Origin of the sequence: Sphingobium indicum B90A (assembly GCF_000264945.2) — a bacterium.
Classification (GTDB): domain Bacteria; phylum Pseudomonadota; class Alphaproteobacteria; order Sphingomonadales; family Sphingomonadaceae; genus Sphingobium; species Sphingobium indicum.
Genome location: NZ_CP013070.1, coordinates 1,244,133 through 1,354,987, shown reverse-complemented (window position 1 = coordinate 1,354,987; position 110,855 = coordinate 1,244,133). Strand labels below are relative to the sequence as shown.

Below are 110,855 nucleotides of genomic sequence, written 5' to 3'. Positions count from 1 at the left end.
GCGTCTTTTCCTCGGACGGCCGCCTGCACCTGTGGAACAGCCGTTTCCGTACGATCTGGGACGTTTCGGAGGATCTGCTGGCCCAGCATCCGCGCATCGACGAACTGATGCGGACGGTCCAATCGCGGCTGGCCAAGCCGCAGCAGGGCAACCTCGTCCGCGAACTGGTGCGCGCCGCCACGGTGGAGCGCAAGCAGCGCGTCGGCCATGTCGGCTTCGCGGACGGGCGCATCTTCGAATTCGCGGCGATCCCGCTGCCGGACGGCAATGCGCTGTTCACCATGCTGGACGTGACCGACAGCCGCCGCGTGGAGCAGGTGCTGCGCGACCGCAACGACGCGCTGGAGCAGGCGGACAAGGTGAAGACCGCCTTCGTCACCAATATGAGCTATGAACTGCGCACGCCGCTGACCACCATCGCCGGTTTCGCCGAGATGATGAGCGCGGGATATGCGGGGGAACTCAGCGCATCCGCGAAAGAATATGTCGACGGCATCCTGCAGAGCACCAACCGGCTTTCCATGCTGATCGACAATGTGCTGGACCTGACCCAGGGCGAGGCGGGGATGCTGCCGGTCGAAAAGGCTCCGGTTGACCTGGCGGTGGAGGCCCGCGACGCCGTGGCGCGGATAAAGGGCGACGCCACCGCCAAGGGGATCGACCTTGCCCTGTCGCTCCAGGCCAGCCTGGGCATGATACAGGGGGACAAGCGGCGGATCGGGCAGGCGTTGGACCATCTGCTGGAAAATGCGGTGCGCTATTGCAGCCGGGGCGGGCGAGTGCTGCTGCATGGCGACGGGACGGCGGACAATGCCCGGCTCGTCGTGTCGGACAATGGGCCGGGCATCAACGCCAAGCGGCAGGCGACGATCTTCGACGCATCCTCCCGGACGGAGCAGGCGCGCAATGGCGGCAAGGCGGGGATCGGCCTGCCGCTGGCCCGGCAATTGGCGCAGGCGCATGGCGGGACGCTGCAACTGGTTTCGGAGCCGGGGCAGGGCACCATGGTCGTGATCGAGCTGCCCCGTGGCTGAGAGCGGGATCGTCCTGACCGGCGAGGGGGAGATGCTGGCGTTCGGGCGCCGGCTGGCCGCTTTCGTCCGCATCGGCGACGTGATCGCGCTGGAAGGCGGGCTGGGCGCGGGCAAGACGACCTTGGCGCGGGGCCTGTTGGAAGGATTGGGGCTGGAGGGGGAAGCGCCAAGCCCCAGCTTCGCCATCGTCCAGCCCTATGACGTTCCGGAAGTCAGCCTGCCGGTCGCTCATGTCGACCTCTACCGGCTCGACGGGCCGGAGGAGGCCGAGGAACTGGCGCTGGACGAATATCTGACGGACAGCCTGCTGATCGTCGAATGGCCGGACCGGCTGGGCGAGAAGGCGTGGCCCGATGCCCTGCGCTTCCACATCGCCATCGAACCCGGCGGCGCACGGCGCTTGACAGCGGACGTGCCGGGCGCTTGGACGGAGCGATGGTCACAGATATGATCCCGCCCGCCGCCGCTCCCGCCTTTCTCGCGCAAGCGGGGTGGGAACATGCCGCCATCGTGCCGCTGGCCGGGGATGCGTCCTTCCGCCGTTATTTCCGGGTGATCGACGGCGCCCGCCGGGCGGTGCTGATGGATGCGCCGCCGCCGCATGAAGACCCGCGCCCCTTCATCGCCATTGCCCGGCATCTGACGGAGAAGGGCTTTGCCGCGCCCCGGATATTGGCGCAGGATCTGGACGAAGGGCTGGTCCTGATCGAGGATTTCGGCGACCTGCGCGTCAAGGAACATGTCGAGGATGCGCCGGAGGCTGAAAGCGACGTATATCGCCGCGCCGTCGACCTGCTGGCCGCCCTGCATCGCCTGCCTGCCGCCGATGTGCCGCCCTATGACCGTGAGGTCTATCAGCGGGAAGTGGGATTGCTGACGGAATGGTATTGCCCCGCCATCGGCCTGCCGGTGGATGAGGTGGGCTATGCCGCGGCATGGGACGCGGTGCTGCCCATCGTGGAGCGATCGGCCAGCCCCGTCGTCACGGTGCTGCGCGATTATCATGCGGAAAATATCATGCTGATCGACCGGGCGGAGTCGCATGGGCTGGGTCTGCTCGACTTTCAGGACGCGCTGGCGGGGCATCCGGCCTATGATCTCGTCTCGCTGCTCCAGGATGCCCGGCGCGACGTGTCGCCCGCGCTGGAGGCGGCGATGCTCGCTCATTATCGCGCCGTCGCCGACCCGCCCGCCGATTTCGACGCGGCCTATGCCGTGCTGGGTGCGCAGCGCAACGCGAAGATCATCGGCATCTTCACCCGCCTCTGGAAGCGCGACGGCAAGCCGCGTTACCTGAGCTTCCTGCCGCGCATGTGGGACCTGCTGGAGCGTGACCTCGCCCATCCGGCGCTGGCGCCCGTGGCGGCGTGGTTCGCGGCCAATATCCCGGCCGACAAGCGCCACCATGCTCTAGAGGACTATGCCCCCGCATGATCGACACGGCGATGCTGATGGCGGCCGGACTGGGCAAGCGCATGCGGCCGCTGACCGCGACCCGCCCCAAGCCGCTGGTCAAGGTGGCGGGCAAGCCGCTGATGGACCATGCACTGGACCGGCTGGCGGCGGGCGGCATCCGGAAGGTGGTGGTCAATGTCCATTATCTGGCCGACACGGTCGAGGCGCATCTGGCCGCGCACCATAATGGCATGCGGATCGCGATTTCCGACGAGCGCGGGAAATTGCTGGAGACCGGCGGCGGGCTGATCCACGCGAAGGAGCAGTTGGGCGACGCGCCCTTCTTCTGCGCCAATAGCGACAATCTGTGGATCGACGGGCCGCAGGAGACGCTGGGCATGATGCGGAAGCTCTGGAATCCGGAGCGGATGGATGCGCTGCTGCTGCTGGTGCCGCTTGCCCGCGCCCATTGCCACCGCGGGCCGGGCGATTTCCACATGGACGCGAACGGCCGCCTGACGCGGCGCAGGACGGCCCATGTCGCGCCCTTCGTCTTCACCGGCGTGCAGATCATGTCGCCCAGCTTGCTGGTCGATCCGCCGTCGGACGTCTTTTCCACCAACGTGTTCTGGAACCGGGCGATAGAGGCTGGGCGTCTCTATGGCGTATCGCATCAGGGGCTGTGGTTCGACGTCGGCACGCCGCAGGCCATTCCAGTGGTGGAGACGATGCTGGCCCATGGGTGATCGCACCCGCCCGGCTTTGTTCAACATCCCCGCGCATCGCGCCTTTTCCGATGCGCTGGTGACAGGCGTCCTGGCACAACATGGCGACGATCCGATGCGGCTGGCGCAGGGCATGATCCTGCTGCCCAACAATCGCGCCATCCGCTCGGTCAGCGACGCTTTCGTGCGGAAATCCGGGGGTGGGCTGCTGCTGCCGCGCCTTGTCGCGCTGGGCGATCCCGATCTGGGCGAACAGGTGGGCGGCGCGCTCGATCCCCTGGGGGAGGACGATCCCATCCCCCCCGCCATAGCGCCGATGCGCCGCCAGATGATCCTGGCGCGGATGGTGCAGCAGGCGTCCGCGCATCCGGTGGACGCGGGGCAGGCGTTGAAGCTCGCCCAGGCGCTTGGCGCGGTGCTGGACCAGATCCAGGTCGAGCGGCTTTCCGTCGCCGCGCTGGCCGATCTCACTTTGTCGGACGAATTGTCGCGGCATTGGCAGACGTCGCTCAAGCTGTTCGGCATATTGCTGGCGCAATGGCCGCAGGAACTGGCGCGGCTCGGCTGCATCGATCTGGCGGATCGGCGCAACCGGCTACTGGATCGGATCGCGGCGCGCTGGGCGAAGGCGCCGCCGGAGGGATTCGTGATCGCGGCGGGCATGTCGACCACTGCCCCGGCGATTGCCGGATTGTTGCGCCGGATCGCGCTGATGCCCAGAGGGGCTGTCGTCTTTGCCGGTCTGGATCAGGAGATGGACAGGGATGCGTGGGACGCCATCGGTCCCTTCGACGCCGATCCGCTGACCGGCCGGGCGCCCGCCGGGCATGAAACCCATCCGCAATATGCGTTGAAACGCCTGCTCGACCGGATGAGCGCGACCCGCGACGATGTGGCGCTCTGGCGCTGGGGCAGCGAGCATGACGCCCGCGCCGTCCGGGGACGCAACATCTCCAACGCCATGCTGCCGCCGCGCCTGACCAGCCGCTGGCGCGACCTGAAGACGGCGGACCGCTCGCTGGCCGGGGTGGAGGCGCTGGAGGTCGCGACGCCCGGAGAGGAGGCGCAGGCCATCGCCATCGCCCTGCGCGAAGCGGTCGAGACGCCGGGCCGCACCGCCGCGCTGGTGACGCCGGACCGGCAGTTGGCGACCCGGGTGTCCGCGCATCTGCGGCGCTGGGGCATAGAGGCCGACGATTCCGCAGGCCTGCCGCTGTCGCGCCTGCCGCCCGGAACCCTGCTGATCGCCATGGCGGAGGCTCTGGCGGAACGGTTCGCGCCGGTCGCGCTGCTGACCCTGCTCAAGCATCCGCTGGTCATGCGGGGGGAGGAACGGCTTGGTTGGCTGGAGGGGGTGCGCGGACTCGACCTGCTGCTGCGCGGGCCACGGCCGCAGGCGGGGATCGTCGGCCTGGACCTGTTGCTGGCGGAGCGGGACGGCGAAGACCGGCAGCGCGTCCTGCGCGCCCGCGCGCGGCTCTGGTGGGCGGAGGCCCGCGCCCTGTTGGAACCGCTGGAGCAGGCCTTTCTGGCCGCGCCCGGCCTTGCGGCGCAATTGGCGGCCATTCGCGAACATGCCGGTCGCCTGTCGCATGATGCGGTCTGGGCCGGGCATCAGGGCCATGCCGCCGCCGACCTCTTCGCCGAGATGGAGGAGGCCGCCAGCGAAGGGCCGCGTCAGGCCGACATTCGCGCCCTGCCTGCCCTGTTCGACCATCTTCTGGGCGGCGTGTCCGTCCGTCCGCCGCAGGGCGGGCATCCGCGCATCGCCATTCTGGGCCTGATCGAGGCGCGGCTGGTGCAGACGGACCTCATGATCCTGGGCGGGCTCAATGAGGGCACATGGCCGGGGCTGCCCGCGCCCGACCCCTGGCTGGCGCCGCGCATCCGGCGGGAGATCGGCCTGCCGGGGCTGGAAAGCCGCATCGGCCTTGCCGCCCATGATTTCGCCAGTGCGTTGGGAGCGCCGCAAATCCTGATCACGCGGGCGCGGCGGGGATCGGGCGGTCCGGCGGTCGCATCGCGCTTCTGGCTGCGGTTGAAGGCGATGGCCGGGCCGCAATGGAAGAGCGCCGACCGCTATGCCGCGCTGGCGCAGGCGATCGACCATGCGGCGGAGCACAGGCCCGCCAGCCGGCCCGCGCCGGTGCCGCCGCTGTCGGTGCGGCCGAAGGTCATTCCCGTCACCGATGTCGACCGGTTGAAGGCCGACCCCTATGCCTTCTACGCCAAGCGCATTCTGCGTCTGGCGCGGCTCGATCCGGTGGATGCCGATGCGGGACCGGCGTGGCGCGGCACGGCGGTGCATGAAATCCTGCAACAATGGGCGGAGGCGGGCAGCGGCGACCTCGCCGATCTGGAGGCGCGGGCGCGGGCGATGTTCGACCGGCCCGACGTGCATCCGCTGCTGAAGGCGCTCTGGCAGCCGCGCCTGATCGAGGCCATCCGCTGGATCGCCGCCGAGGTGGCGAGCGACCTTGCGGCGGGGCGCAAGATCCTCGCCGTGGAGATCGAAGGCCGGGCGGAGATCGCCGGGGTGACGCTGACCGGCAAGGCGGACCGCATCGACCTGCTGCCGGACGGGAAGCTGGGCATCGTCGACTACAAGACCGGCAAGCCGCCCAGCGCGCGCCAGGTCAAGGCGGGCTATGCGCTGCAACTCGGCCTGCTGGGGCTGATCGCGGAGCATGACGGCTTTCCGGGCACCCATCCGGCCCCGGTCGCGGGCGGCTTCGAATATTGGTCGCTCGCCAAGAAGGGCGATTCCTTCGGCTATCGCGAAAGCCCGGTCGATCCCCTGGGCAAGCGGGACAAGATCGTCACCGCCGACTTCACGTCCCAGGTCTATTCGCAGTTCGAGGATGTCGCCGCCGCCTGGCTTACCGGACAGGCGCCCTTCGACGCGCAGGTGAACCCGGAAGTCGCCAATTACGGCGATTATGACCAGCTCATGCGGCTGGAGGAATGGTATGGCCGGGACGATGGCTAAAAAGGCGAAGGCCCTGCAACCGCTGGCGGGCGCTCAGGCGCAGGCGGCCGCGCCCGACGCCCATGTGTGGCTGTCGGCTTCCGCGGGCACGGGCAAGACCCATGTGCTGACCGCTCGCGTGTTCCGCCTGCTGCTTCAGGGCGTGCGGCCGGAAAATATCCTGTGCCTCACCTTCACCAAGGCAGGCGCGGCGGAAATGGCGGATCGCGTTCATGACCGGCTCGCCGCCTGGGTGCAGATGAGCGGTCCCGCCCTTGCCGCCGACCTGATGGCGTTGGGGGAGGATCATGGGCAGGAAATGCAGGATGTCGCCCGGCGCCTTTTTGCCGAAGTGCTGGAATCGACTGGCGGCGGGCTGCGTATCCAGACGATCCATGGCTTTTGCCAGCAATTGCTGACCGCCTTTCCGCTGGAAGCCGATCTGCCGCCCGGCTTCCGCCCGCTCGACCAGCGGGAGCAGGCGGCGTTGGCGCGCCAGACGCTGGCCGACATGGCGGTGGTCGCGCAGCAGCAGGGCGACGATGCGCTGATCGAGGCTTTGCAGGCGCTCAGCCTACGGATGGGCGAGAGCGGGGCGGAGAATTTTCTGATGCGCTGCGCGGCGCGGCTGGATGCGCTGGAGGCTTTGCCTGAGGATATCGCCCCCTGGCTGCTGCGGGAATTGGGGCTGCCGGAGGGCGATATCGATGCCTATATCGCGGAGCAATGCGCGGACGACCTGTTTGATATGCGCACGCTGTCGTGGATCGCGCAGGCCAATGCGGATTGGGGGACGGGCCGGGCGCTGGAACGGTGCGACCGGATTGCGCGCTGGCGGAATCTGGGTCCGGCGGAGCGGGCGGCTGCGCTGACCGATCTTCATGGCGTCTGGGCCAAGGCGGATGGCGAACTCATCTCCACCGGCAAGGGATGGGCGCCGCAGGTGGACGGCTATGGCGACGCCATTGCGCTTATGCATGAATGTTGTGGTGAATTGCTGGGGCTTCGGATTCGGGCTGCCTATGCAATCCTATTGGCGAAGGGGTTGCATGCCGGGCGGGTCTATGCGCGGTCCTATGCGGAGGCGAAGCAGTTGGCGGGGGCGGTCGATTTCAATGACCTGATCGCCAATACCGCGCAATTGCTGTCTCAGCCGGGCATTGCCGACTGGATTCGGTATAAGCTCGACCAGCGGATCGACCATATTCTGGTGGACGAGGCGCAGGACACCAATGCCGATCAATGGCGGATCGTCCGGAGCATCGCCGAGGAATTTTTCACCAGCGAGTGGGAGCCGGGACAGAAGGTCCGCACCATCTTCACCGTCGGCGATTTCAAGCAGGCGATCTTCGGGTTCCAGGGCACCAGTCCCCAGAATTTCGCCGCTGCCCAGTTGCTGTTCGAACGGGATGCGCGGCAGGCCGGGCATCTCTTCCACGATCTGTCGCTGGAGCGCAGTTTTCGCTCGACGCCCGCCGTGCTGGATGTGGTCGACCGGACCATCGCGACGTTGAGCGCCGAGCGTTTCGGGCTGGAGGCGGGCGAAGTCCGGCATGTCAGCGCGAACCGCTTTCCCGGCGAAGTGCTGCTGTGGAAGCCGGTGATCGCGGGCCTGTCCGACGAGGCCGAGGGGGAGGAGGATTGGGCCGCCGATCAGGAGCGGGTGCTGGCGCAGACGATCGCGCGCCAGATCAGGCAGTGGATCGATGACGGGCTGATGCTGGAAAGCCGGGGCCGCCCGGTGACGGCGGGCGACATCATGATCCTGGTGCGCCGCCGCAGCGAACTGGCGCGGCTGATCGTGGCGCGGCTTTATGAGGAGAAGGTGGCGGTGGCGGGGATCGACCGGCTGCGCCTGAACGCGCCGCTGGCGGTGCGCGATCTGCTGGCGGCGCTGCGTTTTGCCGTGCAGCCGGAGGACGATCTGAACCTGGCCGCTTTGCTGGTGTCGCCGCTGATCGGGTGGACGCAGGATGAACTGATGGATCGCCTGATTAACCGCCGCGTCGGGCTGTGGCAGCATCTGACGCAGACGCTGGACGGCGCGCTGCTGGAGCCGTTGCGGGGGTTGCTGGGGCAGGCGGATTTTACCACGCCCTATCGCTATCTGGAGGCGATCCTGTCCGGGCCGATGGATGGCCGCCGCCGCCTGGTCGAGCGGCTGGGGGCCGAGGCCGCCGATCCGATCGAGGAGTTGCTGAACGCGGCGCTCGCCTTCGAGAATGACGATTATCCCTCGCTCCAGCGCTTCATCGACTGGTTCGACCGGGGAGAGGTGGAGATCGTGCGCGACGCCGCCGCGCAGGGCGACTCGCTCCGCCTGCTGACCGTGCATGGCGCGAAGGGATTGCAGGCGCCCATCGTCATCCTTGCCGACGCCTGTCTCGATCCGGACGCGGGCAACCGCGCCGGCTCGCTGGAGTGGAACGGCCTGCCGATCATCGCGCCGCGCAAGGGGGAACGGCATGGGGAGATCGGACGGGTGGCGGAGGAAGCGAGCGCCGTCGAACGGGCCGAACATTGGCGCCTGCTCTATGTCGCGCTGACGCGGGCGGAGGAAAAACTGGTCGTGACCGGATCGCTCGGTCCCAGGGCCAAGGGGGAGGTCAAGCCGGAGAGCTGGTATGCCGCCGTCGAAGGAGCATTGATCTCCCTCGATGCGGAGTGGGAGGCCGATCCGCTCTGGGGGGCGCGGCGCAAGTGGCGGGGCCATGAGACGCTTCCCCCGAAGGCCGCGGAGGCGGACGTTGCCGAAAACGGCGCTGATCACGACGAGCCAGGCTGGCTTCGCAAGCCCGCTCCCGCAGAAGCGCGGCCGCCGCGCCCGCTGGCTCCCTCCGCCGCCGTGGAGGACGATGTGCCCTATCCGCCGCCCACCCCTGCGATGCGCGATGCGGCCGAGCGGGGGCGTTGGCTGCACCGGCTGTTCGAGCGGCTGGCCGAGGTGCCGCCCGGCGACCGCCGCGCCCGCGCCGACAAATGGCTGGCGCAGCAGGGGCTGGGCGATGCGGCGCGGCGGCATGACGTCATCGAACAGGCTTTGCGCGTGATCGAAGACCCGCAATATGCCGGGCTTTTCGGGCCGGACGCGCTGGCCGAGGCGCCCATCGCCGCCGTCGTGGGGGAGGCGGTGATCGCCGGAACCGTCGACCGGCTGCGCATCGGCGAGGATCTGGTGCAACTGGTCGATTTCAAGACCGGCCGCATATCGCCGCTCGCGGTGGAGGAGGTGCCGCTGGCCCATGTCCGGCAGATGGCGGCCTATGCCGCCGCGCTTCAGGTGATCTTCCCTGGACGCCGGATCGAGGCCGGGTTGCTCTACACGTCGGCGCCGCGGCTGATCGCCTTGCCGACGGAATTGCTGGCCCGGCACAAGCCCGGCTTTCCGCCCGCGCAGGAGAATTTGCCGCTCCCGCCCGTTGAGACGGATGCGTCACCATCCTAAATATCCGCCAACCGAAGGAGATTCCCAAAATGGCTACCAAGGCAGTCACCGACCTCAGCTTCCAGCAGGACGTCATCAGCGCGGACAAGCCCGTCCTCGTCGATTTCTGGGCGGAATGGTGCGGCCCGTGCAAGATGATCGGCCCGGCGCTGGAAGAGATTTCGGACGAACTGGCGGACAAGGTCGTCATCGCGAAGATCAATATCGACGAAAATCCCGATGCGCCCGGCCGTTACGGCGTGCGCGGCATTCCGACGATGATCCTCTTCAAGAATGGCGAAGCCGCCGCCACCAAGGTCGGCGCTGCGCCCAAGAGCGCCCTCAAGGGCTGGATCGAAAGCGTCCTCTAAGGCCTTCCACGTCCATGCCGTGCTCACGCCTTCGCGGGAGCAGCTTTTCTCATGCCGGAGCGGCGATCCGATTCAATCGGGTCGCCGCTCCGTCATTGCACCATGTCTACGTCAGCGGGATCATGACCGTCTCGGCATAGGCCGGCCTTTGGCGCAGCCTGTCATACCAGGCGCGCACATGCGGCACGTCGGGCCGGTTCATCGCCAGCGTGAAGAAACTGTGGGCATAGACGCCCATCGGCACGTCCGCGACACCGAAGCTGTCCCCGGAAAGCCAGGGCTGCGCGGCCAGCGCGCGGTCCAGGATCAGCATGGCCTCTCCCGATTCCCGCGCCGAATCCGCGATGGCGGCGGCATTGCGGTGTTCCGCCTTCCTGCGGACCAGGTTGAAAAAGGCGCCCCGCTGCGCGTCGGCAAAGCTGAACTGCCAGTCCATCCACTTGTCGCCCTGCGCCCGCGCCGCCGGATCGGCGGGCCACATGCTTTCCGGCGCGTAACGCGCGGCCAGATAGCGCAGGATCGCGTTGGATTCCCATAGCACGACGTCGCCATCCTCGATGGTAGGGATCAGCCGGTTGGGGTTCATCGCCACATAGGCGGCGCTCATCCCGAACCGGCCGCCGACATCGTGGCGGACATAGGGCAGGCCGATCTCCCCCGCGAACCAGGCGACCTTCTTCACATTATGCGAGTTGAGACGCCCCCAGATCGTCAGCATGTCCGTCCCTTTCCTTCTTCAGCGGAACAGCCGATCCGCCGCCAAGTCCCACAGCCGGGGGGATGAAGCCCCAAGCAGCCCGCGCCGCAGGTCGCCCACCATATAGGGCGAACCGTCCAGCCGCTGGCACCGCCCGCCCGCTTCGTTCACGAACAGCGTTCCCGCCGCATGATCCCAGGGCAAAGTGCGCGCGAAGACCGAAACGTCATTCTGCCCCAGCACCAGGCGCGGATATTGCTCGGCCGCGCAGCGGGGAATATCCACCAGTCGGAAAATGGCGTCCGACCGGCGCCTGACGTCGGCGCGCTCCTCCTCCGTCATGAAATAGACGGCAAGAGCGGCGACAGGCAGCGGCTCTCCGCTCTCCTTTGCATGAACCTGCTCGCCGTCGATATGGCTGCCAGCGCCCAGAATCGCATGGCACAGGCGGCCCGTCAGCGGGTCCAATATCCATCCGGCCAGGATCGTCCCCGCATCGGCCAGCGCGACGATGATGCCGAAGGGCGGCTTGCCTGCCGCGAAATTGCCGGTGCCATCGATGGGATCGACGATCCAGTTCAGCCCTTCGCCCGCCCGGTCCAATATGGCGGGGTCGGCGGCGCAGGCTTCCTCCCCGATGATGCCCGCTTCCGGCAGGATGGCGGACAGCCCTTCGGCCAGCCGGATCTCGCTTTCCTTGTCGGCGATGGTGACGAAATCGTCGGCGGCCTTCTCGCTGACCTCATGGCTGGCGAGATTCCGGTAGCGCGGCATGACGATGTCCCGCCCCACTTCGCGCATCAGCGCGACGACAGGTTCGTGCAATTCCGTCGGCATCCGCTTCGCCCCGTTCAGCTACGATAATCCGCGTTGATCGAGATATAGCCGTGGGTCAGGTCGCAGGTCCAAACCGTCGCCCGGCCGTCGCCCAGCCCCAGGTCGACGCCGATCGCTATGTCCTGCCCCTTCAGATGCGCGGCCACCGGCGCTTCGTCATAGCCCTCGACCGCCAGGCCGCCCGACGCCACCTGGGTCGCGCCGAAGCGGATGGAGAGCCTGTCCCGGTCGGCAGGCTCGCCCGCCTTGCCGATGGCGGCGACCACGCGGCCCCAATTGGCGTCCTCGCCCGCGATGGCGGTCTTCACCAGCGGCGAATTGGCGATGGAAAGGGCGATGCGGTGGGCGCTGGCGTCGCTTTCCGCGCCCTCGACCGAGATCTCCACGAATTTCGTCGCGCCTTCGCCGTCGCGCACCACCAGATGCGCAAGCTGGCGGCAGAGATCGCCCAGGGCCGCCGCGAAGGCGTCCGCCCCGGCATCCTCCATGGAGGTCAGCGGCGCATTGCCCGCCTTGCCGGTTGCGAAGGCCAGCACCGTGTCGCTGGTCGACGTGTCGCTGTCGACCGTGATGCAGGAGAAGGTCCGCTTGTTGGCGGCGGACAGCATCTGCTGCAACAATTTGGGATCGATGGCCGCGTCGGTGAAGATATAGCCCAGCATCGTCGCCATGTCGGGCGCGATCATGCCGGATCCCTTGATGATGCCGACCAGTTCGACCCGCGTGCCGCCGATCATGGCGGAGGCATGGGCGCCCTTGGCATAGGTGTCGGTCGTGCCGATGGTGGTCGCCGCATCCTCCCAGCCGCAGGGGGCGGCGGTGAAGGCGGCTTCCAGCCCGGCCTCGGCCTTGTCCACCGGCAGCGGTACGCCGATCACCCCGGTCGAGGAGATGAAGATGTCCGAAGGCTGGCAGTCGAGATGATTGGCGACCTTGGCGGCGATGGCCTCCACGGCGGCGCGGCCGCGATGGCCGGTGAAGGCGTTGGCGTTGCCGGCATTCACCACCAAGGCCCGCGCCGATCCCAGCGGAATCGCGTCCCGGCACCATTCGACTTCGGGGGAGGGGCATTTGCTCTGCGTCGTGACGCCCGCGACCGCCGTGCCTTCGACCAGTTCGACATAGGTGAGGTCGCAGCGGTCCCAATTCTTGTAGCGCGCCCGCGCCACGCGCGCCGTGACGCCCGCGATGGGCGGAAGGTCGGGGAAAAAGGCGGGGGCAAGGGGCGAACGTTCGGTCATGCCCGTCGCTTAGCGCAATATGCCCGCCCGTCAACGGCGAAGGGCAGGGGGACGGGCGTCCGGAAAGTCGCGCCACGCAACTTTGCGCCGATTGGGGCGGGCCATGCGCCTTTTCGCCCCTCGCCGACATGGCTGCTCTGATTGACTATCGCCTGTCCGCCCCCTAAATCGCCGCGCATGTCTGTGTGCGTCTTCTTGAAGGCGCATGCGTCCCCTTTTGTCAGGAACTTGCATGTTCGGCGCACTCGCCAAGTCCATTTTCGGCTCCTCCAACGACCGCTATGTGAAGTCGCTGGGCAAGACCGTCGAACAGATCGCGTCTTTCGAACCCACCATCTCCGCCATGACCGACGAGGAACTGGCGGCGCAGACCGTGCGATTCCGGGAGCGGCTGGCGCAGGGCGAGACGCTGGACGACCTGTTGCCCGAAGCCTTCGCCACGGTGCGGGAGGCGGCCAAGCGCACTCTCGGCCAGCGTCACTATGACGTGCAGATGGTGGGCGGCATCGTCCTGCATCGCGGCGAGATCGCGGAAATGCGCACGGGCGAGGGCAAGACGCTGGTTGCGACGCTCGCCACCTACCTCAACGCGCTGGAAGGGAAGGGCGTCCACGTCGTCACCGTGAACGACTATCTGGCCAGCCGCGACTGCGAATGGATGGGGCAGGTCTATCGCTTCCTGGGCCTCACCACCGGCGTCATCGTGCCGAACCTGTCGGAGGATCAGCGGCGCGAGGCCTATAACGCCGACATCACTTACGCCACGAACAACGAGCTTGGCTTCGATTATCTGCGCGACAACATGAAGTATGACCGCGCATCGATGGTGCAGCGGCCCTTCAACTTCGCCATCGTCGACGAGGTGGACTCGATCCTGATCGACGAGGCGCGCACGCCGCTGATCATCTCCGGCCCGACCGACGACAAGTCGGAGCTGTATGTCGCCGTCGACGCCATCGTGAAGCGGCTGGACGAGGCCGATTATGAGAAGGACGAGAAGCAGCGCACCGTCACCCTGACCGAGGACGGGACCGAGAAGATCGAGCGGATGCTGGAGGAGGCGGGGCTGCTGCAAGGCGCCAACCTCTATGATTTCGAGAACACCGCCGTCGTCCACCACGTCAATCAGGCGCTGCGCGCGAACGTCATGTTCCGCCGCGACATCGACTATATCGTCAAGGACGGCAAGGTCATCATCATCGACGAGTTCACCGGCCGCATGATGGACGGCCGCCGCTGGTCGGACGGGCTGCACCAGGCGGTGGAAGCCAAGGAAGGCGTGAATATCGAGCCGGAGAACCAGACGCTGGCCTCCATCACCTTCCAGAATTATTTCCGCATGTATCCCAAGCTGGGCGGCATGACCGGCACGGCCGCGACCGAAGCGACCGAATTCTTCGAAATCTACAAGATGAACGTCGTCACCATCCCGACCAACCGGCCGGTGCAACGCATTGACGAGGAAGACAGTTTCTACAAGAATCTGGAAGACAAGTTCCGCGGCATCGCCCGCACCATCCGCGAGCATCAGGAAAAGGGCCAGCCGGTCCTGGTCGGCACGGTGTCGATCGAAAAATCGGAAATGCTGTCCGAATTCCTCAACCAGGAGGGCGTGAAGCACGCGGTCCTCAACGCCCGCTTCCATGAGAGCGAAGCCCATATCGTGGCGCAGGCGGGGCGCAAGGGCGCCGTCACCATCGCCACCAACATGGCGGGACGCGGCACCGACATCAAATTGGGCGGCAACCTTGAGATGCGCGTCGAGGACGAATTGCGCGACATGCCGGAGGGGCCGGAACGGGAAGCGGCCATCGCCCGGATCGAGGCGGAGATCGAGGCGGAAAAGCAGGAAGTGCTGGCCGCCGGCGGCCTGTTCGTGCTGGCGACCGAGCGCCATGAAAGCCGCCGCATCGACAACCAGCTACGCGGCCGTTCGGGCCGTCAGGGCGACCCGGGCCTGTCGCGCTTTTACCTCAGTCTCGACGACGATCTGATGCGCATCTTCGGGCCGGACACGATGTTCGCGAAGATGATCCGCTCCAATCTGGAGGATGGCGAGGCGTTGCCGCCTTCGAAGTGGCTCAGCAAGGCCATCGAGACCGCGCAGAAGAAGGTCGAGGCGCGCAACTACGACATCCGCAAGCAGGTCGTCGAATATGACGACGTGATGAACGACCAGCGCAAGGTCATCTACGAACAGCGCAGCGACATCATGGATGCGGAGACGGTGGACGACGTCGTCACCGACATGCGGCATGAGACGGTCAACGATCTGGTCGGCGCGTCCTGCCCGCCGGGCACCTATCCCGAACAGTGGGATATGGATCGGCTGAAGGCCCGCACGGCCGAGGTGCTGAACCTGGCGCCCGATTTCGACGCCTGGCTGGCGGAGGATCATGTCGATCCGGAGATGATCGAGGAACGGCTGAGGGCGCTGGCGGACGAGGCCGTGGCGGACAAGGTCAAGGAACTCGACCCCGAAAACTGGCATATGATCGAAAAGTCGATCCTGCTCCAGAGCCTGGATCATCATTGGAAGGAGCATCTGTCGACCCTCGACGCGCTCCGCCAGGTCGTCCATCTGCGCGCCTATGCGCAGAAGACGCCGATCAACGAATATAAGCAGGAAGCCTTCGCTTTGTTCGAGCGCATGCTGGGCAATATCCGCGAGGATGTGACCGGCTCCATCGCCCGCGTCCAGTTCCGCATGGAAGAACCGCTACCGGAATTCGACCTGCCGGTGCTGCCCGACTTCATCACCACCCATATCGACCCCTTTTCGGGCGAGGATAATAGCGGCGACATCGACGGCGGGCAGATCAGCGGCATCACCACCACCCTGCCGCGTCCTCCCGCAGGCGGGCAGGCCGGAGAGTTCGCCAATCTGGACATCAGCCGCAACGCGCCATGCCCCTGCGGTTCGGGCCAGAAATACAAGCATTGCCACGGCGCGCTCAGCTAGAGCGATTTCCAGGCGATCGGTACCGATCGCTGGTCAAGAAATCGCGGAAAACGAAGAATCCGGAGCGAGTTTCGATCTGATCCAATCAGATCGAAACTCGCTCTAGGCGCGCCGGGACTCTTCCATCCGGAACCTGAAATCAGCCAGACCGCGCCTATTCGCCGGGCCGGCCATCGTGCAGTTTCGCCCATAATGCGGCAGTCCCGGCTTCCTGCGCCTTGTTCACATATTGCGCGGCAATCAGCCAGCCCTTGATCGGACGCAAGGGAAGCACGGTCGTCAGGATCAGCACCGGAACACCCACGGCCAGATGCACCCAAATTCCCGGACGCGCCAAAATCTCCAGCATGATGATGAAGATCACGCCGGGGACGCAGGCGAATAGCTGCACGAACACGGCTGGCCCATCCGCCGGATCGGCAAAGTCGTAGTTCAGCCCGCAAATCTCGCAATGATCGCGCACTGTGAGGAAGCCGCGGAAAATATGCCCAGCGCCGCAGCGGGGGCACCGGCCAAAGGGGCCGGTCTCCATCGGTGACAGCCGCTTCCAGCGGCCTCCCTCCTGGGTTGCCGGTTGCATCGCTGATATTCTGTCTGTGTCGCTCATCGTCATGCCATTCTGCCTATCGCAGAAATGTCGCCATATCCTGCGGATTTTCAATTGGGCTTTTTGCCCCAGGGGCCGTGGGCGCCGGATCACGGGATTGACGTTACGGAAAGCGCGTGTCTAGCTTTGGATAGATTGCCAGGGACATCCGCGCCTGATAATCCGGCCAGGATTTGGATGCCCGACAGCAAACAAATCGCGCTCCCGGCTTTCCCTTGCTCGGGAGCGCTTTTTTATTCGTAATTCAAGATGCCGGTGAAAGTTCCGGAAAGCCGGGTCGGTCGACAAGGCGCATGAAGCCGATCAGGGCTCCCGCTCCATCGCATCGTGAAGCACCTGATCGGGGCAGGACATGGCAAGGGCCCTGACCTTGTAGCGCAGCGCGAGTTCGCGATGGGCGGCAATCTCCTGCGACGAAGCGCTGCGCCTTTGCGCGGCGTCGGCTTTCGCGGCTTCTTCTCTTGCACGCCGAAACAGGTAGCGGGCGTCGGTATCGGCAGACATCGTCACCTCCGATGATAGTCGACCGCTTCCTAGCACGAAGAAAACCGTCCCGCTTTAACGGGGATCAAATTGGATGGCGGACAGGGTGGGATTCGAACCCACGGTGAGCGTGAACCCACGGCGGTTTTCAAGACCGCTGCCTTAAACCACTCGGCCACCTGTCCGTCGCCACGCTTCCTAGAGTGATTTCCAAGCGATCGGAACCGATCGCTGTTTAAGAGATCGCGGAAAACAAAGAATCTAGAGCGGCGATCTGATTCAACCAGATCGAAACCCGCTCTAGCGAAGCCGACGGCCTTGCCAAGCGTAAAATGGCGGGTGCGCGGTTTCATCGCCGGAATGGCGCGGCGCGCCAATAAGGGGATTCACGCCGCGCTATCCCTGTGCAACAAAAGGGGTTGAGGAGATTCTTCAATGCGTTCGTCGATCATGTCGCTGTTGCTGGGGCTCGCCGCCGTGATGGCAGGCGGCCTGACGGCGGACAGCGTCAGCGCGCAGGAGGATGTCGCCTTTCGCGCCTATCTAGAATCCCTCCGCCCGAAGGCGCGGGCGATGGGCATCCGGGACATGACGCTGGACAGTGTGTTTCCGGGCCTGACGCCCAATCCCCGCGTCATCCAGCTCGACCAGAACCAGCCCGGCGGCGGCGCCTACGCCCCCATTCCCAATTTCGAGCCGTATCGCCGCCAGCATGTCGACGCGGCGCGCATCGGCCGCGGCCGCACGGCCTATCTCGCAAACCGCGCCAGGCTCGCGCGGATCGAGGCGGAAACCGGCGTGCCGGAGGAGATCATGGTCGCCATTTACGGCCATGAGACCAATTATGGCGCCTATACCGGCGATTTCGACCTGATCCGCTCGCTCGCCACCCTTTCCTATGAGGGGCGCCGCCGCGCCTTGTTCGAACCGGAATTGCTGGCGACGCTCAAGATGCTGGACAATGGCGTGCCGCGCAGCCGCCTGGTGGGCAGTTGGGCGGGCGCGACGGGCTATCCCCAGTTCCTGCCCAGCGTCTATCTGCGGCTGGGCAGGGACGGCGACGGCGACGGCCGCGTCGACATCTGGAACAGCGAGGCCGACGCGCTGGCCTCCATCGCCAATTATTTCGTCCATGCCGGATGGCGGCGCGGCCAGCCGTGGGGCATCGCGGTGTCCGTGCCCGCCGGTCTTGATCGATCCGCCCTTGCCGCCCGCACCAGTCCCGCCCGCTGCCCCCGCGTGTTCAACCGGCACAGCCGCTGGCTCAGCATGGCGGAATGGCGGCGCATGGGGATAGTGCCGAGCGGGGGCGGATGGCCCGCCGACCGGGTGATGGCGACGCTGCTGGAGCCCGATGGTCCGGGCAAGACCGCCTATCTGCTCACCAGCAATTACCGGGCGATCCTCGACTATAACTGCTCGAATTTCTACGCCTTGTCGGTCGGCCTGCTCGCCGACGCGGTGAAGCAATAGAGCGCTTTGCTATTGGTCCTGCCATGGCTAATGAAAGCGCTAGGCACTCGAAGAATCCACCAGTCCGAAGGCAATCCTGCATGAAGAAGTCCATCGCCGCCCTCCTGTTCGTCGGGTTGCTCTCCGCGCCGCTGACCGCCGCTGCGCCGCCCTATAGCAGCGAAGCGCCGATCGCCTATATGAAGGACCTCTCGTCAGGCGCGGTGCTCTACAACAAGGGTGGCGACACGCGGATACCGCCGGCCTCCATGGCGAAGATGATGACGGCCCATGTCGCCTTCCGCCTGATCCAGAAGGGCGACCTGAAACTGGACCAGAAATTCACCGTCCGGCCGGAAACCTGGCAGCAATGGCACGGCCCCCAGGCCGGTTCGACCATGTTCCTGTCGCCCGGCGAGCAGGTGTCGGTGGAAAACCTGCTGCACGGCATCGTCACGCTTTCGGGCAACGACGCCTGCGTCGTGCTGGCGGAGGGGATCGCCGGGACCGAGCAGGCCTTCGTCGCGCTGATGAACCAGGAGGCGAAGCGCCTGGGCCTCAAGAACAGCAATTTCGGCACCAGCAATGGCTGGCCGGACGAAGGCGTGACCTATGTCACCGCCGCCGACCTGGCGGCGCTGGCCGAAGCGACGATCGAGGAAACGCCGAACCTCTACAAGAAATTCTACGCCACGCGCAGCTTCACCTGGGGCAAGACGATGGGCGGCGCGGACATCGAACAGGGCAACCGCAATCCCATATTGGGCAAGGTGGCCGGGGCCGACGGGCTCAAGACCGGACATACGCAGGAGGCGGGATTCGGCTTCACCGGATCTGCCGAGCAGGAGGGGCGCCGCTTGGTCATGGTCGTCGCCGGCCTCACCAGCTTCAATCAGCGGATCGCCGAATCCGTGCGCTTCATGGACTGGGGCTTCCGCGCATGGAAGGCGCAGCCGCTGTTCAAGAAGGGCCAGACGGTCGAGACCGCCGAAGTGCAGCTTGGCAGCGCGACCAGCGTGCCCCTGGTGGCGCCGCAGGACATGGCCGTGACCCTGCCCCGCGCCGCGTCGTCCAACATCTCGGTCAAGGTCGCCTATACCGGCCCGATCAAGGCCCCCATCGCCAAGGGGCAGCGGATCGCGCAACTGATCGTCTCCACCCCTGATACCCCACCGCAAATCCTGCCGCTCGTCGCCGGGGAGGATGTCTCCGAAGCCGGGATCTTCGGCCGATTGTGGAACGGGCTGAAGTCGTTTTTCGGGTGACGGCCCCGGGAAAGACGCGGGGCCGCTTCATCTCCCTGGAAGGGGGGGAGGGGGTGGGCAAGTCGACCCAGTTGCGGGCGCTTGCCGCTGCCCTGCGCGCGCGCGGCCTGGACGTGGTTGAAACCCGCGAGCCGGGCGGCAGCGAAGGGGCGGAGGCCATTCGCGCCCTGCTGCTGACCGGGGGCGCCGACCGCTGGAGTCCGCGGGCCGAAGCGCTGCTGTTCGCCGCAGCCCGCGCCGATCATGTTGAAAAGACGATCCGCCCGGCGCTGGAGCGGGGGGCATGGGTGCTCTCCGACCGTTTCCTGGACAGCAGCCGCGCCTATCAGGGCATGGGGGCGCTGACCGACGCGGACATATTGGCGCTTCATCGGATCGGCAGCGACGGTTTCCTGCCCGACCGGACCCTCTTCCTCACCCTGCCGGAGGAGGAGGCGAGCGCTCGCGCACGGTCCCGCGATGGGGATGCGGCGGACAGGATCGGCGGGCGCGACCGGGATTTTCACCTGGCCGTCTCCACCGCCTTCCATCGGTTCGCGGCGCAGGAACCGACGCGCTTCCTTGCCGTCGACGCCTCGGGCGAAGCCGGGGCGGTGACGGCTCGGCTGATTGAAGCGGTGCGGGACTTGCTGCCATGACGTCACTTCTCGGCCATGACGAGCAGGCCCATACTTTGCTGGGCGCGGCGCGGAGCGGCCGTCTGCACCATGGCTGGATCCTCGTGGGTCCACGCGGCATCGGCAAGGCGAGCTTCGCCCGCGCCATCGCGCTGCGCCTGCTGGCGGAGGCGGCGGGGCCGCCCATGGCGGCGGACGGGCTGGAGGTGCCGCAGGACCACCCGATCCGCCGCCTGTTCGAGGCCGACGCCCATCCCGACTATGCCGATCTTTTCTGCCTGGAAAAGGAAAGCGGCACGGCGCGCAACATCACGGTCGATCAGGTCCGGGGCCTCCAGCGCCTGATCCAGTCGGCTCCTTCCCTGTCCACGCGGCGGATCGTGGTGATCGACAGCGCCGACGATCTGGAGCGTGGCGCGGCCAATGCGCTGCTCAAGAATCTGGAGGAGCCGCCGGCCGACATGCTGTTCCTGCTGGTCAGCCATGCGCCCGGCCGGCTGCTGCCGACCATCCGCTCCCGCTGCCGCACGCTGCGTTTCGACAGTTTGGGCGAGGATGCCATGCGCAGCATTCTGCGCCAGGCGGACGCGGGCCTGTCTCCGGACGAACTGGCGGCGCTGGTCCGCGCAGGCGAGGGCTCTCCCGGCAAGGCATTGCGCTATGCCGGCCTCAACATGGCGGACATGGAAAATTCGCTGGCCGCCATCGCGGCTGACGGCGACCCCGGCAATCGCCAGCGGCTGATGCTGGCCAGGATGCTGGCGTCCAAGGCGGCGCGGCCCCGTTATGAGGCCTTTCTGGAGCGTGCACCGGCCTTCATCGCGGCGGCGGCGCGCCAGCGGCAGGGGAGCGATCTCGGCAAGGCGCTGGACCATTGGGAAGCCGCCCGCCAGCTTGCGGGCGGAGCCATCATCCTGTCGCTCGAACCGGGGGCGGTGGTTTTCGAACTGGCCGGGCATGTCGCGGCCCTCGCCCGCTGAAAAGCGGCTTTGCGCAAGGGCTAACACCCGCTAGGGAAGGCCCATGTCCAAGCCCTATACCATCACGACCGCCATCAGCTACCCCAATGGCCGCCCGCATATCGGCCACGCCTATGAAGTGATCGCCACCGACGCGATCGCCCGTTTCCAGCGAATGATGGGCCGCGACGTCTTCTTCCAGACCGGCACGGACGAACATGGGCTGAAAATGGCCCAGACCGCGCGCAGCCGGGACATGGAACCGCGCGCGCTCGCCGATGAAATGTCTGGATTTTTCAAGGCCATGAACGATGGTTTGAATATCAGCTATGATCGTTTTATCCGCACCAGCGAGCCGGATCACCATCGCGCCAGCCAGGCGATCTGGCAGGCGATGGAGGCCAATGGCGACCTCTATCTCGGCCGTTATGAAGGCTGGTATTCCGTCCGGGACGAGGCCTTTTACGACGAAAAGGAACTGACGGAGGGAGAGGGCGGCCAGAAGCTCTCGCCCCAGGGCACGCCGGTGGAATGGACGGTGGAGGAAAGCTGGTTCTTCCGCCTGTCCGCCTATCAGCAGAAGCTGCTGGACCTCTACGCTAACCAGCCGGACTTCATCCAGCCCGACAGCCGCCGCAATGAGATCATGCGCTTCGTCGAGGGAGGACTGTCCGACCTCAGCGTGTCACGCACCAGCTTCGACTGGGGCGTGAAGGTGCCGGGCAGCGACGGCCATGTCATGTATGTGTGGGTGGACGCGCTCACCAACTACATCACTGGCTGCGGCTATCCCGACGATGCCGAACGCATGGCCCGATACTGGTCGGAAGGGGGCGACATCACGCACATCATCGGCAAGGACATCGTGCGTTTTCATACCGTTTACTGGCCGGCCTTCCTGATGAGCGCGAAGCTGTCCCTGCCCAAACAGGTCTTCGGCCACGGCTTCCTCCTCAACCGGGGGGAAAAGATGTCGAAGTCGCTCGGCAATGTGGCCGATCCGATGGAACTGGCGGAGCGTTTCGGCGTGGACCAGCTTCGCTATTTCCTGCTGTCGGAAGTCACCTTCGGCAATGACGGCAGCTACAGCGCGGAGGCGATCGTCGCCCGTTCGAACAGCGACCTCGCCAACAGCTTCGGCAATCTGGCCCAACGGACGCTGAGTTTCATCGCCAAGAATCTGGAAGGCCGCCTCCCTGAGACCGCGGCGCAGGACGTCGACCGCGATCTTCTTGCGACCGTCGGCGAAGCGGCCCGGACTTTCCAGGCGGCCATGGCCGACCTGGCGCCATCGACAGCCATCGAAGCATGGATGCGGGCCGTCTTCGCCTGCAACGCCTATATCGACGCGCAGGCGCCCTGGACGCTCCGCAAGACCGATCCCGCCCGGATGGAGGCCGTGCTCGCTACCCTCTATGAGGCCATCGCCGATCTTGCCATCGTCATCCAGCCGATCATCCCGGCAAGCGCCGCTGCCCTGCTGGAACAGATGGGGATAGCCGAGGATGGCCGGAGCTATGCCGCCATCGGTAGCGACTGGTATGCGCGGCTTCGCGCTTCCGGCTTCACCCTTAACGCGCCCAAGCCGCTTTTCCCGCGCCTCGAACTGCCCGTCGAAGAGGCGTAATATGTTCATCGACAGCCATTGCCACTTGAATTACAAGGGGTTGGTCGAGGATCAGCAGAATGTGCTCGAACGGGCGCGTGGCGCCGGCGTCGGACTGATGCTCAACATCGCCACACGCGAAAGCGAGTGGGACGATGTGCTGGACACCGCGTTGCGCGAACCAGACGTCTGGGCGACCGTCGGCATCCATCCGCATGAGGCGGACGAGCATCCGCATGTCGATACCGCGAAGCTGGTCGAGCGCGCAGCCCATCCGCGCATCGTCGGCATAGGAGAGACCGGCCTGGATTATTATTACGACCATAGCGACCGGGAACGGCAGCAACGCAGCTTCCGCGCCCATATCGCCGCGTCCCGCAAAACCGGCCTGCCGCTGATCGTCCACACCCGCGATGCGGAGGAGGACACGCTCGCCATCATGCGCGATGAGATGGGGAAGGGGGCCTATGGCGGCGTCATCCATTGCTTCACCGCCAGCGGCGCCTTTGCCGATGCCGCCATGGAACTGGGTTTCCATATCAGCATTTCCGGCATCGTGACCTTCAAGAGCGCCAGGGATTTGCAGGAAACGGCGGCTCGCCTGCCGCTGGACAGGCTGCTCATCGAAACAGACTCTCCCTTCCTCGCTCCGGTTCCCCATCGCGGCAGGCCTTGCGAACCGGCTTTCGTGGCCGACACGGCCCGTTTCCTGGCGAATTTGCGGGGCGAGAGCGTCGAGCAACTGGCCGAGGCGACCTCCGCCAATTTCCGCACATTGTTCAGCAAGGCGGCATGAGCCTGAAGCTCACCATTCTGGGCAGCGGCACTTCCTCCGGCGTTCCGCGGATCGGCAATGACTGGGGCGCCTGCGATCCCCAGGAATCGAAGAACCGCCGCACCCGCGCATCGATCCTGGTCGAAAGCCCCACGACCCGGCTGCTCATCGACACGTCGCCGGACATGCGCGCCCAGTTGCTGGCGGCCGACGTGGTGCGGATCGACGCCATATTGTGGACGCATGACCATGCCGACCATAGCCATGGCCTGGACGACGTCCGTCAGCTTTACCACCATCGCGGCACGCCCGTGCCCGGCTATGCGCGCCCGCAGACCCTGCGCCTGCTCCGGGAACGCTTCGGCTATGCCTTCGAAGGACGCCATGGCTATCACCCGACGATCGAACCCCATGCGCTGCCCGACGGACTGCGCATCGGGGACATCAGCATCGCCTGCACCGATCAGCCCCATGGCGAGATATTCTCCACCGGATTCCGCTTCACGCATGATGGCCATTCCATTGGATATGCCACTGATTTCCACGATATAACGGCCGATATGCTGGCGCTGTACGACGGGTTGGACATCTGGGTGGTCGACGCCCTGCGGGAAAGGCCGCATCCAACGCATGCACATCTGGCGCTTACCCTGGACGCCGTGCAGGCGGTACGGCCCCGCCGCGCCATATTGATCCATATGGACCAGAGCATGGATTATGCGACGCTGTGCCGGACACTCCCGGAAGGCGTCGAACCGGGTTATGACGGGCTGGTGGCCGAATTGGGCGCGGCATAGGGGGCGGGGGCAGGCGATGGATGGCGATCAGGCGATGTCCAGTCTCTGGTACGTGCTGGCGCTTGTCCTGGTCGGATCGGCCCTGCTCGCTCGACGGGCGCCGACAGGCGGCCTCCTGCGCATGGCCGTGCTCTGGATCGTCATCTTCGCCATATTGTTGGGGCTGTTCAAGGCCGGCGAAAAATTCGGCCTGTTTTCCAGCCGCATATATGGGGAAGGGGGCGAGGCCCCGTCATCGTCGACCCATGACGCGCAGAAGGCCTTGCCGTCCGCGCGAGTGGAGGGGCAGGCGCTGCGCATACCCGTCGCGCCGGACGGCCATTATTGGGTCGAGGGAATGGTCAACGGCAACCCGACGCGCTTTCTGATCGACAGCGGCGCCAGCGTCACCGCCCTGTCGGTGAACGCGGCCCGGACATCGGGCCTTAATTTCGACCTGAACGCGCCCGGCCTCAGCATGATGACCGCGAACGGCAAGATCGACGTCAAGCGCTCGACCATCGCCACGCTCGTCGTCGGCCCGATCCGGGCGAGCGACCTCGACATCGTCGTTTCGCCGGCTTTCGGGGAGGTCAATGTGATCGGAATGAACATGCTGTCCCGGCTGAAAAGCTGGTCCGTGCAGAATGGAGAGATGGTGCTGACCCCATGACATCATCGATTGCGCCACCCGATCAGCGCCAGCGCCTGAAGGCGATCATCGGCGGTTCCACCGGCAATCTGGTGGAATGGTATGACTGGTATGCCTATTCGGCCTTCACCCTCTATTTCGCCCAGCATTTCTTCCCCAGCGAAGACCGCACCGCTCAATTGCTGAGCGCCGCGGGCATTTTCGCGGTCGGTTTCCTGATGCGACCCATCGGCGCCTGGCTGATGGGCGTCTATGCCGATCGCCACGGCCGGAAAAGCGGCCTGACGCTCTCCGTGGCGCTGATGTGCGCCGGCTCTTTGCTGATCGCCGTCACGCCATCCTATGACCGCGTCGGGGTCGCCGCGCCCTTGCTGCTGGTGCTTGCGCGCCTGATGCAGGGCCTGTCGATCGGCGGCGAATATGGCGCCAGCGCCACCTACCTGTCCGAAATGGCGGGACGCAACCATCGCGGCTTTTTCTCCAGCTTCCAATATGTGACGCTGATCGCCGGACAGCTTGTCGCCATCTGCGTCCTGCTCGCGCTCCAGGCCATGCTCACAGAGGCTGAACTGGACGCCTGGGGTTGGCGCATTCCTTTCCTGATCGGCGGCGCGCTGGCGATCGTAGTCTTCTGGTTGCGGCGCGGACTGGCCGAAACCCAGAGCTTTGCCGTGGCCAAGGCGGAAGGCGCGCCCAAATCCGGCTTCGTGGAACTCGTAACCCGGCACCCGCGCGAGACGCTGACGGTGATGTTGCTGACGGCGGGCGGCACGATCGCTTTCTATGCCTATTCCATCTACATGCAAAAATTCCTGGTCAATACCAGCGGTCTCAGCCGGGAAAAAGCGTCTCAGATCAATGGGATAACGCTCTTTCTTTTCATGCTGCTTCAGCCTATCGCCGGCGCGCTTTCCGACCGGATCGGGCGCAAGCCGCTGATGATCGGCTTCGGCCTGATGGGCGTCGTCTGCACCTATCCCATCTTCGCGACGCTGGCCGTCACCAGGGATCCGTGGGTGGCGGGGCTGCTCGTGATGGCCGGCCTGGTGATCGTGACGGGCTACACCTCGATCAACGCGGTGGTGAAGGCGGAGCTGTTTCCGGCCCATATCCGCGCCTTGGGCGTGGCCTTGCCCTATGCGCTGGCCAACACGCTGTTCGGCGGCACGGCGGAATTCGTCGCGCTCTGGTTCAAGCAGGCTGGCGTCGAACAGGCGTTCTACATCTATGTGTCGGGAATGATCGGCATTTCGCTGATCGTCTATATCCGCATGCGCGATACGCAGCGGCATAGCCGGATATTGGAAGATTGAGGGCCGCAAGGATCATCTGTGATTTAACATAATCCTTATTATCGGACTTTCATATTCATGGTCGAAAGCTGGCCTTCACCCTTCCGACGCCCTATCCATCATCAGCCCACCCACTGATCCAGAGTTTCCCATGTCATTCAACAACAAGGCGAGCCCCGCCGACATCATGCCGCTTGCCAATGTCATGGCGCGCCTGCGCGATCCTGAAACGGGCTGTCCCTGGGACATCGAACAGGATTTCGCGAGCATCGCGCCCTATACGATTGAGGAAGCCTATGAGGTTGCCGATGCCATAGAGCGCGACGATATGGCGGCGCTGCGCGACGAATTGGGCGACCTGCTGCTGCAAGTGGCCTTCCATAGCCGCATGGCGGAACAGGCTGGCCATTTCACCTTGCAGGACGTCATCGACGGCATCACCGAAAAAATGATCCGCCGCCACCCCCATGTCTTTGGCGAAGGGACCGACCGCAAGGACGGCCACGCCCAATGGGAAGCCATCAAGGCGGCCGAGCGAGCCGAAAAGGAGCCGGATCAAAGCGCGCTGGCGGGCGTCGCCATTGCGTTGCCCGCCCTGCTCCGTGCCGAAAAGCTCCAGAAACGCGCCGCCCGCACGGGGTTCGATTGGCCCGACCTGGGCGGCGTCATCGACAAGATCGAGGAGGAGCTGGGCGAAGTGCGGGCGGCCGCTTCCCAGGCGGAACGGGAGGAGGAGGTGGGCGACCTTCTCTTCGCCGTGGTCAACCTTGCCCGTCATCTGAAAGTCGATCCTGAGGTCGCCCTACGCACCGCCAACGGCAAGTTCGACAAGCGCTTCCGCATCATGGAGACCCTGGCGGGCGACAATTTCGCTGCCCTTTCCCTGGATGAGAAGGAAGGTTTGTGGCAGCAGGCAAAAAGGCAGTTGCAGCCGCCGCGATAGCGCGACATGGCCCTCCCGCCAGCGCAGGGCGATCAGGAAAAGCTAATTCCCCCGGCGCTTGAGGAACCGCGCCAGCGCGGAGTCGGACAGCCGGACATCCACCAGCATATCCTCCCCCTCCGCGCTGCTGCCGATCACTTCGCCATGTTCGTGCAGCCATGCCATCGCCGCGCCATCGGCCAGCGGCACATGCAGCCGATGGACCTGCGCCCCGGCGGTCAGCCGGGCGCTGACGGCGCGCTGAAGGTCATCGACGCCCTCGCCGGTCAAGGCCGACAGGACCACCACATCGCTCCGCCGCGCCGCCGTCTCCCGCGCCAGCGTGGCCGCATCTTCGTCCAGCAGGTCCAGCTTGTTCCATGCCTCGATGATCGGCGGCGGTTCTTCGCCCTCTCCCGCTTCGAACGCCCCTTCCCCGGCTATGCCCAGTTCGCCAAGCACGTCCATGACGTCATCGCGCTGCGCATCGCTGTCGGGATGCGCGATGTCGCGGACGTGGACGATCAGATCGGCCGACAGCACCTCTTCCAACGTGGCCCGAAAGGCGGCGATCAACTGCGTCGGCAGGTCGGAAACGAACCCCACCGTGTCGGAAAGAATGGCCTTGTCCAGCCCCGGCAAGGCGATCTGCCGCATGGTGGGGTCGAGCGTCGCGAACAGCAGGTCTTCGGCCATGACGTCGGCGCCGGTCATCCGGTTGAACAGCGTCGACTTGCCCGCATTGGTATAGCCGACCAGCGCGATCACCGGCCAGGGCGCCCGCTGCCGCCGCGCCCTGTGCAGGCCACGGGTTTTCGTCACCTGGTCCAGTTCGCGGCGGATTTTCGCCATCCGATCGCGGATCATCCGCCGGTCAGCCTCGATCTGCGTCTCGCCCGGACCGCCCAGAAAGCCGAAGCCGCCGCGCTGCCGCTCCAGGTGGGTCCAGCTTCGCACCAGCCGCCCCGCCTGATAGTCGAGATGCGCCAGTTCGACCTGCAACCGCCCCTCATTGGTCGCGGCCCGTTCCCCGAAAATCTCCAGGATCAATCCGGTCCGGTCGATGACCTTGGTCTCGGTGGCCTTTTCCAGATTGCTCTGCTGCACGGGGCTCAGCGCGTTGTCGACGATGACCAGTTCGGCCTCTTCCATCCGCGCCAGCGTCGCGATCTGGTCCACCTGCCCGCTGCCGAACAGGGTCGCGGGCTTGCGGTCGCGCACGCGGAAGGCCTGTGCGGCGCGCACGTCGATGCCGATGGCGAGCGCAAGGCCCCTCGCCTCCTCCAGCCGCGCATCGCTGTCCCGACGCTCCGGCCCATGGACATCGGCGCGCACGACGATGGCGCGCGCGCCGCGCGACACCTCGTCAGCGGAATCTCTGTTGAAGACAGCCATGGGGGCTTAACGCTTCGCGCCTCCGCCGGCTTCACCGGAAACCGGCCGGAGACGAGAAAAAGCGCTCAATCCTCCCCCTCGCCCTCGCCGGTCAGGTCCAGGGCATGCAGCGGCTGCACGGTGGAAATGGCATGCTTGTAGACGAGCTGGATCATGCCGTCCCGCTCCAGCAGCATGCAGAAAAGGTCGAAGGCGGCGATTTCGCCCTGCAACATGACGCCGTTCACCAGGAACATCGTCACCGGGCTGCCCGACTTGCGCACCGCGCTCAGGAAGATTTCCTGGAGCAGCTTCGACTTGCCGTTGCCGTCGCTGGCCTTGCGCAGGTCGGTAAGGTCCATAGACTGGGCGGGCATGACGGTCGAAATCGCATGCTTGTACACCAGTTGCGACTGCCCGTCGCGCCGCAGCAGGACGGAGAAATTGTCGAACCAGGTGATGATGCCCTGCAATTTCACGCCCTTGACCAGGAACATGGTCACCGGCGTCTTGCTCTTGCGCAGGCTGTTCAGGAATATGTCCTGAAGGTTGTTCACTTTCTCGGCCATGGTCTTCACCATTCCTTTATTGGCGGGACGTTACCCGCTCTCGCACCCTTAAGCAGAGTGTCTTGCCTGCCCCCGCCTGTCGGAAGCAAGGCAAGCCTACCGCAATTGCGAAGAGGCGTCCATGCCCTGTTTGGGTGAAGATCGTTCGGTTCGCCTCAACCGTCCTTCCCATCGGTGATGCCCAGCAGCTTCAACTTGCGGTGCAGCGCCGAACGTTCCATGCCGATGAAGGTCGCCGTGCGGGAGATATTGCCTGAAAAGCGGCGGATCTGGATGCGCAGATATTCGCGCTCGAAGCTCTCCCGCGCCTCGCGCAGCGGTGCGCCCATGATCGCGGACTGGCCGATCCCTTCCGAACCGCCATTGCTCGTCAGTTCGGCGGGCAGCATGTCGAGTTCGATCCGCCCGATCCGCTCGCCCGGCGCCAGTATCATCGTGCGTTCGATGACGTTGCGGAGCTGGCGGACATTGCCCGGCCATTCATTGGCCTGCAACGCGGCCATGGCGTCGCTCGCGATCTCCGGCGGCGGCACCCGGCGTTCCGCCGCGAAACGGGCGAGATAATGCTCGACCAGCGGGGGAATATCGTCCCGCCGCTCGGCCAGCGGGGGAATCACCAGGGGCACGACGTTCAGCCGGTAGAAGAGATCCTCGCGGAAACGCCGTTCCTCTATCTCGGTCGCCAGGTTGAGCGCGGTCGAGGAAATGACGCGCACGTCCACCTTCACCTGCCTCTGTCCGCTGACGCGGGTGAAGCTCTGGTCGGTCAGCACGCGCAGGATCTTCGCCTGCGTCGTGAGCGGCATGTCGGCGATCTCGTCGAGATAGAGCGTGCCGCCATGCGCCTGCTCCAGATAGCCCGGACGCACCAGCCCGCTCGGATCCTCCACGCCGAACAATTCCTCCTCGACGCGGTCCGGGTCCATCCGCGCGGCGGCGACGATGATGAAGGGCGCGTCGGCCCGCCCGCTCCAGCTATGCAGCATGCGCGCCGCGACTTCCTTGCCGACGCCCGCGGGGCCGGAAATCAGCACCCGGCTGCCCGTGCCCGCCACCTTCTTGATCGTCGCGCGAACGGCGTTGATCGCGGCGGACGTGCCCGTCAGCTCGTCATCCTGCCCGAAACGCGCCCGCAGCACCTGGTTCTCGCGTCGCAGCCGTTCCGTCTCGGTCGCTCGCGACACCAGATGCAGCAGCCGGTCGGCCTCGAACGGCTTTTCGATGAAGTCTGCCGCCCCCTTCCGGATGGCGGCGACGGCCGTGTCGATATTGCCGTGGCCGGAGATCATCAGCACCGGAATGGTCGCGTCCCGCCGCTTGATCTCATCGAGCAGTTCCAGCCCGTCCAGCTTCGATCCCTGCAACCACACGTCCAGCAGCACCAGCGAAGGCCGCCGCGCGTCCAGCGCCTCTATCGCGCTGTCGCTGTTGGCGGCGGTGCGGGTGGTGAAGCCCTCATCCTCCAGCACGCCCGCCACCAGGTCGCGAATGTCCTCCTCATCATCGACTATCAGAATATCAAGAGCCATTGGCCGTCACTTTTCCAGCGGTTTTTCCATGGGGCATGGCGATCACCTGCCCCTCTTCCAGTTTCTCGAGCGCCGCCACCGGGAAGCGCAGCGTCACGCGAGCGCCCCCGCCGTCGGCATCGTCGAAGCGGATTTCGCCCATATGTTCCTCGACGATCTTCTTCACGATGGCGAGGCCCAGGCCCGTGCCCTTGGTCCGGGTCGTCATATAAGGTTCCAATATGCGTTCGCGTTCCGGCGGCAGGCCGATGCCATTGTCCTGCACCGCGATCAGCAGATTGCCGTCGTCATGCTCCACCGTCATGGACACCTGACCGCGCCAATCGCCGTCATCCGCGGCGGGCTTGGGCTCGATGGCTTCCACGGCATTCTTGACGATGTTGGTGAGCGCCTGCCCCAATTGCCGGCGGTCGCAGACCAGTTCCGCCTCGCCGTCCGTCGAATGATATTCGAAACGGATGTCGGGATGCGCGACTTCGTGCAGGAACAGCGCATGGCGGGCGATGTCGTCGATCCGCTCGCGCCGGAACACGGGCTTTGGCATGCGCGCGAAGGAGGAGAATTCGTCCACGATCCGCCGCAGGTCGCCAACCTGGCGCACGATGGTGCCGGTCAGGCGCGTGAAGGTGGCCTTGTCGCTCGTCACCTCCTCGGCATAGCGGCGTTGCAGCCGTTCGGCGGCAAGCTGGATCGGGGTCAGCGGGTTCTTGATCTCATGCGCGATACGCCGCGCCACGTCGGACCAGGCGGCGCGGCGCTGGTCGGAAAGCTGCTGCGTGATGTCGTCGAAGGTCAGGATGTGGCGCGACGCGTCCTCCGAAACCTTGACCGCCAGCGTCCGCACATCGCCATGGGCGCGAATCTGGACGATGCCCGCATCCTCCTCCGAAGCGATCAGGGCCGCCAGTTCGGGCGACACTTCGGTCAGCGGCCGACCCACCGGATCGTCGCCCTCCCGCACCAATATGGCGGCGGCCGAACTGTTGAGCAGCAGGACGATGCCGTCGCGGTCCACCGACAGCACGCCGGCCGACACGCCCGACAGGATCGCCTCTATGAAGGCGCGGCGTTCATCCAGCTGGCTGTTCGCCGCCACCAGAGCGCCGGTCTGCGCCTCCAGCCGCTGCGTCATGCGGTTGAAGGCGGCGGCCAGCGTCCCGATCTCGTCCCGGCTCTGCGGGCTGGTCACGCGCGCCGACAGGTCGCCCGCCGTGATCCGTCGCGCCGCCATCACCAGTTCGTTCACCGGCCGCACCATCCAGTCGGCGACCTTCAGCGCGATATAGACCGCCACGCCCACCAGCAGCAGCGACCCCACGAACAGCAATATGTTGAAGCGCAACTGCAAGGCGCGGGACTGCGCGGCGAAAATGTCGTAATCTGACAACACCTTCTGCGCCCGTTCCACATTGCTGAACGCCGTCGAGCCGGAATCGCGGGTGGCGTAGAGATAGATTTTCGCATTGGGGTAGAGCAGCGTCACCGCCTCGATCTGGTTGGGCTTGGCCGCGACCACCACGTCCTCGCCCGACGCCAGCCGCTTCACCACGTCGGGCGTCAGCATTTCCGAAGCGGGCCGGCTTTCCGGGTCGACCGTCGCCGCCGTGCGCGCCACGCCGTCCTTGCCGATTTCTATGATCGCGGAACGGTTCAGCTTCCGCGTCACCACCTGATAGATATAGCCCTCCGCAAAGCGCGGGCTGGAGACGTTGGACTGGCTCAGATAGTCGCGCAGGTCGCTCGCCATGGTGACGGTTTCGTCGCGCACGTCGCGCAGGTTCTGCTCATAATAGCCCCGCGCCAGGTCGCTCGCATTTTGCAGCATGCCCCGCGCGCTGTCGGAAAACCAGAACTGCACGCCATATTGGAACAGCAGGGACGCGAAGATCACCACCAGCAGCATCGGCACGCTGGCCACGATGGAGAAGATCGCGACCAGCCGGACGTGCAGCTGCCCGTCGCTGCCGATGGCCGATTGCGCGGCCCGCCGCTTCGCCACCCGCCGCCCCAGCAGCACGAGCAGGGCGATGGCCGGCACCAGATTGGCGACCAGCAGCAGCGCCACGATGGGCGGCGTCAGCAATGTGTATGATTGCCCCTGAACCGTCAGCAGGAAATAGGTGATGCCCGCCATGCCCAGGAACAGGACAAGCGTCACCGCCTCCACCACCGCGGCAAGGCGGCGGCGCAGGAAAAGGGGAAAATGCCTTTTCCATGCCCGGCCCCGCGCCGGGAGAGTCACTGCGCCTTCCATAGTGGCTTGGTTACAACATTAATGTGCCCGATCAAACACAGTAATTGATCGGCACGGCGCTTCCGGTCGAAAAGGGCGGTCGGTTCGTCGCCCCTTCATTCCGCGATCCGAAGCTGAAGCGGATCGAGCCCGTAATCCGTCAGCTTCTTGCGCAGCGTGTTGCGGTTGATGCCCAGCAATCCGGCGGCGCGAATCTGGTTTCCGTCAACGCTCGCCAGCGTTTCCTGGAACAATATGGGTTCCACCACGGCCAGCAGATCGTCGTGCAGGTTGCGGTTCGGCTGGGTAAGGCCAATGCCCAGTTGCCGCTTGGCCCATTCCCGCACCGCCTGGCCCAGCAGGTCGCCGGGGGCGGCGTAATCGGCGGGCACGGCCTCCAGCGGCAGGCTGTTGCGCAGCATGTCGGCGGTGATCATATTCTCGCGGCTCAGCACCGCCAGCCGCTGCATGAGGTTTTGCAGCTCGCGCACATTGCCGGGCCAGTGATAGGCCATCAGCAGTTGCGCCGCGTCGTCGGACAACGACTTGCGCGGCAGCCCCTCCTGCGCTGCGCGGTCGAGGAAATGGCGCGCCAGCAGGATCACGTCCTCTCGCCGCTCGCGCAGCGCCGGCAGCGCGATGGGGACCACGTTCAGCCGATAATAGAGATCCTGCCGGAAACGATTGTCCTCGATCAGCTTCGGCAGATCCTTGTTGGTGGCCGCGATGATGCGGACGTTCACCTTGACCGATTTGGAGCCGCCGACGGTCGTGACCTCTCCGGACTGAAGGACGCGCAGCAGCCGGGTCTGCGCCTCCATCGGCATGTCGCCGATCTCGTCCAGGAACAGCGTGCCGCCCTGCGCCTGCTCGAACTTGCCGGCGGTGCGGGCATGGGCGCCGGTGAAGGCCCCTTTTTCGTAACCGAACAGTTCCGCTTCGATCAGTTCGCGGGGGATGGCGGCCATGTTGATCGGCACGAAGGGCTTGGTCCGCCGCTGCCCCAGGCTGTGGATCGCCTCCGCCACCAGTTCCTTGCCGGTCCCGGATTCGCCCAGTACCAATATGCTGAGGTCGTTCGACAGCACGCGCGCGATGGTCCGATAGACCTCCTGCATCGCCGGCGAACGACCCACCAGCGGCAGTCCGTCATGCGGCAGGCCGGCATCGGCCGCCTCTTCGTCCGCTCCCTTTCCCGATCCCAGCGCGTCGGACACGGCGCGCGTCAGTTCGTTGAGGTCGAAGGGCTTGGGCAGATATTCGAACGCCCCCTTCTCCGTGGCGCGGATGGCGGTGTTCAGCGTGTTCTGGGCCGACAGGATGATGATGCTGAGCGCGGGGCGCCGTTCCAGTATCTCCGCGATCCCGTCCAGTCCGTCGCCGTCCGGCAGCATGACGTCGGTGATCAGGACGTCGGGCGAAAAGCTCTCCAGCAGGGCGCTGCGCTCCCGGATGGAGGTCGCCGTCTTGACCCTGTATCCCTGCCGACGCAGCGCTTCCCCGACGACCACGCAGATCGCCGGATCGTCATCCACCACCAAGATCGCGCCCGTTGCCGCCATCAGCCCGTTCCCATCGGCAGAAGGATTCGGAAGGTCGATTCCCCCGCCTCATGATCGCGGGAATATTGCACGAACCCGCTCATGTCGCGCACCAGCTTGTCCACCAGCGCCAGCCCCAGCCCCGTCCCATCCCGCCTTCCGGTGATGAAGGGGTTGAACAGATGGTCCAATATATGCTCCGGCACGCCCGGCCCGTTGTCGACGACCAGGATTTCGATGGGCAGCACCGCGCTGCCCTTCCCCTTGCCGACCACCACCGAAACGCCATGGCGGAACGCCGTTTCGACCCTTATCCTCGGCTTCCTGCTATGCTCCAGCGCCTCCGCGGCATTTTTGAGCAGGTTGATCATCACCTGCACCAGGGCATCTTCGTTGATGTTGGCGAATGGCAGGGATGGATCATAACTCTTTATGATTCTAATGTCTTTTGCAAATCCGGCGGCCGCGATATTCGCCGCTCTGTCGATCAGCGGATAGATGTTGCCGCTGCGGCACTCCAGCGTCCGGTCGGTGGTGAAGTCCTGCATCCTGTCGATCAGCGCGGCGATCCGGTCGACCTCATTGCAGATGAGTTGCGTAAGGGCGGCGTCGCGCCCGTCATTGCCCGATTCCAGCAACTGCGCCGCGCCCCTGATGCCCGACAGCGGATTCTTGATCTCATGCGCCAGGATCGCCGCCGCGCCGATGGCGGAGCGCGCGCCGCCGGCCGTGCCGCGATGGCCGATCTTGCGCGCCTGGCTCTGCGTGTGGATCGATACCACGCGCCAGCCTTCATGATCGACGATGGGCGCGATCATCAGGTCGATTTCCATCTCCGCCGTGCGCCCGGCGTGCACGCGGATGTCATAGGCGGCGATCGGCTTGTTGCTGTGCCATATGTCGAAGCGCGCGCCCATTTCCGCCATGCGGATGGTTCGCGCTATGTCGCTGCCCACGATGGCGGATCGCGCCATGTTGAGCAGCGTTTCGGCGCGCACATTGGCATCGGCGATGCTGTTGTCCGGCCGCACCACCAGGGTCGCGACCGGCAGCGCCGTCATCAGTTCTGAAAGCGAAGGCCCATCCTGTTGCGGTCGAAGCGACGGGATGGTCGTCATGGTCGCCGTCATGCCGCCTTGCGCGTCTCGACCGGCTCATCGTCGGCAATCAGCGGTTCGTAGAAGCGCGCCAGCATGTTCAGCACGACATCGCCGTCCGGCTCCTGGTTCACCGCGTTGCGGAACTCGGCCGAACCCGGCAGGCCCTTTGTGTACCAGCCGATATGCTTACGGGCCATGTTGACGCCGGTGTGATTGTCATAATGTTCCAGCATTGCGCGATAATGTTCGGTAATCACGCGATATTGTTCTTCCAACGAGGGATCGGCCAGCCGTTCCCCGGTGCGGAACCAGTGCATCACCTGCCCGATCAGCCAGGGCCGCCCATAGGCGCCCCGCCCGATCATCACGCCGTCCGCGCCGCTCTGCTCCAGCGCGGTTTCCGCATCGTCGATGGAGCAGATGTCGCCGTTGACGATGACCGGCAGCGACACCGCATCCTTCACGCTGCGCACGAAGGCCCAGTCGGCCGACCCCTTGTACATCTGGCAGCGGGTGCGGCCGTGGACCGTGATCAGCTTCGCGCCCAGATCCTCCGCGATCCGGGCCAGCTCCGGCGCGTTCAGGCTGGCATGGTCCCAGCCCATGCGCATCTTGACCGTGACGGGCACCTCCACCGCCTTCACCGTCGCCTCGATCAGCGAAGCCGCCAGCGGCAGGTCGCGCATCAGAGCGCTGCCCGCATCGCCGTTCACCACCTTCTTCACCGGACAGCCCATATTGATGTCGATGATCGCCGCGCCGCGATCCGCATTCAGCTTCGCCGCCTCGGCCATTTCGCTGGGCGAGCAACCCGCCAACTGCATCGACACCGGCTCCTCCAGCGGATGCCAGGCGGCCTTCTGCAAGGACTGGCGCGTCTCGCGAATCATCGCCGCCGTCGCGATCATCTCCGTCACGTTGAGGCCGGAGCCATAGCGCCGCACCAGCGTGCGGAACGGCATATCCGTCACGCCCGTCATCGGGGCCAGCACGACCGGCATGTCGATCGTCACCGGACCAATGGAAATCGGAGAAAGCGTCTGCATCAAACCATCACTGCCTAAAAAACAGGCAGCCCTTAGCCGAAATCCGCTGCAACGGCAAGCGAAGCGGGGCTGGCGGTTGGCCCGCCGCTGCGATACAGGCGCGGCCATGACAGACAGAACGGTCGCATTGCTGGTCGCAGCAGGTCAGGGCAGCCGCGCAGGCGGCGACATTGCCAAGCAGTTCCGCCTGATCGGCGGAAAGCCCGTGCTGGCCCATGCCGTCGACGCGCTTTCCCGGCATCCGGCCATCGACTCCATCATTCTGGTCGTCGGCGCGGGTCAGGAAGCCGAAGCGCGCACGGCCATCGGGGACCGCCCGGTCGCCGCCATCGTCCAGGGCGCGGACAGCCGCCGCGGATCGGTGCGCGCAGGGCTGGAACATATCGCATCCTCCGGCGGGGCGGCCCGCATCCTCATCCATGACGCGGCCCGCCCCTTCCTGCCCGGCGCGGTGATCGACCGGCTGCTTTCCGCCTTGGCTCAGGCGCCCGGCGCCATCCCCACCCTGCCCGTCACCGATACCCTCGTCAGGAACGAAGCGGCCCGCGCCGGGGAAATCGTGGACCGCGACGGCCTGGCCCGCGTCCAGACCCCGCAAGCCTTCCATTTCGACGCGATCCTGGCCGCCCATCGGGCCTGGGACATCGCGAGGGAAGCAACCGACGATGCCCAGATCATGCGCCATGCGGGTCATGACGTCATATTGGTCGCTGGCGACGAAAGGCTGGAAAAATTGACCTATGCCGAAGACTTTGCCCGCGCCGAAGTCCGGTTGGGCGCAACCCGCCGCATCCGAACCGGCATGGGATATGACGTTCACCGGCTGGCGCCCGAAGAGGAACTCTGGCTCTGCGGCGTCCACATTCCGCACGACCGGGGCCTGGCGGGGCATAGCGACGCGGACGTGGCCATCCATGCCCTGGTCGACGCCCTGCTCGGCGCGCTGGCGGAGGGAGACATAGGCAGCCACTTCCCGCCATCCGACCCGCAATGGCGCGGCGTCGCCTCCTCCCGTTTCCTGGAATATGCGGCGGAGCGCGTCGCAAAACGGGACGGCTTCATCGAACATGTCGACCTGACGCTGATTTGCGAGGCCCCGAAAATCGGTCCGCATCGGGATGCGATGCGTGGCCGGATCGCGGAAATACTGGGCCTGTCCCTCGACCGGGTCAGCGTGAAGGCCACCACGACCGAGCGGCTGGGCTTTGCCGGACGCCGCGAAGGCATTGCCGCACAGGCTGTTGCCACCCTCTCCCTCCCCGCGCTAATCTGATCGTCATGCCCGATAGCATCCTTCCCGCGTCGCTGGTCGAACTGGCCGAGCGCGTCATCATCGCCAACCGCCGCGCCGGCCGCACCATCGCCGTGGCGGAAAGCTGCACCGGCGGCCTGGTCTCCGCCGCGCTGACGGAGATCGCCGGATCATCGGAAGTGTTCGAAGCAGGTTTCATCACGTATTCCAATGACATGAAAAGCGAACTTCTGAAGGTTTCGCAGGATGTCATCGAAACTTTCGGCGCGGTTTCCATCGCGACCGCCTGGGCCATGGCGCAAGGCGCGCTCAACAAGAGCCACGCCAATGTCGCCGTTGCCATCACCGGCATAGCCGGACCCGGCGGCGGATCGGAGCAGAAGCCCGTCGGCACGGTCGTCTTCGCCCGCGCCGAACGCGGCGCCAGCCCTGACAAGATCGTGGCCGACATGCGTTATTTCGGGGATACGGGCCGGGGCGGCGTGCGCCTTCAGGCGGCGCTGTGTGCGCTCGAACTGCTGCTGCCCGACTCGCCCGCGCCATAAAGCTCCGCAGCGCGGGTTTCGAAGGCGCCGATCATCTTGCGCAGCGCCTTGTCGAAAACCTGGCCCGCGAGCATTTCGAACAGCCGGTTCTTGAATTCGAACTCGACCTCGAAATCCACCAGAACCCCGCCCTTGCCGTCGTCGCGGAAATTCCATTCATTGTGGAGATGCTTGAGCGGCCCGTCGAGATAATCGACCCGCACATGGTCGGGCCGATGCTTGTGGACGCGGGACGTGAAGCTCTCCTTGATCCCCTTGAAGCCGACGATCATGTCCGCGACCATTTCCGACTCGCTGTCGGAACGGACCCGGATCGCGCTGACCCAAGGCAGGAATTCGGGATAGGCCTCCACATTCGCCACCAGGTCGAACATCTGTTCGGGCGTGTAGGGAAGCGGCCTTGTTTCGTTGTGCCTGGGCATCGGCTTATTGGGCGGCCTTCGCCAGTTGCGCCTCGCGGGCGGCGCGCATTTCGGCGAAATCCTTGCCCGCATGATAGCTGGACCGGGTCAGCGGGCTGGACGCCACCTGCAGGAAGCCCTTGGCCCGCGCAATCGCCGCATAGGCGTTGAACGCCGCCGGAGTGACGAATTCCATCACCTTGGCATGCTTGGGCGTGGGCTGGAGATATTGCCCCATGGTCAGGAAATCGATGTCGGCGGAGCGCATGTCGTCCATCACCTGATGAACCTCCAGCCGTTCCTCGCCCAGGCCCAGCATGACGCCCGACTTGGTGAAGATCGACGGATCGAGCTTCTTCACCGTCTCCAGCAGCCGCAGCGAGGCATAATAGCGCGCGCCGGGTCGAATGGTCGGATAGAGCCGGGGCACGGTTTCGAGATTGTGATTATAAACGTCCGGCCGCGCCGCCACGATCATCTCGACCGCCCGTTCATGCTTGTTGCGGAAGTCCGGCGTCAATATCTCGATGGTCGTGTCCGGGGTCGTGCGGCGCAGCGCCTCGATCACCTTCACGAATTGCGACGCGCCGCCATCGGGCAGGTCGTCGCGGTCGACCGAGGTGATGACGATATGCTCCAGCCCCATTTCCGCGCAGGCGTCGGCCAGGTTCTGCGGCTCATTGGGATCGACCTTGCGCGGCATGCCGGTCTTGACGTTGCAGAAGGCGCAGGCCCGCGTGCACACATCGCCCAGGATCATCACCGTGGCGTGCTTCTTGGTCCAGCATTCACCGATATTCGGGCAGGCCGCCTCCTCGCACACCGTCGCCAGCCCCTTGTCCCGCATCAGCTTGCGCGTCTCATGATAGCCGGGGCTGGTCGGCGCCTTCACGCGAATCCAGTCGGGCTTGCGGGCGCGCTCGGGGCGGTTGGCGGGCGCGGGGATCGGGACGATGTCGGTCATGCGCCCCAGATAGCGATGCAAGAGCGCTCTTGCCAGCCCCATCATTGTTCGGCACAGACCGGCGCATGACCGACTTCGCTGATATGCTTGCCGGCTATCGCCGCTTCCGCAACACCGGCTGGACCGAGCAGCGCGAGCGATGGGACGAACTCAACGAAGGGCAGAGCCCCCGCGTCATGGTCATCGCCTGCTCCGACAGCCGAGTCGATCCCGCGCAGATCTTCGATACCAGCCCCGGCGAGATCTTCGTGGTCCGCAACGTGGCCGCGCTGGTGCCGCCGTTTGAGACCAATCCCGGCCGCCACGGCGTTTCCGCCGCGCTGGAATTTGCCGTCCAGGTGCTGAAGGTGGGCGAGATCGTCGTCATGGGCCATGGCAAGTGCGGCGGCTGCAAGGCGGCGCTCAGCCATTCGCTGAAGGACGCGCCGCCGGGCGAAGGCGGCTTCATCCACAATTGGATCGAACTGCTGGACGAAGCGCGGGAAAAGGTGGTCGAGCGCTTCGGCGAGGATCACAGCCGCGACGCCGAACGCGCCATGGAACAGGAAGGCGTCAAGGTCAGCCTAGCCAATCTGCGCACCTTCCCCTGCGTCCGCAAGAAGGAACGGAGCGGCGAACTCAAGCTGATCGGCGCGTTCTTCGCCATTGCGGACGGCCAGCTCCACCTGCTGGACGAAGCGAGCGGGCAGTTCGGCCCGGCGGCGCTGGACGCCTGATGACCGCGTCGATCCCCAGCGGCAATATCGCCCTGCTGATCGACGCCGACAATGTTTCCGCCGACCATTTCGATCCGGTGCTGACCGTCCTGGCGGAACTGGGCACCGTCAACATCCGCCGCGCCTATGGCAATTGGAGCAAGCCCGCGCTCAAGGGCTGGGCGCGGCAGGCCGTGACGCAGGCCATCGAAACGCAGCAGCAGTTCGACCTGACCAGGGGCAAGAACGCCACGGACATGAAGATGACCATCGACGCCATGGACCTGATGGCGTCGGGCCGCGTCACCGGCTTCGGCCTGATGTCGAGCGACAGCGATTTCACGCCGCTTGTCACGCGCCTCCGACAGGAAGGGCTGCCGGTCTATGGTTTCGGCACCGACAAGACGCCGCAGGCCTTTCGCAGCGCCTGCACGCGCTTCATCGATGTTGGGGCGCTCACCAGCGCAAGGGAAACGCCGGTCGAACTGGCGGAGTCGACGGAGGAGCCGCCCTCCCCCGACGCCCCCGAAGTCGCGCCCGACCTCGTCAAGCTGTTGATCGACGCCTATAATGCCGTGAAACGCGACGATCAGGGCTTTGCCCGCCTCAGCGAAGTCGGCCAGCTCGCGGGGAACCGCTCCAGCTTCGATACGCGCAACTATGGCTTCAAGCGGCTGTCGGACCTTGTCCGCTCGATCAAGAATTTCAAGGTGGAGAGCCGCGACGGCCAGACCTGGATCAAGCGGGTGCATTGATGACCGTCATCGCCCGTCGCCTGACGATCCTCGGCCGGGTTCAGGGCGTGTTCTACCGCAACTGGGCGGTGGAGACGGCGCGAGGCCTGGGCCTGGCCGGCTGGGTTCGCAATCGCATGGACGGCAGCGTGGAAGCGCTGGTGGAAGGATCGCAGGACGGCGTGGAGCGATTCATCCTGCTGGCGCGACAAGGCCCCCCTGCGGCGCGGGTAGCGCGGATAGATGCGACCGATGCGGCAGTCGAGGGCCATGAGTCGTTTCGAAAGCTGCCGACCGCCTGACTTTTCCGTTATCGCTCCCGGTTCAGCAGATCCTATCTGCTTGAAAACCTTTAGCCGAGCCGCGCCCAAAAGCCCAATCAGCCACGATCGACCGATCCCTTGCCCGAAAGAAAAAGGGGGAGGTCCGCGCCTCCCCCTTCCCATCCGCTCAGTAGCGGTAATGATCCGGCTTGAACGGCCCTTCCGCCGACACGCCGATATAGGCGGCCTGCTTCGGCGTCAGCTTGGACAGCTTCACGCCCAGCTTCTCCAGGTGGAGCGCCGCGACCTTCTCGTCCAGATGCTTGGGCAGCACATAGACTTCATTCTTATATTCGTCCGACTTGGTCCACAGTTCGATCTGCGCCAGCACCTGGTTGGTGAAGCTGGACGACATCACGAAGCTGGGATGGCCGGTGGCGCAGCCCAGGTTCACCAGGCGGCCCTTGGCGAGGACGATGATCTTCTTGCCGTCGGGGAACTGAACCTCGTCCACCTGCGGCTTGATCTCGGTCCACTGCATGTTGTTGAGGCCGGCAATCTCGATCTCGCTGTCGAAATGGCCGATGTTGCAGACGATCGCCATGTTCTTCATGGCGCGCATGTGATCGACGGTGATGACGGCTTCGTTGCCGGTCGCGGTGACGAAGATGTCGGCGCGGGTGGCCGCTTCCTCCATCGTAACGACTTCATAGCCCTCCATCGCCGCCTGCAGCGCGCAGATCGGGTCGATCTCCGTCACCAGCACGCGGGCGCCGCCGTTGCGCAGCGATGCGGCCGAACCCTTGCCGACGTCGCCGAAACCGGCGACGCAGGCGACCTTGCCGGCCAGCATCACGTCGGTGGCGCGGCGGATGGCGTCCACCAGCGATTCCTTGCAGCCGTAGAGATTGTCGAACTTCGACTTGGTGACGCTGTCGTTGACGTTGATCGCCGGGAAGGGCAGCTTGCCCTTCTTCGCCAGTTCATAGAGGCGGTGGACGCCGGTGGTGGTCTCTTCCGACACGCCCTTGATGGCCTTGACCGTCTCGGTCAGATAGCCGGGACGCTCCGCCAGGAAGCGCTTGAGCGTTGCGACGAAGATTTCCTCTTCCTCATTGCCGGGGGTGAACAGTTCCTCCCCTGCCTCGACGCGGGCGCCCCACAGCGCGAACATGGTGGCGTCGCCGCCATCGTCCAGGATCATGTTGCATACCGTGTCGCCCCAGTCGAAGATGCGGATGACATAGTCCCAATATTCCTCCAGCGTCTCGCCCTTGACGGCGAAGACCGGGATGCCCCGCGCCGCGATGGCGGCGGCGGCATGGTCCTGCGTCGAGAAGATGTTGCACGACGCCCAGCGGATCTCCGCGCCCAGTTCGGCCAGCGTCTCGATCAGCACGGCGGTCTGGATCGTCATGTGCAGCGATCCGGTGATGCGCGCGCCCTTCAGCGGCTTGGCGGCGCCGAATTCGGCGCGCAGGGCCATCAGGCCCGGCATTTCGGTCTCCGCGATCTCGATTTCCTTGCGGCCGAAAGCGGCAAGGCCGATGTCGCGGATCACATAGTCCTGCGCCTGGGTGGCGGGTGCGGTGGCCACGAGCCTGTCTCCATATCGTTAAGATTGAAGCCGCCGCCCGAATGAACGAACGGCGACGATGGGCTGGGCTTTACCAATCGCCGCCGTCCAAGGCAACTCAATATAAAGTTTTCTTTATGTCTTATTCCGCCGGCCCGCGCACCGCCACCCGCAGCGGCGCGTCGGACGCGGATTCGCCGGTTTTCCGCGCCTTCCCAGCCATCGCCGTGACAATGTCGTACCGGGCGCCCGACAGATGCGGGCCGATCGCAGCGGCGTCCGCCAGTTCCAGCAGGGCCGACCGGCTGGGCGGCAGCGCGTTGGCGGCCACCGTGATCGACTGTAGGTCGCGGCAGGCCAGCCCGTCCGCCCCCGCGCCGTAGATGTTGGCCAAGCCCGTGACGTAATTGTCATAAGCCCCCAGCGCGCCGAGTGGCCCGGCGATCGAGCGGAAATGCTCCCGCAATTCGTCATTCACTTGCGTCAGCGTCTCGCGCTTTTCCCGGATGAAGCGGTTATAGCTGGCCAGGAAATCATGTCCCGTCGCCCGGCATCGCAGCGCGGACACCATCAGCATCATCTCGAAATCGCGGATCTGCGCCGCTTCCACGGCAGTCTGCTTCCAGCATGTCGCCGCCGTCGCCGGCGCAAGCGGCATCGTCGCGGCAAGCGCCGCTGCGATCAATATCCTCATGAGTTGAACCCCCGTCCAATTGCCCGAGGATCAAGGTGCGCCCACCCGGTTGCCGGACTCTCAACGGCGAAGGTTAGCCGGATCTTACCGCAAAGGGTGCAGTTACGCCGGGGAAACAAGCGCCCGGAACGGCCATGCTTACGGCCGCGTTCCGACCATCGGTCAGGCCGATCCCGCGCCGCTGACCAGGTGGGAGGCGTCGACTCCGGCGGCGGCGAAGGCGGCCGACCATTTCCGCGCCGCCGGGACGTCGAACAGAAGCTCCGCGGTGCAGTCGGTCGGAAACCAGCTTTCCCCGTTCATTTCCTCGTCCAGTTGCCCCGCGCCCCATCCGGCATAGCCCAGGGCGACCAGATAGCGACTCGGCCCCTTCCCTTCCGCGATGGCCTTCAGGATTTCCAGCGATCCGGACAGGCCCCACCCTTCGCCCACGGCGACCATGTCATGTCCGTTCCAGTCGAGCGAATGCAGCACGAAGCCGCGCCGCGGTTCGACCGGACCGCCGCGCAGGACGGGAGTATCCGGAACGTCGCCGGGCTCGATGTCGAAGCTCTCCAGCAGATCGTGCAGGCTGACGCCGTCGATCTCGTCGCTGACGGCGATTCCCAGCGATCCGTTCTCGTCATGGACGCACATGGCGATGACGGAATGATCGAACCGCATGTCCTCCATTCCCGGCAGGGCGAGCAGAAACTGTCCGGCATAGGAGCGCGCTGTGATCATGGGGCAAATATACGCCCCTTGTCGCCTTTGCCAATGGCGGGCCGTCGCTTGGGCGGGGCGGCGCGCCATATTCCATGCCGCCCCCTTGACAGACCGCCCGCCAGGCCCAACGTGCCGCCGACCCCAACAAGGCCAGGAGGCAGACCATGACCATTTCGAAGGGCGAACGCGTCCCCAGCACCACTTTCGTCAAGATGACCGAGAACGGCCCGGAGCAGGTCGCTTCGGACGATTTCTTCGCCGGTCGCACCGTCGCGCTGTTCTCCGTGCCGGGGGCCTTCACGCCCACCTGCTCCGCGCGCCATCTGCCCGGCTTCGTCGAGAAGGCGGAGGAACTGAAGGGCAAGGGCGTGGACGAGATCGCCTGCACCGCCGTCAACGACGCCTTCGTCATGGGCGCCTGGGGCAAGTCCGCCAATGCCGACGGCAAGGTGACGATGCTGGCGGACGGCAATGGCGAATTCGCGCAGGCCGTGGGCCTTACCATGGACGGCAGCAAGTTCGGCCTCGGCACGCGGGGACAGCGCTTCTCCATGATCGTCAAGGACGGCGTCGTCGCGGAACTGAATGTCGAGGCGCCGGGCGATTTCAAGGTGTCGTCGGCCGAATATCTGCTCGACCAGATCTGATTTTCGCCAGGATGCGCGCCTGCAATTCGGGCGCGCATCTTCCTTCGGCCCTATAAGTGCGTTACCAAGGGACGATGACAAGAAGCATCGGCAGTGCAATCGTCGCCGAACTCGACGACATCTATCGGAACTCCATCGAAAATCTCCGCGAGGCCATGCGCGCCTACGCCCGCGACGGCAGCGTTCCGCCAGCGGAAGCCAAGACCGACAGGCGTTTCTGCTATCCGGAATTGCGCATCGTCCATCATGGCGAGTCGGAGGCGCCGCCGCCCGGCCGCTCCTTCGCGCGGCTGTCCAGGCCGGGGCGCTATGTGACCACCGTCACCCGCCCCGCCATGTTCGGCGACTATCTGGCGGAACAGATCGACCTCCTCGTCCGCGACTATGGCGTGACGGTGGAAACCGGGATCAGCGGCCAGCAGATTCCCTTCCCCTATGTCCTGGACGGGTTGGACATGAGCGCGCTGGACGGCACGCCGCCCACCGAACTCGCCCGCCATTTCCCGGCCACCGAACTGGCGGAAATCGGGGATGAGATCGCGGACGGCCTGTTCATGCAGGATATGGAGGGCGAAAGGCCGCTGGCGCTGTTCGACGGCCTGCGCACCGACTTCTCTCTGGCGCGCCTCAAACATTATACCGGCACTCCGGCGGAACATGTGCAGCGCTACATATTGTTCACCAACTATCACCGCTATGTCGACGAATTCGTTGCCTGGGCCTGCGCCGAATTGCAGCGGGAGGGCAGTTTCTATACCGCGCTGTCAGGGGCAGGCGGGGTCTATGTGACGCCGGAGACCGCCGATCCGGCCCGGATGATCGCGGACAGCGCCTGGCGCAAGCACCAGATGCCCGCCTATCACCTGATCGCCCCGGATCGCAGCGGGATCACGCTGGTCAATATCGGCGTCGGCCCCTCCAACGCCAAGACGATCTGCGACCATCTGGCGGTGGTGCGGCCGGAGGCCTGGCTGATGATCGGCCATTGCGGCGGCCTGCGCCCCAGCCAGCGGATCGGCGACTATGTGCTGGCGCACGCCTATCTGCGCGACGACCATGTGCTGGACGAGATGCTGCCGCCGGAAATCCCGGTTCCCGCCATTGCGGAGGTTCAGGTGGCGCTGGCCAGGGCGGCCGAGGCCGTGCTGGGCGGCGACGACCGGGAGGATTTCAAGCGTCGCCTGCGCACGGGCACGGTCGTGACGACCGACGACCGCAACTGGGAACTGCGCTATTCGAGTTCGGCCCTGCGGTTCAGCCTGTCGCGAGCCGTGGGCATCGACATGGAGTCCGCCACCATCGCGGCGCAGGGCTATCGCTTCCGCGTGCCCTATGGAACGCTGCTCTGCGTTTCGGACAAGCCGATCCATGGCGAACTGAAATTGCCGGGTCAGGCCAATCGCTTTTATGAGGAGGCGATTGCGGGCCATCTGCGCGTGGGCCTGATGACCTGCGAACTGCTGCGGCAGGAGGGGCCGAAACTGCACAGCCGCAAGCTGCGCGCCTTCAACGAACCGCCATTCCGTTAAGCGCGGCCATATCCCATGAAGCGATCACCCAACACCCGTTCGCCCTGAGCTTGTCGAAGGATCTTACTTTCTTGAAGAAAAGGAAGAGGCTTCGACAGGCTCAGCCCGAACGGAGGGGGACGCCGGAAAATCAAGCCGTCAGGAAATCCGCCATCGCCTGCCCCAATTCCTTCCGGGTCACGGCATTCATATGGTTCCCCGGAATTTCGACATAGCGCCCATTGGGCAGCAGATCGGCCAGTTCCTGCGCCACGCCATTGTCCCGGTCGTCGGCCCCGCAAATGACCTCGGTTGGCTGTTGGAAGCCGGCGATGACATCCCTGGGCGTATCGACGAAGGTGTTGAGGATGTGCAGCATCGCGACAGGATCGCCCTTGGTGGTCTTCAGGAAGGCTTCCGTCATCCATTCCGAAGTCCCGCGCTCGAACGTGCCCAGGTTTGTCAGGACTTTGCGATAATAGCCGCCATTGTCGAGCGTCTGGACCAGGCCGCGCAGCCCCATGCCGGCCAGGATCACCCTGCGCGGCGTCGCCCCCCGCGCCAGCATCCGCGCGGTCGTCCGCGCGCCGAGCGAATAGCCGCCCAGATCATAGTCGGTCAGCCCCATCTGTTCGACCAGCGCCAGCCCGTCCTCCGTCAAGGCGTCCGGCGGATAGGCGGCCGGGTCATGCGGCTTGCCGCTTTCGCCATGCCCCCGCAGGTCCGGCAGGATGAGGCGGAAACCCGCCTCGACCAGTCTCGCGGCATGGCCGTAGCGTATCCAGTTGGTCCAGGCATTGGAGAAATAGCCGTGGATCAGCACCAGGTCTCGCCCCTGCCCCACCACATGCACGGCAAGCGGAAGCCCTCCCAAACCCTTGATCTCCAGCTTTTCGATGGGCAGGTCGGACACGCGGCTACTCCTTGGATGAATGCGGGTCCGGCGATATGGCCTCGCCCTGCCCTTGTCGAGTGGCGAGAAGCCAGACGAGAGCCAGGGCGCTGCCGATCTGCGCGGCCGCCATGTCCTTTTGCGGATCCCACATGTCGCCTTGCTGGCCATTATACCAGTCGGCGGTCCGGCCGGCGGCGACAACGCTCAGCAGCCATTCGAAAATCTCGTACAGGGCCCCGGCGAACCCCACGAAGATGAAGGCGAAGGCAAGGCTCCAGCCCGCCCGCATATTGCCATGACGCCGAACCGCCTCCGCCATGGGCGCCGTCAGCAGAGCGCCGAAGGCGAAATGCACGAGCCGGTCATAACCATTGCGCGCAAGCCCCAAGGTGCCGGAAACATCATGCCCGCTGACCGCCCGCGCCCAGGCGTCATAGGGCACGTAGGAATAGAGATATCTACCGCCCAGCGTGTGCAGCAGCAGGAAAATGAGGATGCACGCCGCAGACCCGTTCGACAAAGGCCATCGCCGCAGCAGCCACGGCGCGACAAGGGCCAAAAGGAGGGTCGGCCCATGCTGGAGCGGAGCCAGTTCGGGATAGGGTTGGTCGACATTGGCGGCGAAAATCGCCGCTACAGCCACAATGATCATCCGGCGCTGCGCGACTGGAACGGCTTTCCAGACAGCAGCGCCGGAGATCATGGCAAGAACCTCAGCCCTTCTTCAGGTGACGGCGGCCCAGCAGTTCCGCGATCTGCACGGCATTGAGCGCCGCGCCCTTGCGCAGATTGTCGCTGACGCACCAGAGGTTCAGGCCGTTGTCGATGGTCGAATCCTCCCGCACGCGGCTGATGAAGGTCGCATAGTCGCCCACGCATTCGACCGGGGTGACGTAACCGCCATCCTCGCGCTTGTCGACCAGCATCACGCCGGGCGCCTCCCGCAGGATGTTCTGGGCCTGCTCCGCCGAAATCTCATTCTCGAATTCAATGTTGATCGCTTCGGAATGGCCGACGAACACCGGCACGCGCACGCAGGTCGCCGTGACCTTCACCTTGGGATCGAGGATCTTCTTGGTTTCCGCGACCATCTTCCATTCTTCCTTGGTCGAACCATCGTCCAGGAAGACGTCGATATGCGGGATCACGTTGAAGGCGATCTGCTTGGTGAACTTCTTTGGCTCGGCCGGATCGCCGACGAAGATGTTGCGCGACTGTTCGAACAGCTCGTCCATGCCCGCCTTGCCCGCGCCGGACACCGACTGGTAGGTGGCGACGACGACGCGCTTGATCGTCGCGGCGTCATGCAGCGGCTTGAGCGCCACGACCATCTGCGCAGTCGAGCAGTTCGGGTTCGCGATGATGTTCTTCTTCTTGTAACCGTCGATGGCGTCCGGATTCACTTCGGGCACGATCAGCGGCACGTCGGGGTCCATGCGATAGAGCGACGAATTGTCGATCACCACGCAGCCCGCCGCAGCCGCCTTGGGCGCATATTCCGCCGTCGGGCCGGAGCCCGCGGCGAACAGCGCGATGTCCCACCCGGTGAAGTCGAAATGCTCGATATTCTTGCATTTGAGCGTCTTGCCGGTGTCACCGAAATCGATTTCGGTGCCCTGCGACCGGGGCGATGCGACCGCCGCGATCTCGTCAATAGGGAACTCGCGTTCGGCGAGAATGGTCAGCATCTCGCGGCCCACATTTCCGGTGGCACCAACGACGACGACCTTGTAGCCCATGACTTAACACTCCACTCCATGCACAATTGCGGAGTGGGCACCATAGCGGCATTGCGCCGTTTGTCCAGCGACAAGCGGTTTATCGGGCCGAAGCGGGGCTTCTTATCTCCATCCTGCCGCTCCGTGCTCCTGCGCAGGCAGGAGCCTAGTTCCACCGTTGAACTGGGTTCCTGCCTGCGCAGGAACACGGAACCTCATTTTTCTGGCCCCGTCCCCTCCCGCGCCAGGAAATCCTCGATCGTCCGCCACAGATGCACGCTGATCCCCGGCCCGCCGACGCGATGGGTCTGGCCCGGATAGACCATCATCTCGAACGGCACGGCCGCGCCCTGCATCTTCGCGATCAGCGCGGTCGAATTGTCGAACACCACATTGTCGTCCGACATGCCGTGGACCAGCAGCAGCGGATCCTTGATCTTCACCGCCTCGTCCACCGCGCCGGATCCGGGATAGGCGCTCGGCTTCTCCTGCGGCTGGCCCAGATAGCGCTCGGTATAATGGGTGTCGTACAATTCCCACTTCGTCACCGGCGCGCCCGCCACCGCCGCCGAGAAAACACCCGGCGCCTTCTCCAGCAGCTTCAACGACATATAGCCGCCATAGGACCATCCATAGGTCGCGATCCGCCGGGGATCGACATAGGGCTGCGTCTTGAGCCACTCGACGCCCTTCAACTGGTCCTCCACCTCGACCGTGCCCATGGCATGGTAGATCTGGTCCTCGAACGCCTTGCCCCGGTCGGGCGTGCCGCGATTGTCGACCGCGAAGACGATCCAGCCCCGGTCCACCAGATATTGGTAGATGGGCGAACCCCATGAGTTGGTCACCTGCCGCCCGGCGCCCGGCCCGCCATAATGCAGCATGAAGACCGGATAGCGCTTCCCGGCCTCCAGCGGCGGCGTCATGATCCGGGTATAGAGCGTCGACCCGTCCGCCGCCCTGATCGTGCCGAACCTCGTCTTCGCATGGCTGGCGAGATAGGGCGCATAGGGATGATCCCCCTTGATCGCGTTTTCCGACAGCCAGTTCAGTTGCTTGCCCGCGCTGTCGGCCAGATATACCTGCCTGGGCTGGTCCGCATTGCTGCGCGCCACGACGATGCGGCTCGCGGTCCCATCCATCACCGCGTCATTCCACCAGCCGGTCGCGGTCAACTGCCGCAGCGGTCCCGCCTTGGCCAGCGACGCCGCGTAAAGCTGCTGCTCCAGCGGCGTTTCCCTGTTGCCGGTGAAATAGACGAGGCCCTTCCCCTCATCCACGCCCACCACGTCGCGCACTTCCCAGTCGCCGCTGGTGAGCGCCGTCCACTTGCCGCCCCGCACATGGTAGAGATGCCCATGGCCGGTCCTTTCCGACCACCAGAGGAAGCTGCCGTCCTTGAGCGGCGTGAAATTATTGCTGAGGTTGATCCAGCTTTTCGCCCTTTCGGTCAGGATCGCCCGCGCCTTGCCGGTCGCCGGATCGACCGCCAGCAGGTCCAGCGTCTTCTGATCCCGGCTCTCGCGCTGGACATAGAGCGTCCTGCCGTCCTTCGACCAGTCGACGCGGGCAAGGTAAATATCCTTCTCCGTGCCGAGATCGACCTTCACCGGCGCGCCGCCCTCCGGCTTCATCACATAAAGTTCGACCAATGCATTGGGCGTTCCGGCCGCCGGATAGCGCTGCTGATAGACCTTGGTGCCCTCGCCGCCGATGGCGGTGCGGGTGACGATGCCGACCGGGCTTTCATCCACGCGGGCGACCGCGATCAGCCTGTCGTCGGGCGACCACCAATAGCCGGTGCGCCGGTCCATTTCCTCCTGCGCGACGAATTCGGCGACGCCCCAGCTCACCGTATCGCCGGCGCCCTGGGTCAACTGCCTTTCCGCGCCGCCCATCGGCTGGACGAAGAAATTGCCGCCGCGCACGAAGGAGACATAGCCGCCCTTCGGACTGACCACTCCGTTCAGTTCCCCGTCCGGCGTATCGGTGAGCCGCGTCACCTTTCCGTCCAGCGCCGCCAGATAAAGGTCGCCATCGACCGGCACCAGGATGGATTTCCCGTCCGGCGCCCAGTCATAGCCGACGATGCCGGTGCTGCCCGCGACGGAGCGATCCCGCTCCCGCTGCATTTTCTCCGCCTCGGAAAGCTCCGCGCCGCTGCCGGTCTTCTTCGAATCGACCAGCATTCGTTCCGCGCCCGTGGACGTATCCACCGCCCACAGGTCGAGCCGCTCCTTCTCATCCGTCCGCGGTTTCAGCAGCGTCACCAGCTTGCCGTCGGGGGACAGCTTCAACGCCCTGGGCTGCGGACCGGACAGGTCGGGACTGGCGAACACCCGCTCCAGCGTCAGCTTTTCCTGCGCCTGGGCGGAAATCACGGAAAGCAACAGCGCGCCGACAGCCGCGCCGCTTTTCAGATATGGCGACATTTTCATCCCTTGCTTGGACCGCGACAGAGCCGCAGCGCATGCGCGCGAAATTAGCGCCAAGCGGATGAAAAGATCAATGTTGAGAAATAATATTTCTTCAAACCCATGGCCGGTTCCAGACGGGCCATGGTGGGCGCGACAGGGATTGAACCTGTGACCCCACCCGTGTGAAGGGAGAAATCCGGTTCAGATACCGCGTTGAATCGAAAGACATATTCATCCCTTCTTCTTCTGCTTTGTACGCGATTTGTACGGAATAGCACCAGCGGAAAGTGAAATCTTGGTGAGTTTTTCAGCCTCTCTCAGGCCACGATAGAAGGCTTCGTGAACCTTTCCGGCGACCTCTTCGGCATGGGTGTAGGTGCGCTTCATAAGGGCGGTGTCTGCCCAGCCACCGAATTCCCCCGCCGCCTTCTCATCGATCGATTGGCGGACGTTCATCTCCTGCCCGAAGCCGTGGCGACCGGCTGCGTGGAACGGGATGAAGGGTATCTCAGCTTCCTTGCACGCCTTGGTCCATCCCTTGCGCGGACTGGAGCGGTCCGCGAAGCCGAAGAGGCGGAGGTTCTCGTCGGTCCGCTTCGCCCCGCGCGGCCACATCAGAGGGAGCGACTTCAATTCCTCCACCAGTTCGGCGGGAATTGGCAACCAGCGGTCCTCATGCCCTTTGGCGCCTGGAATGCAGATAAGACCCTCATCCAGTTTGCAATGGTCTTTGGGATGCATCTGGACGGCCTGACTGATCCTCGCTCCGGTCACGAACATGGTTAGAGCCAAGGCCGCATGGCGCTGTGGGGCGTGCTGGCGGAATTTCAGCAGCCATTCCCAACTGCCCGGCTCGCGCTTGATCCGACTGCGTTTCCCGCGCCGCTTATCCTGCTTGATGCGCTCCTGTTTCGAGAAGCCCTTGACCCGGAATGCCTCGCCCTTGTCGCTGTCTCGAAAGCTGTTGATGACAGCGCGAACCGGCGTGATGACCTGACGCGTCCATGTGTCGGTCGAGGCATCGGGATAGATCTTCTGCGCCAGTGCCCGGACGTCTTTCGGGGCGATGGATGACAGCAGCTTCTTGCCCCACTCTTCCACGATGGGAATCAGGTAGGTGGCCGTTTTCGGGTTCGCTGGATAGAGTATGACAGCCTCCGCGAATGTCAGTGTCCGGTTGGCGCCAAGCAGATGCTCATTTATGCGGCGCTCTTCTTCGTCGCGGCACCACGCCCATGCGCCCGCTGCCTCAGATGCGCCAGTGCTGCATCGGTAGTATTCTGTGATCGGCTTGCCGAGATATTCGACACGCCCCTTTGCCCACCAGAGCGACCCTCTCTTATAGGGTTCGAGCGACATCGTTTGTCTCCGAGAATTACGTCCATTTGCGCCGGGGTGATCAGCATCGCCCGCCCCAGCTTGTGATATGCTTCCAGCTTGTGGGCCTTCTCGCGCAGGGTGCGCTCCGAGATGTCCAGCCCTCGCTGTGCCAGGATCATCACCCATTCTGAAGGCGGCCGGCCACGATCAATGATTGTCGAGCCGGTCTTGTCCGTCTCTGTCACCCTACCCCTCCCCATCCAGTGCTGCGTCGATCATGGCTTGCCATGCTGACTTGGCGCTCCAAATGCCGCCAAGGCGCGCTGCTCTCTCGACAGCCTCCACCATCGCAGGCGTCGGCTCGCGCAGGGCTTTCAGGACAGCGCGTGCGGCTTCGAGATACTCACCTTTATAGGGCATGTTGATGTTACGGAACGGCTCGCCGCCCCGCGATTGCGTCCATTCAGATTTATTCTCGAAAGCTGAATCGTAGTTATCTCCAAGCTCTTCCGCGATTAGCCTGGCCACCTTCTCCGCCATGCTCATGATCCGCGCCCTTCAAGTGCTGTGCGGGCGATGTCTCTTGCCTCGCGGGCCGTCAGTTCATGCCAGCCAATTCGCTCCAGCGCCTCCCTCAGCCGCTTTATCTCCTCTTCCAGCGCGGCGATCTTGCCAAGCATGTGCTTCTCCTTAAGATCGGCAAAGCAGGCTTGTGAATATTCCGGCGCGTCGTCCTCATGGATCGCGGTGATACCGTCCTCCGGGCTGGCGTCACTCTCTGGGTATCGGCCGGCGCGATCCTTGATGCCGGTGTACCCCTGATTGCCGGGCCGATAGTACAGGCCGCGCTTAACCAACAGGAAGCGGTCCCCCTGCTCGACCGTCACGGGTGCTTTATCGGTCATGGGTGCGGCTCCTTCCTCGGATCGGTCGAACGCTCTTTCCCATATGCGGGATGGTCCATCGCCGGTTCACGGACGCCACGGCAATCAAGTCGGGCGTTGCATTCCCGATTCCGGCACCGGCATACGCACGGATAGCTGCATGGCGTATCAGCGTGCCCTGTCCCGCACTTCGGGCATTTCTTGGGCGCTGGGTATAGGTCCGCCATCTCTCAGCCCTCCCCGGAGGGAGCAGAGGGGATCAGATTGGAGCGAACAAGTCCGATCAGTCGCTTGCCTGCGATGGACGCTTCATCGTAGTTCCCAGCGGCGGGCGAGCGGACTGACCACAGGAGGTCGGCCAGCTTGGACAGTTCGGCGCCAGCTTCACGCTCATGCTTGCGGCGGCTGGTTAACCAGCGGTTCTTGACGACATCGACGGCAGCGCAGGCGTCACCTATGGCGCATCGCCATACCGCTTGCGTCTCGCGCCGGCCCTTCTCCCCCGCCTCAAACTCCTGCCCCAACGCCTGTAGTTCGGACATCGGGGTGCGGAGGGCGGCCCTGAGGTCAGCAATGTGCGCCTGCATCAGCGGGTTCGTGCCTGCGTCAGCCCTGTCGCCGTCATCATAGTCGGCAATGAAGCGCAGAAGACACGATAGCGGATGCCCAGCTTGGCCGCCCGGTTGTTCCAGCGGCGCGGCATCTTCCATGTCGATGCGGCAGTATGACGGCGTTGCTCGCCCGGTCCCCATTTGACGCCCAGCCGGGCGCGGCTCAGATCCTCCGCATAGCAGAAGTCGCAACCCGGACCGACCTTGGTGCAGCCAATCCACGGATTGAACGTGTGGTGCGCCCATTCGATTTTCGTGTTTTCAGCCATCGATATTCCCCTTCTCGACGGAGAACGACACGGCAACGATCCACGGATTCGCCTCCCATGATTCCGCGCCGTTGATGCGGCTCCAGATCCCGGCGAAGCCGCACTTGTGCGTGCCCTCAGGAAACCCAGCGTAGAAAGCGCCGCTTTCATCCATCACCAGCTTGTCAGCGCCCTCGGCCTGTGCGTCATCCTCGCTAATGTCGTGCAACCGCTCGACCCGGACGTCCGTGACGGTCAGGGTCATGCGCGACAGGCTGCGCGGCATGAACCGGCCCAAGCGCTTGTACCAACGGGGCAGACCCGGAAATGCCTTGTCGCGGCTGACCAGAAAATCGGCGGGCGGATCGTAGGCGACCATCGCCTTGGCACCGTCGAATGCCCATTTCGTCTTGCCGCCCTTTGTCAGCGCGCCTTCGACAACATGCCAACTGCCGAACTGATAATATTCCTCGCGGACATAGAGGCGGTCGCCCGGCTTGAACCCAGCGGAGAAGCGCACTTCACCCTCCTCATCGCCGAACCAACCCGGCGCGTCGTCGAGCGCGACGACATAGGATAGGCCGAAGTCATTAGCGCCGGTGCATATGCGCCGCGTCTGCGTCTTGCGCCCTTCGAGCAAAGCCCGCACCATCGGCGTGGAAAACAGAATCGGACGATCAGCCATGGAAACCTCGGATTGCGTTGAATTCGAAATGCCCCTGCAAATGCAGGGGAAGCTGGCCGGCGATCCGCAATTCGACGGGATGACGCGGCGCTACAGGATCAGTCGCGCGGCTATCGAGAAGTCGCTGGGAGAAGCCACCATCAACGTCTCCACCCAAGCTCTCTACGACGAATATTTCTTCGACGTCTGGATGACGATCGAGGACGAGGCATGGCGTAAGCGTCCCGTCGATGGGATCGTTCACCTTGGCCCAGATGACATCAAGGGCTGACATCACCGGCGCATCTCCTGCTTCTGCACCCATGCCGTGCGGTGCATCTCGTCCATCGTGACGAGCGGCTCGCTGGCGGCATCCTCGGCCTGGCGCTCGGCTGCGGCGTCGAGTTCATCGTCGGTCATCTCGCGCCAGCCATGGCCGTTGCAGGCCGTGCAGGTGACTTCGTAGAGGCCAGCGCCGATCCGCGACATGCGCTGTTCGGTCCAGCCGTTGCCATCACAGGTCGGGCATTCGATCTCAGGCCGATCACTCATAGGTCACCGCCTCCTTGCGCCCGCGCTCGCGAAACAGCGTTGCCGTTCCGACAGAGCGGCGGACGCGGCGATCGGGAAGGAAGATCGGCGGGTTGCGGTCGCCGGCGAGATGGACCTGGCGCCAATGGGCTGCATTGCTGGTCATCGTCTGTGACGCCGGGCCTTGTTAGGTGCCCGGCGTTCCCTTGGTGGATGGTTTACCCCGCCGCCCGCGCGCCGATCTGGCGCTTGAACTGGTCGAGGATGATTTGCTTGGCTTCGGCGGCCGGGATGCGCTTGGACTCGGTCAGCACCCGGTATTCGTCACGCATCGCGTGAGGTATATCCCGCAGCCGGGTTGCTGACAGGGAAGCCGCGCGCTTCGCATTCGTCTCCGGTGACAGGGTCTTCGCCACCACATCGGGCCGGGTCAGCACATCGCGCGCCAGGCGCTTGCCATGCTCCCGAAGCATCTCCTGATGCTCCGGGGTGGCCCGCACCTTCTCCATGGTCCGGCGCAGGGTTTCGCGCTTGGCGAGAATCGTGCCGGGTTTGGCGCAGTGACGGCGGATGCCTTCACGGCGGCGGCGCTGGATCTCGGGATCGGTCGCCATGTGCTTCGCCGAGCAGGATTTGCAGCGCTTCGCGCCGCGGCTGCGGGGGTGGGTGCAGTCGGTCACTTCTTCGGCGCCTTCAGCGTCTCGATGCGATCCATCGCGTGGGTGCGCAGCAGATCCGCATCTTCCTCGCCCAGTTCACCGAGCAGGGCATTGGCCTTGGCATTGACGTCGGCTACCAGTTCACAGGCATCGATCTGAGCCTTGGCCGATTCCAGCGTTACCGCATTGGCTTCGCCGCGCTGCTCATCCGCCGCACCTTCTTGCCAACCCTCAGTCTTTGCGTCCAACTCGCGGGCGGTTTCTTCATCATCGCCGCCCTGGTCGATGATCTCACCAGTTACCGGATCGAAATTCTCGCCGCTTTCGTCCCGCGTCGGCGGAGCAAGGGCCGTGGGAGCATCGGGTTCGATCGCCATCGCCAAGGTGGCCGACCGCGCCGCCAAAGCCTCGTCCACTGCCTCCATGTCGATGATGTCGCCCGACATGGGCAGCGTCTTCGAGTGGCGGCGCATGACAGTCTTCCGCGCCATCTCCGAGAACCAGTCCACCCAAGGCCCCTTCGGAGGGATCGGATTGCCCTGTCGGTCGGTCTTGCCAAGCGCGCCGGTCTGGCTCGCCTGGCGCACCTTGTTGATGTCGCGGCGCGGCATGACCTCGAAAGTCTTGGTGCCGTCCTTCAAGGTCGCCACCGAATAGGCGGCGGCAATGTCGTCGTCGCTGGGGTCGAACGTCGGATCGAGGTTGGGCTTGTGCCGCAGCATCCGCTCCGTGCCCTCCTCATAGATGAACAGCCCGGCCTCGATCTCCTGGCGATAAACGACGGCGGTCTGAATGTCGGCGACCTCGCCGGACTGGAGGATCTTCTTCCGCAGTCCATAGACCATCGGCATATACTGGACCTGCTTCACGCTGGTCCATTTGCCCTGGGCGTCCTTGACGCGGGTGTTGAACGTCACCAGCGCGGCCTCGCGCCCGTCGGGGAGCAGGCCGTCCTGCGCCGACTTCATGCAAGACGTGATCAGGGTCGCCCGGTCAGCCTTCAGGATGTCCGGGTTCGACTGCGCCGCGGTCATGATCGTGCGCTGGAACTTCTCCGGCGTGATATGCGCCGGCAGCGCCATCTTGAACTCGTCCGCCCGCTTCGAGAGCTGGAAGCGCAGATGGTCATAGGGATTTTCGTTCATGCGCTGGACGGCGCCGCCGTTCTCGCGCTGGGCGATAGCGTTCATCAGATATTCTCCGGGTGGAATTATTCGGCTTCGCCGAGATCGAGCGCGGGTGCCTCGGGCTCGACCTTGCCGAGGATGGGCTTGGTCTCGAAGGACGGCATCTCGTCAGCGATGGCAACGACATGGACGCGCTGCCAGCCATCATCGCTGCGACCGGCGATCTTCACTTCGTCACCAACGGCAACAGGCTCGCCGTCATTGTGATAGGTATAGCTGCGCTTGTCGTCGGGACGGAATTTGCAGGCGACATATTGACGGGACATGGGCTTTACTCCTCAGCGGATGGTCGTGCCGGTTTCGGGGAAGATGCGGACGCCCTTCATCTCGCGCGTGCCGCCGCGCACCTGGGCGGCGATGACCTTGTCGATCGCTTCCACCACCTTGGCGTGCTTCAGAATGGCGTCGGGCAGTTGCCGGACGCTGATGATTTCGTGTTTCCACGTCGTGGTGCGGACAACCTTGGCGCCGAAGTCGCCCTGCACGGGGGCCGGTGCGGCTTCCTCGACAGGCTCCGGCTCGACATGCACGGCCTCGGCCTCGCGGCTCTCGGCAGCGGCGCGATCATCCTCGATCTTCTGGAGGCGCTGACGCTCGGCCTCTGCAGCGGCAGCGGCTTCCTTCTGGCGCTGGCGTTCCTTCGCCAGTTCCTCGTCGTCGAACTTCTTGACCTTGGCCCTGGCGGCGCGCTCGGCATCCTGCAGCGGCGCGACGATAGCGTCGGCCCGGCCCTTCAACGCGCGCTGCGCGGTCAGCAGCGGCCGGTTCAGCTTTTCGCGTTCGCCCTCGACAGCTTTGCCGGCAGAGACCATCTGCTTGATCATGTCGGCATAGCGGCCCGCGATTTCGCGGCTGGTGATCTCCGGCGCGCGAGTGGCGCTGCCGAGCAGGTCCGAGATGCGCTTCGTGATGCCCTCGGTCGCCAGCGCCTCGGCCAGGTCGATGACAACCTGTTCCTCCAGCGGCGGATTGTTATGCCCCATCGGCGGGGCGGCCTGGGCGGCGGGGAACGGCTTGATGTCAGGAAAAGCGTTCATGTCGGCTCCTTCAGAACAACAGGGGGGTGGTAAGGGGGTCGGCCTTGCGGCGCGGGTCAGCGAGGGCGCTGTCCGGGGCGTGCTGCTGGGCCCAAGTCTGGGTGCGGCAGTAATGGCGGTATTCGGCATCAGTGATCGGATCGGCGGCACAGCGCGGCCAAACCCGTTCGATCTCGACCGGATCGTCGTTCACCAGCGCCTGCCATCGCGGGCTGCGATCCAACTCCTCGCCGGTCACGGGATCGTGCGGTGCGCCGTGCCAGATACGGACGCCGCAAAGGGCGCCGCCGGAGCGCATACGGAAGCGGTAGAAGCCAGCAACCGGCAGGTCGGGATCGAAGCCGATGCCGCGGAAGTCGCCGCCGTCCGAATAATCGACGCGGGCGCGGCTCATAGCTCGGCCTCGACCTGCTTGATGGCGGCGGCGACGGAAACCATTCCGCGATCCAGCTCGTCGTTGAATTCTTCGACGCGATCCCACTCGGCATCGTCAGCGCCCTCGGACGCATGGACGACATGGTCGCAGCGGAAATCGTCACGGATTCCCTCGATCATCCGATACATCTCGTCGCGGGGCTTCCGCAGCAGGCCGCGCGCCTCGTCCCTGATACGCTGTTCGGCGGTGAACAGGTCGCCCGCGATATCATCCAGCGCGAACCATGCGCGGATCACCGGCTTCGCGGCCGCAACCCACTGGTTGGCCTTCGCGATGGCGTCGGCGATGTTCGGTGCAGCGATCACGGAGGGCATCACAGCTGCTCCGGCAGGAACACGCACTGCGCGATCAGCATGGCGACCGAGAAGACGAGCAGCACGGCCATGGTGATGACAGGCATCTGATGCGGCGCGGCGCGTTCGGCCTCGCGGGCCTCGACCTCAGCCTTGTAGCTGTAGGCGTCGTCCCAAGCGGCAGACGCATCGTCGTGCGTCAGGCTGCGGGGCTGGTGATTGGTGGACTGTGCCACGGTGTTTCTCCCATCGGCGTTGTGCCGTTGAGAGACTGGATAGTTGGATAATTCCTACTCGTCAACAATAAGTTGGATTTAGCCTACCCTAAAATCCTACCTTATTGGAAATTCGGGAAATTATCCTTCCTCTTTGATTGAAAGTTGGAGACATTCCATCTCCTCCTCCGCGTCCTCGTCCGAAAGGAAGCCGTTATCTACGAGGTTGTTCAAGATCTCCTGTGCTAGATTGAGATAACCTTTCCCTACCCCAGACAGGATGCCGCGATAAATATGGTGCTCGCCTGACGCGCATCGCGCGGAGCAAATCTTGAATGCGGCGAACAGGACGGAGTTTGCCGCATCGATATCTCGCGGCCCAATCTGGATTGACCTGTCGGACTGGCGGCGCAAACCCTCGTTCAGACGCTGCCGGACATCTCCCCACGCGATATATTCGGCGAATGCGTCATCGCCCCAGCTAATCGCCTTAAGCAGCCGTCGCTTGCTTGGGCTGAGAAATATGTTCGACAGAAACGACATTGGCCCCCTACACGAAATCGTCGTTGGTCAGCACCTTGTCGATCCGCAGCACCTCGGACATAGGAATGCGAAACACCTTCGCCGGCCGATATTGCTCCAGCTCGACATATTGCGCTGTGCGTCTGACTAGCCGCTTCACCAGCACCGACCGGGCTGTCATGCCATCGTCGCTATCGTCGATCGGTCGCAGATAGACGACGACATCGTCATCGGAGCGCAGCGGGCTGTCCCACTGACAGAACAGGAAGGCGCCGTCGCGGTGTGCGGGGTACATGGATTCGCCCTGCACGTAGAGACCATAGACGCGCTCGATACCGTTGCTGATCGGCGGACGCTTCCGAAACTCGATAATCTCGGCGCTGTTCAGCATTGTCTGTTCGATAGACGCCCCGTCCACAACCTTCTCCGCCCCTAGCGCCGTGCCGAACACGGGCATGTCGTTTCTCACCTGGGCCAGCGAAGCCCCTTCAAACTCAATCGGCTGGGCATTGCTGGCGGGCCGCTCTTGGATTGCGACCAGATCCGCCTCGGTCTTCCCGATGTACGCGAGAACCTTCGACAGATTATCGCTTCGGATGCTGCCACCCTTTCCTTTGAGATTGGTGAAGAAGCCACGGTTCACCCCCGCCTCCTCCGCCCAGCGGGTCGCGGGAAGGTTCGCGGGCTTGAGGGCCATCAGCTGGTCATAGAGCCGCTGTCCTTTGGAAATATCCTTATCTGGCATGTTGGATATTTCCCACAAATGCATTTGAGTTTCGAGCATGACGTTTCCAACTTTACGAGTAGGATTTATCCGTCTATGTAGGATTTATGGAACACAAACTCCCGACAGACGCCGAGATGCTTCAACGCATTGAGACATTCTGCGCAGAGCATTCGCTGCCGCCCACCACGTTCGGCCGTTTGGCGGTCGGAGACGGGAATCTGGTTACCGGATTGAGGCGGGACCGTTCGATGACGCTGCGCACCGGCCAGCGGATCATTGATTTCATGGCAAGCTACCGCGCGGGCGTTGCCGAGAAAGCCGCATGACCGCGCGCATCCGCTGCCCCTTCGATCCCCTGTTCTGGCCGCGCTTCGTGGTCGGGCTGCTGCGCCTGCGCAAGGCTGTGCCCGCGTTCACCCCGGAGCAGGAGGCGCGGCTGCGCGCCTTGATCGCGGACATGAACGCGAAGGCGCCGCGCCATAAAAGCATCGACGAGATTGTCGATAGCTATGCCGGGGCGACCTGTGACCGCATCGAGGCCGTCACGGAGCATTCCCGTCTTCGTCGTCAGATTGAACGAGGCGCAGATGCGGAACGGTGAGTTCGCCTTTGCTCCGGGCCGCGATGGCAAAAACCTCCATGAGGCTGGCCGCTTCGGCTGTGTTGGCCTTCTTCTGGGCTTGCAGCGTCGCGTCGCTCTGCATCTGGAAAGCCTTTGCGGCGGTATCCAGCTGCTCGGCCCTGATCGCGCCATTGTCGACGAGTGCGGAAACAAGGCTGCTGAGGACAAGGACAAGCGCCTCATCGGTTTGTGGTGGAATGGACACAGCGAATCTCCCTTCGCCGCACCTGTAGCACAGGGAGGCCGGGCCTGATGTTCGCCTTCGCAATTTGGATGCTCGCCCAGATTCCAGTCGGGATCATCGTTGGCAAGTTCATCGCCTCGGGTCGCACCGATAGCGCGGCCGGGTCGGCCCTGCACGGTCGGCCCGGCTGCAACTCTGAAAATTTCCCCCTTCATGAGGATGCTCAGTAAATGACGGAGCGTAACGACATCTCGTCTCGCACCTGCGAAATTGTGCAGGCAGTCGAGGCTGGTCAGCTGGCGATGTTCCGTCTGGCCGAGCGTAATCATGGCCTGACCCTCAAAATCCTCTCGTTGGAAACGGGCATTCCCCACGGCACGCTGCGTTCCTATGCGCAGGGCACGGCGATGCCGGTGTCCGCGCTGGTGAAGCTGTCGCGCGCGATCCCGAACGAATTGACCAGCCTGATGCTCGATCCCGGTGGCAAGGTCGTGGCCGATGCGGAGGCAGAGGAAACCGATCTGGACGACGCCGCAATCGCCGCGCTGGAATATGCGCTGCGCTGGGCACGGTCCCGTCATCCCGAAAGCCCGTCCGGCGTGCGCATCGACCACACCGAAAAGCCCGGCCTGCATCTCGCCGCCGCTGGCCTTCAGGATCGCGTCGGAAAGGTGGCGTAATGAGCGTCTATTTCCTTCAGCATGGCGCGTCCGGCCCGGTCAAAGTCGGATATTCGAAGCGCCCGGAAAAGCGGATCGCGACCATTGCGACCTCCTGCCCTGACCCGATTGTTGTTCTGGCGGTCATTGATGGATCGCACGCCTTAGAGCAGCGCATCCATCGCGCATTCCGCGCCCACCGATACAGGGGCGAATGGCTGCGCCCTACCGACGAGGTCATCTCCTTCGTAACCCTATGCGCCAGCGCAAGTTCTGCGGAGATCGAGCGCCGACTGGCCGACATGGAGGGGGCCGCACGCGAAAACCTCGCTGACCTTGACGCCTCGGGACAAGCGTTTGCCGCGATCTTTCGGCTGGGCGTGTGCGCATATGTGAAGAAGCATGGCGCCGGAACCTTGTCGCACCATTCTGGAATCGCCCGCCGGCGCATCCGCGCAATCATCGATGGAGCCGAGGCGAGCATCACGGAACTGGCAGCGTTCGCAAATGCTGCGCCTGAGATTGTCCATGCAGCAGCAATAGCGGTCCGCGACAATCTCCCCGAACTGGAAGCGGCCCGCGATACGCTCGACGAGCTGATCCGCCGCCGGGTGCAGCGCGCATGACCGCCGCGCCCACTCAGCAATGCCAGTGCGGCAAGCCCTTCGCGGCAAAGCGCGTGCCGAAGACCGGCATGTGCCGCAATTGCTGGTCGCTGAAGGGGCTGCGCAAATCTTCACATGGAAAGGAAAGCTGAATGTCTAGTGGGCACATTGCCTCCGAAGACCTGCGCCTCGGTATCGAGCGCATTGAACGATTGGAGGAAGAAAAGAAGGGCATCGCGGACGACATCAAGGATGTCTATGCCGAATATAAGGCCAAGGGCTTCGATACGAAGACCATGCGCGACATTATCCGCCTGCGCAAAATGTCTGCCGAGCAGCGCCGTGAACGCGAAGCGATGCTGGACATTTACAAGGCGGCCTTGGGTATGCTGGACGGCACCCCGCTCGGCCGCTGGGCTGTGGAGCGCGTGTCCAAGCCCGAAGATCAGCCAGAACAGGATCATTGCCCTGATGATGCTGCACCTGATGCAACCGATCAGGAAGATGCCGCTGAGCGTGCGCCGGAACCCACGGTCGAAGACGCCCGTCGTATGGGCACGGAGGCAGCACAGGCGAACAAGCCCGTCACCTCCAATCCGTTTCCCGCCCGCGATGCGCGCCGCGCTGCATGGGACGAAGCGTGGTGCCAGCATCTCGGCTCCGACGGCATGGACATTCCCGATGCACTAAAGCCGACCCCGAAGAAAAAGGGGCCTTCGCCTGAAGCTGCGGGAGAAGATGAATGAGCCGGCGCGTAATTGAAATGCAGCCGCCGACGCTCGACCAGCTCGTCGGCGATCCCGGCTCCGCACGCTCGGAACTGGAGAAGGAATTCGGCAACCTTGGCCTGGTCGTGATGCCAGGCGATGCTGAAGCACCGATCTTGACCGCTCCGGTGCGCGCGGCGCTGCATCAGTGGCTGTTCGAAATGAACGCCGAGCAGGATCTTCAATCGGTTGGCCTGAAGCCCCGCAGCCGCGCCCTTCTCTCCGGTCCGCCCGGTTGCGGTAAGACGACGCTGGCGCACCACATTTGCGCCCGCCTCGGCGTGCCGATGGTCGTGATCCAGTCGCAGGAGATGATTGGGAAATATCTCGGCCAGACCGGCAACAATCTGGCGAAAACGTTCCGGTCGGCCCGGCGAAATGCCTATGGCGTCGCCTTGTTCTTCGACGAGTTCGACGCACTGGCGAAGCGTCGCGACGCGCTGAATAGCGAAGGCGCGGACAATGAGCGCAGCAACATCACCATCGCGCTCCTCCAGGAGTTCGACCGTTATGACGGCCTTCTCTTTGCTGCCACCAATGTCACGAAGGACATTGATCCGGCCGTCTGGCGGCGCTTCCAGCTTCAGATCGAGATCGGCCTGCCCGGCACGGCAGAGCGGTTCGCTATCGTCCGCCTCTACCTCGCCCCGTTCGAAGTCGACGACGACACCGTCGCCGGCATTGCGGATGCCTTCACTGACGCATCGCCTGCCCTGATCCGGGAGGGCTGCGAGGCGATCAAGCGGTCTCTTGTTCTCGGCCCGCGCATGAAGCTTCCGACCGATCTGCCCTCCATCCTCGACCGGTTCGCCGCCTCGGCATCCGCATCGGAGGGGATGCCGGAGCCGAAATTGTGGGGCGAGCGTCGCACCGTCCTTCGCGATGCCGCCAATCTTCCGTGGCCGCCAGAAATGGGAGCCACCTAACCAGCTACCCCCGGTCGATAGACTGCCCGGACGCCTGCGTCGGCCCGGGACCAAACAAGGACACGATGTCCCGCAAGGGGCCAAGCGGTTCGATCAGGGGGATAGGCGTTCAGCCGCAAATCGTGACCACCGACGCACATTTTTGAGGAGAATATCATGAGCGACATCCATCCCGCACCCGCGGAATTCTCGGCCGACCAGATCGGCGCCGATCCGATCTTGCGCTATTTCCACTATTCGCACCTGCCAGCCGTCCTTCAGGGCGCGAGCAAGCCCTTCTGCGATCTCGCGCGCCACATGGTCGAGACGCTTCCTCGCAATCCCGAACGCACCGTCGCTCTCCGCAAGCTGCTGGAAGCCAAGGACGCTGCCGTCCGCGCCAACGTCAACTGAGTTCCGCGGAGGGTGGTCCCTTGGCCGCCCCGAGCATGAATTCAGCGGGTGCTATATGAAAATCGAACTCCCCTTCCCTGCCAAGATCCTGTGGCCCAATGGCCGCGGGCATCACATGCGCAGGCACAGTGCCGCGAAGAAGCATAAGGGCTGGGCGCGGGCCGCCGCCCTAGCCGAGCGCAAACACGCGCCGGCCGGTGAGCAGCTGCGTCTGATCGCCACCTTCCATCCGAAGCCCGCAGGCCCGGCGCCCGACAAGGACAATGCCGGGGCCAGCCTGAAGGCCTATCAGGATGGGATCGCCTGGGCGCTGGGCGTCGACGATCGCCATTTCGGGGAACCGGAGATCCGTTTCGGCGACCGTGTGAAGGGCGGCAAGGTCGTGATCGAGGTGGTTGCCGGGTGACAGGCTGGATTCGCCTTCATCGTGGCTGGCGCGACTGTGAAGTCTTCGGTGATGAGCCGATGACGGAACGGGAGGCATGGGTGTGGCTGATCGAGAAAGCTGCATGGAAACCGTGCGTCCGCCGCAATGCCAAAGGTGAACGGGTACAGCTCGATCGTGGGCAATTTCACACCTCTCTGCGCAATCTCGGAGAGGCTTGGAGCTGGGGTAAAAACAAGGTCGCCCGCTTCCTTGAGCGTCTCGAAGATCATGAAATGATCGGGACAGTCGCAGGACAGTCTGGATGCACCATAACCATCTGTAATTACGACGTTTATCAGGATGCTCGGGACAGTTCGGACCAAGATGGCGGGACAGTCGCGGGACAGTCGCGGGACACACAAGAAGAAGGGAAAGAATATACTTCGGTATCTAAAGATACCTCAGTGGTGATGCCGCGCGCGTCCGAAAAGGGACATCGCATTCCGGCGAATTGGCATCCCGGCCCCCTCCCCGCCACCGTCGCCGCTCTGGTCGCCCAATGGCCCCCCGGGAGGGAGGAGAGGGAGCTGGAGGGCTTCCGCGATTACTGGGAGGCCCGCACCCGCGACGCCGCCCGGAGCGACTGGGACAAGGTTTGGCACAACCGCATCCGCGATCAGCACGACAGGGTTTTGAGGGAAAATCGAAATGGGTCAGGAAATTTCAATTCAGGCGGGCGGAGCGGTGTCGCCGAAGCTATCCATACCGCGCGGGATCGCCTCGGCCTTAGCCGATAACCGGTTCAGCCTGACGGAGTGGACGACAGCGACGGCGCTCGAACGCATGGACCGCAGCGATCGCCAGCGCGTTCCCGGCCTCGCCCAGCAGGCAGAGGCAACGCTGCGCCCCGCTGATCGCGAGTGGTTGAGCGACCGCCTTTCGACGCTGTGGATGTTCATGTCGAATGAGCGCGACCCCGACCGCACCACGACCTGGCTGCACGAATCCATGCGGCTGCTGGACGATCTGCCGCAGGACATCGTTTCGCCGGCCATTGATGAGGCGGTAAAGAAATCTGAACGCGGCTTTCTGCCCAGCATCGGAGCCATCCGCGCCATTGCTGATCCCATGCTGGAGGACCGGAGGCAGAAGGTTCGACGCCTGCGGATGCTTGCGGATGCGATCCTTGCTCCGGAAATGCCGAAGCTGGAGCGGGAGCCTTTCAAACCCTGCTCACCAGAAGATGCGGCCGAGATCATGGCGGAAAATGGGATCAGCCGCATGGAGGCCACCAAGCCGCGCTGCATCGACCCGACCCGCCTGCGCGGCCCGAAGGCCATCACGGTTGAGGATTATGTTTCTCTTGGCCTGACACGCGAAGCCGCTGAACGCGCCATCGCCGAATTTCAGGGGCGCACCGCGTGAGGCAGGTCCGTGAGATCGAATGCCTCTGCGGGGCACGGGAAACCGACGAGGGCCAGTCGGTCCCGCTCCGCTGCTGGGGCTGCGGCAAGGACACCATGGGCCAGTTCACGCGCCGCACCGGGGGAAAGGTTTAATGGATCAGGTCGCGGGCTTCGCCATCATCGCCTTCACAATCATCACGGTCGCAGCGGGGACAATTGGAAAATGATCAGGGAACCTAAGCCGGGTCGGGCTTTGACGGAACGGGAAACGATGCTGGTCGGCATCGTGCGGGAATGCACGGAGGCGGCGCTGCCCGTCCCCTCGATCGATGACATCGCGGAGCGCCTCGGCGTCGCCAATGGCGGCACGGTGCCGGAACTGTTCCGCCGGCTGCACGACATGGGCGTCATCATCAACAAGCCCTTCCAGCGTGGTCGCCAGGTCTGCCTGGTTGAAACCGGGAAGTGGTCGGCGGCTCCGATGTCCACGGCCCCGCACTGGCGGGACCGTCCCCGCGACGTCCCGACGCCTGCTCCGGTCGCGGTGAAGACACGGCGGCCGGACATCGCGGCTGAGATTTTTACCGAAGCGGCCCGGCTGGGTAAGCCTGCGGTGGAGTACCTCGCGGATCTGGTTTTTGTGGGTTGGGAGATCGAAAAGAGCCGTGGCTAAGCTGGATGGAAAGCAGGCGCGTTTCGTCGAAGAATACCTCGTCGATCTCAATGCCACCGCTGCCTACCGGCGTGCGGGTTATGTGGCGAAGGGAAATTCGGCGGAGGTCAATGCGTCGCGCCTACTCAGAAATGCTAAGGTTCAGCGGGCCATAGCCGCTGCGCAACAGGCATTGAGCGAGCGGACGCAGATCACGCAAGAGATGGTGCTGCGTCGTTGGTGGGAGATCGCGACGGCCGATCCCAACGAGTTGATCCAGTTCCGCCGCACCTGCTGCCGGCACTGTCATGGTGATGATTTCGGCTATCAGTGGATCGATGACGCCGAATTCCGCAAGGCCGTTGCCGCTGCTGCAATGGTCGAGGATGCCGGACCGCAGGACATGCCCAGCGATGATGGCGGCTATGGCTTCGACAAGAAGGCGGACCCGCACCCTGATTGCCCGAAATGCGCCGGCGAAGGGCGCGAGGACATCCATGCGCTCGATACCAGGCATCTGAAAGGGCCTGCTCGCCTGCTCTATGCGGGTGCGAAGATCACGAAGGAGGGCTTCGAGATCAAACTACAGGATCAGGGCAAGGCGCTGGAGAACGTCGCCCGTCACCTCGGCATGTTCAAGGACAAGGTCGAGCATGATATCACCGACGATCTTGCCGCGGCCATCATCGCGGGCAATGCCAGGGTGAACAATGGCCGCCAGTGACCGGCTCGCCCTCGCCCAGCGTATCGGCGAGCTCCGCTATTCCCCGCTCGATCATGCCCGGTTCGCCTATCCATGGGAGACCGAGGCTTTGCCCGCGCCCGGCCCTCGCACCTGGCAGCAAGAAACCTTCCTCCAGATCGAGGAGCATCTGTCCAACCCGGCGCTGCGTTTCACGCCCTGCCGCATCGGCATCGCTTCCGGGCATGGTATCGGCAAATCCGCCGGGATCTCGATGATCAACAAATGGGCGCTCGACACCTGCGTCGACACCCGCATCGTCATCACCGCCAACACTGAGGGCCAGCTGCTGACAAAGACCGGGCCGGAACTGGCGAAGTGGGCGCAGCTCGCCGTCACGGACGACTGGTTCAAGGTCAACGCGACCAGCATCGTGTCGACCATGGGCGACCGCTCGAAGTCGTGGCGCACCGATCTTGTGACTTGGTCGGCCAACAATACCGAGGCGTTCGCGGGCCTGCACAACCAGGGCAAGCGAATCGTCCTGATTTTCGACGAGGCATCAGGCATCATCCAGAAGGTCTGGGAGGTCGCGCTCGGCGCCCTGACCGACGAGGATACCGAGATCCTGTGGCTCGCCTTCGGCAACCCGACGCTCAACACCGGGTCATTCCGCGACTGCTTCGGCAAGAGCCGGAACCTCTGGAAGACGAAGCAGATCGACAGCCGGACCGTCGAGGGCACGAACAAAGCCTATCTGCAAGAGCTGGTCGATACCTACGGCATCGACAGCGACATCGTGAAGGTCCGTGTCCTTGGACAATTCCCGTCGGCATCGTCGATGCAGTTCATCGGCATGGATGTGGTCGAGGCGGCGCAGCAGCGCGCCGTGCAGTCGATCGGGTCCGACCCGCTGATCTATGGCGTCGACATCGCCCGCTTCGGTGATGACCATAGCACGCTCGCCAAGCGTTGCGGCCGCGATGCGAAGTCCCGGCCATGGAAACGGTGGTATGGCGCCGACACCATGACCGTAGCGGGCGACATCGCCTTGGAGGCGCAGCAGGAGCATCCCGACGCGATCTTTGTCGATGTGGGCGCCATGGGGGCGGGTGTGATCGATCGCCTGCGCCAGCTTCTGCCGGAGACGCCAGTCTTCGAGGTCAACTTCGGCGGCAAGGGCCGCGATGCTGTGTGGGCCAACAATGTCCGCGTCAAGACCAAGAACAAGCGGGCGGAAATGTGGACGTCTATGCGGACTTGGCTGGAGTATGGCGCAATCCCCGAGGATCAGGGTCTCGCCGACGATCTCACCAGCCCCGAATATGGCTATGATGCGGAACAGCGGATCGAGCTGGAGAAAAAGGATCACATGAAGGCCCGCGGTGTCGCGTCGCCGGACGATGCCGATGCGCTGGCCTGCACCTTCGCCGAGCCTGTCGCACCACGCGCTGTGCCGGGATACCTCAACCCCGAAAGCTATGGTCACGCGGGCAGCTACGACCGCTACAAGGAGCTGTATTGATGGATGATTTCTGGGTGTGGGCCATGCGCACCTATCCCGGTTCCGATCGGCACTGGATCAGGCGGAACGAACCGGCGTTGCGGCAGGCGTTCCAGCGGGGCACCAATCCGCGCCCGGTGCTGCCGTCTCCGCCGCCTGCGCCACGCTATGACCGCTATAGCGAACTGGACTGAAGCCGTCGATTCAACCGAATAGCCCGCAGCCATAATTCTGCTCCCGTAATCCAGCGGGAGACAGACCATTTGCACCTCAACCCCTGACGTCGCGACTGTCCCCGAACGGCAGTCGGTGCAGCTGCCCGATCAGGGTGCGGATGTGTCCGGCGACCGCGACGCCCGCCGTCGTCGCCGCGCCATGATCTCGGGCCTCATCACCAGCCCGTCTGGCGCGCTCGGCAGCGCCAACACCTCGGCCACTTCCAACACGCTCGGCTGATGGCTTCGATCCGCCAGGACTGTGAGACCCGGCTTCAGGGTATGAAGGAAATCCGGCAGGACTATGAGCCGGACTGGAAGGAGATCGCGCGCTTCTGCCAGCCGGCCCGTTCGCGCTTCCTCAATTCCGAGACGAACCGATCGCGCCGCCTACGCAATTCCAAGCTGTTCGACGAATACGCCATCACCAGCTATCGCACGCTGGCCAATGGCATGACGTCCGGCCTGTCGTCGCCGTCGCGCCCCTGGTTCAAACTGGCGACCTATGACGAAGCCCTGATGGACGAGCCGGATGTCCGGTTCTGGCTGTCCGAGGTCGAACGGCGCATGGGCGCCTTCTTCGCGTCCACCAACTTCTATGGTGCGGCAAAGACCGGCTATCATGAACTCGGCCTGTTCGGCACCGAAGCCTGCGTCATGGTCGAGCATCGCACGCTCGGCATGGTCTGCCACGCCCTGACCGCTGGTGAATATTGGGTGTCCATGTCGGACGCCATGGTAAACGACACGCTCTATCGCCGGACGCCTATGAATGTGCGGCAGGCGGTCCAGTCCTTTGGCAAGGCCGTGCGGAAGGACATCATGAGCCGCTATGATCGCTCGGATTACGAGGCGATCGTCAACGTCTTCCATGCGATGGAACCGGACCCGGATTATCGCCAGGGCAATCCGTTCTCGAAGCCGTACCGCTCGGTCTATTGGGACGAGGACGATGGCAAGGAAGCAGTTCTTCGCCTGTCCGGCTATCATGACCAGCCCTTCTATGCGCCGCGCTGGGACACGACCGGATCGGATACCTACGGCACCTCGCCCGCAATGGAAGGCCTTGCCACCATCCGCGAACTGCAGGTGCAGGTGAAGCGCCGCAACGAGGCTATCGATCATCTGGTCAAGCCTGAGAAGGTCGCGAAGGCCGGGATGCGGTTGACCGGCCAGCCCGGCAACATCGTTTCGGCCGCCGACGTCGACAAGGACGTCGTCATGGTGCCGTATCAGATCCCGTATCAGGCGCCCCAGATCATCGGGCAGGAGATCGAGCGCTGTTACCGGCAGATCGACTCCACCTCCTATGCCGACCTGTTCATGGCGATCACCAATATGCAGGGCATTCAGCCCCGCAATATCGAGGAGATCGCGGCGCGCAACGAGGAGAAGCTGACCCAGCTGGGGCCGACCATCGAGCGTGTGAACAATGAGAAGCTGGCCATCGCCATCGATCGCGTCTTTGGCATCCAGTTGCGCGGCGGAATGCTGCCGCCGGTGCCGGATGCGATGAACGAGACCGAGCTGAAGGTCGAGTTCGTGTCCATCCTGACCCAGATGCAGCGCATGGTCGGCCTCGGTCAGATCGAGCGCACGGCGTCCTTTGTCGGCAATCTGGCTGGCGCGTTCCCGGATGCTGCTGACAAGCTCAACACCGACGAGATGATCGATGAGTATGCCGATCGCGCCGGGACGCCGCCGAAGCTGATCCGCACCGCCGAGCAGGTCGCGCAGATCCGGCAACAGCGCGCCCAGCAGCAGAACCAGGCGAAGATGGCCGAGATGATGCCCGCCGTTCAACAGGGCGCGGACGCCGCCCGCCTCCTGTCCGAAACCGACGTCAACGGCCAGCCGATGCTCGACACGCTTCTTGGTGGCGCATGACCCAGCACGAAAAGGATATGGCAGAGCTTCTGGGTAGCGCTGCCTTTCGCCGTTTCCTGTTCCGGTCGATTCAACAGGCCGGGATTTTGGCTATCTCCAGCAATGGGCGCGACGGTCGCGATCTCGCATTCAGCGAGGGGCGGAGAAGCCTCGGATTTGACATTCTTCGCGACGTGGACGCGGGCCAGCCCGCTCCTCTGCGCCATCCCCATAGCATCATGACGCTCATCGCAGCGCTGCGCGAGGAAGTCGACCAGCCTCTCAAGGAGAAACCCAATGCGCGTGACCGGTATTCTGAAGTTTCCGAATAGGCATAGCCTGCTGGCTGGCGTCGCCATGACGGCGATGGAGCGCCGTGCCGGCCGATTCCTGCGCGCGCCTGACCATGATGCCGGGACCGGCGGCGGTGCTGATGCCGGCGCGTCGGGCGATTCCGCTGATGGCGCGGGCGATGCAGGCGCGGCTGACGCCGCAGCTGCTGCATCTGGCGCAGATGGTTCCGCCGGGGGTGATGGCGCGGGCGCCGCTGCCTCTGATGATGGCGCAGGGAGTGGCGCCGATCAGGGTGCAGCGGCTGCTGGCGATGATGACGGCACTGCTCTTGGTGGCGCAGGCAAGAAGGATGGTGAAGGCAGTGAAGCCGATGGCGCCGCCCAACATGTCGTGCCGGAAGCCTACGAACTGACCGCCCCGGACGGCATGGCGATCGATCAGGATCTGCTTGCCGAAGCAACGCCAGTCTTCAAGGAACTGGGCCTGTCGAACGACCAGGCCAACACCATCCTGCCGGTCGCCAAGAGCCTGATGGACAAGACGCGCGACGCGACCGTCCAGGGCATGATCGATGCCGGCAACCAGCAGCGCAAGGCCTGGCTGGACGAGGCAAAGGCCGACGCTGAAATCGGCGGAAATAACTGGGATGGCAGCTTGCACAACGCCGCGAAGGCGCTGGACGCGCTCGGCCATCCCGAAGGGTCGCCGTTTCGGCAGGCCCTTAACGAAACCGGCTTCGGCAATCACCCCGAGTTCATCCGCATCTTCGCGGGCCTCGGGGCACGCATTGGCGAGGATGGTGACTTCGTGCGCGCCGATGCGGGGGCGAAGGTCGACGTGCCGCTCGAAAAGCGGCTGTATCCCAATGATTAAGGAGTGAAGATATGGCCATTTTGGGCAACACGTATCTGCAGCTGATTGATATGATGAAGCGAGCCGACGAGCCGCTCTATGGCATCGTCGAGGCGCTTGCTCGTCTCAATCCGTTCATGAAGGACGCCAACGTCCTGACCTGCAACCAGGGGACCAAACACAAGTCCCTGATCCGCACCGGCCTGCCTGCAGTGTCGTGGGGCGCGCTCTATCAGGGCATCGCGCAGGGCAAGTCGACCACCGCTGAAGTGGAAGACACGACCGGCTTCGTCGAAGGTCTCTCGCCTGTCGACGAGCGTTTGCTGGCCCTCTACGGCGACAAGGCCGCGGCGGTCCGGATGTCGGAAGCCAACGCCTTCTTCGAGGCAATTTCGCAGGCGGTCGAAAGCGCGATCTGGTATTCCAACGTGAATATCAACGGCAAGCAGTTCCACGGCCTGGCGCCGCGCTACAACTCGCTGTCGAACCCCAATGTCGTTGCGGGCGGCGGCGCCGGCTCCGATAACACGTCCATCTGGGTCGTTACCCACGGCGACCAGCAGACGAGCGTGCTTGTTCCGGAGAACATCAAGGCAGGCATCCAGCGCGAGGATATGGGCCGTCAGCGCGTGCTGGATGGGAACGGCAACCCCTTCTACGTGAAGGAAGAGAAGTTCAGCCAGCACCTTGGCATCGGCGTGAAGGACTGGCGCTACAATGCACGCGTCGCGAACATCGACGTGTCCGATGTCATTGCTGGCACCACGAAGGTCAACCCGCTTCTGCGCAAGGCCTACTATCGCCTCCAGGGCCGCCGTTCGTATCAGATCGACATGCCGGGCCAGTTCAACCCCGGCAACACCGTCATCTATATGAACAAGACGCTGCTGGAAGCGCTCGATGCCGAAGGCACCAACGCCGCGGGCACCGACAACTTCGTCCGGCTGAAGCCGATGGAGATCCAGGGCGAGGAAGTCCAGTCGTGGCGGGGCATCCCGATCCGCGAGACGGATGCGCTGCTCAACACCGAAACCCTCGTTGCATAAGGAGGTATCGCGATGATTTTCGACAACACGCTGCTGTTCAGCGATGCCCAGGCGATCACGGCCGATGCCGGTTCGACCAACACCATCGATCTGGGCGCCACCGGCACGCCCTTCGGCGCGTCGGCCGCCCTCGTCCGCGACATTGGCAAGGGGTGCAAAATCCCCCTGTCGATCTCCGTGGTCGAGGCGTTCAACAACCTGACCAGCATCGAAATCTCGTTGCAGGTCGATGACAATAGCGGCTTCTCATCTCCCAAGACGGTCGCTCGCTCCGCTGTCATCGCGCTCGCTGACCTCACGGCCGGCAAGCAGATCGACTTCCCCGACTACATCCCGCAGGGCGCGAATGAGCGCTATCTGCGGCTGTATTACGACATCACTGGCACCGCCCCGACCACCGGCAAGATCACCGCCGGCGTCGTAGCTGCTCGCCAGACCAACTTTGTAGGAGGTCAGTAATGGCTGAATTGAAGACCTATCGCGCTCGCGAACGCGGCTATGTCGACGATCGCATGATCGAGGAAGGGGAAACCTTCACGACCGCGGCGCCCAAGGGCAAGTGGATGGCCCTGCTCGACAAGGACGGCAACGAGATCGAAGATCCCGAGCCGGAGCCGAAGGCTGATCCGTTGCAGGCGCAGATTGACGAACTGAAGTCGGACCTCTCGACCGCGCAGGCCCGTGCGGAAGGTGCTGAAAAGGCGCGGGACGATGCACGTGCCGAAGCTGACCAGTTGAAGTCGGACCTCTCGACCGCGCAGGCCACGATCACGGATCTCCAGTCCAAGATCGCGGCTTTCGACCACGACGGCGACGGCCAGCCCGGCGGCTCCGCCAAGACAGCGGCCAAGAAGTAATAGGGGTGGCGGGGGGCTTCGGCTCCCCGCCTGCTACCCATGCCCAATTATCAGGAACGCACCCCCCGCCATGGATCGCCGAAGCGCATTCGGCAGGTAACAGGCCAGCCGCCGGAAAATGACTTCCGTGTCGGCGAAATCCGTGGCGCGCCGTTCATCACCCTCGTTCTCAGCGATGTCATGGAAACCGAGCGCCTGCTGGCCGCTGGGCCGGACATTGCCTTTGTTGATGGAGGTGCGAAGGCGAATATCACCTTCACCCTGACCACGACCGGAATTGTCGCCGCGACCTATGGTGCAGCGCTCAAGATCCCGATCATCCACTTCGACGATAAAGGCCGTGCGGTATCCGCGTCGGAAGCCAGCCTCGGCACCGCAGCCGCCCTCGATGCAGACAATGACAATACGCTGTCGGCAAATAGTAGCGCGCGGCTGGCAACGCAGGCTGCGGTCAAGGCCTATGTCGACAATGCCGTTACCGGCCTGCTCGATTATAAAGGTGGATTCAGCGCATCCGGCAACCCGAATTACCCCGCTGCGTCGAAGGGCGATGCCTATGTGGTAACGGTGGCGGGCAAGATCGGCGGCGCGTCCGGCAAGGCGGTCGACGTCGGTGACGTTTTTGTCGCGAGCGCCGATAATGCGGGCGGGACCGAAGCGGCGGTCGGCGCGTCGTGGTTCGTGCTGGAGCACAATCTCCAGGGCGCGCTTCTCTCGGCCAATAATCTAGCCGATGTTGCCAACCCGGCGACGGCGCGGGCAAATATCGGTGCGGGCACGGTAACAAGCGTGGACCTGTCCGGCGGCACGACTGGACTGACATTCGGCGGCGGCCCTGTCACGACAGCGGGCACGATAACCCTGACGGGAACGCTGGCTGTCGCCAATGGCGGCACCGGGACAGCAACAACCTTCACGGCCGGTTCTGTCGTGTTTGCAGGTGCGTCCGGGGTCTATTCCCAGGATAACGCCAATCTGTTCTGGGATGATACCAACGACCGTCTGGGCATCGGTACCGCATCGCCAGGAGAACGGGTCGAAGCCTATATTGGTAGTGCCTCCTTCGTCGTCCTGAAGGCCACGAATACGGCTGGCTATGGCAAGTTCGGCGTCCGCGATACCGGCGACGCCTATGTCGAAGCGCCATCCGGCAAGGAGATTTCCTTCTGGAATGGCTCGCGCCGCATGACGGTTACATCCGGCGGCAATATCTACGCAACCGCCGGCACGACCGGGATGACAGACGGGTTTTTCTATATTCCCGCTGCGGCGGGGGCGCCGACCGGAACGCCGACTACGATCAGTGGCCGGGTGCCGATGTATTATGACACCACGAACAACAATTTCTATGTCTACAACGGGGCATGGAAGAAGGTGCTGCTGGCCTGACCTGTGGGCCGTCGATTCAAGCGCTAGGACCGCCATCATAGAGAAGCGGCATGGCTTCTCAAATTGGCATCTGCAACGAGGCGCTGTCCGAGATAGCGGCGGACCCGATCAACTCGATCGAAGAGGCGTCGACCAGCGCCTTCTATTGCCGGATGCATTATGCCTCCGTGCTGGAGGAGGTGTTGAGCTGGACCGATTGGGATTGGGCGCTTCGCCGGGTCAGCCTGGCCGTACAGGTTAATGATCGCCCCGGTGAATGGCTCTATCGGTACGGTAAGCCCGCCGACATGGCGGAGGCGGTGCGGGTGCTGCCTACTGTGACCGAGCAGGTGACCAGCCTTCCCGTTGTAGGGCCCTATCCCTTTCCTGCCTGGGACGCGCTGGGTAAGCTGCCTTTCATCACCGCGAACGGCTCGATCTATACAAACCTCGTCGACGCGATCCTAGAATATCAGGTCAATTCCGTCGATCCTGCTGTCATTGATCGCTTTGCCGCGCGGGCTGCGGCGCTGGAGCTGGCGACCCGTCTTGCCATGCCGATCAAGAAGAGTCGGGAATTGAAGAGTGACCTGATCAAGCAGGCCGAAGTCGTGAAACAACGAGCTGTCGCTGAGAGCGAAAACCGCTCGCCGCGCATCGAAACCGACTATGTCAGCGCGGTCGAATATGCCCGCATGGGATATATGAACGATGGGCTATAGGCTTGCGCAGCCCAATTTCGCGAAGGGCGAGATCGGGCCGGACCTCTATGGCCGCTTCGATGTTGACGCCTATTCAACGGCGCTCCGCAAGGCCCGCAACGTCTTCGTCCTGAAATATGGCGGCCTGATGAAGCGTCCAGGCACGCGGCTGGTCTCCGAAGTGCTGGACGCGAGCCAGCCGACCCGCCTGATCCCCTTCCAGTTCTCGATCGAGCAGGCCTATGCGCTGGAGTTCGGGCACGGCTATATGCGTGTCGCCGCTGCCGGCGGGCTGGTCCTGAACCAGGAATTGCAGATCACCGCCATCACCAATGAGTCGCAAGCCCAGGTCACGGCGGCCTATCACGGCTATTCGGTCGGCAACCGGGTCTTTCTTTCCGGGATCGCTGGCGCGCTGGGCGAGCAACTGAACAACCGCTTCTTTGCCATCGTAGCCGTGGTCAATGCCAACAATTTCCGCATCGACGTCGACACATCAGGAATGGCGGCCTTCTCTGGCGCCAGTGGTGGCATCGTCCGTACTTCCGCGCCTGCTCCTGATCCGGCTGACCCGGTCATTCCCGATCCAGTGAACCCGCCTTCCTCGCCGTCAACCGGAGGGGGCAGTTGATGGGCGTCTCCCGCGTCTTCCGTCTCGGCACGCCCTATAATGGTGTCGAGCTGCCCGAAATTGATACCGAGCAGCAAACCGACACGATGTACCTGTCGCACATCGATCATCCGGTCGGGAAGCTTACCCGCGCGGCGCACGATAGCTGGTCGGTTGGCGACGTAACCTTCGGCCCGTCCATCACCGCGCCGACTGGAGTGGCGGCGGTTGCCCATGTCCTCAACACCGATTCCGAGAATGACGGCAACGCCTATTATCCACGCCCGGCCCATTACACGGTCACTGCGATCGATGCCGATGGGCTGGAAAGCCGTGCCAATGCATCGGTCACAGCGGTCAATGATCTGGATCTGAAGCGCAATTACAACGTCATCACCTGGAGTGCAGTTGCAGGGGCCGAGAGCTATAACGTCTATAAGGCAGATAACAGTCAGTTCCTTGGCTATATCGGCAAGACGGAGGCGACGAGCTTTACCGACGACAATATCGGGCCGGATCTGAGCCAGGCGCCACCGGAGGCCTATAACCCCTTCGATGCCACCGGCAATTACCCGTCCACCATCACCTTTTTCGAGCAGCGCCTGTTCCTCGGCCGGACGCGCAACAGTCCGAATGCGATCTGGGGGAGCCGGTCGGCGGAATTCGAGAATTTCGACCAGTCGACACCGCTCCGGGCGGACGACAGCATCGCTGTCGCGGCCAATGCCGGGCGCGTGAATGCGATCAATCAGCTGGTCGCAACGACGAGCCTGCTGGCGCTGGCGTCGGAAAACCTGTTCCGCATCGATAGTGGCGGATCGGATGGCGGCTATCTGACGGCAGCGCCCCCGGCGACACCACGGCGCCAGATCGGGCGCGGATCGTCCCGCCTCTCCCCTATCGTCGTCGATAACGTCGTTTTCTATACGCCCTCGGTCGGTTCCAGTGTCCGCTCGATCAACTATAAATTCGAGATCGACGGCCTGACCTCCGACGACGTCTCGATCTTCTCGCCGCACTTCTTCGAGGGAATGAGCATCGTTTCATGGTGCTATGCGCAGGAACCGCGCTCCATCATCTGGGCGGTGCGGTCCGACGGCAAACTGCTGGCCTTCACATGGGAGCAGGCCCAGCAGGTCTGGGGCTGGACGCTTTGCGAGACCGATGGCTTCGTCCTGTCCTGCTGCTCCGTCCCGGAGAACGGCGAGGACCGCGTTTACCTGACCGTACGCCGGAGCCTGCCGGGTGGCGAGCGCACCTTCATCGAGCGCATGGCGTCCACCCGCTGGGAGTCGGTCGAGGACTGCTGCTATCTGGATTGCGCCGTCTCCTACTCGTTCGATCAGCCGCAATCGACCTTTCGCAATCTCTGGCATCTGGAGGGACGCGAGGTCTGGGGGCTGGTCGACGGCTTCGTCGTCAAAGGGCTAACCGTCACGAACGGGGCCATTACACTGCCGCCATCGGCCGGATCGGCGCGCAAGGCGACCTTCGGCATCCCGTTCGACGTCGATATTCAGACCATGCCAGTCATGTTCAATGGCGGCGGCGGCTCCAACGCGGCGCGGAAGCAGCAGCCCGGCGAGCTGGTCCTGCATCTCAAGGACAGCCGGAACGTGCTGGCGGGCGCCGGAAAGGAGAATGGCGACGTCCCCACCCAGCTGTTCGAACTGAAAACGCGCGGCGATGAGCCATGGGGCACGGTCGACACCCTCAAGAACGGCAAATATCTGATGGACTCGCCTAATGTCGTAAGCGGGCAGGCATCCGTCTATGTGAAGCAGACTGACCCGCTGCCCCTGACCCTGCTCGGCGTCTATCTCGATCCCATCGTAAATGGGTAGGGTCGAAGTCGTAACCGCCCGCGCTACCCACATCGGCCCCGTCGCGACCCGGCTGCGGAACATCGACAGGATCGAGTGCGAGGCCATGGGCCACAGTCCGAAGCAGGCGCTGCGCAACGGCTTCCTTCTCTCCGATCGATGCTGGACCGCCCTGGTCGATGGCAGGCCTGAAGCGATGTTCGGGGCTGTTACTGTGTCCGCGCTGGATCGGCGCAAGACGGTCTGGTTTCTGGGCACCGATGAGGTTTACCGGCATGGTCGGCTGCTTCTGGCATGGGGGCCGGGGCTGATCCGGCGGGCAGTCGATTCAAGATGGTGGGCCGGGAACCTAGTGTCCAGCGCGAACGGGAAGGCGATCAGGCTGTTGGAAGCGTGGGGCTTCACCGTCGAGCCAGAGGAGCAAATGGTGAACGGCGTTCCCTTCCGTCATTTCTGGATGATCCGCGATGTGTGAGCCGACCACACTGCTCCTCGTCGGCACCGCCGTCTCTACGCTCGGCGCCGGTTACACCGCGCTCCAGCAGAATGCCGCCAGTCGTTACGAGGCGAAGGTTGCCGACCAGAACGCCAAGCTGTCAGCGGAATCGGCTCGGCAGGAGGCCGACAATACCCGCGATGCCGCGCTTCAGCATTACCGCAAGGTCTCGCAGCTGAAGGGTGAGCAGGCGGCGGCGATGGCGGCGGCGGGGCTGGACGTGAATTTCGGCAATGCCGCCGATCTGACGGCCGATACCGACATGATGGCCCGAGAGGATGCTGGCCGCATCTATCGGCAGGGCGCGGAAAATATTCGTACCTATGACATCGAGGGCGCGAATTACCGATCCAAGGCGGCGGCGTCACGACAAGCGGCAACGGGCGCCCTGATCAGCGGCGCGTTCAACATGGGTTCGACCGCACTCAGTGGCGCGACCCAATATGCAAAAATGCAAGGCAGGCTTGGTAATTCGAGCGCGAAGGGCTTCGGCTGATGCCGCGCATTCAGACATATGGCGGTCCGACCGTTGGTCCGGTTCGCACAACAGGCGCTCGCTTCCAGGTGGCGGACAATAATGGCGGCGCGGCTGGCGGCATCGCGCGCGGGCTAGAAAAGCTTGGCGGTGCGCTCGCCGACCGCGCTGTCGTGCAGGATCAGGTCGAGGACACACTGGCGCGCACCAACGCCGACAATCTCTATCTGTCCGCCAGCACTGCGGCATCCAGTGCGCTCGCGGACTATAAGACGAAGGCGGGAAAGCTGGCCCTCGATGCTCGTCCCGGAATCGACAAGTCGCTGGACGAGGCGATTAATGGCGCTCTGTCGCAGGCCGACCAGAGGACGAAACGCTATCTTGCCCCCCAGCTTGGCCGCCTGCGCGCCGCAGCCGGTAACGATGTCGCCACCCACGCGATCGGTCAGGCGAAGGTCTATGAGCGTGAGACCGGCGCGGCGAAGCTGGGCAACTTCATCGAGAGCGCGGTGGCGGCCGATGATCCGCAGCAGCGTTCCGATTTCATCAGCCAGGCGCGGACGCAGGCCCGGACCAATGCCGAGCTTGCAGGGCTGGGCGATCCCGAGATCATCGCATCGGAAGAACGCAAGGCCGTATCAGGCGCGCATAGTGCCGTATTTAACCGCTATATGTCCGCCAAAGACGTCGACATGGCCAATGCCTATTTGCAGGCCCATGGGGACGAGATGACCGCGAGCGACAGGACATCTGCAATCGCCTCCCTGGCCGCGCCGTTGCAGAAGCGTTGGGCGGAGAGTCAGGTCAATGCGCTGATGACCCTGCCGCCGGTCGGCGAACCCGGCAAGGGGCAAGCAGGTGCGCCGGTCGCCGATGGCGGTTCGATCATCAAGCAGCTTTTTCCGAAGGCGAATGTCACGTCGACCTTCCGCGACGCCAACCATCCGCTCTCGAAGGCCAACCCCGGCTCGTGGCACACGAAAAGCCATGCCGCCGTCGATGTCGCGCCGATCGCGGGCATGACCTTCGACCAATATGTGAAGGGCGTCGAGGACGCAGGCTATCGCGTCATCGAGGCGAAGAACGAGGTCGGTGCTGGCCGCAGCGCCTGGGCGACCGGCGACCACTGGCATATCGTGCTGGGTGATGGCGGCGGCGGACAAGCCCCGGCGGCGCGACGCTGGGACCTCGAAGACGTGACGCAGCGCATCTATGCGGCGGCGGACAAACAGGGCTGGACGCCCGAGCAGCGCGACGCCGTTCTCGAAGTGGCAAAGGATCGCGTGTCCTTCGACGAGCAGTTGAAGCGCCGGGACGAGGATTCCGCCGATCGCGCCGCGTCCGAGTGGGTACTGAAACAGGGCGCGGGGTTCACCGACATTTCCCAGATGCCCGCCAGCATCCGCAATGCCCTGTCTCCCGACGCAGCGCGCAGCTATATCGGCGTCGCCAAGAGCAACAGCAAGCCGGTCGAGGCCGTTGCCAACGGCGCCACCGCGACGTCGCTGGAGCTGCTGCGCATCATGGAACCGGAGAAATTCGCGGCGACCCCGCTGGGCAAATATGCCGGTCAGGTCACGCGCGCCGAAATGCAGGGGCTGCTGGTCGAGCAGGCCAAGATCATCAAGGGCGATCCCGACAAGTCGATCCGCAGCAAGGTCGCGTCCACCATCTCCACCTTCGGCGTCGAGGATGGCCTGACGGGTGGCACCGACAGCGCCAAAAAGAAGAGGGTCGCCGTTCAGCGGATCATGGAGACGGAACTCAAGGCGGTCACAGGCGGCAAGCGTAACCCGACCGACGACGAGCTGTATAAAGCGTATCAATCGGCAACGCGGGACGTGACGTTCACAGTCGACAAGTGGGCGCTCGGCGTCAGCTGGAAAAAGGATCGCACGAAGCCACGCTTCGAGCTTGATGTGGACGACGTGCCTGAAAACGTGAAGCAGCGGATCAGCCGCGGCTATCAGAATCAATATGGCCGGGCGCCGACCGACGACGAGATCGCGACCGCCTACCGCAATGGCAAAGGGCGTTTCTGGTAATGGCGACCGATCCCTACAAATATCTGGATGCCATGCGCGCCCGCTCGACCCAGCCGGCGCCATCGAACGGTGATCCGTTCGAAGCGGAATTGCAGGCGCAGCGCGACGACGAACTGGCCTATCGAATCAAGGTCGCCAAGCCCGACGAGGCGGCACGCGTGCGTCCGATCGCGGAAGCGCGCGGCCTGCCACCCTCCGCTGTAGCGAGCAACCTCCCGGCCTTCGAGGCGGAAGCCCGCGCCTCCCGCGCCAAGGCGATCATGCAGCAATATCCGGCAATCGGGCGCTGGTCGGCCAAGCCCGGCAATGCCACCATTGCAGCGGACGATTACGACAATCTCGGCCTGTTCGGCAAAGCCTTCTATGGGCTGCGAAATGTTGGAGGAATCGCGCAGGCCGCTGGTTACAATCTCGTTGGTAGAACCTATGGCTTCATCGGCGGCCTAGCGGAAAACCTCGACTCGCTATCACCTTCGTCGGAGGCTGAGCGCCGCGCTGGCATTAAAACGCTACCCCGCATGATTGCCGATATCAGCCTCGGGTGGGCAAGGCAGGATGCGAAAAGCGCGGATGCAGCCCGTCCCAACATCGAGAACTGGGTGGCGCGCAATCTTGGAGCGGGCCTTGAAAGCGTTCCGACATCACTTGTCGGCGTCGGCATCGGCATGGTCGCAGGCCCAACCGCCGGCGCGTCGTTCATGGGTTCGAACGTGGCAGGTGGCGAGTATGTCAAGGCTCGCGACACGGGGCTGTCGCCCGGTCGGTCCGCAATTTACGGCACCGCACAGGGCGCGGTTGAATTAGCGACAGAGAAGATCCCGGTTTCGAAGCTGATCGGAGACCTTGCGGCAAAGACGCCGCTGGTCAAAACCTTCATGCGTCAAATCGCATCTGAGGCACCTCGGGAAGTCGCGGCGACGCTACTGCAAAATTTCAATGAGTGGGCGACCATAAATCCCGACAAGCCGTTCAAAGACTTTGCATTTGAACAGCCAATGGCGGCGCTCGAAACGGTGGTCCAGACCGTGGGCGGCGTCGGCGCGACCGTAGGCGTTTCCACGGCGGCAGAGCGCACAACGCGCATTGCAGCCAATATGCTGGAAAAGAGGCAGGAGGCGGCCCGTGCCCGCGCTCACGGCGCGTTCCTCGATCAGGTCGCGGAAGCCACTGGCAAGGCCAAGACGACGGGCCGTTCGCCTGACGCTGTGTCCGACCTCGTCCAGCAGCTGGGCGACGATACCGGCAATGACCGCGTCTTCATCTCGTCCAACGCGCTCCGCGCCTATGAGCAGTCCGACGGCTATTCGGGCGAGTTCGATAGTTTCCGCGATGCGGTGGACGAGGCCTATGCCACCGGCGGCGATCTTGTCCTGCCGATCGGCGAGGTAACGAAACTGGCCGCGACCCCTGCATGGGGAGCGCTGAAGAATGACATGCGACTGTCGCCCGGCGGCATGTCGGTGAACGAGGCGCAGACCTTTGAGGATTCCATGGCCGACGTCATGGATCAACTGTCGGAGCAGGCGGCACAGGAGCGCGAGGCGGAACGCGCCGCGCAGGAACCGCGTCAGAGGCTGCAACAGTCCATCGCCGACAAGCTGATGAACGCCGGGTTCACCCCGGCCACGGCCATGCAGCAGGCGGAACTGCTCGCCCAGCGCGAGACAACGCGGGCGGCGCGCATGGGCCGGGAATTGACGGGACAGGAGTTCGATCCGGTGGAAGTCCGCCAGATCCTGCCCCCTGCCCTCGCCCAGATCCAGGCCGCCGATTCGACAGACATCCTGATCGAGACCATGAAGGGCGGGAAGGATGCGAAGACGGCCGCCGGGCCATCGCTGATGGATTTCATCTCCAAGGGTGGCGGCATCGTCGACACCGGGGGCGACCTGCGCGCCATGGGTGCCGACCAGTGGCATCGCGGCAAGCCCGGCAAGCGCAAGCTGGTGAAGGATCAGGGCGAGCTGATCGATGAAGGCGGTCTCGGCCAGAATGAATATGGTGCCGATGCCTGGGCGCAGCGTGCCTGGGAAGCCGGCTATTTCCCGGAGTTCGGGCAGGATCGTCCGACCGCGAATGACCTGCTCGACGCCATTTCGGAAGGCGTGTCCGGCCGCGATCGATTCCTGACCGCGAAGGAAAAGACGCTGCGCGATGCGGCGCAGGAACTGCGCGGGATGCTGGAAAACCGGGGCATCGATCCCGACACTGCCAGCCGCAAGGAGATCAAGGACGCGATCGCCGCCTATCAACAGGAAAGCGAGGGGCAGGCTTTCGATCAGGCCTATAATGACGGCCCGCGCGGCCGCATCGTCTTCCCCTCTGCTGGTTTCGGCACCGGCCCCAGCATCATCGAGCTTTTCCAGTCCCGCGATCAGTCGACCTTTCTGCATGAAACCGGGCATCTGTGGCTTGAGCAGCTGCGCGCCGATGCGATGGAGGAAGGCGCGTCTGACCAATTGAAGGCCGACTGGCAGCAGGTGCAGGATTGGTTCGCCGCGAACGGCCATCCCCTAGCCGACGGCACGATCCCGACTGATGCCCATGAACTCTGGGCGCGCGGCGTCGAGCGCTACCTGATGGAGGGGAAGGCCCCTACCCCGCTGCTGCGCCGCGCCTTCGAGCAGTTCAAGGCTTGGCTGGTCGCCATCTATCGCGCCACCGACCGGCTGAAGGCGCCGATCACGCCGGAGATCCGGAGCGTCATGGACCGGCTGATCGCCACCGACGAGGAAATCGAGCAGGCCCGTCAGATCCAAAATATCGAGGCGCTCTTCACCGAGCAGCCCGCGACGATGACGGACGAGGAATTCGCGGCCTATCAGGCATCGACCGAAGCGGCGCGCGGCGAGGCGCATGATGCCTTGCTCGCCAAGGTCATGAACGCGGTGAAGCGCCGGGTTACGAAGGAATATAATGACCGCCGGGCAGCGGTCGAGGCTGACGTCTCCGCCCAGATCGATGCCCGCCCCGAATTCCGTGCTTTGCGCCAGGCGCGCGAAACTCCGCTCGATTCCACATGGATCAGGGAAGCCCTCGGCGAAGATGCGCCGGGGATGCTGCCCAAGGCGGTACCGCCGATCCACAAGGAAGGCGGGGTCAATCCAGATGAGGTGGCCGAACTGTCCGGCTTCACATCCGGCGACGAGATGGTCCGTGCCCTGATGGGCGTGGAGACGGCGCGTCGGCAATTGAGGGAGGGAGGTGATAAGCGGTCGGTGCGCAAGGCTCTGATCGATCAGGAAGTCGATACCCGCATGATGGAGCGCTACGGCGATCCGTTCACCGATGGCTCGATCGAGGAGGAAGCCCTTGCGATCATCCACAACGACCAACAGGGCGAGGTTATCGCCGCCGAAATGCGTGTTCTGGCGCGCTCGACAGGCCAGCGCGTTACGCCTTATCGCATTGCGAAGGATTGGGCGGCGCGGTCAGTAAGGTCGGGCAAGGTCGCCGATGTCGCGTCCCGCTCCATGATCCAGCGCTATCAGCGCGCCGCGGCGAAGGCGGGCAAGGCCGCCATGGATGCTGTGATCGCCGGGGACAATGCCGAAGCGTTCCGCCAGAAACAGGCCCAGATGCTGAACAATGCGCTGGTGTCGGAGGCGAAGCGCGCGGCCGACGAGGTCGAGGCGGCGGTGAAGCGCATGGACAAGGTCGCCAGCCGGCGCACCCTGGAGACCGTCGATCAGGATTATCTGGAGCGGGCGCAGGGGCTTCTGGAACAGGTCGACCTGAAACAGCGGTCGCAGCGGTTCCTTGACCGGCAGGAAAGTTTCGAGGCCTGGGCGCGCGAGCAGGAAGAGGCTGGGCGTGACATGATCGTGCCGCCGTCCTTCTCCGCCACGCTTGGCACGACGAACTGGTCGCGCCTGACCGTCGAGCAGCTGCTGGGCCTGGACGCGGCGGTAAAGCAGATCATGCACCTAGGCCGCTTGAAGCAGAAGCTGCTCGATGCCAAGGAAGAGCGGGACTATGAGGCGGTCGTGGGTGAGGCGCTTGCCGCGGGCGATGGCATGAAGCGCCGCCCCCCTTCTGACCTGCTTGAGCCGGACTGGAAGGGGCGGATTAGTGCCAACGTCGCGGCCTTCGACGCTGCGCTGCTCAAGATGGAGCAGGTTTTCGACTGGCTGGATCAGGGCAATTCGCACGGCGTTTTCAATCGCATCGTGTTCGCGCCGATCTCCGAGGCGCAGGACCGGGAAAATTCCATGCTGGCGGACTATTACGGGCGTATCAAAGGTGCCTTCGATAGCGTCGGCAAGTCGCAGTTGCGCCGCTGGTCGCAGAGCTTTTCCAGCGCAACGCTGAGCAATCCCGAAACCGGCAATCCGCTCCAGATGACCCGGCAGGGGTTGATTGCGATTGCGCTGAACATGGGCAACGCGGGCAATACCCAGCGCTTGGTCGACGGCTACCGCTGGAACGAGGGCGCGGTGCGCGAACTGCTGAACCGTGAACTGGCGGCGGAAGATTGGGCATTCGTCCAGCAGGTCTGGGACATCGTCGAAACCCTCTGGCCGGAAACGGCTGCGCTGGAGCGGCGCGTCAATGGCGTCGAGCCGGACAAGGTTGAAGCTGTTCCAGTGGTCACACCGCACGGCACGTTGCGCGGCGGCTATTACCCGGCGATCTATGACAGCGCGCGGAGCCAGGCGGCGGAATATAATGAGGGGCGCGCCTCGGAAATGTTCGGGATGAACTACACCCGGGCCAACACCCGAGCCTCGTCGACCAAGGATCGTGCGAACGCCGTCAAGCGTCCGATCCTGTTGCAGATCGGCGTCATCAACCGGCACCTCGGCGAAGTCATCCACGACATCACGCACCGCGAAGCCATCATGCAGGCCGACAAGTTCCTGTCGGACAGCCGCATTTCCAAGATGGTCGATGAGACGGTCGGCCCTGAAATCCGTAAGCAGTTTCGGCCCTGGTTGAAGTTCATCGCCAACCAGTGGGGCATCGAGAAAGCGGGCAACGAGGGCGTCGGCAAATTCATCGGCAAGGCCCGGGCCAACACCACGATCGTCGGCATGGGTTTCCGTGCAACCACGATCCTGACCCAGATCGCAGGTTATTCAAACAGCGTCGAATATGTCGGCGCCAAGTGGATCGGGCAGGCTTTGGCTCAAACGACAGCAAGCCCGATCGACACTTTCAACTTCGTGATGGAGAAATCAGGCGAGGTCCGTAATCGCATGGATACGCTCGATCGCGATCTGTCGCAGGTTATCAAGCAGATGGCGGGGGAGAGCCGTGTAGGGCAGAGCCTGACGGCGGCCAAGCGCTTCGCATTTCATGGCATTGGATATGCTGACCGGCTTGTCGTCATCCCAACATGGATCGGCGCCTACAACAAAGCGCTGGCCGAAGGCGCACAGGATGGGGAAGCGGTCTATGCAGCCGACAAAGCAGTCCGCCTTGCGCAAGGCGCTGGGTCGGCAAAGGATCTCGCCGCCATCCAGCGCGGCACCGGTAAATGGGGCGAGTTCCTGAAACTGTCGACGATGTTCTACAGTTACATGTCGGCGGTCTATCAGCGACAACGCACGCTCGGGCGCGACCTTGCTGCATCTCGGTCCCCACGGGACCTACCGAACATCATGGCGCGAGCCTTTTGGCTTATGGTGCTGCCGCCTGTCATGTCGCAAATCCTGTCTGGGAACGGTCCCGGTGAGGACGATGATTGGGGCGTCTGGACCTTCAAGCAGATGCTGTTTCAGATGCTTGGCCCCCTCCCGGTCGTGCGTGATCTAGCGCGCCCGATCTGGGATGCCGCCGCTGGTAATCAGGGGTTCGATTATCAGATCTCGCCGATCCAACGAGCCGGGCAAACGCTGGTCGAGATCGCCAAGGATGCCCACAAGATCGCTACTGGCGATGAGACGAAGCGGGCGACCCGCAATCTTCTGGAGGGTGCCGGTTATGTGACCGGCCTTGTGCCTGGTCAGTTCGCCGCATCGGCTCAGTTTCTCGTTGACGTCGGAGAGGGCGAGCAAGCCCCTGAGACGTTCACCGATTGGTGGGAAGGGATTACGACCGGCAAGGTCAAGGAGGACTGACGGGGGCCTTCCGTGCATCCTTCGCAATCAGGTAGCGATAGGCGCCAAGCAAGGCGACCAGAGAGGCGAGGACGATTGGCCAGCGATCTTCGACGAAACTCTGGGCGTCATATCCGAACCAGTCATAGGCGATGCTTTCGGTGGCGTCGCGCGCAAACCAGAAGATCAGCGCGACCCCGAGGGCGATAAAAGTCATCCGCAAAGCGCCGGCTTCCCCCAACGCCCCTCCGCTCAAGAAATGGGCGTTGGCGCGCAACCGAGGCCACGCGCCCCGCACATCCTCCCGACCGGGAAAGGTCGGGTCATCATCCATCGCCACATTGGCCTTGGCGATGAGCCAGCCAAATGCGCCAGCCAGTACCGCTTGAAGCGATGGGGAGTCCGGCGCAATGCCATACCCCAACCCCCATCCGGCCAGAGCGCCGCCGATGCCATAATAAGCATACTTCAGAGCGCGCCCCGTCATACGGCAACAATCCCCCGTCGATTCAAGCCCCTTGTCATGCGCCCTAATTACTTGCCCACCATCCCGGAGGCAAGAGAATGGCAGTTTCATCGACCGACACCTATTCGGGGCCATATGAGGCCAACGGGGTCACGGTCGCTTTTCCGTTCACCTTCAAGGCTGTGGCGGCCGATGATGTCGCCGTTTTCATCCGCTCCGTGGATGGCTCGGACACTATCGTTGGCGACAACGCCTATGCCGTCGCGCTGGCGAGCGAGGGCGGCACGGTCACGTTCGGCACGCCGCCGGCATCCGGGCAGGTCTATATCGTGTCGGAGCCGAGCTTCCTCCAGGCGATTTCCTTTGCCTCCGGTCAGGCGTTCCTGCCCAATGTCGTCAATGAGGTGAACGACCGCGACGTCGTCCGCGCGCTTTATCTGAAGAGCGCGCTCGACCGGGCGCCGAAGATCCCCATTGGTGGCGGGTTCGAAAACCTTTTCCCGATCTCTCTGCCGGGCGGCATCTGGGGATTTTCCGTCGGCACTGGCGCGGATGCCGGGTTGCGCACGGATCTTGCTGAATCGGTCTCGGGCAAAGGTGCCGGGATGTCCGCCTTTGCTCCTGCTGTCGCCTATGGCGCCGGAACCGTCGGCAAGAAGTTGCAGCAATTCGTCAATGTTCAAGATTTCGGGGCGGTCGGCAATGGTGTCACTGACGATTACGCCGCGTTCTCTGCTGCCTATGATGCGGTTGCGTGGGGTGGGAGCATCTATGTCCCACAAGTCGGCAGCGAAGGCTATTATCTGAGCGATAACCCCGATGCAGGTGACAAGCCAGTGCATTGGATTTTCGACACGGCCATCCAGTTTCACGGCCCAGGGTTGGGCGATCCTGATGCTGGCGCCGGCACCTTCGCATCGCTTTACACCAACCCCTGGCTGCGCGTGATCGGCGGCCAGCGCAAGATCGCGTTCGGCACGGTCAATTCACCAGCGGGTGGCGCGGTTGTCGGGGACAGTTGGGAATGGACGGCCGACAGCCTGGCGGGCTGGCCGAAAGCCATCACCGGCAACTTGACCAACGGATCGGCGGTTATCGCCAATGTGCCCGCCGGTGTGATCGGATCGCTCTACAAGGGGTGCCGCATCACCAGCGCGGTTTCGCAATGGGGGTATGACGGCGCGACGACGCGCAACCTGCGCATCCTGTCGGTCGACGCCGACGCCAATACCGTGACGGTCGGCTATGATGCCAACGGCAATTGGGTGAACACGCCCGCTCCGTATCTGGGGGCCACCGCCAGCGGCGTGAGCTTCACCGTTCACAAGCGCCAGTGGTTCGCCGGACGCTATGAGGGGCTGGAGACGGGGACCGAGGACGCCTCGATCGCAGGTGAAGTCCATTATGAAATCTGCAATCCGGTCATGAACATCACCGGAGCGGCCGGGGCGATGTACGAGTTCAATCTGAACTCCTATGCTGAGACGCTGGATTATTGCCGGGCGATTTTCATAACCGGCTCTGGCGATGTCCAGAACGGCAAGCTGGTCGCCATCGATATCCAGCGCGGCGGTGAGGCGCATTGGGCGACGGGCATTTCCATCCGTAACGCCCAGGTGGGGTTGTTCACCAACGCCAAGTTCCCGATCGAGATCGACACGGTCTACAACAACAATACGACCGGGCTTACCGAGACGATCGGTTATGGCGTTCACTTCAACAACGCGCCAGCCGTGAAGGGTGCGTTGTTCGAGGGCCGCCAGCTTGCCAATGCGCTGCCCGCCCTGACCCTCTGGCGCTATACGGATAGTTCACCCACCGGTCGCTTCATCCAATGCAAGGATGCGGCCGACGCCAACGAGCTGTTCTACGTCGGGATCGACGGCGGGCTCAAGACTTACGCGCCATCGAACTCGAACGGATCGGCGGTCGCGGCAGGATCTATCGAGTGCAACGGTATCACCCTGCGCGGCGGCACTAATCTCCAGCTTGGTCAGGTGGCGGCAACCGCCACCAAGGCCGCCAACGGGAAATATCTCACCTTTTACGACAGCGCGGGTGCCGCTGTTTACGTCCCTACCTATGCGTGAGGAATCCATGAGCGAACAAGTCCAGATAGCCCGAATGAAGGTGCAGATCCTCGAATTGCAGGGGCAGCTTCTCCAGTTCCATCACCGTGACGCGGTGGCTGAATTACAGGCGGCGATGGAGGCGGCGGCGAAGAAGGATGCGCCTGCTGCTGCGGCGGACGATGATGGTGATCATAAAAGTGGAATCCCCATTCAGTGAGTAAAACGACAAGGGTCGGGGGAAATAGATGAACGATTTGCGTGATTTTCTGGCGTGGTGGGCACTAGCGCTGATTGCCGGGGCGACGGTCGCGGTCGGTCAGATCGCGCACAAGATGGCGCGCCTCGACCTCGAAATGCCGAGCGATCCGGTCAAGCTGGTTGCTTGGCACAAGCGGCGCAAGTGGCTGGCGATCACCGAGCTATCCGCGCTGCCAGCCTTTGCGACACTGGCTACGGCGGGGCGGGTCTATTTCGACCTTCCCCCGATTCTCGGCGTGCTGGTGACGATGGGCCTCGGCTTCGTCGGGTTCGCCATGCTGATCGATGCGGCGAAATATCTTTTCCAGAAGCGGGTGGGCATCCCTGACGGAGAAGGAGAAGGCGCATGAACGCCGAGATTTTGGCGCTTGTGACGGCGCTCAGCCTTGGAGCGGCGAGTTTCGCCCTGTGGCGGGCGCATGTCCATGACCGGCGATGCAAGGGGCATCATGGGAGGGTGAAGCGGTGAACGTCGACAAGCTGATCGATGACGTGATCCGGCGCGAGGGTGGCTATTCGAACCATCCTGCCGATCGCGGCGGACCCACGAATTGGGGGATCACAGAGCAGGTCGCGCGGGCCTATGGCTTCCTCGCCGATATGAAGACGCTGCCCCGATCGGCGGCGGTCAACATCTACAAGACGCGCTATTGGACCGGGCCGAAGTTCGACCAGGTTGCCGCGCTCTGTCCAGCCATTGGCGACGAGCTGTTCGACACCGGCATCAATATGGGCGTGGCGGCGGCCGGGCGATTCCTCCAGCGCGCGCTTAATGTCCTAAACCGGGGCGCGGTCGATTATCCCGATGTGCCGGTGGACGGCAATGTCGGGCCGGTCACGCTGGCCGCCCTCAAGGGCTTCATAGCGAAACGCGGCGCGGCGGGCGGCGAAGTGCTGCGCAAGGTGCTCGATGGCCTCCAGTGCGGTCGATATGTCGAGATCGCGGAGGAAAATCCCAGCCAAGAGAGTTTTGTTTATGGCTGGATCGCGAACCGCGTCGGCCAGCCATGATCTTCCTCTGGCTCCCACTCTTCATGTTCTACGGCTGCACATGGGAGGATGAATGACGGTCATATCTTTCGCCGCTGCGAAGCAAGAGCGTGAACCGCATTGGTCTGGTCAATGCAAATGCATTGGCTGTGGGCATGAGTTCCATGCTGTCGCGCCCGTGGGAACCATGTTCGTGGATTGCCCATCCTGCGATCTTCCCAAAGGAACGCCCAGGCATCCATTCGGCGGCGCAGTGGGCGATACCGTCTTTCGGTGCGACTGCGGCTGTGAAGCGCTGACCGCCTATTTTCGCAAGGGCGTTTTCCGCATCCTCTGCATCGGCTGCGGGGGTCAACCACACCAATGCGATATTTGGAGAAGCGCCGTGAACCTGATTCCGCTCGCCCTGCTCAAGCGCTTCTGGCCCTTCCTCGTGGCCGGTGGAATCGCCCTGCTGATCCTCCTGATCGTCCATTGGGCCGACCGCGCACAAGACAGTGCCGTCGAACAGGCCCGAGATGCTGGCGCGTCAGAAGTGCGCGAGCAGGCCGCCACAACCAACCTTCAACGAACTCTGGAGGCGATCAATGCCGAAGAAGCTGTCCGCCACGATCCTGCTGTGCGTGATGCTGCCTGCCTGCGCCACGCGCGAAACCCCGAGGATTGTTGACACCTCCTGCACGGCGTTCAAGGCGATCAGCTTCGCCACGCCGAGCAAGACGAAGCCGGAGACGTCGGCGAACAGCTATGACACGCTGGAGACGGTGGACGAGATCATGGCTCACAATGCGCGGTGGGATCGGCTATGCGCGTCAGAACAGCCGAAATAGGGCGGTGCCCGCGTTCCAGAAACCTTGTCCGACCGCAACGATGGTGAGCGCGCCAATTATTACAGCCTCAGCTATGAAGATCGCGCGCCTCACCGGCAATCCGCTGCCAGCAGCCCGCCATTGTCCCACCTGGCGACATATTGCGCCTGCCCGCGCCGCAGCTGCTCGCACGCCACATTGCGCCCGCCGACATAGACCTGCGCCAGCGTCCTCCCGTATCGGTCCTGCCCGACGCGCTGCACGCTGATCCGGCCGCCCATCATCCCCTCCAGACTGCGCTTGCTGGCGTTGCCGTCGCCGGGGACGCACACCCTGCCCTGTCGGCAACCGTGGATCTCGGGCGCGTCGATACCGAGCAGGCGGATGCGTTCGCCGTCAATGCGGAGGGTGTCGCCGTCCACGACGGTCACGGCGGCGGCGAGGAGGAGAGCGGCGATCATTTCGGCAGACAACGGTTAACTGGACGTCCATCAGCGCCGATGGTCCAACAGCCGGTCACGTCGATTGCGCGCGTGTTCTGGCCGCTCTGGTCGTGGATCGGCTCTTCGAACGTGATGCTTCCGTTGCGGTCACAGGTCGGACAGCGGCGCTCTACCGTGAAGGTTCTCATGGTCATGATTCTTCCCCCTATGCCGCTGCCGTCGCATATTGTTCCTCGATCTCCAACCCCTGCGCCGCCGCCAACCTCGCGCAAGCCGTAGCGAAGTGCGTCGGGTTCTTCTCGATCCCGATGAACTTCCGACCAGCCTTCACTGCCGCGACTCCAGTGCTGCCCGTGCCCATGAACGGATCAGCAATCACCCCCGGCGCGACGTTCCTGATGATCTTGTCCATCACCTCGTCGGGCTTCACGGTGGCGTGCCCGAACTTCGCCTCTCCGCGCGGCGACATGGCGACGATCATGCGATCGAGGTCATCCAGCGTCCCGCGAGGATGGTGCCCGCGATTCCAGGCGTGGACATAGAACTCCATCACCGGCCGATAATGCTTGTTCGCCACGGGCTGCGGGTTTTTCTTCCGCCAGATGCAGACCGCCTGCCGCTCGAAGCTGCCGTCGAGATAGGGCAGCAGCTTGGGCAGCTGGTCGTTATGGCAGAAGACCACGACCGACCCGCAGAGCAGCGGGTTGATGATGCTGTGGTCGAAGCCGTCCGCCAGCCCTTCGTCCAGGATCTGGTCCATGCCCTGGCGCGCGGCGCGGTACATGCCGCCGCCTTCGGCGCGAAACTCATAGGGTGGGTCCGTGACGATCGCGTCTATCCAGCCCAGCGTCGGGAGGATGGCATAGCTGTCGCCGCAATAAAGGGTGGCGTTGCCGATGGTGATGGGGGTCATTTGTCCCCCGGCACATAGGGCAGCCGCGCCGGCATCTCGCGCGTCTCATAGGCATGGGCGATCTGGGGACGCATGAACTGCCCGACCAACTGACCGTCCGGCAGAACGATGTTCGCCATGAACTCATCTTCGAAGATGCTGATGCCGCTCTCGACTGCCTCCAGCTTCGCCTTGATGACCAGTAGCAGCGCCCGCCAGCGCGATCGGCAAGCCTGCTCCCATTGCGCCAGCGCAGCCTCGGCGGTGCGCGGCCCTTTGCTGTGGTGCGTGAACTCCGGCCGATTCTTGTCCGGCATCGTCAGCACGAACTTCACCTGCCGATCCCGCATGGTGAAGCCGACGACGGCATGATCGGCGCTCCAGCCGGAAACGAATTGTGACGCGCCGTAGCGTTCGACGAGCGCCTCGATCTCCGCCTTGCTCTTGGCGCTGCTGACGGTGGTGGTTGATGCGTATTTCGTCATGCTGCTGCCTTCCTTGCTTCTGGGTCTTCGGTCGCAATCCAGCCGTCGCCCCAGCGCCACATGCCGTAGGAATGATAGGGCGCAGGGTGCTGCTCGCTCTCCAGTCGGGCGTTCGCGCCGGGGACGTTCGCCATCACCTCCAGAACCGCTTTCACGGTACCGCTGAGCCGCTGGCCTGTACGTGGTCGCACCTCCACGAACAGGGCGTCGGGGCGGTGGCCGCAGATATGCCAAGTCGCGGGCCACTGGCGGGCGTGGGCTTCCGGGTCAACGCCCGCGCCGCGCGATTCTGGCGCATCGGGATTGATGACCAACCCCGCATCCCATGAACCACTGTAGGCATATAGCCCTGCTTCGAGCATTGCCGAGTTGATGGCGTCGGCAAGATCGTCGACCGCGTGGAGCGCCGCGCCGCGATCGTGTTTCGGCGCGACCGGGGCGAATAGGTCCAGCTGCATCATGCGGCCATTCTCATCTCTGCCAGGCCCGGCTGGTTGGCCGCGACGAGCGCGCGGGCGACCGGCGGACAGACGCTGTTGCCGATGGCGCTGATCTGCATCGCTTTGGGGAGACGGCCGAATTTCCGATTTCCCTTCTCGGTCGTGTACCAGCACTCAGGATCGAGGACGTAGCTGTCGGGAAAGCCCTGCGCCCGCGCCAGCTCGCGCGGCGTGAGCATCCGCAGGCCGATGTCGACGATGACATAGGTGATCGCGTCGATGGTGACCGTGACGACGGCAAAGCGCGCCTTGGTCGTGATGGTGTCCAGCGGCCGATCGACGGGCTGGATCTGCGACGTCTCGTTCTCCCCGTCCGTGGCGTAATATTTGACCAGGAACGCGGCGACCTTGACGGCCCGGTCCATCATTTCGGGCGGCAGCGCATCCTCTTCGATCAGCGTGGTTTGCACGATCCGCTGCTGCGAGCCGGACGCAGTGGCCGTCGACAGCGGGCGATCAGCGGCGCGCCCGGCCGACCTAGTGTTGCGCGGGCCGCCGTTCGCTTGCTCGATATGGGCCGTGACGACGGCGTGATGCGTCCCCCCAGCCCGCGCTGTGCGCAGTGGCCTCTCTGGCTCGCCACCGCCGTTCGTCTTGCCGCTGCCGTAATAGGCCGACAGGAAGGCGGTGACTGCCGCGTGCTTCGCGCCGCCCGCGACCATCGTGCCGATCGGCTTGTCCAGGTGCGGAACACGGGGCTGCTGGCCTGGTCGCTCGCCATAGCCAGTCTGCACAAGCGTAGCCGCGACAACGCCGTTCGTGTCTTTCTTCGAAGCGGCGACTGTGTGATGCGGCTCATCGACCGGGCGATTGTGCCCGCCGTGCTGACCATAGGAGACGAGCGCCGCCTGCACGACATTGAGGTGCGCGCCGCCGGCGGTGATCGTGTGGGTCGGCTCGTTCGCGCCGTTGAACGGCTTTTGCGAATTCCGGTTGGTCATGAGGTGCGGCACGACAATGCCATTCTCGCGAACGACATAGGGCTTCATCGCGTTGACGACATAGCGCATCACGCCATGCGCGATCCGGCGATTGCTGGCCTCCGCCAGATCCTTCTTGCGGTCGAAGATGGACGGAGCCTCAATGCCCCAATCGATGATCTCCGCCGCCGTGCGATAGGGCAACAGCTTGCCACGCTTCACGCCTGGCGAATCGGGGCGGCCATGGGTCGGCTTGGGCCAGACGATCTTCAGCCCATCGCAGCGCATGATCATATAAAGGCGTTTGCGGCTCGTCGGCGCGCCATAATCGCAGGCCCGCAGGATCTTCCAGTCCACCTTGTAACCGAGCGCGCGGATGGCCTTCACGAAGCGCTTGAACTCGCGTCCCTCCTGCCCCTTGATCGGGTTGCCTTCTTCGTCCAGCGGCGCGGCATATTCGAACTCCTCGACATTTTCGAGATAGCCGCAGGTCGGGCGGACATCCTTCAGCCAAGCGACCACCTCCCAGCAGAGCGCGCGGATGCTCCGATCCTTGACCGGCCCGCCCTTCGCCTTGCTGAATTCCTTGCAGTCGGGCGAGAACCAGGCGCCCGCGACCGGCTGCATCTTGGTCGCCGCCAGCGGCCAGATCGCCTTGATGTCCTGGCAGAAATGTTCCGTGCCCGGATGATTCGCCTTATGGATCGCGATCGCGGTCTCGCTGTGGTTGACCGCGATGTCGACCTCGCGGCCGATAGCCTGCGCGATGCCGGTGCTCGCGCCGCCGCCGCCGGCGAACCCGTCGATAAAGAGACCTTGGAACATCAGGCGGCCCTCCGATTCGCGACGGAGGGCACAGCGACGGCGTCCCTGTACGGGATTTGTACGAACAGACGTCGGAAACCGACGTAAATTCGCGTTTTGTTCCGTATTTTGGAGATCGTCCTATTCAGGACTTCCGCCATTAATCCCCTTGAAAATAAGGAGAAAAATGGTGGGCGCGACAGGGATTGAACCTGTGACCCCACCCGTGTGAAGGGTGTGCTCTACCGCTGAGCTACGCGCCCCCTTTAAGGAGGAGGCGGCCATTGGCATCCACCGCGCCGCCTGTCAAGCACATCGCACAAGCTATTTTCCGAAAATGGACTTATCTGCTCCATCCGCGTTATAGTCGATACGCTTTCAGAAGGAGTGCCTATACATGCGTCAAACCGTCGCCCTGGTCATCGCCGGGCTGCTTCTTACCTCTTTGGCTGCGTGCAATACCGTGAAGGGCGCGGGCCGGGACATCGAATCCGTCGGCCGAGCCGGGGAAAAAGCGATCAACTGATCCGGCCGGATCGTCCGATCACTGGAGCATGCGGCTGGCGACGGCCGCATCCTTCTCCAGCCGGACGCCGTCGCATTCCGGTTCGCCGCAGTCGCAGGCCGCGATCGTGTAGCGCACGCCGCACATCACCAGCACGTCCTGGTCGAAGGAATAGTTGGATATTCCCGCCCGTTCGACCTTTTCCCGCGCTCTGGCCTTGAGGGTCATGATCCTGCCTCTCTGCAACATGCCTGGATGATTGTTGCTGCGTTGCACAATGTCAATTGAGCCAGATTGGTTCCTGAACGGATTGAAATAAATCCGTCCAGAAAATGCCACGATCCGGCGCTTATGCAGCGGATGCTTGCGCGCCGTCCTCATCGCTCCCATATGCCGGCCATGAACGACCAACGCTCCAGTTCCATGCCGGTCTGGCATGGCACCACTATCATGTCGGTACGCAAGAACGGGAAGGTGATCGTCGCCGGCGACGGCCAGGTTTCCATGGGCCAGACGGTGATGAAGCCCAACGCCCGCAAGGTCCGCCGCCTCCACGACGGATCGGTGATCGGCGGTTTCGCCGGAGCGACGGCGGACGCCTTCACCCTGTTCGAGCGGCTGGAGGCCAAGCTGGAGCGGCATAACGGCCAGTTGATGCGCGCCGCGGTGGAACTGGCCAAGGACTGGCGGACCGACAAATATCTCCGCAACCTGGAAGCGATGATGATCGTCGCGGACAGGGAAGTGACGCTGATCCTGACCGGCAATGGCGACGTGCTGGAGCCGGTGGGCGGCGTTGCGGCCATAGGTTCGGGCGGCAATTTCGCCCTCGCCGCTGCTCGCGCGCTGGTGGAATATGAGGAGGATGCCGAAACCCTGGCCCGCAAGGCGATGAAGGTGGCGGCGGACATCTGCGTCTACACCAACGATCAGCTTGTGGTCGAAGAGTTGGAAAGCGCGACATAATAAAGCCCCTCCCGCAGGCGGGAGGGGTTGGGGTGGGCCGCGAGCAAAGCGAGCTTCCAACCTATCCCTCAAACGTCGCAGGCGATTGCCGGCGCAATCGCACCCACCCCCTGCCCCTCCCTTGACAGGGAGGGGAGCGAGATGAAGATGAACGACAATCTGACCCCCAAAGCCATCGTCTCCGCCCTGGACGCGCACATTATCGGCCAGGCCGACGCCAAGCGCGCCGTGGCCGTCGCCCTGCGCAACCGCTGGCGCCGCCAGCGCCTCTCGCCCGACCTGCGCGACGAGGTGACGCCGAAGAACATCCTGATGATCGGCCCCACCGGCTGTGGCAAGACGGAGATCAGCCGCCGCCTCGCCAAGCTGGCCGACGCGCCCTTCGTCAAGGTCGAGGCCACCAAATTCACCGAAGTCGGCTATGTCGGCCGCGACGTGGAGCAGATCGTCCGCGACCTGGTGGAGGAAGCGGTGCGCCTGGAAAAGGACCGCCGCCGCGAAGCCGTGCGCGAAGCCGCATCCGAAGCCGCCATGGCCCGCCTGCTCGACGCGCTCACCGGCAAGGAAGCGAGCGAGGCCACCCGCCTCTCCTTCCGCCAGCGGATCGAGAATAACCAGATGAACGATGTCGAGGTCGAGGTGGAAGTCGCCGACAGCCCCTCCATGCCGATGGAAATCCCCGGCATGGGCGGCCAGATCGGCATGATCAACCTCTCCGACATGATGTCGAAGGCCTTTGGCCAGCAACAGAAGAAGCGCCGCAAGCTGCGCGTCGCGGAGGCCTGGGACAAGCTGGTCGAGGAGGAGCAGGACAAGCGCCTGGACCAGGACGACGTCGCCCGCGTCGCCATCAACAGCGCGGAGCAGAACGGCATCGTCTTCATCGACGAGATCGACAAGATCGCCGTCAGCGACGTGCGCGGCGGCTCCGTCAGCCGCGAGGGCGTGCAGCGCGACCTGCTCCCTCTGATCGAGGGCACGACGGTCTCGACCAAATATGGCCCGCTCAAGACGGATCACATCCTCTTCATCGCCAGCGGCGCCTTCCATGTGGCCAAGCCCAGCGACCTGCTGCCGGAATTGCAGGGCCGCCTGCCGATCCGCGTCGAACTGAAGGCGCTGACGGAGGATGATTTCGTGTCGATCCTCTCCGACACCAAGGCCAGCCTTGTTGCGCAATATCGCGCCCTGCTGGCGACCGAAGGCGTGACCGTCGACCTGACGCCGGACGGCATCCGCGCCGTGGCGAAGATCGCGGCGGAGGTGAACAGCGAGGTCGAAAATATCGGCGCCCGCCGCCTCCAGACCGTGATGGAAAAGCTGCTGGAGGATGTGAGCTTCGACGCGGAGGACCGCCAGGGCGAAACGCTGCTGGTCGACGCGGCCTATGTGGAGAAGCAGCTAAGCGCAGTCGCCCGCAATACCGACCTCAGCAAATATGTTCTGTAAGGGCGAAGCTGCCGCCTACTAATATCCGTGTTCCTGCGCAGGCAGGAACCCAGTTCAAACGCTGGGACTGGGTTCCTGCCTGCGCAGGAACACGATGCGATTTAACCGACGCCTCCGTCAATCAAGTGAAGGCGGGCGGTGTCGCGATTTGCCGAATGACTAACGTCAGTAACTCCGCCCCACCAAAACCCGCTCCACCGCCTTCTCGCCGGTGAACACGCAAACGCCATCCGCCGCTTCCGCATCCGATGGCACATTGCGCAGCGTCAGCTTCTCGCCCTTCAACCACTCGACCACCTTGTCCAGCGCAGCCCCGGTCGGCCTGGCCCACTGCACCAGCGCCCAACCCGGCTTTTTGCTCGCGCCGAAATAGGCCTTCAGCCCATCCAGCGAAGTCACCGACTTGTCGATATTCCCCAGCAACCGCGCCTGAGCGTCCGAGAACAGCGCCTGTTGTATCTCCTCCAGCATCCCGGTCGCGGCGCCAAGGAATTCGTCCCTCGCCACGATCCTGCTGTCCAGCTTCCCATCCTCGCGATAAAGCCGGTCACGGCGGATGACAGACACATTGCCCCCGCCAACATCGCGCCCGCCAACCTCGATCACGATGGGCGCGCCCTTCTTGACCCAGCCCCAACGCTTGTTCGCCGCCTTGGCGGGCCGCCGGTCCAACAGGGCGCGCACCGGCTCCCGGAACACATCCTGCCGGTTCAGTTCCGCTACCAGATCGCCGCAATAATCCAGGATCGCCGCATCCTCGTCCGTATCGCGCAACATCGGCACCACGACCACCTGATAAGGCGCGATGCGCGGCGGCACGCGCAGCCCGTCATCATCGCCATGCACCATGATCAGCCCGCCGATCATGCGCGTCGACATGCCCCAACTGGTGGTCTGCGCCAGTTCCTGCTGCCCCTCGGCATTCTGGAACCTGATATTCTGCGCCGAAGAGAAGGTCGTACCCAGGAAATGCGAAGTCCCGGCCTGCAAAGCCTTCCCATCCTGCATCATCGCCTCGATGGAATAGGTCGCGACCGCGCCCGGAAAGCGCTCATTCTCCGGCTTCTCGCCCGCGATCACCGGCAGCGCCACGCATTCCTCGGCAAAGCCGCGATAGACTTCCAGCATCTTGAGCGTCTCTTCCATCGCCTCTTCGACGCTGGCGTGGGCGGTATGCCCCTCCTGCCAGAGAAACTCCGCCGTGCGCAGGAACATGCGCGTGCGCATCTCCCAACGCACCACATTGGCCCACTGGTTGATCAACACCGGCAGGTCGCGCCAACTCTGCACCCAGCGGGAAAAGGCCGCGCCGATCACCGTTTCCGAAGTCGGACGAACCACCAGCGGCTCCTCCAGCTTCGCATCGGGATCGGGCACCAGCCGCCCATCCTTCTGGATCAGGCGGTGGTGGGTGACGACCGCCATTTCCTTGGCGAAGCCGTCGACATGCTCCGCCTCCTTCTCGAAATAGCTCAGCGGGATGAACAGCGGGAAATAGCAATTTTCATGGCCCGTCGCCTTGATCCGCTCGTCCAGCAGCTTCTGCATCCGTTCCCAGATGCCATAGCCCCAGGGCCGGATGACCATGCAACCGCGCACGCCGCTTTCCTCGGCCATGTCGGCTTCGGAGATGACGGCCTGATACCAGGCGGAAAAATCCTGTTCGCGGGTAACGGAAAGGGCGTGCTTCACGGGGTCGACCTTAAAATTCGAGTGGATGGCGCGCCATAGGACAAGCGCGCCGCCCGTGTCGACTCCCAACGGTCACGATCCCGGCCAATGCCGGGATGACGATCAACTCAGCTTGTCGATCTTCGCGTTGAGCGCGGCAAGCTGCGCTTTCAGTTCCGCGATCTCGTCGTCCTTCGCCCCGTCGGAGGCGGGCGGGGAAGCGGGCGTCGGCATGCCGGGAATTCCGGGCATGCCCGTGCCGAAGGCGCTCGCCGCCGCCTCGAACATCTGCATGTTGCGCTTGGCGATCTCGGCCAGCGGGCCGCCGCCGAACGCGCCCTTCATCGCCTCCTGGAACTGCTGCTGGTTCTTGCGGAACGCGTCCATCGACGCTTCCAGATATTGCGGCACCATGGACTGCATGGAATCGCCGTACATGGCGATCAACTGGCGCAGGAAGTTGACGGGCAGCATGTTCTTGCCCCGCTGCTCCTCCTCCATGATGATTTGCGTGAGGACATTATGCGTGATGTCCTCTCCCGTCTTCGCATCGACGACGACGAACTCGCGCCCCTCTCGAGTCATTTGCGACAAAAGATCCAGCGTGATGTAGCTTGACGTTTCTGTGTTATAGAGCCGCCTGTTAGCGTACTTCTTGATAACGACCGGCTCGGATTCGTTCGCGGTCTTAGATTTGGCCATGGATACCTCTCCCACACCTGCATTTTCCGCATTAGCACAAGGCAATGCCGCGCCGCAACATGGCCCGCGGCCCTTACCCCTTTTTCTCAATATTTTATGGCGCGAAACGCAGGATGATCCCGAACTGCGCAAACGGGCTTTCCAGGGCCTGCGGAAATATCAGGAGGCCAGCCGCCCTTCCCCGCCGCCGGCCGTTCCGGTCGTCGCCGGCGCGGGCAGCGCCCGGCTGCTTCGATATGGGACGGAAAACGGCCGTTTTCCGGTGTTGTTCGTGCCCTCGCTGATCAACCCGCCGCAGGTGCTGGACCTGTCCGCCAGCCGCTCCATGCTGCGCCACATGAGTGCAGCAGGACATGACGCCCATCTGGTCGATTGGGGCATGCCGGCCGCGGACGACGGCGCGCTGGGCCTCGACCGGCATGTGACGGAACGGCTGCTGCCGATGCTGGCCGCCCTCGACCGACCGGCGATCGTCGTGGGATATTGCCTGGGCGGCAATCTGGCGATCGGCGCGGCGGCGCTGCACCCCGTAAGGGCGCTGGCGACCATCGCCACGCCCTGGGATTTCGACGGCTTCCCGACCGCCGACCGGGAAGAGATCGGCGCGCTCTGGCGCAGTTCCAAGCCGATGTGCCAGCGGTTGGGCTATGTGCCGATGGAGGTGCTGCAATCGGGCTTCTGGGCGATGGACCCGGCCCGGACGATTCGCAAATATGCCGCCTTCGCCGACATGGCGCCGGGTTCCGACGAAGAACATGCCTTTCTGGCGGTGGAGGATTGGGCCAATGGCGGTCCGCCGCTAAGCCATGCCGCGGGGCGCGACCTTTTCGAGCAATTCTATGCCGCAAATGCGAGCGGACGGGGGGAGTGGCTTGTCGGCGGCCGCGCCATCGATTCGCGCCGGCTGGCCTGTCCCACGCTGTCGATCCGTTCCGCCGCCGACCGCATCGTGCCCGCCGCCGCCGCGCCGGAAATGGCGGAGAACGCGACCCTGAACCTGGGCCATGTCGGCATGATCGTGGGCGGCCGGGCGCGAACGATGCTGTGGGAACCCCTGTCCCAATGGCTTTCCAGCCATGGCGGATGATGATATGTGCAACCGCGAAAGCATCACCCCTGGAACTGAGGATCAATGCCCTTGTCAGACATCGTCATCACCGCCGCCAAGCGCACCGCCGTCGGCGGCTTCATGGGCGCCTTTGGATCGACGCCCGCGCATGAACTGGGCCGTACCGCCATCCTCGCCGCCCTCGCCCAGGCGGGCGTCGCGCCGGAGGAGGTGGACGAGGTCATATTGGGCCAGGTCCTGACCGCCGGCCAAGGGCAGAACCCCGCCCGCCAGGCCGCCGTCAACGCCGGCATCCCGGTCGAGCGCACCGCCATCGGCGTCAACCAGCTTTGCGGTTCGGGCCTGCGCGCCGTCGCCCTGGCGGCGCAGGCGATCCGCGCCGGCGACGCCCGCATCATGGTCGCGGGCGGGCAGGAAAGCATGTCGCTCGCCCCGCACGCCCAATATCTGCGCGGCGGCGCGAAAATGGGTCCGATCTCCCTGGTCGACACGATGACGCATGACGGCCTGACCGACGCCTTCAACAATTATCACATGGGCATCACGGCGGAAAATCTGGCGGAGAAATATCAGATCAGCCGCGAAGCGCAGGACGTCTTCTCCGTCGGCAGCCAGAACAAGGCGGAGGCCGCCCGCGCATCGGGCCGTTTCAAGGACGAGATCGCGCCCGTGACCGTCAAGGGCCGCAAGGGCGACACCATCGTCGACACCGACGAATATATCCGCGCCGGCGCCACGCTGGAGGCGATGCAGAGCCTGCGTCCCGCGTTCAGGAAGGACGGCACCGTCACCGCCGCCAATGCCAGCGGCATCAACGACGGCGCGGCCGCCCTGGTCCTGATGAGCGCGGAAGAAGCGGCGAAGCGCGACGCGCCCGTGCTGGCCCGCATCGCCAGTTTCGCGACCTGCGGCGTCGATCCGTCGATCATGGGCATCGGCCCGGCTCCGGCGAGCCGCCAGGCGCTGGCCAAGGCTGGCTGGTCGCTGGCAGACCTGGACCTGATCGAGGCCAATGAAGCCTTCGCCGCGCAGGCGCTGGCGGTTGGCCAGGAACTGGGCTGGGACGCGGAAAAGGTCAATGTGAACGGCGGCGCCATCGCCATCGGCCACCCGATCGGCGCTTCGGGCGCGCGCGTGCTCACCACCCTGATCTACGAAATGCAGAAGCGCGACGCGAAGAAGGGCCTTGCCACGCTTTGCATCGGCGGCGGCATGGGCGTCGCCATGTGCATCGAACGTTAGGACTGACCGACATTCAGCCCATGACGGCCTGCAAATGACAGTTTCCCGTGCTTCCGGTGCTCACATACTGAAGTACGCTGCGCTCACGAAAAACTGCCATTTCGGCTCGCCCTGAACTGAATGTCGATCAATCCTAGCCAGCGGCAAATTGAAAAAGGGGCCGCCGATCTCATTGCAGATCGGCGGCCTTTTCATGTCGGCTGATACCCACAGGCGAGGTTGAAGTGGGACGTGTTCCTGCGAAGGCAGGAACCCAGTCCCAACGTCCGCCCCGGACTCAGCGCCACACCCGGTCGAACCGCGCCCCCAGCCCCGTCAGCAATTCATATTGCGACAGGCCCGAAGCCGCCGCCGCATCGACCAGCTTGTAATCGACCTCCAGCCAGTCCTCCTCCGAAATGTCGGGCAGGCCGCTCACGTCCACGGCGGTCAGGTCCATCGATATGCGCCCCACCACCGGCAGGTGCCTGCCCCCGGCGCTCATGGAACCGCGCCCGGAAAAGCAGCGCAGATAGCCGTCGGCATAGCCCAGGTTCAGCACCGCGATCTGCATGTCCTTCGGTGCGCGATATGTCGCATTATAGCCGATGGTGTCGCCCGCCCGGACGCGGCGGCGTTGCAGCACCTGCGCTTCGGGGACCACGACCTGCCGGATGTGTCCGGCGGCTTCTCGACGCGGCACCCCGCCATAAAGCGCGATTCCCGGTCGCGTCATGTCAAAGGCATAGTCGGCGCCCATGCAGATGCCCGCGCTGTTCGCCAGGCTGTAGCGCGCCGCCTTCACCTGCCCCCGCAAGGCGGAAAACCGCTCCAACTGCGCGGGGCTGAGCGGCCCGTCCTCATCGGCGCAGGCCAGATGGCTCATCAGGGTCGCGATCTCCAGCCCCGCCAACCGCGCCGGAATATCGCCGCGCCAGTCCAGCCCCAGCCGGTTCATGCCCGTGTCGACCATGACGTCGCAAGGGCCGCCGCCCGCATGCCTCCAGCGCGCGATCTGCCATTCGGTGCACAGCACCGGCCGGGCGCGGGAAGCCAGCGCCACGGCGAGATCCTCCTCCCGCACGCCATGCAGCACGGAAAGCGACACCCCCTCCGTCACGAGCGGTTCCAGAACCGCCGCCTCCGCCCAGTTGGACACGAAGAAATCCCGGCACCCCGCATCCAGCAATCGCCGCATCACCTCCACGGCGCCCAGGCCATAGCCATCGGCCTTGATCGCCGCGCCGCAGGCCGCGTCGCCGCCCTGCCGCTTCAACCAGCGCCAGTTGGAAAGCAGCGCCCCTTCATCCATACGCAAGCGCAACGGTGCGGAAAATTCAGTCATGCCAGCCCCGTTAGCGTCCTGGAACGCGGCCGTCGAGAGCATCAGTCCATCTTCGCCCCGCGCGTTTCCGGCAGGGCGACGATGCAGGTCAGTAGAGCGACCGCCACCACCGCCATGGTGTACCACAGCCCCGCATAGGGATCGCCCGTCCGCGCCACGATATATTGGCTGACCAGCGGCAGGAACCCGCCGAAATAGCCGGTCCCGATATGATAGGGGATGGACAGCGAACTATAGCGTATCCGCGCCGGGAAATATTCCGACAGCAGCGCCGCCACCGGGCCGTAGGTCGCCCCGGACAGCGTCCAGAGCAGCAGCAGCGCCACGAACAGCAACAGGGCGCGGGGCCAGTCGGGCGTCACCGCCGCCGAATCATATCCCCCCGCATGCAGGGCCGCATCCAGCCCGTCGGGGCTGAGATCCGCGACCGGCACGGACCCGACGCTGACCGAAGGCGTCGCCGCTTCCCGCTTTTCATAGGCAATGCCGCGCCTGGAAAAATGATCGAGCAGCTTGCCGCAAGCGGTCGGCTGAACCTTGGCGAAGGGATCGAAGCTGCAATCGGGACCGCTGACGACCACCGGGGCGCGCTCCGCCGCCCGATAAAGCGCCGGGTTCGCCACGCTCCCCATGAACTGATAGAGCGGCAACAGCAGCGCCAGCAGCAGCGCATAGCCGATGACGATGGGCCTTTTCCGCCCCACCCGGTCCGAAAGCCATCCGAAGAAGACGAAGGAGCCGACCCCCACAAAGGCGCTGCCGCCCACCAGCAACTGCGCCATGCCCGGCGTCACATGCAGGCCGTTCTGGAGGAAATAAAGCGCCTGGAACATCGCGGTATAGGCGATGACGGTAAAGCCCGCCGCGAGGCCGATCATCGCCACCAGCATCCGCCGCCTGTTGCCGGGATAGGTGAACGCCTCCTTCAACGGGTTGCGCGATTGCTCGCCCGCCGCCTTCATCGCCGCGAAGATGGGGCTTTCGCGCAGCATCAGCCGCATCCAGAGCGAGATCGCCAGCAACGCCAGCGAGAAGATGAAGGGCAGCCGCCAGCCCCAATCCTCCCATATCGCCTTGCCGACGACCCATTGCGTGCCGACCACGACGATCAGCGACAGGACGAACCCGCCGATCACGCCCGCCTGGATGAAGCTGGTGTAGAAACCCCGCTTTCCCGGCGGCGCATGTTCCGCGACATAGATCGCCGCGCCGCCATATTCCCCGCCCAACGCCAGCCCCTGCGCGATCCGCAGCAGGATCAGGATGATCGGCGCGGCGATCCCGATGCTCGCGGCGGACGGGGTCAGCCCGACGCCCGCCGTCGCCGCGCCCATCAGCACGATGGTGGCCAGGAAAGTATATTTGCGCCCCAGCCTGTCCCCCAGATAACCGAACAGCGCCGCGCCCAACGGCCGGAACCCGAAGCCGATGGCGAACCCGGCGAGGGAATAGAGCAGTTCGACGGTCGGATTGTCGGTCGGGAAGAATGTCCGTCCGATGATCGGCGCCAGCACGCCGTAAATGTAGAAATCATACCATTCGAACAACGTGCCCAGCGCGGACGCGGTGATCACCAGCCGGTCCCGCCGGGCGTCCATCACATAGCCGGTGCCGACCCCATCCCCGCTCATTCCACCCCCTGCTCATCCTGTCCGTTCGCCGTCGTTGTAATGAAGCGCCGAATTCCGGCAAGCGCGAGAAGGACTATCGTCGATATGGGTGGGAGCGGCCATTCCCCCTATTCTTCACCCCTCTCCCCTGTTCGTCACCCCGGACTTGATCCGGGGGCCCGCTGCCTTGACTAGGCGCGGGTAGAGGCAAAAGCGGGACCCCGGATCAAGTCCGGGGTGACGGAAAACTGATGACTGCAGTTGGCCAACAACCACCACCCCCTCAAAATAACCGCGACCCATCCGGCACAACCCGATCCGGCGAGAACAGCACCACCGCCCCGGCCTCATCCGCGAACCCCAGCGTCAACACTTCGGACAGGAATTTCCCGATCTGCCGCGGCGGAAAATTGACGACCGCCGCCACCTGCCGCCCCGGCAAATCCTCCAGCGCGTAATTTTCGGTGATCTGCGCGCTCGATTTCTTTCGCCCTATCCCCGGCCCGAAATCGATCAGCAGCTTATAGGCGGGCTTCCGCGCCTCCGGATAAGGCTCCGCCGACAGGATCGTGCCGACGCGAATATCGACCTTCAGGAAATCGTCGAAGCCGACAAGGTCTGCGGCCGCCGCCGCGGGATCATGGTTCAGATGCATGCCGACAGGCTAATGCCAGCAGCCAGCCGAAGTCGAGGGACATGATCCCCCGACTTCGCCCAAATGGCCCGAACTATTCCAGTTCCAGGATGATCGCGTCGACCGGCAGGCTTTCGCCCTGCGCGGCGGACACGCTCTTCACCACGCCCGCCTTCTGCGCGCGCAGGATATTTTCCATCTTCATCGCCTCGATCACGGCGAGCGGCTGGCCGATCTCGACCTTGTCGCCTTCCTTGACGTTCAGCGCGACCAGCAGGCCCGGCATCGGACAGATCAGGAAGCGCGACAGATCCGGCGGAATCTTCTCGATCATATGCCTGGCATGCACCGCCGCATGGGCGGGCAGGATGCGCAGCTTGTGGCTGGCGCCATGCGCGGTCAGCACGAAGCCGGAACGCACCGGCGCGATCTTCACCGCCAGTTGCTCCTCGCCGAACTCCGCCTCGATCAGCCGGTCGCCCGGTGTATATTCCAGCGCCAGTTCGATGGCCTCCCCATCCACCGTGACGTCGTCGCCGTTGATCACCACGTCATGGATGACATCCCCGATCTTCACCTGCCATCCGGTCGGCGGCGCAAGGCGCTTGCCCAACTGCCCCTCGATCCGGCGGGCGCGGTCCGCCTGCGCCATGGCCGCGAAGGCGCCTATGGCCGACAGACGCTTCAGCAGCGTTTCGGATGCCGGAGCGCCGGTGAAGCCCTCCGGATATTCCTCCGCGATGAAGCCGGTGGTGATGTTGCCCGAACGGAAGCGCTCATGCTGCATCAGCGCCGAGACGAAATCGATATTATGCCCCGGCCCCTCGATCTCGAACTGATCCAGCGCCGCGATCTGCTTGTCGATGGCCTCCAGCCGGGTCGGCGCCCAGGTGATCAGCTTGGCGATCATCGGGTCGTAGAACATGCTGACTTCGCCTCCCTCGACCACCCCGTCATCGACGCGCACGCCGTCCACCGCTTCCGGCGGATTATAGCGGATCAGACGCCCCGTCGATGGCAGGAAACCGCGATAGGGGTCTTCGGCATAGACGCGGTTCTCGATCGCCCAGCCATTGATCTTCACATCCTCCTGACGGAAGCTCAGTTCCTCGCCATTGGCGACGCGGATCATCTGCTCGACCAGGTCCAGGCCGGTAATCTCCTCCGTCACCGGATGTTCGACCTGCAAACGGGTGTTCATTTCCAGGAAGTAGAAGCCGTCGCCCGTCTTGTCCGCGCCCGACACGATCAGCTCGACCGTGCCCGCGCTGAAATAGCCCACCGCCCGCGCCAAAGCGACGCACTGCTCGCCCATCTTCCTGCGCATTTCGGGGCTGACGAAGGGCGAAGGCGCTTCCTCGACCACCTTCTGGTGGCGGCGCTGGATCGAGCATTCGCGCTCGTTCAGGTAAAGGATATTGCCATGCTGGTCGCCCAATATCTGGATTTCGATATGGCGCGGGCTTTCGATGAACTTCTCGATGAACACGCGGTCGTCGCCGAAGCTGTTGAGGCCTTCGCGCTTGGTCGCCTCGAATCCCTCGCGGACATCCTGCTCGCTATAGGCCAGGCGCATGCCCTTGCCGCCGCCGCCGGCCGACGCCTTCATCATCACAGGATAGCCGATCTCGTTGGAGATGCGGACCGCATGTTCCGTATCCTCGATCACGCCGACATAGCCGGGGACGACATTGACGCCCGCTTCCTTGGCCAGCTTCTTCGACTCGATCTTGTCGCCCATCGCGGCGATGGCGTTGGCGGGGGGGCCGATGAAGACGATGCCCGCCTCGTCCAGCGCCTTGCGGAAGCTCTCCCGCTCCGACAGGAAGCCATAGCCCGGATGCACGGCGTCGGCGCCGGTCGCCTTGCACGCCTCGATGATCTTGTCGGCCAGCAGATAGGACTGGGCGGCGGGCGGCGGGCCAAGATGCACGGCTTCGTCCGCCATCAGGACATGAGGCGAACGCGCATCCGCATCCGAATAGACCGCCACGGTCTTGATGCCCATCTTCCGCGCCGTGCGGATGACGCGGCATGCAATTTCGCCACGGTTCGCGATCAGGATCTTGGTGATTGCCATCTTTATCCTTGCCCCAGTCCTTATGCTGCCGTTCGCCCTGAGCAGGGGCTGAGCGAAGTCGAAGACCCGTATCGAAGGGTCCTTCGATACGCCACTTCGACAAGCTCAGTGGCTACTCAGGATGAACGGAGATGTTTTCTATTCCGCCGCCACGGCCTCCAGATGCCCATGCGGCTGCGCCATCATCGGCGCCAGCCCAAGCTTGGAAAGCAGCGCGCTATCCTTGTCGTCCCCGGCATTGGCCGCCGTCAGCAGCTTGTCGCCAGTGAAGATGCTGTTCGCCCCCGCCATGAAGCAGAGCGCCTGACAGGCCTCGCTCATGCTCTCGCGCCCGGCGGAGAGCCGCACCATCGACTGCGGCATGACGATCCGCGCCACCGCCACGGTCCGCACGAACTCCACCTCGTCGATCTTCGCGAGCGGCGTATCCTTCAGCATGTCGCCCAGCACCGTGCCTTCCACTGGCACCAGCGCATTGATCGGCACGCTTTCGGGATGCGGCATGGTGGCCAGCGCATGCAGGAAACCGATCCGGTCGCTCCGCGTCTCGCCCATGCCGACGATCCCGCCGCAGCACACGTTGATGCCCGCGGAGCGCACATTTTCCAGCGTCTCGATCCGGTCCTCGAAGGTCCGGGTGGTGATGACGTTGGCGTAATTTTCCGGCGATGTGTCGATATTATGGTTGTAATAATCCAGCCCCGCATC

Annotated in this window: 123 protein-coding genes, 2 tRNA genes and 1 pseudogene (2 of these 126 cut by a window edge); 70 read left to right on the top strand and 56 right to left on the bottom strand. The window is 64.1% G+C overall.

Going from position 1 to position 110,855, the window contains the following annotated elements; translation table 11 throughout:
- The 7 genes in view from SIDU_RS06550 to trxA are tightly spaced (at most 29 nt apart) and all read left to right on the top strand, a layout consistent with a single transcriptional unit that may run on beyond the window.
- On the top strand, nt 1–1,034 hold the 3' portion of the coding sequence (locus SIDU_RS06550) for a sensor histidine kinase (RefSeq protein WP_039980499.1). 1,312 nt of this gene lie to the left of the window's left edge; the window shows 1,034 of its 2,346 coding nt (coding positions 1,313–2,346); its start codon lies off the left edge, out of view; the stop codon is at nt 1,032–1,034.
- Nucleotides 1,027–1,485, top strand: coding sequence for a tRNA (adenosine(37)-N6)-threonylcarbamoyltransferase complex ATPase subunit type 1 TsaE (gene tsaE / locus SIDU_RS06545; RefSeq protein WP_007689101.1), 459 nt, complete (start codon nt 1,027–1,029; stop codon nt 1,483–1,485). The genes SIDU_RS06550 and tsaE overlap by 8 nt, the downstream gene beginning before the upstream one ends.
- Entirely contained in the window at nt 1,482–2,468 is a 987-nt protein-coding gene (locus tag SIDU_RS06540) for an aminoglycoside phosphotransferase family protein (RefSeq protein ID WP_007689103.1), read from the top strand. The genes tsaE and SIDU_RS06540 overlap by 4 nt, the downstream gene beginning before the upstream one ends.
- Nucleotides 2,465–3,175 (top strand): nucleotidyltransferase family protein, encoded by a 711-nt coding sequence (locus SIDU_RS06535; RefSeq protein ID WP_007689105.1) that lies wholly within the window; start codon nt 2,465–2,467, stop codon nt 3,173–3,175. Before SIDU_RS06540 ends, SIDU_RS06535 begins: the two co-directional genes overlap by 4 nt.
- Entirely contained in the window at nt 3,168–6,143 is a 2,976-nt protein-coding gene (gene addB / locus SIDU_RS06530) for a double-strand break repair protein AddB (RefSeq protein ID WP_007689107.1), read from the top strand. Before SIDU_RS06535 ends, addB begins: the two co-directional genes overlap by 8 nt.
- Entirely contained in the window at nt 6,124–9,567 is a 3,444-nt protein-coding gene (gene addA / locus SIDU_RS06525) for a double-strand break repair helicase AddA (RefSeq protein ID WP_007689109.1), read from the top strand. The genes addB and addA overlap by 20 nt, the downstream gene beginning before the upstream one ends.
- Before the next feature lie 29 nt (nt 9,568–9,596).
- Nucleotides 9,597–9,917 (top strand): thioredoxin TrxA, encoded by a 321-nt coding sequence (gene trxA, locus SIDU_RS06520; RefSeq protein ID WP_007689111.1) that lies wholly within the window; start codon nt 9,597–9,599, stop codon nt 9,915–9,917.
- A gap of 106 nt (nt 9,918–10,023) precedes the next feature.
- Here the strand turns inward: trxA and SIDU_RS06515 are convergent, their stop codons facing one another.
- The 3 genes from SIDU_RS06515 to argJ are packed head-to-tail and all read right to left on the bottom strand — an operon-like array spanning nt 10,024 to nt 12,692.
- Nucleotides 10,024–10,635, bottom strand: coding sequence for a glutathione S-transferase family protein (locus SIDU_RS06515; protein WP_007689113.1), 612 nt, complete (start codon nt 10,633–10,635; stop codon nt 10,024–10,026).
- A gap of 18 nt (nt 10,636–10,653) precedes the next feature.
- On the bottom strand, nt 10,654–11,451 hold the full coding sequence (locus tag SIDU_RS06510) for an inositol monophosphatase family protein (RefSeq protein ID WP_007689115.1): 798 nt from the start codon (nt 11,449–11,451) through the stop codon (nt 10,654–10,656).
- A 14-nt stretch (nt 11,452–11,465) separates the two neighbouring features.
- Nucleotides 11,466–12,692 (bottom strand): bifunctional glutamate N-acetyltransferase/amino-acid acetyltransferase ArgJ, encoded by a 1,227-nt coding sequence (gene argJ / locus SIDU_RS06505; protein ID WP_007689122.1) that lies wholly within the window; start codon nt 12,690–12,692, stop codon nt 11,466–11,468.
- Nucleotides 12,693–12,924: 232 nt separating this feature from the next.
- On the opposite strand from argJ, the gene secA reads away from it, so the two are divergent.
- The gene (gene secA, locus SIDU_RS06500; RefSeq protein WP_007689124.1) at nt 12,925–15,654 is read left to right on the top strand and encodes a preprotein translocase subunit SecA; all 2,730 of its coding nucleotides are present in this window, start codon (nt 12,925–12,927) and stop codon (nt 15,652–15,654) included.
- A gap of 154 nt (nt 15,655–15,808) precedes the next feature.
- On the opposite strand, the gene SIDU_RS06495 is transcribed toward secA, so the two are convergent.
- The 3 genes from SIDU_RS06495 to SIDU_RS06485 form a co-directional block, all read right to left on the bottom strand.
- Nucleotides 15,809–16,234 carry a DUF983 domain-containing protein gene (locus SIDU_RS06495; protein WP_020820873.1) on the bottom strand — a complete coding sequence of 142 codons (426 nt, stop codon included), beginning with the start codon at nt 16,232–16,234 and terminating at the stop codon, nt 15,809–15,811.
- A gap of 330 nt (nt 16,235–16,564) precedes the next feature.
- A complete protein-coding gene (locus SIDU_RS06490; RefSeq protein WP_013039990.1) occupies nt 16,565–16,765 on the bottom strand; it encodes a hypothetical protein in 201 nt (66 codons plus the stop codon).
- A 74-nt stretch (nt 16,766–16,839) separates the two neighbouring features.
- Nucleotides 16,840–16,929: transfer RNA gene (locus SIDU_RS06485), tRNA-Ser, on the bottom strand.
- A 250-nt stretch (nt 16,930–17,179) separates the two neighbouring features.
- Between SIDU_RS06485 and SIDU_RS06480 the strand changes: the two genes are divergently transcribed.
- The 10 genes from SIDU_RS06480 (at nt 17,180) to mazG (ending at nt 27,081) form a co-directional block, all read left to right on the top strand.
- Nucleotides 17,180–18,217 carry a lytic murein transglycosylase gene (locus SIDU_RS06480; protein ID WP_007689135.1) on the top strand — a complete coding sequence of 346 codons (1,038 nt, stop codon included), beginning with the start codon at nt 17,180–17,182 and terminating at the stop codon, nt 18,215–18,217.
- A gap of 80 nt (nt 18,218–18,297) precedes the next feature.
- Nucleotides 18,298–19,461, top strand: coding sequence for a D-alanyl-D-alanine carboxypeptidase family protein (locus tag SIDU_RS06475; protein ID WP_007689136.1), 1,164 nt, complete (start codon nt 18,298–18,300; stop codon nt 19,459–19,461).
- Nucleotides 19,458–20,099 (top strand): dTMP kinase, encoded by a 642-nt coding sequence (gene tmk, locus SIDU_RS06470; protein WP_007689137.1) that lies wholly within the window; start codon nt 19,458–19,460, stop codon nt 20,097–20,099. The genes SIDU_RS06475 and tmk overlap by 4 nt, the downstream gene beginning before the upstream one ends.
- Entirely contained in the window at nt 20,096–21,058 is a 963-nt protein-coding gene (locus SIDU_RS06465; RefSeq protein ID WP_007689138.1) for an AAA family ATPase, read from the top strand. Before tmk ends, SIDU_RS06465 begins: the two co-directional genes overlap by 4 nt.
- Before the next feature lie 43 nt (nt 21,059–21,101).
- Nucleotides 21,102–22,664, top strand: coding sequence for a methionine--tRNA ligase (gene metG, locus SIDU_RS06460; protein ID WP_007689140.1), 1,563 nt, complete (start codon nt 21,102–21,104; stop codon nt 22,662–22,664).
- Between the two features lies 1 nt (nt 22,665).
- Complete coding sequence (locus tag SIDU_RS06455) at nt 22,666–23,439, top strand: TatD family hydrolase (protein WP_007689142.1); 774 nt, start codon at nt 22,666–22,668, stop codon at nt 23,437–23,439.
- Entirely contained in the window at nt 23,436–24,215 is a 780-nt protein-coding gene (locus SIDU_RS06450) for an MBL fold metallo-hydrolase (RefSeq protein ID WP_007689144.1), read from the top strand. Before SIDU_RS06455 ends, SIDU_RS06450 begins: the two co-directional genes overlap by 4 nt.
- A 16-nt stretch (nt 24,216–24,231) precedes the next feature.
- Entirely contained in the window at nt 24,232–24,867 is a 636-nt protein-coding gene (locus SIDU_RS06445; protein ID WP_020820866.1) for a retropepsin-like aspartic protease family protein, read from the top strand.
- On the top strand, nt 24,864–26,159 hold the full coding sequence (locus SIDU_RS06440) for an MFS transporter (RefSeq protein ID WP_007689149.1): 1,296 nt from the start codon (nt 24,864–24,866) through the stop codon (nt 26,157–26,159). The genes SIDU_RS06445 and SIDU_RS06440 overlap by 4 nt, the downstream gene beginning before the upstream one ends.
- 130 nt (nt 26,160–26,289) lie before the next feature.
- Entirely contained in the window at nt 26,290–27,081 is a 792-nt protein-coding gene (gene mazG, locus SIDU_RS06435; protein ID WP_007689151.1) for a nucleoside triphosphate pyrophosphohydrolase, read from the top strand.
- Between the two features lie 42 nt (nt 27,082–27,123).
- On the opposite strand, the gene hflX is transcribed toward mazG, so the two are convergent.
- From hflX to dusB, 7 genes are all read right to left on the bottom strand, one after another.
- Nucleotides 27,124–28,455, bottom strand: a complete 1,332-nt coding sequence (gene hflX / locus SIDU_RS06430) for a GTPase HflX (RefSeq protein WP_007689153.1) — start codon at nt 28,453–28,455, stop codon at nt 27,124–27,126.
- A 65-nt stretch (nt 28,456–28,520) separates the two neighbouring features.
- Complete coding sequence (hfq, locus tag SIDU_RS06425; protein WP_013040002.1) at nt 28,521–29,015, bottom strand: RNA chaperone Hfq; 495 nt, start codon at nt 29,013–29,015, stop codon at nt 28,521–28,523.
- Nucleotides 29,016–29,158: 143 nt separating this feature from the next.
- Nucleotides 29,159–30,532 carry a nitrogen assimilation response regulator NtrX gene (ntrX, locus tag SIDU_RS06420; protein ID WP_007689171.1) on the bottom strand — a complete coding sequence of 458 codons (1,374 nt, stop codon included), beginning with the start codon at nt 30,530–30,532 and terminating at the stop codon, nt 29,159–29,161.
- On the bottom strand, nt 30,522–32,786 hold the full coding sequence (locus SIDU_RS06415) for a HAMP domain-containing histidine kinase (protein WP_013040003.1): 2,265 nt from the start codon (nt 32,784–32,786) through the stop codon (nt 30,522–30,524). Before SIDU_RS06415 ends, ntrX begins: the two co-directional genes overlap by 11 nt.
- Nucleotides 32,787–32,881: 95 nt before the next feature.
- Nucleotides 32,882–34,327, bottom strand: a complete 1,446-nt coding sequence (ntrC, locus tag SIDU_RS06410) for a nitrogen regulation protein NR(I) (RefSeq protein ID WP_007689188.1) — start codon at nt 34,325–34,327, stop codon at nt 32,882–32,884.
- Entirely contained in the window at nt 34,327–35,436 is a 1,110-nt protein-coding gene (locus SIDU_RS06405) for a two-component system sensor histidine kinase NtrB (RefSeq protein ID WP_007689189.1), read from the bottom strand. The genes ntrC and SIDU_RS06405 overlap by 1 nt, the downstream gene beginning before the upstream one ends.
- On the bottom strand, nt 35,433–36,452 hold the full coding sequence (gene dusB, locus SIDU_RS06400; protein WP_007689191.1) for a tRNA dihydrouridine synthase DusB: 1,020 nt from the start codon (nt 36,450–36,452) through the stop codon (nt 35,433–35,435). The genes SIDU_RS06405 and dusB overlap by 4 nt, the downstream gene beginning before the upstream one ends.
- Before the next feature lie 106 nt (nt 36,453–36,558).
- Here dusB and SIDU_RS06395 point away from each other — a divergent pair, with 106 nt between their 5' ends.
- Both SIDU_RS06395 and SIDU_RS06390 read left to right on the top strand, forming a co-directional pair.
- Nucleotides 36,559–37,725, top strand: coding sequence for a bifunctional 2-C-methyl-D-erythritol 4-phosphate cytidylyltransferase/2-C-methyl-D-erythritol 2,4-cyclodiphosphate synthase (locus SIDU_RS06395; protein ID WP_037509298.1), 1,167 nt, complete (start codon nt 36,559–36,561; stop codon nt 37,723–37,725).
- A 5-nt stretch (nt 37,726–37,730) separates the two neighbouring features.
- Nucleotides 37,731–38,249, top strand: coding sequence for a CinA family protein (locus tag SIDU_RS06390; RefSeq protein ID WP_007689197.1), 519 nt, complete (start codon nt 37,731–37,733; stop codon nt 38,247–38,249).
- Here the strand turns inward: SIDU_RS06390 and SIDU_RS06385 are convergent.
- Entirely contained in the window at nt 38,195–38,671 is a 477-nt protein-coding gene (locus SIDU_RS06385) for a type II toxin-antitoxin system RatA family toxin (RefSeq protein WP_007689200.1), read from the bottom strand. The genes SIDU_RS06390 and SIDU_RS06385 overlap by 55 nt on opposite strands.
- A gap of 4 nt (nt 38,672–38,675) precedes the next feature.
- Nucleotides 38,676–39,659: a lipoyl synthase gene (gene lipA / locus SIDU_RS06380; RefSeq protein WP_007689207.1), complete on the bottom strand. Its 984-nt coding sequence runs from the start codon at nt 39,657–39,659 to the stop codon at nt 38,676–38,678.
- 20 nt (nt 39,660–39,679) lie between these two features.
- Here lipA and SIDU_RS06375 point away from each other — a divergent pair, with 20 nt between their 5' ends.
- Genes SIDU_RS06375 through SIDU_RS06365 form a run of 3 tightly spaced genes read left to right on the top strand, consistent with a single transcriptional unit; the run spans nt 39,680 to nt 41,345 of the window.
- Nucleotides 39,680–40,330 (top strand): carbonic anhydrase, encoded by a 651-nt coding sequence (locus tag SIDU_RS06375; RefSeq protein WP_025772038.1) that lies wholly within the window; start codon nt 39,680–39,682, stop codon nt 40,328–40,330.
- Entirely contained in the window at nt 40,330–41,064 is a 735-nt protein-coding gene (locus SIDU_RS06370) for an NYN domain-containing protein (RefSeq protein WP_007689209.1), read from the top strand. Before SIDU_RS06375 ends, SIDU_RS06370 begins: the two co-directional genes overlap by 1 nt.
- Nucleotides 41,064–41,345 (top strand): acylphosphatase, encoded by a 282-nt coding sequence (locus tag SIDU_RS06365; RefSeq protein ID WP_007689210.1) that lies wholly within the window; start codon nt 41,064–41,066, stop codon nt 41,343–41,345. The genes SIDU_RS06370 and SIDU_RS06365 overlap by 1 nt, the downstream gene beginning before the upstream one ends.
- A 148-nt stretch (nt 41,346–41,493) precedes the next feature.
- On the opposite strand, the gene ahcY is transcribed toward SIDU_RS06365, so the two are convergent.
- From ahcY to SIDU_RS06350, 3 genes are all read right to left on the bottom strand, one after another.
- Complete coding sequence (gene ahcY, locus SIDU_RS06360) at nt 41,494–42,903, bottom strand: adenosylhomocysteinase (RefSeq protein ID WP_007689212.1); 1,410 nt, start codon at nt 42,901–42,903, stop codon at nt 41,494–41,496.
- A 121-nt stretch (nt 42,904–43,024) separates the two neighbouring features.
- Nucleotides 43,025–43,576, bottom strand: coding sequence for a hypothetical protein (locus SIDU_RS06355; RefSeq protein WP_037509840.1), 552 nt, complete (start codon nt 43,574–43,576; stop codon nt 43,025–43,027).
- A gap of 162 nt (nt 43,577–43,738) precedes the next feature.
- Nucleotides 43,739–44,299, bottom strand: a complete 561-nt coding sequence (locus SIDU_RS06350; RefSeq protein ID WP_007689217.1) for a YqgE/AlgH family protein — start codon at nt 44,297–44,299, stop codon at nt 43,739–43,741.
- 146 nt (nt 44,300–44,445) lie between these two features.
- Here SIDU_RS06350 and SIDU_RS06345 point away from each other — a divergent pair, with 146 nt between their 5' ends.
- Together SIDU_RS06345 and SIDU_RS06340 are read left to right on the top strand one after the other, a co-directional pair.
- A complete protein-coding gene (locus tag SIDU_RS06345; RefSeq protein ID WP_007689220.1) occupies nt 44,446–44,928 on the top strand; it encodes a peroxiredoxin in 483 nt (160 codons plus the stop codon).
- A gap of 74 nt (nt 44,929–45,002) precedes the next feature.
- Entirely contained in the window at nt 45,003–46,457 is a 1,455-nt protein-coding gene (locus SIDU_RS06340) for an AMP nucleosidase (RefSeq protein ID WP_007689222.1), read from the top strand.
- A 130-nt stretch (nt 46,458–46,587) separates the two neighbouring features.
- On the opposite strand, the gene SIDU_RS06335 is transcribed toward SIDU_RS06340, so the two are convergent.
- The 10 genes from SIDU_RS06335 to SIDU_RS06290 form a co-directional block, all read right to left on the bottom strand.
- Complete coding sequence (locus tag SIDU_RS06335) at nt 46,588–47,349, bottom strand: alpha/beta fold hydrolase (protein WP_007685972.1); 762 nt, start codon at nt 47,347–47,349, stop codon at nt 46,588–46,590.
- 4 nt (nt 47,350–47,353) lie between these two features.
- A complete protein-coding gene (locus SIDU_RS06330; RefSeq protein WP_007685971.1) occupies nt 47,354–48,034 on the bottom strand; it encodes a DUF2238 domain-containing protein in 681 nt (226 codons plus the stop codon).
- A 10-nt stretch (nt 48,035–48,044) separates the two neighbouring features.
- Nucleotides 48,045–49,070, bottom strand: coding sequence for an aspartate-semialdehyde dehydrogenase (locus tag SIDU_RS06325; protein ID WP_007685970.1), 1,026 nt, complete (start codon nt 49,068–49,070; stop codon nt 48,045–48,047).
- A gap of 194 nt (nt 49,071–49,264) precedes the next feature.
- Nucleotides 49,265–51,481 (bottom strand): S9 family peptidase, encoded by a 2,217-nt coding sequence (locus tag SIDU_RS06320; protein ID WP_025772034.1) that lies wholly within the window; start codon nt 51,479–51,481, stop codon nt 49,265–49,267.
- Nucleotides 51,482–51,697: 216 nt separating this feature from the next.
- Entirely contained in the window at nt 51,698–52,825 is a 1,128-nt protein-coding gene (locus SIDU_RS06315) for a tyrosine-type recombinase/integrase (RefSeq protein WP_007685968.1), read from the bottom strand.
- A gap of 207 nt (nt 52,826–53,032) precedes the next feature.
- Nucleotides 53,033–53,332 carry a hypothetical protein gene (locus tag SIDU_RS06310; RefSeq protein WP_007685967.1) on the bottom strand — a complete coding sequence of 100 codons (300 nt, stop codon included), beginning with the start codon at nt 53,330–53,332 and terminating at the stop codon, nt 53,033–53,035.
- Nucleotides 53,329–53,691, bottom strand: a complete 363-nt coding sequence (locus SIDU_RS06305; protein WP_007685965.1) for a hypothetical protein — start codon at nt 53,689–53,691, stop codon at nt 53,329–53,331. The genes SIDU_RS06310 and SIDU_RS06305 overlap by 4 nt, the downstream gene beginning before the upstream one ends.
- Nucleotides 53,692–53,900: 209 nt before the next feature.
- On the bottom strand, nt 53,901–54,257 hold the full coding sequence (locus SIDU_RS06300; protein ID WP_007685964.1) for a hypothetical protein: 357 nt from the start codon (nt 54,255–54,257) through the stop codon (nt 53,901–53,903).
- Entirely contained in the window at nt 54,257–54,550 is a 294-nt protein-coding gene (locus SIDU_RS06295) for a DUF5131 family protein (protein WP_007685961.1), read from the bottom strand. The genes SIDU_RS06300 and SIDU_RS06295 overlap by 1 nt, the downstream gene beginning before the upstream one ends.
- Nucleotides 54,543–55,214 carry a hypothetical protein gene (locus SIDU_RS06290; RefSeq protein ID WP_007685958.1) on the bottom strand — a complete coding sequence of 224 codons (672 nt, stop codon included), beginning with the start codon at nt 55,212–55,214 and terminating at the stop codon, nt 54,543–54,545. The genes SIDU_RS06295 and SIDU_RS06290 overlap by 8 nt, the downstream gene beginning before the upstream one ends.
- Here SIDU_RS06290 and SIDU_RS06285 point away from each other — a divergent pair.
- Nucleotides 55,213–55,485 carry a hypothetical protein gene (locus SIDU_RS06285; RefSeq protein WP_007685957.1) on the top strand — a complete coding sequence of 91 codons (273 nt, stop codon included), beginning with the start codon at nt 55,213–55,215 and terminating at the stop codon, nt 55,483–55,485. The genes SIDU_RS06290 and SIDU_RS06285 overlap by 2 nt on opposite strands.
- 2 nt (nt 55,486–55,487) lie before the next feature.
- Here the strand turns inward: SIDU_RS06285 and SIDU_RS06280 are convergent, their stop codons facing one another.
- From SIDU_RS06280 to SIDU_RS06235, 11 genes are all read right to left on the bottom strand, one after another.
- Nucleotides 55,488–55,745 carry a DnaJ-like cysteine-rich domain-containing protein gene (locus SIDU_RS06280; RefSeq protein WP_007685955.1) on the bottom strand — a complete coding sequence of 86 codons (258 nt, stop codon included), beginning with the start codon at nt 55,743–55,745 and terminating at the stop codon, nt 55,488–55,490.
- Complete coding sequence (locus tag SIDU_RS19635; RefSeq protein WP_158514625.1) at nt 55,738–55,890, bottom strand: hypothetical protein; 153 nt, start codon at nt 55,888–55,890, stop codon at nt 55,738–55,740. The genes SIDU_RS06280 and SIDU_RS19635 overlap by 8 nt, the downstream gene beginning before the upstream one ends.
- 52 nt (nt 55,891–55,942) lie before the next feature.
- Entirely contained in the window at nt 55,943–56,404 is a 462-nt protein-coding gene (locus SIDU_RS06275; RefSeq protein ID WP_007685953.1) for a hypothetical protein, read from the bottom strand.
- Complete coding sequence (locus SIDU_RS06270) at nt 56,401–57,573, bottom strand: recombinase RecT (protein WP_007685949.1); 1,173 nt, start codon at nt 57,571–57,573, stop codon at nt 56,401–56,403. Before SIDU_RS06270 ends, SIDU_RS06275 begins: the two co-directional genes overlap by 4 nt.
- Nucleotides 57,574–57,593: 20 nt before the next feature.
- Complete coding sequence (locus SIDU_RS06265; RefSeq protein ID WP_007685947.1) at nt 57,594–57,836, bottom strand: hypothetical protein; 243 nt, start codon at nt 57,834–57,836, stop codon at nt 57,594–57,596.
- A gap of 12 nt (nt 57,837–57,848) precedes the next feature.
- A complete protein-coding gene (locus SIDU_RS06260) occupies nt 57,849–58,607 on the bottom strand; it encodes a hypothetical protein (protein ID WP_007685946.1) in 759 nt (252 codons plus the stop codon).
- Between the two features lie 10 nt (nt 58,608–58,617).
- A complete protein-coding gene (locus SIDU_RS06255; RefSeq protein WP_007685944.1) occupies nt 58,618–59,001 on the bottom strand; it encodes a hypothetical protein in 384 nt (127 codons plus the stop codon).
- On the bottom strand, nt 58,998–59,348 hold the full coding sequence (locus SIDU_RS06250) for a hypothetical protein (RefSeq protein ID WP_158514624.1): 351 nt from the start codon (nt 59,346–59,348) through the stop codon (nt 58,998–59,000). The genes SIDU_RS06255 and SIDU_RS06250 overlap by 4 nt, the downstream gene beginning before the upstream one ends.
- An 8-nt stretch (nt 59,349–59,356) precedes the next feature.
- Nucleotides 59,357–59,572, bottom strand: a complete 216-nt coding sequence (locus SIDU_RS06245; protein WP_007685940.1) for a hypothetical protein — start codon at nt 59,570–59,572, stop codon at nt 59,357–59,359.
- A gap of 120 nt (nt 59,573–59,692) precedes the next feature.
- Nucleotides 59,693–60,094: a hypothetical protein gene (locus SIDU_RS06240; RefSeq protein WP_007685939.1), complete on the bottom strand. Its 402-nt coding sequence runs from the start codon at nt 60,092–60,094 to the stop codon at nt 59,693–59,695.
- A gap of 7 nt (nt 60,095–60,101) precedes the next feature.
- Complete coding sequence (locus tag SIDU_RS06235) at nt 60,102–60,857, bottom strand: S24 family peptidase (protein ID WP_084191188.1); 756 nt, start codon at nt 60,855–60,857, stop codon at nt 60,102–60,104.
- 47 nt (nt 60,858–60,904) lie between these two features.
- On the opposite strand from SIDU_RS06235, the gene SIDU_RS06230 reads away from it, so the two are divergent.
- The 33 genes and pseudogenes from SIDU_RS06230 (at nt 60,905) to SIDU_RS06090 (ending at nt 88,277) form a co-directional block, all read left to right on the top strand.
- Nucleotides 60,905–61,126, top strand: coding sequence for a hypothetical protein (locus SIDU_RS06230; protein ID WP_007685935.1), 222 nt, complete (start codon nt 60,905–60,907; stop codon nt 61,124–61,126).
- Complete coding sequence (locus SIDU_RS06225) at nt 61,123–61,401, top strand: hypothetical protein (RefSeq protein WP_007685934.1); 279 nt, start codon at nt 61,123–61,125, stop codon at nt 61,399–61,401. The genes SIDU_RS06230 and SIDU_RS06225 overlap by 4 nt, the downstream gene beginning before the upstream one ends.
- The gene (locus tag SIDU_RS06220) at nt 61,388–61,675 is read left to right on the top strand and encodes a hypothetical protein (RefSeq protein ID WP_007685932.1); all 288 of its coding nucleotides are present in this window, start codon (nt 61,388–61,390) and stop codon (nt 61,673–61,675) included. Before SIDU_RS06225 ends, SIDU_RS06220 begins: the two co-directional genes overlap by 14 nt.
- Nucleotides 61,675–61,836, top strand: a complete 162-nt coding sequence (locus SIDU_RS19630; RefSeq protein ID WP_158514623.1) for a hypothetical protein — start codon at nt 61,675–61,677, stop codon at nt 61,834–61,836. Before SIDU_RS06220 ends, SIDU_RS19630 begins: the two co-directional genes overlap by 1 nt.
- Nucleotides 61,837–62,286 (top strand): hypothetical protein, encoded by a 450-nt coding sequence (locus tag SIDU_RS06215; RefSeq protein WP_007685931.1) that lies wholly within the window; start codon nt 61,837–61,839, stop codon nt 62,284–62,286.
- Nucleotides 62,286–62,891: a GIY-YIG nuclease family protein gene (locus SIDU_RS06210; protein ID WP_007685929.1), complete on the top strand. Its 606-nt coding sequence runs from the start codon at nt 62,286–62,288 to the stop codon at nt 62,889–62,891. The genes SIDU_RS06215 and SIDU_RS06210 overlap by 1 nt, the downstream gene beginning before the upstream one ends.
- On the top strand, nt 62,888–63,022 hold the full coding sequence (locus SIDU_RS20210) for a hypothetical protein (protein WP_257787148.1): 135 nt from the start codon (nt 62,888–62,890) through the stop codon (nt 63,020–63,022). The genes SIDU_RS06210 and SIDU_RS20210 overlap by 4 nt, the downstream gene beginning before the upstream one ends.
- A pseudogene (locus SIDU_RS19970) lies at nt 63,023–63,259 on the top strand (DUF2312 domain-containing protein); the annotation flags it as partial. It abuts the gene before it with no gap.
- A gap of 353 nt (nt 63,260–63,612) precedes the next feature.
- Nucleotides 63,613–64,563 carry an AAA family ATPase gene (locus SIDU_RS06200; protein ID WP_233431876.1) on the top strand — a complete coding sequence of 317 codons (951 nt, stop codon included), beginning with the start codon at nt 63,613–63,615 and terminating at the stop codon, nt 64,561–64,563.
- Between the two features lie 156 nt (nt 64,564–64,719).
- Nucleotides 64,720–64,956 (top strand): hypothetical protein, encoded by a 237-nt coding sequence (locus tag SIDU_RS06195; protein ID WP_007685924.1) that lies wholly within the window; start codon nt 64,720–64,722, stop codon nt 64,954–64,956.
- A gap of 55 nt (nt 64,957–65,011) precedes the next feature.
- Nucleotides 65,012–65,362: a hypothetical protein gene (locus tag SIDU_RS06190; protein ID WP_007685922.1), complete on the top strand. Its 351-nt coding sequence runs from the start codon at nt 65,012–65,014 to the stop codon at nt 65,360–65,362.
- A gap of 80 nt (nt 65,363–65,442) precedes the next feature.
- Nucleotides 65,443–66,120 (top strand): hypothetical protein, encoded by a 678-nt coding sequence (locus tag SIDU_RS19250; RefSeq protein ID WP_007685920.1) that lies wholly within the window; start codon nt 65,443–65,445, stop codon nt 66,118–66,120.
- Nucleotides 66,032–66,748 (top strand): hypothetical protein, encoded by a 717-nt coding sequence (locus tag SIDU_RS06180; protein ID WP_007685919.1) that lies wholly within the window; start codon nt 66,032–66,034, stop codon nt 66,746–66,748. The genes SIDU_RS19250 and SIDU_RS06180 overlap by 89 nt, the downstream gene beginning before the upstream one ends.
- Before the next feature lie 252 nt (nt 66,749–67,000).
- Nucleotides 67,001–67,402, top strand: coding sequence for a helix-turn-helix domain-containing protein (locus SIDU_RS06175; protein ID WP_144240395.1), 402 nt, complete (start codon nt 67,001–67,003; stop codon nt 67,400–67,402).
- Nucleotides 67,395–68,105: a terminase small subunit gene (locus tag SIDU_RS06170; protein WP_007685914.1), complete on the top strand. Its 711-nt coding sequence runs from the start codon at nt 67,395–67,397 to the stop codon at nt 68,103–68,105. The genes SIDU_RS06175 and SIDU_RS06170 overlap by 8 nt, the downstream gene beginning before the upstream one ends.
- A gap of 88 nt (nt 68,106–68,193) precedes the next feature.
- Entirely contained in the window at nt 68,194–69,588 is a 1,395-nt protein-coding gene (locus tag SIDU_RS06165; RefSeq protein ID WP_233431875.1) for a terminase, read from the top strand.
- Complete coding sequence (locus SIDU_RS19625; RefSeq protein WP_158514622.1) at nt 69,588–69,761, top strand: hypothetical protein; 174 nt, start codon at nt 69,588–69,590, stop codon at nt 69,759–69,761. Before SIDU_RS06165 ends, SIDU_RS19625 begins: the two co-directional genes overlap by 1 nt.
- 115 nt (nt 69,762–69,876) lie before the next feature.
- The gene (locus SIDU_RS19775; RefSeq protein WP_167369506.1) at nt 69,877–70,023 is read left to right on the top strand and encodes a hypothetical protein; all 147 of its coding nucleotides are present in this window, start codon (nt 69,877–69,879) and stop codon (nt 70,021–70,023) included.
- On the top strand, nt 70,023–71,669 hold the full coding sequence (locus SIDU_RS06155) for a portal protein (protein WP_233431874.1): 1,647 nt from the start codon (nt 70,023–70,025) through the stop codon (nt 71,667–71,669). Before SIDU_RS19775 ends, SIDU_RS06155 begins: the two co-directional genes overlap by 1 nt.
- A complete protein-coding gene (locus SIDU_RS06150; protein ID WP_007685907.1) occupies nt 71,666–71,980 on the top strand; it encodes a hypothetical protein in 315 nt (104 codons plus the stop codon). Before SIDU_RS06155 ends, SIDU_RS06150 begins: the two co-directional genes overlap by 4 nt.
- Before the next feature lie 44 nt (nt 71,981–72,024).
- Entirely contained in the window at nt 72,025–72,354 is a 330-nt protein-coding gene (locus SIDU_RS19035) for a hypothetical protein (RefSeq protein ID WP_007685905.1), read from the top strand.
- Nucleotides 72,333–72,815, top strand: coding sequence for a hypothetical protein (locus SIDU_RS19030; RefSeq protein ID WP_007685903.1), 483 nt, complete (start codon nt 72,333–72,335; stop codon nt 72,813–72,815). Before SIDU_RS19035 ends, SIDU_RS19030 begins: the two co-directional genes overlap by 22 nt.
- Nucleotides 72,816–72,826: 11 nt before the next feature.
- Nucleotides 72,827–73,840 (top strand): major capsid protein, encoded by a 1,014-nt coding sequence (locus SIDU_RS06140; protein WP_007685902.1) that lies wholly within the window; start codon nt 72,827–72,829, stop codon nt 73,838–73,840.
- A gap of 12 nt (nt 73,841–73,852) precedes the next feature.
- Nucleotides 73,853–74,299, top strand: a complete 447-nt coding sequence (locus SIDU_RS06135; RefSeq protein ID WP_007685900.1) for a Bbp16 family capsid cement protein — start codon at nt 73,853–73,855, stop codon at nt 74,297–74,299.
- Nucleotides 74,299–74,697 (top strand): efflux RND transporter periplasmic adaptor subunit, encoded by a 399-nt coding sequence (locus tag SIDU_RS06130; RefSeq protein ID WP_007685898.1) that lies wholly within the window; start codon nt 74,299–74,301, stop codon nt 74,695–74,697. Before SIDU_RS06135 ends, SIDU_RS06130 begins: the two co-directional genes overlap by 1 nt.
- Before the next feature lie 39 nt (nt 74,698–74,736).
- Nucleotides 74,737–76,086, top strand: coding sequence for a hypothetical protein (locus SIDU_RS06125; protein WP_007685896.1), 1,350 nt, complete (start codon nt 74,737–74,739; stop codon nt 76,084–76,086).
- Between the two features lie 50 nt (nt 76,087–76,136).
- On the top strand, nt 76,137–76,787 hold the full coding sequence (locus SIDU_RS06120) for a hypothetical protein (RefSeq protein ID WP_007685894.1): 651 nt from the start codon (nt 76,137–76,139) through the stop codon (nt 76,785–76,787).
- A complete protein-coding gene (locus SIDU_RS06115; RefSeq protein ID WP_007685893.1) occupies nt 76,777–77,397 on the top strand; it encodes a hypothetical protein in 621 nt (206 codons plus the stop codon). The genes SIDU_RS06120 and SIDU_RS06115 overlap by 11 nt, the downstream gene beginning before the upstream one ends.
- On the top strand, nt 77,397–79,220 hold the full coding sequence (locus tag SIDU_RS06110) for a phage tail protein (RefSeq protein ID WP_007685891.1): 1,824 nt from the start codon (nt 77,397–77,399) through the stop codon (nt 79,218–79,220). Before SIDU_RS06115 ends, SIDU_RS06110 begins: the two co-directional genes overlap by 1 nt.
- A complete protein-coding gene (locus SIDU_RS06105; RefSeq protein ID WP_007685889.1) occupies nt 79,213–79,674 on the top strand; it encodes a hypothetical protein in 462 nt (153 codons plus the stop codon). The genes SIDU_RS06110 and SIDU_RS06105 overlap by 8 nt, the downstream gene beginning before the upstream one ends.
- A complete protein-coding gene (locus SIDU_RS06100; protein ID WP_007685887.1) occupies nt 79,667–80,191 on the top strand; it encodes a virion core protein, T7 gp14 family in 525 nt (174 codons plus the stop codon). Before SIDU_RS06105 ends, SIDU_RS06100 begins: the two co-directional genes overlap by 8 nt.
- Nucleotides 80,191–82,215 carry a hypothetical protein gene (locus tag SIDU_RS06095; RefSeq protein WP_073507125.1) on the top strand — a complete coding sequence of 675 codons (2,025 nt, stop codon included), beginning with the start codon at nt 80,191–80,193 and terminating at the stop codon, nt 82,213–82,215. The genes SIDU_RS06100 and SIDU_RS06095 overlap by 1 nt, the downstream gene beginning before the upstream one ends.
- Complete coding sequence (locus tag SIDU_RS06090) at nt 82,215–88,277, top strand: hypothetical protein (protein WP_007685883.1); 6,063 nt, start codon at nt 82,215–82,217, stop codon at nt 88,275–88,277. The genes SIDU_RS06095 and SIDU_RS06090 overlap by 1 nt, the downstream gene beginning before the upstream one ends.
- Here the strand turns inward: SIDU_RS06090 and SIDU_RS06085 are convergent.
- The gene (locus tag SIDU_RS06085; RefSeq protein ID WP_007685882.1) at nt 88,264–88,743 is read right to left on the bottom strand and encodes a hypothetical protein; all 480 of its coding nucleotides are present in this window, start codon (nt 88,741–88,743) and stop codon (nt 88,264–88,266) included. The genes SIDU_RS06090 and SIDU_RS06085 overlap by 14 nt on opposite strands.
- Before the next feature lie 77 nt (nt 88,744–88,820).
- Here SIDU_RS06085 and SIDU_RS06080 point away from each other — a divergent pair, with 77 nt between their 5' ends.
- The 5 genes from SIDU_RS06080 to SIDU_RS06065 are packed head-to-tail and all read left to right on the top strand — an operon-like array spanning nt 88,821 to nt 92,063.
- Complete coding sequence (locus SIDU_RS06080) at nt 88,821–90,812, top strand: glycosyl hydrolase family 28-related protein (protein ID WP_007685880.1); 1,992 nt, start codon at nt 88,821–88,823, stop codon at nt 90,810–90,812.
- 7 nt (nt 90,813–90,819) lie between these two features.
- Complete coding sequence (locus SIDU_RS06075; RefSeq protein ID WP_007685878.1) at nt 90,820–91,011, top strand: hypothetical protein; 192 nt, start codon at nt 90,820–90,822, stop codon at nt 91,009–91,011.
- A gap of 28 nt (nt 91,012–91,039) precedes the next feature.
- Entirely contained in the window at nt 91,040–91,402 is a 363-nt protein-coding gene (locus tag SIDU_RS06070; RefSeq protein ID WP_007685875.1) for a hypothetical protein, read from the top strand.
- A complete protein-coding gene (locus SIDU_RS20205; RefSeq protein ID WP_257787147.1) occupies nt 91,399–91,521 on the top strand; it encodes a hypothetical protein in 123 nt (40 codons plus the stop codon). Before SIDU_RS06070 ends, SIDU_RS20205 begins: the two co-directional genes overlap by 4 nt.
- On the top strand, nt 91,518–92,063 hold the full coding sequence (locus tag SIDU_RS06065; RefSeq protein ID WP_007685873.1) for a glycoside hydrolase family 108 protein: 546 nt from the start codon (nt 91,518–91,520) through the stop codon (nt 92,061–92,063). Before SIDU_RS20205 ends, SIDU_RS06065 begins: the two co-directional genes overlap by 4 nt.
- Nucleotides 92,064–92,091: 28 nt before the next feature.
- Here the strand turns inward: SIDU_RS06065 and SIDU_RS19620 are convergent, their stop codons facing one another.
- Nucleotides 92,092–92,517, bottom strand: coding sequence for a hypothetical protein (locus SIDU_RS19620; RefSeq protein WP_039980020.1), 426 nt, complete (start codon nt 92,515–92,517; stop codon nt 92,092–92,094).
- A 112-nt stretch (nt 92,518–92,629) separates the two neighbouring features.
- Between SIDU_RS19620 and SIDU_RS06055 the strand changes: the two genes are divergently transcribed.
- Nucleotides 92,630–92,872, top strand: coding sequence for a hypothetical protein (locus SIDU_RS06055; RefSeq protein ID WP_007685871.1), 243 nt, complete (start codon nt 92,630–92,632; stop codon nt 92,870–92,872).
- A gap of 89 nt (nt 92,873–92,961) precedes the next feature.
- On the opposite strand, the gene SIDU_RS06050 is transcribed toward SIDU_RS06055, so the two are convergent.
- The 7 genes from SIDU_RS06050 to SIDU_RS06025 form a co-directional block, all read right to left on the bottom strand.
- A complete protein-coding gene (locus SIDU_RS06050; protein ID WP_039980019.1) occupies nt 92,962–93,312 on the bottom strand; it encodes a thermonuclease family protein in 351 nt (116 codons plus the stop codon).
- A complete protein-coding gene (locus tag SIDU_RS19240) occupies nt 93,309–93,488 on the bottom strand; it encodes a hypothetical protein (protein ID WP_148663246.1) in 180 nt (59 codons plus the stop codon). Before SIDU_RS19240 ends, SIDU_RS06050 begins: the two co-directional genes overlap by 4 nt.
- An 11-nt stretch (nt 93,489–93,499) precedes the next feature.
- On the bottom strand, nt 93,500–94,207 hold the full coding sequence (locus SIDU_RS06045) for a DNA-methyltransferase (protein WP_007685867.1): 708 nt from the start codon (nt 94,205–94,207) through the stop codon (nt 93,500–93,502).
- Entirely contained in the window at nt 94,204–94,671 is a 468-nt protein-coding gene (locus SIDU_RS06040) for a hypothetical protein (RefSeq protein ID WP_007685865.1), read from the bottom strand. The genes SIDU_RS06045 and SIDU_RS06040 overlap by 4 nt, the downstream gene beginning before the upstream one ends.
- Complete coding sequence (locus SIDU_RS06035; RefSeq protein WP_007685863.1) at nt 94,668–95,132, bottom strand: hypothetical protein; 465 nt, start codon at nt 95,130–95,132, stop codon at nt 94,668–94,670. The genes SIDU_RS06040 and SIDU_RS06035 overlap by 4 nt, the downstream gene beginning before the upstream one ends.
- On the bottom strand, nt 95,129–96,916 hold the full coding sequence (locus SIDU_RS06030; protein WP_007685860.1) for a DNA cytosine methyltransferase: 1,788 nt from the start codon (nt 96,914–96,916) through the stop codon (nt 95,129–95,131). The genes SIDU_RS06035 and SIDU_RS06030 overlap by 4 nt, the downstream gene beginning before the upstream one ends.
- A gap of 167 nt (nt 96,917–97,083) precedes the next feature.
- A tRNA-Val gene (locus SIDU_RS06025) sits at nt 97,084–97,158 on the bottom strand.
- A gap of 134 nt (nt 97,159–97,292) precedes the next feature.
- Here SIDU_RS06025 and SIDU_RS06020 point away from each other — a divergent pair.
- Nucleotides 97,293–97,421, top strand: coding sequence for an entericidin A/B family lipoprotein (locus SIDU_RS06020; RefSeq protein WP_007685859.1), 129 nt, complete (start codon nt 97,293–97,295; stop codon nt 97,419–97,421).
- An 18-nt stretch (nt 97,422–97,439) separates the two neighbouring features.
- Here the strand turns inward: SIDU_RS06020 and SIDU_RS06015 are convergent, their stop codons facing one another.
- On the bottom strand, nt 97,440–97,628 hold the full coding sequence (locus SIDU_RS06015) for a hypothetical protein (RefSeq protein ID WP_013040016.1): 189 nt from the start codon (nt 97,626–97,628) through the stop codon (nt 97,440–97,442).
- 171 nt (nt 97,629–97,799) lie between these two features.
- Between SIDU_RS06015 and hslV the strand changes: the two genes are divergently transcribed.
- Together hslV and hslU are read left to right on the top strand one after the other, a co-directional pair.
- Entirely contained in the window at nt 97,800–98,366 is a 567-nt protein-coding gene (gene hslV / locus SIDU_RS06010; RefSeq protein ID WP_013040017.1) for an ATP-dependent protease subunit HslV, read from the top strand.
- A gap of 147 nt (nt 98,367–98,513) precedes the next feature.
- Entirely contained in the window at nt 98,514–99,815 is a 1,302-nt protein-coding gene (gene hslU / locus SIDU_RS06005) for an ATP-dependent protease ATPase subunit HslU (RefSeq protein WP_007685854.1), read from the top strand.
- Between the two features lie 165 nt (nt 99,816–99,980).
- Here hslU and SIDU_RS06000 read toward each other — a convergent pair whose 3' ends face one another.
- A complete protein-coding gene (locus tag SIDU_RS06000) occupies nt 99,981–101,507 on the bottom strand; it encodes an aminoacyl--tRNA ligase-related protein (protein WP_025772030.1) in 1,527 nt (508 codons plus the stop codon).
- Between the two features lie 102 nt (nt 101,508–101,609).
- Nucleotides 101,610–102,188 (bottom strand): polyhydroxyalkanoate synthesis repressor PhaR, encoded by a 579-nt coding sequence (gene phaR, locus SIDU_RS05995; protein WP_007685851.1) that lies wholly within the window; start codon nt 102,186–102,188, stop codon nt 101,610–101,612.
- Here phaR and SIDU_RS05990 point away from each other — a divergent pair.
- Nucleotides 102,187–103,275 carry an alpha/beta hydrolase gene (locus tag SIDU_RS05990; protein WP_007685850.1) on the top strand — a complete coding sequence of 363 codons (1,089 nt, stop codon included), beginning with the start codon at nt 102,187–102,189 and terminating at the stop codon, nt 103,273–103,275. The two genes, phaR and SIDU_RS05990, sit on opposite strands and share 2 nt — an antisense overlap.
- 51 nt (nt 103,276–103,326) lie before the next feature.
- A complete protein-coding gene (locus tag SIDU_RS05985) occupies nt 103,327–104,499 on the top strand; it encodes an acetyl-CoA C-acetyltransferase (RefSeq protein ID WP_007685849.1) in 1,173 nt (390 codons plus the stop codon).
- A 277-nt stretch (nt 104,500–104,776) separates the two neighbouring features.
- Here the strand turns inward: SIDU_RS05985 and alr are convergent, their stop codons facing one another.
- The 5 genes from alr to bioB all read right to left on the bottom strand — a co-directional run.
- On the bottom strand, nt 104,777–105,823 hold the full coding sequence (alr, locus tag SIDU_RS05980) for an alanine racemase (RefSeq protein ID WP_037509849.1): 1,047 nt from the start codon (nt 105,821–105,823) through the stop codon (nt 104,777–104,779).
- A 41-nt stretch (nt 105,824–105,864) separates the two neighbouring features.
- Complete coding sequence (locus tag SIDU_RS05975; protein ID WP_007685847.1) at nt 105,865–107,454, bottom strand: MFS transporter; 1,590 nt, start codon at nt 107,452–107,454, stop codon at nt 105,865–105,867.
- Between the two features lie 262 nt (nt 107,455–107,716).
- Nucleotides 107,717–108,088: a tRNA-binding protein gene (locus SIDU_RS05970; RefSeq protein WP_007685846.1), complete on the bottom strand. Its 372-nt coding sequence runs from the start codon at nt 108,086–108,088 to the stop codon at nt 107,717–107,719.
- A 73-nt stretch (nt 108,089–108,161) separates the two neighbouring features.
- Nucleotides 108,162–110,147, bottom strand: a complete 1,986-nt coding sequence (locus SIDU_RS05965; protein WP_007685845.1) for an acetyl-CoA carboxylase biotin carboxylase subunit — start codon at nt 110,145–110,147, stop codon at nt 108,162–108,164.
- Between the two features lie 138 nt (nt 110,148–110,285).
- A protein-coding gene (gene bioB, locus SIDU_RS05960; protein ID WP_007685844.1) for a biotin synthase BioB crosses the window boundary here: on the bottom strand, nt 110,286–110,855 show its 3' portion. The gene runs 438 nt beyond the window's last position; only the last 570 of its 1,008 coding nucleotides appear in the window; its start codon lies beyond the right edge, outside the window; the stop codon is at nt 110,286–110,288.

Coding starts and splice junctions, on each gene's coding strand:
- SIDU_RS06540 (WP_007689103.1), top strand. CDS start 1,482: ATGATCCCGCCCGCCGCCGCTCCCGCCTTTCTCGCGCAAGCGGGGTGG.
- SIDU_RS06535 (WP_007689105.1), top strand. CDS start 2,465: ATGATCGACACGGCGATGCTGATGGCGGCCGGACTGGGCAAGCGCATG.
- addB (WP_007689107.1), top strand. CDS start 3,168: ATGGGTGATCGCACCCGCCCGGCTTTGTTCAACATCCCCGCGCATCGC.
- addA (WP_007689109.1), top strand. CDS start 6,124: ATGGCCGGGACGATGGCTAAAAAGGCGAAGGCCCTGCAACCGCTGGCG.
- trxA (WP_007689111.1), top strand. CDS start 9,597: ATGGCTACCAAGGCAGTCACCGACCTCAGCTTCCAGCAGGACGTCATC.
- SIDU_RS06515 (WP_007689113.1), bottom strand. CDS start 10,635: ATGCTGACGATCTGGGGGCGTCTCAACTCGCATAATGTGAAGAAGGTC.
- SIDU_RS06510 (WP_007689115.1), bottom strand. CDS start 11,451: ATGCCGACGGAATTGCACGAACCTGTCGTCGCGCTGATGCGCGAAGTG.
- argJ (WP_007689122.1), bottom strand. CDS start 12,692: ATGACCGAACGTTCGCCCCTTGCCCCCGCCTTTTTCCCCGACCTTCCG.
- secA (WP_007689124.1), top strand. CDS start 12,925: ATGTTCGGCGCACTCGCCAAGTCCATTTTCGGCTCCTCCAACGACCGC.
- SIDU_RS06495 (WP_020820873.1), bottom strand. CDS start 16,234: ATGCAACCGGCAACCCAGGAGGGAGGCCGCTGGAAGCGGCTGTCACCG.
- SIDU_RS06490 (WP_013039990.1), bottom strand. CDS start 16,765: ATGTCTGCCGATACCGACGCCCGCTACCTGTTTCGGCGTGCAAGAGAA.
- SIDU_RS06480 (WP_007689135.1), top strand. CDS start 17,180: ATGCGTTCGTCGATCATGTCGCTGTTGCTGGGGCTCGCCGCCGTGATG.
- SIDU_RS06475 (WP_007689136.1), top strand. CDS start 18,298: ATGAAGAAGTCCATCGCCGCCCTCCTGTTCGTCGGGTTGCTCTCCGCG.
- SIDU_RS06465 (WP_007689138.1), top strand. CDS start 20,096: ATGACGTCACTTCTCGGCCATGACGAGCAGGCCCATACTTTGCTGGGC.
- metG (WP_007689140.1), top strand. CDS start 21,102: ATGTCCAAGCCCTATACCATCACGACCGCCATCAGCTACCCCAATGGC.
- SIDU_RS06455 (WP_007689142.1), top strand. CDS start 22,666: ATGTTCATCGACAGCCATTGCCACTTGAATTACAAGGGGTTGGTCGAG.
- SIDU_RS06450 (WP_007689144.1), top strand. CDS start 23,436: ATGAGCCTGAAGCTCACCATTCTGGGCAGCGGCACTTCCTCCGGCGTT.
- SIDU_RS06445 (WP_020820866.1), top strand. CDS start 24,232: ATGGATGGCGATCAGGCGATGTCCAGTCTCTGGTACGTGCTGGCGCTT.
- SIDU_RS06440 (WP_007689149.1), top strand. CDS start 24,864: ATGACATCATCGATTGCGCCACCCGATCAGCGCCAGCGCCTGAAGGCG.
- mazG (WP_007689151.1), top strand. CDS start 26,290: ATGTCATTCAACAACAAGGCGAGCCCCGCCGACATCATGCCGCTTGCC.
- hflX (WP_007689153.1), bottom strand. CDS start 28,455: ATGGCTGTCTTCAACAGAGATTCCGCTGACGAGGTGTCGCGCGGCGCG.
- hfq (WP_013040002.1), bottom strand. CDS start 29,015: ATGGTGAAGACCATGGCCGAGAAAGTGAACAACCTTCAGGACATATTC.
- ntrX (WP_007689171.1), bottom strand. CDS start 30,532: ATGGCTCTTGATATTCTGATAGTCGATGATGAGGAGGACATTCGCGAC.
- SIDU_RS06415 (WP_013040003.1), bottom strand. CDS start 32,786: ATGGAAGGCGCAGTGACTCTCCCGGCGCGGGGCCGGGCATGGAAAAGG.
- ntrC (WP_007689188.1), bottom strand. CDS start 34,327: ATGGCGGCAACGGGCGCGATCTTGGTGGTGGATGACGATCCGGCGATC.
- SIDU_RS06405 (WP_007689189.1), bottom strand. CDS start 35,436: ATGACGGCGACCATGACGACCATCCCGTCGCTTCGACCGCAACAGGAT.
- dusB (WP_007689191.1), bottom strand. CDS start 36,452: ATGCAGACGCTTTCTCCGATTTCCATTGGTCCGGTGACGATCGACATG.
- SIDU_RS06395 (WP_037509298.1), top strand. CDS start 36,559: ATGACAGACAGAACGGTCGCATTGCTGGTCGCAGCAGGTCAGGGCAGC.
- SIDU_RS06390 (WP_007689197.1), top strand. CDS start 37,731: ATGCCCGATAGCATCCTTCCCGCGTCGCTGGTCGAACTGGCCGAGCGC.
- SIDU_RS06385 (WP_007689200.1), bottom strand. CDS start 38,671: ATGCCCAGGCACAACGAAACAAGGCCGCTTCCCTACACGCCCGAACAG.
- lipA (WP_007689207.1), bottom strand. CDS start 39,659: ATGATGGGGCTGGCAAGAGCGCTCTTGCATCGCTATCTGGGGCGCATG.
- SIDU_RS06375 (WP_025772038.1), top strand. CDS start 39,680: ATGACCGACTTCGCTGATATGCTTGCCGGCTATCGCCGCTTCCGCAAC.
- SIDU_RS06370 (WP_007689209.1), top strand. CDS start 40,330: ATGACCGCGTCGATCCCCAGCGGCAATATCGCCCTGCTGATCGACGCC.
- SIDU_RS06365 (WP_007689210.1), top strand. CDS start 41,064: ATGACCGTCATCGCCCGTCGCCTGACGATCCTCGGCCGGGTTCAGGGC.
- SIDU_RS06355 (WP_037509840.1), bottom strand. CDS start 43,576: ATGAGGATATTGATCGCAGCGGCGCTTGCCGCGACGATGCCGCTTGCG.
- SIDU_RS06350 (WP_007689217.1), bottom strand. CDS start 44,299: ATGATCACAGCGCGCTCCTATGCCGGACAGTTTCTGCTCGCCCTGCCG.
- SIDU_RS06345 (WP_007689220.1), top strand. CDS start 44,446: ATGACCATTTCGAAGGGCGAACGCGTCCCCAGCACCACTTTCGTCAAG.
- SIDU_RS06340 (WP_007689222.1), top strand. CDS start 45,003: ATGACAAGAAGCATCGGCAGTGCAATCGTCGCCGAACTCGACGACATC.
- SIDU_RS06330 (WP_007685971.1), bottom strand. CDS start 48,034: ATGATCTCCGGCGCTGCTGTCTGGAAAGCCGTTCCAGTCGCGCAGCGC.
- SIDU_RS06325 (WP_007685970.1), bottom strand. CDS start 49,070: ATGGGCTACAAGGTCGTCGTCGTTGGTGCCACCGGAAATGTGGGCCGC.
- SIDU_RS06320 (WP_025772034.1), bottom strand. CDS start 51,481: ATGTCGCCATATCTGAAAAGCGGCGCGGCTGTCGGCGCGCTGTTGCTT.
- SIDU_RS06315 (WP_007685968.1), bottom strand. CDS start 52,825: ATGTCGCTCGAACCCTATAAGAGAGGGTCGCTCTGGTGGGCAAAGGGG.
- SIDU_RS06310 (WP_007685967.1), bottom strand. CDS start 53,332: ATGAGCATGGCGGAGAAGGTGGCCAGGCTAATCGCGGAAGAGCTTGGA.
- SIDU_RS06305 (WP_007685965.1), bottom strand. CDS start 53,691: ATGACCGATAAAGCACCCGTGACGGTCGAGCAGGGGGACCGCTTCCTG.
- SIDU_RS06300 (WP_007685964.1), bottom strand. CDS start 54,257: ATGCAGGCGCACATTGCTGACCTCAGGGCCGCCCTCCGCACCCCGATG.
- SIDU_RS06295 (WP_007685961.1), bottom strand. CDS start 54,550: ATGGCTGAAAACACGAAAATCGAATGGGCGCACCACACGTTCAATCCG.
- SIDU_RS06285 (WP_007685957.1), top strand. CDS start 55,213: ATGGAAACCTCGGATTGCGTTGAATTCGAAATGCCCCTGCAAATGCAG.
- SIDU_RS06290 (WP_007685958.1), bottom strand. CDS start 55,214: ATGGCTGATCGTCCGATTCTGTTTTCCACGCCGATGGTGCGGGCTTTG.
- SIDU_RS06280 (WP_007685955.1), bottom strand. CDS start 55,745: ATGAGTGATCGGCCTGAGATCGAATGCCCGACCTGTGATGGCAACGGC.
- SIDU_RS19635 (WP_158514625.1), bottom strand. CDS start 55,890: ATGACCAGCAATGCAGCCCATTGGCGCCAGGTCCATCTCGCCGGCGAC.
- SIDU_RS06270 (WP_007685949.1), bottom strand. CDS start 57,573: ATGAACGCTATCGCCCAGCGCGAGAACGGCGGCGCCGTCCAGCGCATG.
- SIDU_RS06265 (WP_007685947.1), bottom strand. CDS start 57,836: ATGTCCCGTCAATATGTCGCCTGCAAATTCCGTCCCGACGACAAGCGC.
- SIDU_RS06260 (WP_007685946.1), bottom strand. CDS start 58,607: ATGAACGCTTTTCCTGACATCAAGCCGTTCCCCGCCGCCCAGGCCGCC.
- SIDU_RS06255 (WP_007685944.1), bottom strand. CDS start 59,001: ATGAGCCGCGCCCGCGTCGATTATTCGGACGGCGGCGACTTCCGCGGC.
- SIDU_RS06240 (WP_007685939.1), bottom strand. CDS start 60,094: ATGTCGTTTCTGTCGAACATATTTCTCAGCCCAAGCAAGCGACGGCTG.
- SIDU_RS06235 (WP_084191188.1), bottom strand. CDS start 60,857: ATGCTCGAAACTCAAATGCATTTGTGGGAAATATCCAACATGCCAGAT.
- SIDU_RS06230 (WP_007685935.1), top strand. CDS start 60,905: ATGGAACACAAACTCCCGACAGACGCCGAGATGCTTCAACGCATTGAG.
- SIDU_RS06225 (WP_007685934.1), top strand. CDS start 61,123: ATGACCGCGCGCATCCGCTGCCCCTTCGATCCCCTGTTCTGGCCGCGC.
- SIDU_RS06220 (WP_007685932.1), top strand. CDS start 61,388: ATGCGGAACGGTGAGTTCGCCTTTGCTCCGGGCCGCGATGGCAAAAAC.
- SIDU_RS19630 (WP_158514623.1), top strand. CDS start 61,675: ATGTTCGCCTTCGCAATTTGGATGCTCGCCCAGATTCCAGTCGGGATC.
- SIDU_RS06215 (WP_007685931.1), top strand. CDS start 61,837: ATGACGGAGCGTAACGACATCTCGTCTCGCACCTGCGAAATTGTGCAG.
- SIDU_RS06210 (WP_007685929.1), top strand. CDS start 62,286: ATGAGCGTCTATTTCCTTCAGCATGGCGCGTCCGGCCCGGTCAAAGTC.
- SIDU_RS20210 (WP_257787148.1), top strand. CDS start 62,888: ATGACCGCCGCGCCCACTCAGCAATGCCAGTGCGGCAAGCCCTTCGCG.
- SIDU_RS06200 (WP_233431876.1), top strand. CDS start 63,613: ATGAGCCGGCGCGTAATTGAAATGCAGCCGCCGACGCTCGACCAGCTC.
- SIDU_RS06195 (WP_007685924.1), top strand. CDS start 64,720: ATGAGCGACATCCATCCCGCACCCGCGGAATTCTCGGCCGACCAGATC.
- SIDU_RS06190 (WP_007685922.1), top strand. CDS start 65,012: ATGAAAATCGAACTCCCCTTCCCTGCCAAGATCCTGTGGCCCAATGGC.
- SIDU_RS06180 (WP_007685919.1), top strand. CDS start 66,032: ATGGGTCAGGAAATTTCAATTCAGGCGGGCGGAGCGGTGTCGCCGAAG.
- SIDU_RS06175 (WP_144240395.1), top strand. CDS start 67,001: ATGCTGGTCGGCATCGTGCGGGAATGCACGGAGGCGGCGCTGCCCGTC.
- SIDU_RS19625 (WP_158514622.1), top strand. CDS start 69,588: ATGGATGATTTCTGGGTGTGGGCCATGCGCACCTATCCCGGTTCCGAT.
- SIDU_RS06155 (WP_233431874.1), top strand. CDS start 70,023: ATGGCTTCGATCCGCCAGGACTGTGAGACCCGGCTTCAGGGTATGAAG.
- SIDU_RS06150 (WP_007685907.1), top strand. CDS start 71,666: ATGACCCAGCACGAAAAGGATATGGCAGAGCTTCTGGGTAGCGCTGCC.
- SIDU_RS06140 (WP_007685902.1), top strand. CDS start 72,827: ATGGCCATTTTGGGCAACACGTATCTGCAGCTGATTGATATGATGAAG.
- SIDU_RS06135 (WP_007685900.1), top strand. CDS start 73,853: ATGATTTTCGACAACACGCTGCTGTTCAGCGATGCCCAGGCGATCACG.
- SIDU_RS06130 (WP_007685898.1), top strand. CDS start 74,299: ATGGCTGAATTGAAGACCTATCGCGCTCGCGAACGCGGCTATGTCGAC.
- SIDU_RS06125 (WP_007685896.1), top strand. CDS start 74,737: ATGCCCAATTATCAGGAACGCACCCCCCGCCATGGATCGCCGAAGCGC.
- SIDU_RS06120 (WP_007685894.1), top strand. CDS start 76,137: ATGGCTTCTCAAATTGGCATCTGCAACGAGGCGCTGTCCGAGATAGCG.
- SIDU_RS06115 (WP_007685893.1), top strand. CDS start 76,777: ATGGGCTATAGGCTTGCGCAGCCCAATTTCGCGAAGGGCGAGATCGGG.
- SIDU_RS06110 (WP_007685891.1), top strand. CDS start 77,397: ATGGGCGTCTCCCGCGTCTTCCGTCTCGGCACGCCCTATAATGGTGTC.
- SIDU_RS06105 (WP_007685889.1), top strand. CDS start 79,213: ATGGGTAGGGTCGAAGTCGTAACCGCCCGCGCTACCCACATCGGCCCC.
- SIDU_RS06100 (WP_007685887.1), top strand. CDS start 79,667: ATGTGTGAGCCGACCACACTGCTCCTCGTCGGCACCGCCGTCTCTACG.
- SIDU_RS06095 (WP_073507125.1), top strand. CDS start 80,191: ATGCCGCGCATTCAGACATATGGCGGTCCGACCGTTGGTCCGGTTCGC.
- SIDU_RS06090 (WP_007685883.1), top strand. CDS start 82,215: ATGGCGACCGATCCCTACAAATATCTGGATGCCATGCGCGCCCGCTCG.
- SIDU_RS06085 (WP_007685882.1), bottom strand. CDS start 88,743: ATGACGGGGCGCGCTCTGAAGTATGCTTATTATGGCATCGGCGGCGCT.
- SIDU_RS06080 (WP_007685880.1), top strand. CDS start 88,821: ATGGCAGTTTCATCGACCGACACCTATTCGGGGCCATATGAGGCCAAC.
- SIDU_RS06075 (WP_007685878.1), top strand. CDS start 90,820: ATGAGCGAACAAGTCCAGATAGCCCGAATGAAGGTGCAGATCCTCGAA.
- SIDU_RS06070 (WP_007685875.1), top strand. CDS start 91,040: ATGAACGATTTGCGTGATTTTCTGGCGTGGTGGGCACTAGCGCTGATT.
- SIDU_RS20205 (WP_257787147.1), top strand. CDS start 91,399: ATGAACGCCGAGATTTTGGCGCTTGTGACGGCGCTCAGCCTTGGAGCG.
- SIDU_RS19620 (WP_039980020.1), bottom strand. CDS start 92,517: ATGGACGATCAGGAGGATCAGCAGGGCGATTCCACCGGCCACGAGGAA.
- SIDU_RS06055 (WP_007685871.1), top strand. CDS start 92,630: ATGCCGAAGAAGCTGTCCGCCACGATCCTGCTGTGCGTGATGCTGCCT.
- SIDU_RS06050 (WP_039980019.1), bottom strand. CDS start 93,312: ATGATCGCCGCTCTCCTCCTCGCCGCCGCCGTGACCGTCGTGGACGGC.
- SIDU_RS19240 (WP_148663246.1), bottom strand. CDS start 93,488: ATGACCATGAGAACCTTCACGGTAGAGCGCCGCTGTCCGACCTGTGAC.
- SIDU_RS06045 (WP_007685867.1), bottom strand. CDS start 94,207: ATGACCCCCATCACCATCGGCAACGCCACCCTTTATTGCGGCGACAGC.
- SIDU_RS06040 (WP_007685865.1), bottom strand. CDS start 94,671: ATGACGAAATACGCATCAACCACCACCGTCAGCAGCGCCAAGAGCAAG.
- SIDU_RS06035 (WP_007685863.1), bottom strand. CDS start 95,132: ATGATGCAGCTGGACCTATTCGCCCCGGTCGCGCCGAAACACGATCGC.
- SIDU_RS06030 (WP_007685860.1), bottom strand. CDS start 96,916: ATGTTCCAAGGTCTCTTTATCGACGGGTTCGCCGGCGGCGGCGGCGCG.
- SIDU_RS06020 (WP_007685859.1), top strand. CDS start 97,293: ATGCGTCAAACCGTCGCCCTGGTCATCGCCGGGCTGCTTCTTACCTCT.
- SIDU_RS06015 (WP_013040016.1), bottom strand. CDS start 97,628: ATGACCCTCAAGGCCAGAGCGCGGGAAAAGGTCGAACGGGCGGGAATA.
- hslV (WP_013040017.1), top strand. CDS start 97,800: ATGAACGACCAACGCTCCAGTTCCATGCCGGTCTGGCATGGCACCACT.
- hslU (WP_007685854.1), top strand. CDS start 98,514: ATGAACGACAATCTGACCCCCAAAGCCATCGTCTCCGCCCTGGACGCG.
- SIDU_RS05990 (WP_007685850.1), top strand. CDS start 102,187: ATGGATACCTCTCCCACACCTGCATTTTCCGCATTAGCACAAGGCAAT.
- phaR (WP_007685851.1), bottom strand. CDS start 102,188: ATGGCCAAATCTAAGACCGCGAACGAATCCGAGCCGGTCGTTATCAAG.
- alr (WP_037509849.1), bottom strand. CDS start 105,823: ATGACTGAATTTTCCGCACCGTTGCGCTTGCGTATGGATGAAGGGGCG.
- SIDU_RS05975 (WP_007685847.1), bottom strand. CDS start 107,454: ATGAGCGGGGATGGGGTCGGCACCGGCTATGTGATGGACGCCCGGCGG.
- SIDU_RS05970 (WP_007685846.1), bottom strand. CDS start 108,088: ATGCATCTGAACCATGATCCCGCGGCGGCGGCCGCAGACCTTGTCGGC.
- SIDU_RS05965 (WP_007685845.1), bottom strand. CDS start 110,147: ATGGCAATCACCAAGATCCTGATCGCGAACCGTGGCGAAATTGCATGC.